78 protein-coding genes and 2 tRNA genes (1 of these 80 only partly in view) are annotated in these 84849 nt (G+C 64.6%); 31 read left to right on the top strand and 49 right to left on the bottom strand.

The annotated features are described in order from the left end of the window. Nucleotides 1–124 precede the first annotated feature (124 nt). Together V7Q53_RS03420 and V7Q53_RS03415 are read left to right on the top strand one after the other, a co-directional pair. Entirely contained in the window at nucleotides 125–514 is a 390-nt protein-coding gene (locus V7Q53_RS03420) for a hypothetical protein (RefSeq protein ID WP_333826975.1), read from the top strand. A gap of 147 nt (nucleotides 515–661) precedes the next feature. Next, nucleotides 662–1666, top strand: a complete 1005-nt coding sequence (locus V7Q53_RS03415) for an ATP-binding protein (RefSeq protein ID WP_333826974.1) — start codon at nucleotides 662–664, stop codon at nucleotides 1664–1666. A gap of 71 nt (nucleotides 1667–1737) precedes the next feature. Here V7Q53_RS03415 and V7Q53_RS03410 read toward each other — a convergent pair whose 3' ends face one another. From V7Q53_RS03410 to hemB, 4 genes are all read right to left on the bottom strand, one after another. Continuing rightward, nucleotides 1738–2574, bottom strand: a complete 837-nt coding sequence (locus V7Q53_RS03410) for a DUF3883 domain-containing protein (RefSeq protein ID WP_333826973.1) — start codon at nucleotides 2572–2574, stop codon at nucleotides 1738–1740. Between the two features lie 337 nt (nucleotides 2575–2911). Further along, nucleotides 2912–3001 (bottom strand) — tRNA-Ser (locus tag V7Q53_RS03405). A 75-nt stretch (nucleotides 3002–3076) separates the two neighbouring features. Then, on the bottom strand, nucleotides 3077–3637 hold the full coding sequence (locus tag V7Q53_RS03400; RefSeq protein WP_333826972.1) for a lipid-binding SYLF domain-containing protein: 561 nt from the start codon (nucleotides 3635–3637) through the stop codon (nucleotides 3077–3079). Between the two features lie 156 nt (nucleotides 3638–3793). Beyond that, nucleotides 3794–4795: a porphobilinogen synthase gene (hemB, locus tag V7Q53_RS03395; protein WP_333826971.1), complete on the bottom strand. Its 1002-nt coding sequence runs from the start codon at nucleotides 4793–4795 to the stop codon at nucleotides 3794–3796. A gap of 151 nt (nucleotides 4796–4946) precedes the next feature. Between hemB and V7Q53_RS03390 the strand changes: the two genes are divergently transcribed. From V7Q53_RS03390 to V7Q53_RS03380, 3 genes are all read left to right on the top strand, one after another. Then, nucleotides 4947–5474 (top strand): component of SufBCD complex, encoded by a 528-nt coding sequence (locus V7Q53_RS03390; RefSeq protein ID WP_333826970.1) that lies wholly within the window; start codon nucleotides 4947–4949, stop codon nucleotides 5472–5474. Nucleotides 5475–5483: 9 nt separating this feature from the next. After that, nucleotides 5484–8912, top strand: a complete 3429-nt coding sequence (gene mfd, locus V7Q53_RS03385) for a transcription-repair coupling factor (protein ID WP_333826969.1) — start codon at nucleotides 5484–5486, stop codon at nucleotides 8910–8912. A 156-nt stretch (nucleotides 8913–9068) separates the two neighbouring features. Continuing rightward, nucleotides 9069–9785 carry an NYN domain-containing protein gene (locus V7Q53_RS03380; RefSeq protein WP_333826968.1) on the top strand — a complete coding sequence of 239 codons (717 nt, stop codon included), beginning with the start codon at nucleotides 9069–9071 and terminating at the stop codon, nucleotides 9783–9785. Here V7Q53_RS03380 and V7Q53_RS03375 read toward each other — a convergent pair. Then, nucleotides 9782–10204 (bottom strand): PaaI family thioesterase, encoded by a 423-nt coding sequence (locus V7Q53_RS03375; protein WP_333826967.1) that lies wholly within the window; start codon nucleotides 10202–10204, stop codon nucleotides 9782–9784. The two genes, V7Q53_RS03380 and V7Q53_RS03375, sit on opposite strands and share 4 nt — an antisense overlap. Nucleotides 10205–10296: 92 nt before the next feature. On the opposite strand from V7Q53_RS03375, the gene V7Q53_RS03370 reads away from it, so the two are divergent. Next, nucleotides 10297–11085 (top strand): enoyl-CoA hydratase, encoded by a 789-nt coding sequence (locus V7Q53_RS03370; protein WP_333826966.1) that lies wholly within the window; start codon nucleotides 10297–10299, stop codon nucleotides 11083–11085. A gap of 25 nt (nucleotides 11086–11110) precedes the next feature. Here V7Q53_RS03370 and V7Q53_RS03365 read toward each other — a convergent pair whose 3' ends face one another. After that, the gene (locus V7Q53_RS03365) at nucleotides 11111–11947 is read right to left on the bottom strand and encodes an alkaline phosphatase family protein (RefSeq protein WP_333826965.1); all 837 of its coding nucleotides are present in this window, start codon (nucleotides 11945–11947) and stop codon (nucleotides 11111–11113) included. A gap of 160 nt (nucleotides 11948–12107) precedes the next feature. Here V7Q53_RS03365 and betC point away from each other — a divergent pair, with 160 nt between their 5' ends. Next, entirely contained in the window at nucleotides 12108–13616 is a 1509-nt protein-coding gene (betC, locus tag V7Q53_RS03360; RefSeq protein WP_333826964.1) for a choline-sulfatase, read from the top strand. 16 nt (nucleotides 13617–13632) lie between these two features. On the opposite strand, the gene V7Q53_RS03355 is transcribed toward betC, so the two are convergent. Beyond that, a complete protein-coding gene (locus V7Q53_RS03355) occupies nucleotides 13633–14079 on the bottom strand; it encodes a hypothetical protein (RefSeq protein WP_333826963.1) in 447 nt (148 codons plus the stop codon). A 387-nt stretch (nucleotides 14080–14466) separates the two neighbouring features. On the opposite strand from V7Q53_RS03355, the gene rpe reads away from it, so the two are divergent. Beyond that, entirely contained in the window at nucleotides 14467–15171 is a 705-nt protein-coding gene (gene rpe, locus V7Q53_RS03350) for a ribulose-phosphate 3-epimerase (protein WP_333826976.1), read from the top strand. Between the two features lie 92 nt (nucleotides 15172–15263). After that, nucleotides 15264–17021: a SulP family inorganic anion transporter gene (locus V7Q53_RS03345; protein ID WP_333826962.1), complete on the top strand. Its 1758-nt coding sequence runs from the start codon at nucleotides 15264–15266 to the stop codon at nucleotides 17019–17021. A 307-nt stretch (nucleotides 17022–17328) separates the two neighbouring features. On the opposite strand, the gene V7Q53_RS03340 is transcribed toward V7Q53_RS03345, so the two are convergent. From V7Q53_RS03340 to V7Q53_RS03280, 13 genes are all read right to left on the bottom strand, one after another. Then, entirely contained in the window at nucleotides 17329–18174 is an 846-nt protein-coding gene (locus V7Q53_RS03340) for a helix-turn-helix transcriptional regulator (RefSeq protein WP_333826961.1), read from the bottom strand. Between the two features lie 175 nt (nucleotides 18175–18349). After that, nucleotides 18350–19246, bottom strand: coding sequence for a translation elongation factor Ts (tsf, locus tag V7Q53_RS03335; protein WP_333826960.1), 897 nt, complete (start codon nucleotides 19244–19246; stop codon nucleotides 18350–18352). Nucleotides 19247–19322: 76 nt separating this feature from the next. Further along, complete coding sequence (rpsB, locus tag V7Q53_RS03330; RefSeq protein WP_333826959.1) at nucleotides 19323–20120, bottom strand: 30S ribosomal protein S2; 798 nt, start codon at nucleotides 20118–20120, stop codon at nucleotides 19323–19325. A 213-nt stretch (nucleotides 20121–20333) separates the two neighbouring features. Further along, nucleotides 20334–21110 (bottom strand): enoyl-CoA hydratase-related protein, encoded by a 777-nt coding sequence (locus V7Q53_RS03325; RefSeq protein WP_333826958.1) that lies wholly within the window; start codon nucleotides 21108–21110, stop codon nucleotides 20334–20336. A 71-nt stretch (nucleotides 21111–21181) separates the two neighbouring features. Next, a complete protein-coding gene (locus tag V7Q53_RS03320) occupies nucleotides 21182–21637 on the bottom strand; it encodes a cytochrome c-type biogenesis protein (protein ID WP_333826957.1) in 456 nt (151 codons plus the stop codon). Nucleotides 21638–21641: 4 nt separating this feature from the next. Continuing rightward, nucleotides 21642–23615, bottom strand: a complete 1974-nt coding sequence (locus V7Q53_RS03315; protein ID WP_333826956.1) for a heme lyase CcmF/NrfE family subunit — start codon at nucleotides 23613–23615, stop codon at nucleotides 21642–21644. Between the two features lie 78 nt (nucleotides 23616–23693). Beyond that, complete coding sequence (locus V7Q53_RS03310) at nucleotides 23694–24251, bottom strand: holin family protein (RefSeq protein ID WP_333826955.1); 558 nt, start codon at nucleotides 24249–24251, stop codon at nucleotides 23694–23696. Then, complete coding sequence (locus V7Q53_RS03305) at nucleotides 24242–24853, bottom strand: holin-associated N-acetylmuramidase (protein WP_333826954.1); 612 nt, start codon at nucleotides 24851–24853, stop codon at nucleotides 24242–24244. The genes V7Q53_RS03310 and V7Q53_RS03305 overlap by 10 nt, the downstream gene beginning before the upstream one ends. Before the next feature lie 53 nt (nucleotides 24854–24906). Then, nucleotides 24907–25395, bottom strand: a complete 489-nt coding sequence (gene ccmE, locus V7Q53_RS03300; RefSeq protein WP_333826953.1) for a cytochrome c maturation protein CcmE — start codon at nucleotides 25393–25395, stop codon at nucleotides 24907–24909. A 6-nt stretch (nucleotides 25396–25401) separates the two neighbouring features. Beyond that, nucleotides 25402–26430, bottom strand: a complete 1029-nt coding sequence (argC, locus tag V7Q53_RS03295) for an N-acetyl-gamma-glutamyl-phosphate reductase (RefSeq protein ID WP_333826952.1) — start codon at nucleotides 26428–26430, stop codon at nucleotides 25402–25404. A gap of 128 nt (nucleotides 26431–26558) precedes the next feature. Next, nucleotides 26559–27371: a glutamate racemase gene (locus tag V7Q53_RS03290; protein WP_333826951.1), complete on the bottom strand. Its 813-nt coding sequence runs from the start codon at nucleotides 27369–27371 to the stop codon at nucleotides 26559–26561. Next, entirely contained in the window at nucleotides 27313–28281 is a 969-nt protein-coding gene (locus V7Q53_RS03285) for a lysophospholipid acyltransferase family protein (RefSeq protein ID WP_333826950.1), read from the bottom strand. The genes V7Q53_RS03290 and V7Q53_RS03285 overlap by 59 nt, the downstream gene beginning before the upstream one ends. Nucleotides 28282–28347: 66 nt before the next feature. After that, a complete protein-coding gene (locus V7Q53_RS03280) occupies nucleotides 28348–31764 on the bottom strand; it encodes an indolepyruvate ferredoxin oxidoreductase family protein (protein WP_333826949.1) in 3417 nt (1138 codons plus the stop codon). Nucleotides 31765–31923: 159 nt separating this feature from the next. Here V7Q53_RS03280 and V7Q53_RS03275 point away from each other — a divergent pair, with 159 nt between their 5' ends. The 4 genes from V7Q53_RS03275 to grxD all read left to right on the top strand — a co-directional run bounded on the left by V7Q53_RS03275 (nucleotide 31924) and on the right by grxD (nucleotide 36240). Continuing rightward, on the top strand, nucleotides 31924–32823 hold the full coding sequence (locus tag V7Q53_RS03275) for a LysR family transcriptional regulator (protein ID WP_333826948.1): 900 nt from the start codon (nucleotides 31924–31926) through the stop codon (nucleotides 32821–32823). A 353-nt stretch (nucleotides 32824–33176) separates the two neighbouring features. Then, complete coding sequence (purL, locus tag V7Q53_RS03270; RefSeq protein WP_333826947.1) at nucleotides 33177–35357, top strand: phosphoribosylformylglycinamidine synthase subunit PurL; 2181 nt, start codon at nucleotides 33177–33179, stop codon at nucleotides 35355–35357. 126 nt (nucleotides 35358–35483) lie between these two features. After that, entirely contained in the window at nucleotides 35484–35726 is a 243-nt protein-coding gene (locus V7Q53_RS03265; RefSeq protein ID WP_333826946.1) for a BolA/IbaG family iron-sulfur metabolism protein, read from the top strand. Nucleotides 35727–35880: 154 nt separating this feature from the next. Continuing rightward, nucleotides 35881–36240: a Grx4 family monothiol glutaredoxin gene (gene grxD, locus V7Q53_RS03260; protein WP_333826945.1), complete on the top strand. Its 360-nt coding sequence runs from the start codon at nucleotides 35881–35883 to the stop codon at nucleotides 36238–36240. A 194-nt stretch (nucleotides 36241–36434) separates the two neighbouring features. Here the strand turns inward: grxD and V7Q53_RS03255 are convergent, their stop codons facing one another. Together V7Q53_RS03255 and V7Q53_RS03250 are read right to left on the bottom strand one after the other, a co-directional pair. Next, nucleotides 36435–36827, bottom strand: a complete 393-nt coding sequence (locus tag V7Q53_RS03255; protein ID WP_333826944.1) for a cell division protein ZapA — start codon at nucleotides 36825–36827, stop codon at nucleotides 36435–36437. A gap of 10 nt (nucleotides 36828–36837) precedes the next feature. Next, complete coding sequence (locus tag V7Q53_RS03250; RefSeq protein ID WP_333826943.1) at nucleotides 36838–37377, bottom strand: hypothetical protein; 540 nt, start codon at nucleotides 37375–37377, stop codon at nucleotides 36838–36840. Between the two features lie 204 nt (nucleotides 37378–37581). Between V7Q53_RS03250 and tkt the strand changes: the two genes are divergently transcribed. Further along, nucleotides 37582–39594: a transketolase gene (gene tkt / locus V7Q53_RS03245; protein WP_333826942.1), complete on the top strand. Its 2013-nt coding sequence runs from the start codon at nucleotides 37582–37584 to the stop codon at nucleotides 39592–39594. A 193-nt stretch (nucleotides 39595–39787) separates the two neighbouring features. Here tkt and V7Q53_RS03240 read toward each other — a convergent pair whose 3' ends face one another. The 3 genes from V7Q53_RS03240 to V7Q53_RS03230 all read right to left on the bottom strand — a co-directional run bounded on the left by V7Q53_RS03240 (nucleotide 39788) and on the right by V7Q53_RS03230 (nucleotide 42938). Next, nucleotides 39788–40573, bottom strand: coding sequence for a hypothetical protein (locus tag V7Q53_RS03240; RefSeq protein ID WP_333826941.1), 786 nt, complete (start codon nucleotides 40571–40573; stop codon nucleotides 39788–39790). Between the two features lie 144 nt (nucleotides 40574–40717). Next, nucleotides 40718–42178 (bottom strand): TolC family outer membrane protein, encoded by a 1461-nt coding sequence (locus V7Q53_RS03235; protein WP_333826940.1) that lies wholly within the window; start codon nucleotides 42176–42178, stop codon nucleotides 40718–40720. 106 nt (nucleotides 42179–42284) lie between these two features. After that, entirely contained in the window at nucleotides 42285–42938 is a 654-nt protein-coding gene (locus tag V7Q53_RS03230) for a protein-L-isoaspartate O-methyltransferase family protein (RefSeq protein WP_333826939.1), read from the bottom strand. A gap of 209 nt (nucleotides 42939–43147) precedes the next feature. Between V7Q53_RS03230 and mscL the strand changes: the two genes are divergently transcribed. Continuing rightward, nucleotides 43148–43537: a large-conductance mechanosensitive channel protein MscL gene (gene mscL, locus V7Q53_RS03225; protein WP_333826938.1), complete on the top strand. Its 390-nt coding sequence runs from the start codon at nucleotides 43148–43150 to the stop codon at nucleotides 43535–43537. A gap of 76 nt (nucleotides 43538–43613) precedes the next feature. Here the strand turns inward: mscL and V7Q53_RS03220 are convergent, their stop codons facing one another. From V7Q53_RS03220 to V7Q53_RS03185, 8 genes are all read right to left on the bottom strand, one after another. After that, the gene (locus V7Q53_RS03220) at nucleotides 43614–43973 is read right to left on the bottom strand and encodes a hypothetical protein (protein ID WP_333826937.1); all 360 of its coding nucleotides are present in this window, start codon (nucleotides 43971–43973) and stop codon (nucleotides 43614–43616) included. A gap of 109 nt (nucleotides 43974–44082) precedes the next feature. Further along, a complete protein-coding gene (locus tag V7Q53_RS03215) occupies nucleotides 44083–44508 on the bottom strand; it encodes a Na+/H+ antiporter subunit G (protein ID WP_333826936.1) in 426 nt (141 codons plus the stop codon). 12 nt (nucleotides 44509–44520) lie between these two features. Beyond that, on the bottom strand, nucleotides 44521–44790 hold the full coding sequence (locus V7Q53_RS03210; RefSeq protein WP_333826935.1) for a K+/H+ antiporter subunit F: 270 nt from the start codon (nucleotides 44788–44790) through the stop codon (nucleotides 44521–44523). Further along, on the bottom strand, nucleotides 44787–45284 hold the full coding sequence (locus V7Q53_RS03205) for a Na+/H+ antiporter subunit E (RefSeq protein WP_333826934.1): 498 nt from the start codon (nucleotides 45282–45284) through the stop codon (nucleotides 44787–44789). Before V7Q53_RS03205 ends, V7Q53_RS03210 begins: the two co-directional genes overlap by 4 nt. A gap of 1 nt (nucleotide 45285) precedes the next feature. Further along, a complete protein-coding gene (locus V7Q53_RS03200; RefSeq protein ID WP_333826933.1) occupies nucleotides 45286–46914 on the bottom strand; it encodes a monovalent cation/H+ antiporter subunit D in 1629 nt (542 codons plus the stop codon). Nucleotides 46915–46926: 12 nt separating this feature from the next. Then, entirely contained in the window at nucleotides 46927–47274 is a 348-nt protein-coding gene (locus V7Q53_RS03195) for a Na+/H+ antiporter subunit C (RefSeq protein WP_333826932.1), read from the bottom strand. Then, a complete protein-coding gene (locus V7Q53_RS03190; protein WP_333826931.1) occupies nucleotides 47274–50123 on the bottom strand; it encodes a monovalent cation/H+ antiporter subunit A in 2850 nt (949 codons plus the stop codon). Before V7Q53_RS03190 ends, V7Q53_RS03195 begins: the two co-directional genes overlap by 1 nt. A 228-nt stretch (nucleotides 50124–50351) precedes the next feature. Next, nucleotides 50352–50558, bottom strand: a complete 207-nt coding sequence (locus tag V7Q53_RS03185) for a cold-shock protein (protein WP_333826930.1) — start codon at nucleotides 50556–50558, stop codon at nucleotides 50352–50354. 236 nt (nucleotides 50559–50794) lie between these two features. On the opposite strand from V7Q53_RS03185, the gene V7Q53_RS03180 reads away from it, so the two are divergent. The 10 genes from V7Q53_RS03180 (at nucleotide 50795) to V7Q53_RS03135 (ending at nucleotide 61870) form a co-directional block, all read left to right on the top strand. Continuing rightward, complete coding sequence (locus V7Q53_RS03180) at nucleotides 50795–51490, top strand: lytic transglycosylase domain-containing protein (RefSeq protein WP_333826929.1); 696 nt, start codon at nucleotides 50795–50797, stop codon at nucleotides 51488–51490. Then, nucleotides 51487–53583, top strand: coding sequence for a flagellar biosynthesis protein FlhA (gene flhA / locus V7Q53_RS03175; protein WP_333826928.1), 2097 nt, complete (start codon nucleotides 51487–51489; stop codon nucleotides 53581–53583). Before V7Q53_RS03180 ends, flhA begins: the two co-directional genes overlap by 4 nt. A 5-nt stretch (nucleotides 53584–53588) precedes the next feature. Beyond that, the gene (locus V7Q53_RS03170) at nucleotides 53589–54386 is read left to right on the top strand and encodes a flagellar biosynthetic protein FliR (protein ID WP_333826927.1); all 798 of its coding nucleotides are present in this window, start codon (nucleotides 53589–53591) and stop codon (nucleotides 54384–54386) included. Continuing rightward, nucleotides 54383–55492, top strand: a complete 1110-nt coding sequence (locus tag V7Q53_RS03165; protein ID WP_333826926.1) for an EscU/YscU/HrcU family type III secretion system export apparatus switch protein — start codon at nucleotides 54383–54385, stop codon at nucleotides 55490–55492. Before V7Q53_RS03170 ends, V7Q53_RS03165 begins: the two co-directional genes overlap by 4 nt. Further along, a complete protein-coding gene (locus V7Q53_RS03160; protein WP_333826925.1) occupies nucleotides 55489–55851 on the top strand; it encodes a hypothetical protein in 363 nt (120 codons plus the stop codon). The genes V7Q53_RS03165 and V7Q53_RS03160 overlap by 4 nt, the downstream gene beginning before the upstream one ends. Nucleotides 55852–56193: 342 nt before the next feature. Beyond that, a complete protein-coding gene (locus tag V7Q53_RS03155; protein ID WP_333826924.1) occupies nucleotides 56194–57630 on the top strand; it encodes a UbiA family prenyltransferase in 1437 nt (478 codons plus the stop codon). Further along, on the top strand, nucleotides 57627–58040 hold the full coding sequence (locus V7Q53_RS03150; RefSeq protein WP_333826923.1) for a GtrA family protein: 414 nt from the start codon (nucleotides 57627–57629) through the stop codon (nucleotides 58038–58040). Before V7Q53_RS03155 ends, V7Q53_RS03150 begins: the two co-directional genes overlap by 4 nt. Beyond that, the gene (locus tag V7Q53_RS03145) at nucleotides 58040–59356 is read left to right on the top strand and encodes an FAD-binding oxidoreductase (protein ID WP_333826922.1); all 1317 of its coding nucleotides are present in this window, start codon (nucleotides 58040–58042) and stop codon (nucleotides 59354–59356) included. Before V7Q53_RS03150 ends, V7Q53_RS03145 begins: the two co-directional genes overlap by 1 nt. Then, entirely contained in the window at nucleotides 59353–60087 is a 735-nt protein-coding gene (locus V7Q53_RS03140; RefSeq protein WP_333826921.1) for an SDR family oxidoreductase, read from the top strand. Before V7Q53_RS03145 ends, V7Q53_RS03140 begins: the two co-directional genes overlap by 4 nt. 127 nt (nucleotides 60088–60214) lie before the next feature. Continuing rightward, complete coding sequence (locus V7Q53_RS03135) at nucleotides 60215–61870, top strand: hypothetical protein (RefSeq protein WP_333826920.1); 1656 nt, start codon at nucleotides 60215–60217, stop codon at nucleotides 61868–61870. Between the two features lie 369 nt (nucleotides 61871–62239). Here the strand turns inward: V7Q53_RS03135 and V7Q53_RS03130 are convergent, their stop codons facing one another. Then, nucleotides 62240–63247 carry an SUMF1/EgtB/PvdO family nonheme iron enzyme gene (locus tag V7Q53_RS03130; protein ID WP_333826919.1) on the bottom strand — a complete coding sequence of 336 codons (1008 nt, stop codon included), beginning with the start codon at nucleotides 63245–63247 and terminating at the stop codon, nucleotides 62240–62242. After that, nucleotides 63247–64896 carry a hypothetical protein gene (locus V7Q53_RS03125; RefSeq protein WP_333826918.1) on the bottom strand — a complete coding sequence of 550 codons (1650 nt, stop codon included), beginning with the start codon at nucleotides 64894–64896 and terminating at the stop codon, nucleotides 63247–63249. The genes V7Q53_RS03130 and V7Q53_RS03125 overlap by 1 nt, the downstream gene beginning before the upstream one ends. A 321-nt stretch (nucleotides 64897–65217) precedes the next feature. On the opposite strand from V7Q53_RS03125, the gene fumC reads away from it, so the two are divergent. Together fumC and V7Q53_RS03115 are read left to right on the top strand one after the other, a co-directional pair. Beyond that, nucleotides 65218–66612, top strand: coding sequence for a class II fumarate hydratase (gene fumC / locus V7Q53_RS03120; protein WP_333826917.1), 1395 nt, complete (start codon nucleotides 65218–65220; stop codon nucleotides 66610–66612). A gap of 7 nt (nucleotides 66613–66619) precedes the next feature. Next, complete coding sequence (locus V7Q53_RS03115; protein ID WP_333826916.1) at nucleotides 66620–66832, top strand: DUF4169 family protein; 213 nt, start codon at nucleotides 66620–66622, stop codon at nucleotides 66830–66832. Nucleotides 66833–67116: 284 nt separating this feature from the next. Here the strand turns inward: V7Q53_RS03115 and V7Q53_RS03110 are convergent, their stop codons facing one another. The 3 genes from V7Q53_RS03110 to V7Q53_RS03100 form a co-directional block, all read right to left on the bottom strand. Next, nucleotides 67117–68508: a glutamine synthetase family protein gene (locus tag V7Q53_RS03110; RefSeq protein ID WP_333826915.1), complete on the bottom strand. Its 1392-nt coding sequence runs from the start codon at nucleotides 68506–68508 to the stop codon at nucleotides 67117–67119. Further along, entirely contained in the window at nucleotides 68501–69889 is a 1389-nt protein-coding gene (locus V7Q53_RS03105; protein WP_333826914.1) for an aspartate aminotransferase family protein, read from the bottom strand. Before V7Q53_RS03105 ends, V7Q53_RS03110 begins: the two co-directional genes overlap by 8 nt. A 133-nt stretch (nucleotides 69890–70022) precedes the next feature. Then, nucleotides 70023–70874, bottom strand: coding sequence for an urea carboxylase-associated family protein (locus tag V7Q53_RS03100; RefSeq protein ID WP_333826913.1), 852 nt, complete (start codon nucleotides 70872–70874; stop codon nucleotides 70023–70025). A gap of 190 nt (nucleotides 70875–71064) precedes the next feature. Between V7Q53_RS03100 and V7Q53_RS03095 the strand changes: the two genes are divergently transcribed. From V7Q53_RS03095 to V7Q53_RS03080, 4 genes are all read left to right on the top strand, one after another. Then, nucleotides 71065–75216 carry a PAS domain S-box protein gene (locus tag V7Q53_RS03095; protein WP_333826912.1) on the top strand — a complete coding sequence of 1384 codons (4152 nt, stop codon included), beginning with the start codon at nucleotides 71065–71067 and terminating at the stop codon, nucleotides 75214–75216. Beyond that, entirely contained in the window at nucleotides 75213–77240 is a 2028-nt protein-coding gene (locus V7Q53_RS03090; RefSeq protein WP_333826911.1) for a hydantoinase/oxoprolinase family protein, read from the top strand. The genes V7Q53_RS03095 and V7Q53_RS03090 overlap by 4 nt, the downstream gene beginning before the upstream one ends. A 97-nt stretch (nucleotides 77241–77337) precedes the next feature. Continuing rightward, nucleotides 77338–77425: transfer RNA gene (locus V7Q53_RS03085), tRNA-Ser, on the top strand. A 143-nt stretch (nucleotides 77426–77568) separates the two neighbouring features. After that, nucleotides 77569–78837: a DUF6538 domain-containing protein gene (locus tag V7Q53_RS03080; RefSeq protein WP_333826910.1), complete on the top strand. Its 1269-nt coding sequence runs from the start codon at nucleotides 77569–77571 to the stop codon at nucleotides 78835–78837. Nucleotides 78838–79035: 198 nt separating this feature from the next. Here the strand turns inward: V7Q53_RS03080 and V7Q53_RS03075 are convergent, their stop codons facing one another. The 11 genes in view from V7Q53_RS03075 to V7Q53_RS03025 are tightly spaced (at most 16 nt apart) and all read right to left on the bottom strand, a layout consistent with a single transcriptional unit that may run on beyond the window. Further along, nucleotides 79036–79164, bottom strand: coding sequence for a hypothetical protein (locus V7Q53_RS03075; RefSeq protein WP_333826909.1), 129 nt, complete (start codon nucleotides 79162–79164; stop codon nucleotides 79036–79038). A 16-nt stretch (nucleotides 79165–79180) separates the two neighbouring features. Further along, nucleotides 79181–79450, bottom strand: a complete 270-nt coding sequence (locus V7Q53_RS03070) for a hypothetical protein (RefSeq protein ID WP_333826908.1) — start codon at nucleotides 79448–79450, stop codon at nucleotides 79181–79183. Nucleotides 79451–79465: 15 nt separating this feature from the next. Further along, a complete protein-coding gene (locus tag V7Q53_RS03065; RefSeq protein ID WP_333826907.1) occupies nucleotides 79466–79738 on the bottom strand; it encodes a DUF4031 domain-containing protein in 273 nt (90 codons plus the stop codon). Continuing rightward, complete coding sequence (locus V7Q53_RS03060) at nucleotides 79735–80205, bottom strand: hypothetical protein (protein WP_333826906.1); 471 nt, start codon at nucleotides 80203–80205, stop codon at nucleotides 79735–79737. Before V7Q53_RS03060 ends, V7Q53_RS03065 begins: the two co-directional genes overlap by 4 nt. Then, nucleotides 80202–80921 carry a hypothetical protein gene (locus V7Q53_RS03055; protein WP_333826905.1) on the bottom strand — a complete coding sequence of 240 codons (720 nt, stop codon included), beginning with the start codon at nucleotides 80919–80921 and terminating at the stop codon, nucleotides 80202–80204. Before V7Q53_RS03055 ends, V7Q53_RS03060 begins: the two co-directional genes overlap by 4 nt. Beyond that, nucleotides 80918–81115 carry a hypothetical protein gene (locus V7Q53_RS03050; protein ID WP_333826904.1) on the bottom strand — a complete coding sequence of 66 codons (198 nt, stop codon included), beginning with the start codon at nucleotides 81113–81115 and terminating at the stop codon, nucleotides 80918–80920. The genes V7Q53_RS03055 and V7Q53_RS03050 overlap by 4 nt, the downstream gene beginning before the upstream one ends. Then, the gene (locus tag V7Q53_RS03045) at nucleotides 81112–83265 is read right to left on the bottom strand and encodes a DNA cytosine methyltransferase (protein ID WP_333826903.1); all 2154 of its coding nucleotides are present in this window, start codon (nucleotides 83263–83265) and stop codon (nucleotides 81112–81114) included. Before V7Q53_RS03045 ends, V7Q53_RS03050 begins: the two co-directional genes overlap by 4 nt. Beyond that, complete coding sequence (locus tag V7Q53_RS03040) at nucleotides 83265–83516, bottom strand: hypothetical protein (RefSeq protein ID WP_333826902.1); 252 nt, start codon at nucleotides 83514–83516, stop codon at nucleotides 83265–83267. The genes V7Q53_RS03045 and V7Q53_RS03040 overlap by 1 nt, the downstream gene beginning before the upstream one ends. Beyond that, nucleotides 83513–83725 (bottom strand): hypothetical protein, encoded by a 213-nt coding sequence (locus V7Q53_RS03035; RefSeq protein WP_333826901.1) that lies wholly within the window; start codon nucleotides 83723–83725, stop codon nucleotides 83513–83515. Before V7Q53_RS03035 ends, V7Q53_RS03040 begins: the two co-directional genes overlap by 4 nt. Next, on the bottom strand, nucleotides 83722–84285 hold the full coding sequence (locus V7Q53_RS03030) for an HNH endonuclease (protein ID WP_333826900.1): 564 nt from the start codon (nucleotides 84283–84285) through the stop codon (nucleotides 83722–83724). Before V7Q53_RS03030 ends, V7Q53_RS03035 begins: the two co-directional genes overlap by 4 nt. Next, nucleotides 84272–84849, bottom strand: the 3' portion of a protein-coding gene (locus tag V7Q53_RS03025; protein WP_333826899.1) for a phage Gp37/Gp68 family protein. Its footprint extends 247 nt past the window's final position; the window shows 578 of its 825 coding nt (coding positions 248–825); the start codon falls outside the window, past its right edge; its stop codon occupies nucleotides 84272–84274. The genes V7Q53_RS03030 and V7Q53_RS03025 overlap by 14 nt, the downstream gene beginning before the upstream one ends.

Genomic DNA, 84849 nt, shown 5'->3' with positions numbered 1-84849 from the left:
CCTTGATGGCGAGTATCGCTCTCAAAAGACCGGAACGAAACCGGTGCAGGTCCAACATTCGCCGCGAAGGCATCGTAGGCGTCATCCGCGAGATGGTCGCGCCCCGCAGGATGGAGGCTGCTGAATGACCAAGCCGGACGATACGATCCGCGTGCTGATCCCGTTGCAAGTGCGCAAGAAGAACGGGCGGCCGAAGATCCTGCCGCCCGCCGACTACCGCCCCAGCGAGGATCAGACCCAAGATCCGCACATCCTGCGCGCCATCGGCCGGGCATGGGGATGGCGGCGTCGCATGGAAGCAGGAGAGTTCGCCACGATCCAGGAACTGGCCGAAGCTGTCGGTCTGGCCGAACGCCATGTCAGCCGCCAGCTACGGCTCGCCTATCTGGCGCCAGAGGTGCTCAAGCGCCTGACATGCGGCCGCAAGGCGTCGGCGATTAGCCTCTACGAGCTTTGTTTTCTGGCCGGGGAAACATGGCAGGTGCAGGCTGAGCGGGCGTTCGGGCGCACTTAGAAACGCGGTCTTGAAATTGATGCCACCCCGCATTCAGTGGCGCTGGAACGTGGCTGCCCAAGCGTGTAGTTAATGAAAAAGGTAGAGCCTGATCTTAGGCAAGCCCAAGACCTACTATTTTCCGAGCTATTGGAGTGCTGATCTCGAATGCGTGTGGACGTCCCCTACGATCTGTCGCCAGTTAGCCTCGCGGGCTTCGCCTGCATGCTCCGAGATCTTCCAGACACAGCCGAATACGAGTTCCACTTTGGCGGCGAGCGTTGGTTCCCTCCATTCTCAATGCTGCTCCTTTCTGCACTGCTCCGCCAGTTCCGAGGCAATCGACCAGAAGCTCATCGACGAGCACGGGATCATGAAAATCACTCATACGCGGCGCATTTCGGCTTTTTCCGATCTTTCGGTCTCCAACATGGAAACGCGCCCGGTGAGGCACCTGGAAGTTCTAGGTACGTTCCAATCAGCGAGCTTGATGTCGCTGAGATTCGCCAAGAGGCATTCGACGCCTTTCTGGAAGTAGGAGACGTAATTGAGGGGAAAGCCGCTGAGCTTGCTGGGCTACTGACGCGCCATCACCTGGGAGAATTGCAGGATACCCTTACATATTCGATCCGCGAGATCATGCGAAATGTCGTTGAGCATAGCGGTTCTGAAAAGATCTATATTTGCGCTCAATATTGGCCCCAACGACATGAAGTGGAAGTCGGAATTGTCGATGACGGCATTGGCATCCATAGGGCTCTCACCGGGAACCCAACCTTCGATGGCCTGACCGAACCGGAAGCCCTTCAGATGGCGCTAATGCCTGGAATCTCAGGGAATCCTCACGCCGGGCGGGGTAACGACCAATGGAACAATTCCGGCTATGGTCTTTATATGACCAGCCGCATCTGTCGGAACGGTGGTAGTTTCCTACTGTGTTCGGGCGGAACCGGAATTGAGCTAAACCACCAAGGAAAGCATACCTTCGATACTGATTTTCGAGGGACTGCAATCAGGCTTGTGATCGACACAGCCAATTTAAGTGCATTGCGAGAACGCCTCCAACAATTTGCGGCGGAAGGACGAATTGCCGCCGCCCAGATCGCCGGCGCCAACGCCAACGTTGCTTCTACTGCATCTCAGATGCTTACCCGAGATTTCCGGCAAGAATAGGCATCGATAGAGCCGTAAGGCTGCGCGATCTTTGAAGACGATCAAGCGGCGCAAAGGAGCTGCTTCAAGATTCAGTGAAAACTCGCCTGAAAGGACGTCGCGGTCAGGGAGACGTGCGCATCAAGCGGTGGGTGCAGTTCAAACGCCTGCGGGTCGCGTGAGAAATTCCACAGCCGGAACAGACGCCACTCCGACCGGCGCTCCTCGGCCACGGCCAGCTCGTTGCGGGTGATGTAGAAGGGCGTGCGCTCCCACCCGTTCGTCGTCTTGACCTCGATCAGCCGCATGAGTCCGTCCGGAGCGAAACTCGCGATGTCGTAGCCCGCGCCGTCGCCATCCTCCTCCGACACCCAGCGCACCTTGCGCGCCAGATCGTCCCGTCCCGCCGTCCGCAAGGCCGCGCGCTCATGCGCCAGCACGCGCTCTTCTCCCGCACGGCCAAGGGTGCGGTTGCGCTCGTCCCGGCCCGCCACGTCGAACTTGCGGGCGATGTGCAACATCTGCTCCAGCTCCTGCGGTGGCGGCTGGTTCGACAGCGTCGGCGGCGGCCCGATCCAGATCTGCGCCGCGTCTTTGAAGCCGGAGGCGGGTCGCAGGCCCGGTTGGCGCCCGAGCCAGACCGGGTTCAGCGCCAGCCACCGCGCCACGGCGTCCACCAATGTCATTTGGAAGTTGAACGCGGGCTTGTAGCCGGGGATCCAGTCCTCGCCGAGACCCTTCAGTACCGCGCTGATGTTCTGGTGCTTGAACTCGACCGATCCCTCGGACCGACTGTTCAGCAGGGGCAGGAGCCCGCGGCGATGCTCGGCCTTGTTGTAGGGACGCCCTGCGATGTCGTCGGCCAACATCGCGAAGTAATCCGCGACGATCAGATCGTTCTCGTTATCTGTCCAGAAGCCGTTCGACATCGCACCAGGCTATGAGGGCGAAGTTCTTTTGTCATCAAAGACTTCGCACCACCCCGCACAACCACGCCGCCGTCGGGTGTCTTAGTTCGCATCGACAGCAGTCGAACGCGCCTCAACCCCGGCGCAATCCGCTTCTGCCAAGTGGCTGAAAATCAGTCACGTTTTGAATCCGTCCCGATTTTGGTGAAGGGCGGATGGAAAGAGACGCGGGGCGTTCAGAGACCGATTTCGGGCCATCGCCCAGTCTCCGAAAGTCGGATGGCGTCGCTAAACCCCTTTGAACCCAAAAGAAAAAAGGCCCCGTCAGGGACCTCATCTCGGGTTTGCGATGTGCAAGTGGCGGAGAGAGAGGGATTCGAACCCTCGAGACGGTTCCCCGCCTACACACTTTCCAGGCGTGCGCCTTCGACCACTCGGCCACCTCTCCGTGCCGGACACACATATCCGGTGTCGCCGCCCGGGCGCAAGAGCGATTGGCGTGCCCGGAGCGGAAAATCAGAGGTCAGGGAATGATGCGCCGGTAGCGCACGCCAGCCAGTGAGGCGCCGGCGATAAGGCCTGACTGGCCGAACACCACCGCGATCACCGGGGAGAACATGGTCGTCGTCTGCACACCGGCGGAACCGCCCTGTTCGGGTACCGCGTAGCGGATGTCGGCGCTGGCGGCCCAGCCCTCGGACGCGCGGAAATCGGCCAGCGCCTGCGCGGTCATGAAGAACAGCACATGCGCGTACTGCTGCGCGCCGACCTGAAAGCCGAAACTGGCGCGGGTGGCCGAATAATAGTCAACGGTGATGTCGTTGATGCGCAACGCGCCTTCACCATAGGCGCCGCCGACGAACAGCCCGGCCTCGCTCACCAGCGGCATATAGAGGATGCCGTGGGCGTTGCGGAACAGATCTTCGGTCTCTGCATGGTTCTGGCGCAGATAGTCGCGGGTAGCGTCAACCCGCGCTTCCAGCCGCGTGGCGTTGAAACTGCCCACCGGGTTACCACAGGCGGCCAGCATGGCGGCGGATGCAGCCCCGCCCGCCAGAAGTGCCCTGCGCGTGAATTTCGTCATGCTCTGCCTCATCGAATAGGGGCCTGCGGGTCTGACGCCCGGTCCTGGCCTGATCCAGCTTATGCGCCACTGCCGGGGCAGGGCGCTTGCGGCAGTATAACCGCTACCCACAGGCTTGTCACGCATGGCGGAGGCGGCGCGGGGCGCTGGTGGCGCTTAGCCGCGCAGCAGGCGGGCGGCGGCGGGGGCGAAGTAGGTCAGGATACCGTCGCAGCCCGCGCGTTTGAAGCCCAGCAGGCTTTCCATCATCACCGCGTCACCGTCCAGCCAGCCGTTGAGCGCCGCCGCGCGCAGCATCGCATACTCGCCCGAGACCTGATAGGCGAAGGTCGGCACGCCGAATCTGTCTTTCACCGCACGGCAGATATCGAGATAGGGCATGCCGGGTTTGACCATGACCATATCCGCCCCTTCATCCAGATCGCGCGCGACGCAGCGCAGCGCCTCATCGCGGTTTGCGGGGTTGATCTGATAGGTCTTCTTGTCCCCCACCAGCCGCCCCGAGGCCCCCACCGCATCGCGGAACGGGCCGTAAAAGCCCGAGGCGAATTTCGCGGCATAGGACAGGATCGCCACATCACGGTGGCCCGCCGCTTCCAGCGCGCTGCGCATGGCGCCGATGCGGCCATCCATCATATCGGACGGGCCCAGAATATCGGCCCCCGCATCAGCCTGCGCCAAGGCCATTTTCACCAAGGCCTCAACGGTCTCATCATTGACGATCTCGCCATTCACCACAAACCCGTCATGGCCATTGGCATTATAGGGATCGAGCGCGATATCGGTCATCACGCTGAGGCCGGGCAGTTCGGCCTTCAGGGCGCGGATGGCGCGGTTGGTGATGTTGTCGGGGTTCCAGGCCTCTTCGCAGGTCTCGGTGCGCAAGGAGGGGTCGGTATAGGGGAACAGGCAGATCGTGGTGATGCCCAGTTCATGCGCCTCGCGCGCCTTGGCCAGCAGCCGGTCGATGGACAGGCGCGCCACCCCGGGCATCGAGGTGATGGGTTCCTCCACGCCCTCACCCTCGCGGATGAACACCGGCCAGATCAGATCGGCGGCGGACAGCCGGTGCTCGGCCACCAGATCGCGCAGGGCAGGGCTGCGGCGCAGGCGGCGAAGGCGGGCGGCAGGGTAGGGGGCGGGGGTGTGAACGGGCATCGGCGCTCTCCTCATCGGGCTGGCGCCTTGGTGCCACGCGGCGCCGGTGATCTCAAGCCCCGCGCCTTCGACCAGCCATTCCGGGCCTGCGCCCCCTTGGCCTGCGCAACGCTTGGCGCTAACTAGGGGTGGCAAACACGAGGGCGACCTTTTGAACTGGTACAACAGTGTCTTCACGCTGATCGACACGCGGTCGTTTTCGAACCTCTGGTTCTGGATCGTCCTTGCGATGATGTGGTCCAGCATCTCGCATTATGTGCTTGGCGTGCCCTTTGACATGGTGGTGCGCGCGCGCAGGCAGGGCGGGCAGGCTATGAGCGATCTGGAAGCGCTGGTCGCCATTCAGGCGCGCCGGCGGCTGCATGTGATGCAGGCGAGCGGTCTGTGGATGACGGTGCTGTGGGCAGCCCTTCTGAGTGCGGTTGCGGTGCTGGGCTTTGGCTATGGCATGGAATTCGCGCAGGCGCTGACGCTGCTGGGCTTCCCGGCGGCGCTGGTCTTCGCGCTGGGTTTCCGGCTAGCGCTTCAGCTTGAGCGCGAAGAACCGCAGGATGAGGCACTGACGCGTGTCCTGACCTGGCACCGGTTCATCGTTCAGGCGATCGGTCTGGCGGCGATCCTGATCACCGCCCTGTGGGGCATGTGGCACAATATTTCGCTCAGCGTGCTGGGACGGTAAGGGCAGATCATGACAGAGCGACATTTGCTGCTGGGCGGCGCGCCCGAGGGCTTTGATGCCGAACTTCTCAGGCGTGAGCTGGAGCGCCGCAACGCCCCCGTGATTCATGTCGCGCGCGACGACAAGCGGCTGGAGGCGATGCGCCGCGCGCTGGCGTTCTTTGCCCCCGCGCTGCCGGTGCTGACGCTTCCGGCCTGGGATTGCCTGCCCTATGACCGCGTCTCGCCCAACCCCGATGTGACCGCGCGGCGCATGGCCACGCTGGCCTTGCTGGCACCGGGGGTCACCGGGCCCTGCGTGGTGCTGACCACGCTCAGCGCGGCAATGCAGCGGCTGCCCGCGCGCCAGACCATCGGCGCGGCCTCATTCGTGGCAGTGGTAGGCGCGCGCGTGGATGAAAGCGCGCTGCGCGATTACCTCTCGCGTATGGGCTTTTCGCCCAGCCCCACGGTGACCGAGCCCGGCGATTTTGCCATCCGTGGCGGGATCATCGACATCTTCCCCCCCGGCGAGGCCGAGCCTGTGCGGCTGGATTTCTTCGGCGATGTGCTCGACGGGCTGCGCCGCTTTGACCCCGCCACCCAGCGCACCACCGGCGCGCTCAAGCGCCTTGAACTGGCGCCTGCCTCTGAGGTCATTCTGGACGAAGCGGCGATAACGCGCTTCCGGCAGAACTATCGCAGCGAATTCGGCGCGGCGGGCAGCGATGATCCGCTTTATGAGGCGATCAGCGCCGGGCGCAAGCATCAGGGAATGGAGCACTGGTTGGGCTATTTCCATGACCGGCTGGAGACCCTGTTTGATTATCTGCCGGGCGCCAGCGTCCTGCTGGATGACCAGATAGAGGCGGTCCGCACCGCGCGCTGGGAGGCGATCACCGATCAATACGACAACCGGCGCGAGGCCTTGAGCACCCGGGGGCGGGTCGACACCGTTTATAAACCCGCAGCGCCTGAGCTTCTGTATCTGGATCAGACGCAGTGGCAGGCCGCGCTTGCCCCGCTGCGTGTGGTCCGGCTGTCGCCTCTGGCCCAGCCACCCGGCCCCGATGTGCTGGATGCCGGGGGGCGGGCAGGCCGCACCTTCTCGTTGGAACGTCAGCAGGAAAATATCAACATTTTCCAGGCATTGTGCGACCATGTTCAGAGCGAGCGCAAAGCCCGCGCGGTGGTCATCGCCTCCTGGTCCGAAGGTGCGCGCGACCGGCTTTCAGGCCTGCTCGAAGAACACGGGCTGGCGGATGCGCAACTGCTGGAGGATGCGCGCGGGCTGGGCGGCAAGGGCGCGGTGTATCTGACGGTCTGGCCGCTTGATCAGGGCTTTGTCACGCCCGATCTGGCGGTGATCTCGGAACAGGATGTGCTGGGCGACCGGCTGGTGCGCGCGCCGACCCGCAAACGCAAGGCCGAAAACTTCCTGTCTGAGGCGCAGAGCCTGACAACCGGAGATCTGGTGGTCCATGTCGATCATGGCGTGGGGCGCTACACGGGCCTTGAGATGATCACCGCAATGGGCGCGCCGCATGAATGTTTGGCGCTGGAATATGCGGGCGGTGACAGGCTTTACCTTCCCGTTGAAAACATTGAACTTCTCAGCCGGTTCGGCCATGAAGAGGGGCTGCTGGACAAGCTGGGCGGTGGCGCCTGGCAGGCCAAGAAATTCAAACTGAAACAGCGCATCCGCGAGATTGCCGACAAGCTGATCCGCATCGCGGCTGAGCGCGAATTGCGCACCGCCCCCGTCCTCAACCCGCCCGAGGGCATGTGGGAGGCCTTTGCCGCCCGCTTCCCCTATGCCGAAACCGACGATCAGCTCAAGGCCATCGAGGATGTGATCAGCGATTTCGACCGTGGCCGCCCGATGGACCGGCTGGTGGTGGGCGACGTGGGCTTCGGCAAGACCGAAGTGGCGATGCGCGCGGCCTTTATCGCCGCCATGTCCGGCCTGCAGGTGGCGATCATCGCCCCCACCACGCTGCTGGCTCGTCAGCATTTTCACAGCTTTAACAACCGCTTCCGGGGCTTTCCTCTGATCGTGCGTCAACTTTCGCGGTTCGTTCCGGCCAAAGAGGCCAGCGCAACCCGCGCGGGCATCAGCGACGGCACGGTGGATATTGTCATCGGCACCCATGCGCTGCTGGCCAAATCGGTAAAATTCCGCAATCTTGGCCTGTTAGTGATTGATGAAGAACAACATTTCGGCGTTCAGCATAAAGAGCGCCTGAAGGAAATGCGCACCGATATCCACGTTCTGACCCTGACCGCCACGCCCATCCCCCGCACGCTGCAATTGTCACTGACCGGGGTGCGCGACCTCTCGCTGATCTCCACCCCGCCGGTGGACCGTCTGGCGATCCGCACCTATGTCAGCGAGTTTGACACCGTCACCCTGCGCGAGGCACTGCTGCGCGAACGGTTCCGGGGCGGGCAAAGCTTCTTCGTGGTGCCCCGCATCAAGGACTTGCCCGAGATCGAGGATTTCCTGCGCACTCATGTCCCCGAAGTGTCCGTCCTGATTGCCCATGGCCAGATGGCCGCGAGCGAGCTCGATGAGCGGATGAACGCCTTCTATGATGGGAAACATGACGTTCTTCTCGCCACCTCGATCGTCGAATCCGGCCTCGACATTCCGCGCGCCAATACGATGATCGTGCACCGCGCCGATATGTTCGGGCTGGCCCAGCTCTATCAGATCCGGGGCAGGGTGGGCCGGTCCAAAACCCGCGCCTATTGCTACCTCACCACCCGCCCGCGCATCCCGCTGACCCCGCAGGCACTGCGGAGGCTGAAGCTTCTGGGCAATATCGACAGCCTCGGCGCGGGCTTCACCATCGCCAGCCAGGATATGGACCTGCGCGGCGCGGGGAATATTCTGGGTGAGGAGCAGTCAGGCCATATCCGCGAGGTGGGCTATGAACTCTACCAGCAGATGCTGGAGGAAACCATCGCCCGGCTACGCGCCGGTGACCTGACCGAGCTGGACGGCGGGCAATGGGCGCCGCAGATCAATCTGGGCGTGCCGGTGCTGATTCCGGAAGAATATGTCACCGATCTGGATGTCCGCCTCGGCCTTTACCGCCGCCTCGCCACGCTGGAAAAGAAGGTCGAATTCGAGGGTTTCGCGGCCGAGCTGATCGATCGTTTCGGCCCCCTCCCGCGTGAGGTGAACACGCTGCTGCTCGTGGTGCGCATCAAGGCGCTTTGCAAACGCGCTCATATTGCCCGGCTTGACGCCGGGCCCAAAGGCGTCACCATCCAGTTTCATCAGGATAAATTCCCCAATCCCAAGGGCTTGGTGGAGTTTCTTCATGCTGAGAATCTTGCAAAGATCCGCGACAACAAGATCATTATCCGCCGCGACTGGAGCAGTGAAAAGGAAAAGCTGCGCGGCGCCTTCGCCATCGCCCGCGATCTGGCCGAAAAGGTGAAAACCGCCTGAGGCTTGCAATCCGCGCCGCCCCATGGCCTGATGGAGCCCGAAAAACGCGCCCTTTCATCTGTTCATAAATATCCTCGGGGGGAGCCGCGCAGCGGCGTGGGGGGCAGACAGCCCCCCTTCACCCCCACCACACGCACTGCCTAAAGAAAGACTCCCATGGCCCGCGCCGGTATCCCGCTTCTCGCCGTTCTGATTGACGCCGACAATTCCTCGCCCAGATGGGCCGAGGCCATCTTTGACGAAATCGCCGCCCTTGGCGAAGCCTCGGTGCGGCGCATCTATGGTGATTTCTCCAAGCCGCAGATGAACGGCTGGCAGGCCATTTTGCCCACGCTGGCGCTGGTGCCGCATCACCAGCCGGCCAATACGGTGGGCAAGAACTCCTCCGATATTGCGCTGGTGATCGATGCGATGGATCTTCTGCATTCCGGTCGATTCGATGGCTTCGTGCTGATCTCATCGGACAGCGATTTCACGCGGCTGGCCTCGCGCATCCGCGAGCAGGGGCTGGATGTCTATGGCATCGGCCAGCAAAAAACGCCCGAGGCCTTCCGCAAGGCCTGCAAGCGCTTCATCTTCGTCGAAAACCTTCTGCCCGAGCCAGAGCGCGACTCCCGCGAGGCGCCCCGCGATGCCCCCAAACGCATGGTCCCGTCCGATGCCCGCCCGCTGCTGGCCGCCGCGATGCAGGCGCTGGACAAGGATCAGGAATGGTTCCCGCTGGGCGTGCTGGGCCAGACGATACAGGCCAGCCACCCCGATTTCGACAGCCGCACCTACGGCTGCGCCAAGCTCAGCGAACTGGTGCAGAAAGCGGGCGGGTTCGAGATGCGCAAGACCGGCAACAACCCCGAGGTGCGGCTTAAATCCTAACCCTTCGGCGGGATCGAATAGGTCATTCCAGCGCGCGCTACCGGCGCATCGCTGCCCTCCGAGAACAGCAGCACATCGCCGACCGCCAGCACGCGACCCAGTTTCAGCAGCCGTGCCCGTCCGATCATGTCGCGGTCCGGCGCTGGCTTGCGCATGAAATCAATGGAGCAGTTGGTGGTCACGGTCAGCGCCTCGCGCCCGATCATGGCCAGCGTCACCGCATACATCGCCAGATCCGCCAGGGCGAACATTGTCGGCCCCGAAACCGTGCCGCCGGGGCGCAGATGGCGATCGGCGGTCAGCAGGCGCACGTCAGCCTCCATTGGTGCCACGCGCTCGACACGGTAATCATCGGCGACCTGCGGAAAGACCTCCGCCAGAAACGCGTTCAGCGCGGCTGCATCCAGTTTCACATTCATCGGCTTTTTCTCCCCCGTTCACGCCCGCGCAAACCGCATTGCATTCGCGGCGGCGACCACTAAGGTTTCCTTGAAAAGCCGGGGAGGGCAAGATGAGCGAAGATCTGGTCGGTTATGACGTGACGGAACATGTGGCGGTTCTGACACTGCAAAGCCCGAAAAACCTGAACGCCCTGTCGGATTCCATGCTGGCGGCCCTGAGCACGACACTGACGCGCGCGGGCGATGACGGGCAAGTGCGGGTGTTGGTGATCCGGGGCAGCGGCAAGGCCTTTTGTGCGGGCCATGACCTGAAGGAAATGCAGGCCGGTCGCGCGGCCCCCGACAAGGGCGCCGCCTATTTCGCTGACCTGTTCGGCCGTTGCGCGAGGGTGATGCAGATGATCCCGGCGCTGCCGCAGCCGGTGATCGCGCAGGTGCATGGCATCGCCACTGCGGCGGGCTGCCAGCTGGTGGCCAGTTGCGACATGGCGGTCGCGGCTGATGATACGCGGTTCGGGGTGAACGGGGTGAACATCGGGCTTTTCTGCTCCACGCCGATGGTGGCGCTGACCCGCAACCTGCCGCGCAAGGCCGCGTTCGAGATGCTGACCACCGGCGCGTTCATCCATGCTGACCGCGCGCTTGAACTGGGCCTGATCAACCGTATCGCCGCGCCTGACCGGCTGGAGGCCGAGACGATGGCACTGGCGCAAACCGTTGCGGGCAAGTTGGGCGCGGCGGTCCGGATCGGCAAGCGCGCGTTTTATGACCAGATTGCCCTGCCGCTGGATCAGGCCTATGCGCTGACCGGGCGGGTGATGGTGGAGAACATGCTGGCGCGCGACACCGATGAAGGCATTCAGGCCTTCATCGAGAAGCGCGCGCCGGATTGGCGATAACCGGATTGGAATTAGGGCAGGGCGGTCAGGTCAGGAAAGGCGCGGCCTTTATGCTGTCCGGGATGGCGCAGCCCAGCCGCTTCAGGATCGTCGGCGCCAGTGCCAGCTGGTCCAGCACCGCATCCCCCTTCGGCCCCGCGCCGTCACCGAAGTAATAGAGCGCGAAATCGCGCTGATCCTCGCCCGTGCCGCCGTGATGGCCACGCAGAGACTGGCCATGGTCGGCGGTGACGATCACCTCATAGCCCATCGCCCGCCAGCGCGGCAGAAAACCGGCCAGCATTGCATCCATCAGTGCGCAGGCATGGTCCATCTCGCCGCACTCATGGCCAAAGCGGTGGCCCATACTGTCCAGCGTGCAGGTATGCAGCATGCCATAGCGCAGATCAAAGCGCTGGCACAGGCTGGTCAGCGTGGCAAAAAGATCGGCATCACAAGGGGTTGCCTGATTATTGTGGTCATAGCCGGTCATTGTGTGGAACCGGCCATGGTTGATGCTGGTGCTTTCCGGCTCATCATACTCAATATCGCGCACCATATCAAAAGGCGAACGGTTGAAAAATTCCGACCACCAGGAATGCGCCACGGCGCCGGTCACGCCACCGGCCTTGCGCACTTCGGAAAACACATCGGGCAGCTCCACCCGCTTGATGATCCCGTTTGACAGCACCCCATGCACCTGCGGCGGGTTGCCCGAATGGATCGAGGCATAGCAGGGCCCTGACATCGACGGCAGGCCCGCGCGCATCTTCCAGACCCGCGCCTCGCCGGATTGCACCCAGCCCTCAAGACATCCGAAGTAGCGCCGCCAGTTGGCATAGGGGACGCCATCCAGAACAATCAGCAGAAGTTTCGTGGTCATCGCAGGCTCCATCGCACCGGGTTGCGCGCCACCTTATCTTCTGCGAACCAGAGGGCAATGCGAAAAGAAGCGCGCGTTTTCGATAGATTACGGGTCGTTTTTCCCCGGTCCGCGTGCCCGGGGCCGTGATTGACTGCGCCCAGAACCGACAGGAGGCTTCATGACCCGTCAACCCAACATCCTTATCGTGATGGTCGATCAGCTGACCGGAACCTTGTTCCCCGATGGCCCCGCCGGCTTTCTGCACACGCCCAATCTGCGCGCGCTGGCGGCCCGCTCACAGCGCTTTGCGCGCGCCTATACCGGCAGCCCGCTCTGCGCGCCCGGGCGGGCGAGTTTCATGTCCGGCCAGTTGCCCCGGCGCACCCGGGTTTATGACAATGCCGCCGAGTTCTGCTCGGACGTGCCGACCTACGCCCACCATCTGCGCCGCGCGGGCTATCATACCTGCCTGTCAGGAAAAATGCACTTCGTCGGCCCGGATCAGTTGCACGGGTTCGAGGAGCGGCTGACCACCGATGTCTATCCCGCCGATTTCGGCTGGACGCCCGATTACCGCAAACCCGGTGAGCGGATCGACTGGTGGTATCACAATCTGGGCTCGGTGACCGGGGCAGGGGTGGCCGAAATCACCAACCAGCTGGAATATGACGACGATGTCGCGCATCTGGCACAGCAAAAGCTCTATGATCTGGCGCGGGGCCATGATGCGCGGCCATGGTGCCTGACGGTCAGCTTCACCCATCCGCATGACCCGTTTGTAGCCCGGCGCAAATACTGGGATCTGTATGAGGGTTGCGCGGAGCTGGCGCCGCCCAAGGCCATTGCTTACGCGGATCAGGACCCGCATGCGCAGCGCCTCATGGACAGCTGCGACTGGCGCGCCTTTGACATCTCGGACGAACAGGTTCGCCGTGCAAGGCACGGATATTTCGCAAATATTTCCTATATCGATGACAAGATCGGCGAGGTTCTGGCGGTGCTGAACGCGACACGGCAGGAGGCGATCGTGGTCTTTGTCTCGGACCACGGCGAGATGCTGGGCGAGCGCGGATTGTGGTTCAAGATGAACTTCTTTGAGCAGGCCGCACGGGTGCCGCTGATGATCGCGCTTCCCGGTGTCGACGGCGCGCGGATTGACACGCCCGCCTCAACCATCGACCTGCTGCCGACGCTGGCCGATCTGGCCGGGATCGACCTGTCCGCCGTCGCTCCCTGGACCGATGGCGAGTCGCTTCTGCCGCTGATCCAGGGCACGGGCGGGCGCGGGCCGGTGGCGATGGAATATGCCGCCGAAGGCTCCATCACGCCGATGGTGGCGCTGGTTGACGGGCGGTGGAAGTACATCCGCTGTCAGGCCGACCCGGAGCTTCTGTTCAACCTTGATACCGACCCCGATGAGCGCCGCAACCTTGCCAATGATCCGTCCTCTGCGCAGGCTCTGGCGCGGTTACGGGCTTTGGCTGATACGCGCTGGGATCTGGATGCCTATGACGGCGAGGTGCGCGAAAGTCAGGCGCGGCGCTGGGTGGTCTATGAGGCCTTGCGCAACGGTGCCTATTATCCGTGGGATTTCCAGCCCTTGCAGCGCGCTTCCGAGCGCTACATGCGCAACCATATGGATCTGAACGTGCTGGAAGAAGCGCAGCGCTATCCGCGTGGCGAATAGCCAGGACGGGCCTGCGTCACGCGGTTTCAACCAGTGTGATTTCCAGCGAGGGACAACAGGCGCGCACTTCGCGCAACACAAGTTCGGCGCGCGGCAACGGGCGGCTGAGGATGAAGAAGGCGCCGCGAAAGCCCATTTCTTCCAGAGCAATCGCCAGATCAAGGCTGTCCCAGCCGTCACCGATCAGCGGGCCGACGACGGCATCAGGGCGAACCTGCGCCAGCATGCGCGGGTTGAGCATGCGCAGCTGGGTCATGACAACGCTCTGCCGCGCGGTGTCGCGCAGGGTGGCGATATTCTGCCCGCTATGGTGCTGCCCGGTGTCTTGCTGCGCAGGCGTGTTGTTCAGTAGGCGCAGAGCACCCGGCGCTTCGACAACAAGGACCGTGCGCGCATCGCGCAAAGCCGCAGGTGGCGGGGCTGCCGGGCGCATCGTGATGTTCTGGGCGTTTGACCGGATCATGCGGTTCTCGCTGTCATGGCAAGGGGTTGCAGGCTGTAGCGGGTCGAACCGGGCGACTCACCCCGGCAGAGATACTCCGCCTGAACCTCGCACGCAGCCCTTAATATCTTCTTAAGCCTGCACGGAGTGTTCGGGCTTCGGCACTAATCGTTGCGCAGCATGAAGAAAGGTTGGTAAGTGGCTGATAAAAAGAAAATAATCCAGCAAAGTAACAAGTCCCACTATCCATTTATATTACATAATACTGATTATCGGCTTTGCAGACACACCCAAACCATCACCCGCACCGACCCCCTCACGCCTGATTCCGGTGGACGATCCGACAGCAATGGCTTACGTCGCGGCCATCGTCCGTGTCATGCCTGAGGAGCGCCCTTCATGCCGACCATCCCCTTTGATCGCCGTATCAAGATCGCGCCGTCGATTCTTTCCGCCGACTTCGCCAATTTCGGCGCAGAGTGCCGCGCTGTGGAGGCTCAGGGCGCGGATTGGGTGCATGTCGATGTGATGGACGGCCATTTCGTGCCCAACATCACCTTTGGCCCGGCGACCTGCTCTGCGATCAGGCCGCATATCAAGGGCGTGATGGATGTGCACCTGATGATCGCCCCGGTGGACCCGTATATCGAGGCCTTCGCGCAGGCCGGCGCCGATATCATTTCCGCCCATCTGGAGGCCGGACCGCATATTCACCGCACCCTGCAAGCTATTCGCGCTACAGGGAAAAAGGCCGGTCTTGCCCTCAACCCCGGCACCGGCACAGATGCCGTCGCGCACCTGCTGGACATGGTTGATCTGATCTGCGTGATGACGGTCAACCCCGGTTTCGGCGGCCAGAAGTTCATTCACAGCCAAATCGAAAAGGTCCGGCAATTGCGCGCGATGATCGGTGACCGCCCGGTCCATATCGAAATCGACGGCGGCATCACCACCGAAACGGCGCCCCTGATGGCACGGGCGGGTGCGGATGTTCTGGTGGCGGGCTCGGCGGTGTTCAAGGGCGGTTCGGTCAGCGCGCCGGAGGCTTACGGCGCCAATATCCGCGCGATCCGGCTGGCGGCGGAAAGCGCCCTGTCCGGCACCCTTGCCTGATAATACATTCAAGACTTGCAATATATAACCGCAAGCGTATATAGACCCCGGTAACCGGCGCCTGCGGGTGCATCGTTCAAGGGTCTTTCATCATGTCAGTCTTCCGCCTGCCCCTGCTGGACTGGGGCCGCCGCTATTCGCGTGAAAACCTCTCCGGCGACCTGATCGCGGCGCTGGTTGTCACCGTCATGCTGATCCCGCAGGGCATGGCCTATGCGATGCTGGCGGGCCTGCCGCCACAGGCCGGGCTCTATGGCGCAATCCTGCCGCTGCTGATCTATGCCGCGCTCGGCTCCTCTTCGGCGCTGGCAGTCGGCCCGGTGGCGGTGGTGGCGCTGATGACGGCGGCCACGGCAGGCTCGATCGCGGAAATCGGCACGCCGGGCTATCAACTGGCCGCGCTCTGGATTGCGCTGATCTCGGGCGCGATGATGCTGCTGATGGGGTTGCTGCGGCTGGGTTTCGTTGCCAATTTCCTCAGCCATCCGGTGATCTCGGGCTTCATCACGGCGGCGGGTATCCTGATTGCGGCCAGTCAGATCCGGCATCTGCTGGGGATTCAGACAAGCGGGAAAACCCTGCCGGAGGTGATCCCGTCGATTCTGGCCAACATCGGCGGGCTGCACTGGCCGACGGTGGTGATGTCGGCGCTGGGGCTGGTGTTCCTGATCTGGTCGCGCAAGGGGCTGGCGCCTGCCCTGCGCAAACTGGGGTTGAAGGCCGCCGCGGCCGCGCTGCTGGCCAGGGGCGGGCTGTTCGTGGCGGTGCTTGCCTCCACGCTGGCGGTCTGGCTGCTGGGGCTGGACGCGCGTGGTCTGCAGATTGTGGGTGACATCCCGCGCGGGCTGCCCGCGCTGGCCGTGCCTGCCTTTGATGCTGACCTGATCACCTATCTGCTGCTGCCTTCGGCGCTGATCGCGCTGGTGGGTTATGTTGAATCGATCTCCATCGCGCAGACGCTGGCGGCAAAGCGACGGCAAAGCATCAGCCCGGACCGTGAGCTGATCGCGCTGGGGGCGGCCAATCTGGGCGCGGGCCTGACGCAGGCGATGCCGGTCACCGGCGGGTTGTCGCGCTCGATTGTGAATTTTGATGCGGGCGCGCAGACCCCGGCGGCAGGCGCCTTCACCGCGCTGATGATCGGCGCGGCGCTGCTGGCGCTGACCCCGCTGCTGTATTACCTGCCCAACGCCACGCTGGCCGCGATCATCATCGTGGCAGTCCTGTCGCTGCTGGATTTCCGCGCCCTGCCCCGCGCCTGGGCCTATAGCAAGGCCGATGGCGCGGCAATGGCGGTAACCATGGTGGTGACGCTGGTTCTGGGCGTCGAGCAGGGGCTGGCGGCGGGTGTGGGCCTGTCATTGGTGATGCACCTTTACCGCACCTCGCGCCCGCATGTGGCCGAGGTGGGGCAGGTTCCCGGCACCGGCCATTTCCGCAACATTCACCGCTATGAGGTTGTCACCACGCCTGAGATTGTCACGCTGCGGGTGGATGAAAGCCTGTATTTCCCCAATGCCCGCTATCTGGAAGACCTTGTTCAGGAAAAGATCGCCAGCAACCCGCAGCTCAGGCATCTGGTGCTGATGTTTTCGGCGGTGAATGCGGTGGATGCCTCGGCGCTGGAAAGCCTTGAGATGATTCAGGCCAAGCTGCGCGACGCCGGGGTCAGCCTGCACCTGTCCGAGGTCAAGGGCCCGGTGATGGACAGGCTGCGCCGCTCGGACTTTCCGGACCATCTGGCCGGCCTCTATCTGACCCAGCTGGATGCGATGCAGGCACTGGCACCGGAACTGACCCTTGCCACGCTCAACGCGCCGCGCCATGAGCGGCGCAAGCAAGGCGCCTGACCGCTTCCCGGCCGCTGACAGCCGCGCCCCTGACCCGGGCGCGGCTTTGCTGTGCCATCATCGACGACCACCACCGGTATGAAACGAAAAACCGGCACAGCCGCATGGGCTGTGCCGGTTTCTCCGGCGGTACCGGGTTGGGAAGTGGTAACCACCGAAAACTGATACACAATCCGCAATCACGGGCCTTGCGGCGCGTCATGCGAATACCAATACCCACGCTGACAGGATTAGCGAAACCTGAAGTAAAGCTAAAGTGTGCGAATCCATACCTTTGGCGCAGAAACCGCAACAATATCCCAGCGTTTCAGTCTGTTATCGGTCCGTTGGAAGGAGGCAGGATGAACATCTGGTTCAGAAACGCGGCCTTGATCACCGCATGCGCCGTGGTTTCCACGCCCAGTGTCTCACGCGCAAGCCTGAGGTGTTTTTCGACGGTCGGCTGGGCGAGGTTCAGAATGCGGGCAATATCGGCCACGCCCTTGCCCTCCGCCACCCATTCCAGCACCTCGCGCTGACGACGCGTCAGCACCCGCTCGGCGCTCAGCTGCGGCAAGGCACTCATGGCACGGTGTGCGACTGTGGTGATCACGAACAGCGCGTACGAGTCGTGCACCAGCCGCTCATCCACTTCAGCCTGACTCAGGGAAGGGTCGGCGATCAGCGCCATGACTGCCCTGCCCCGCGTGCTGGCCGTGGGAAAGCCGATGGTGCAACCGGCACGCTTCCCGAAGAACTGCGCGAAAAAGTTCAGCGCCTCGTCGGATGAGATGAAATCCTCCATATGGGCATCCTCGGCGGTCATCGCCCAGCTTACCACCCCGGCATTGCGGAGCGCCCAGTTGAAGGTGATGCTTTCGTGGTAATAACCCTTGTCGACGAGTGTGGTCAGAACGCGGCGGTCCAGCGTGGAAAGCAGCAGAAAATCCTCGCGCGATCCCAGCGACGGCCCGCGTGACATCGGCGAATAGCCATAGATGATGCCACTGTATCCATAGGCCTTCAGGCCGCTGCGCAACAGCGCCCAGACTGTTTCAATATCTGAAGCGCGCAGGATCGCGTCCAGATGGCCCACCAACCCGTGCGGCGTCCGTGGCGCACCGCCGTCGTCATCCCAGAACCGGAACGCCGAAGCGTTCAGCTGATCTTCCACCGTTTCCACCCCAACCCAGAAATCAGAAAATCAATTGTTCAAGACTTGGCGGAAAATCCGCTGCTTGTCGAGCGTCTGTTGCTGAACCGTGGTCAACGATTGGGAACAAAAAAAGGCGGCACCCAGAGGGTACCGCCTGATTTCATTGATCCGGCATCAAACCTTGAAAGCCGGCTCAGCCCGCGAGGGTCTTGGCGACCTCGGCTGCGAAGTCTTCCTGCTTTTTCTCGATGCCTTCGCCCACGGCGATGCGCAGGAAGCCCGTGATTTCCACACCGGCGTCCTTGGCGGCCTGTTCGACCGTGACATCGGGGTTGATCACGAATTTCTGGCCCAGCAGCGTGACTTCTTCCAGGAACTTCTTCATCCGGCCGGGGATGATGTTGTTATGGATCACGGCATCCGGCTTCGGCTTGGTGCTGGCAGCGTTCTCTTCGAGCGCCTTTTGAGTCTGCACTTCGCGCTCACGCTCAACGACCGTCGGGTCCAGATCAGCCTCGCCCAGCGACATCGGCGCGGTTGCGGCGATATGCATGGCCAGTTGCTTGCCGATGCCGTTGTCAGCGCCCTTGAGCGCGACCAGCACACCGATCTTGCCCAGACCATCGGCGGCGGCGTTGTGGACATAGGCCGCAACCGACTCACCCTCGATGACCGACATGCGGCGCAGGGTCATGTTCTCGCCGATCGTGGCGATGGCGGCATTGAGCGTGTCTTCGACCGTCTTGTCGCTCAGCTGCGTGGCCTTGAGCGCGTCCAGATCGTTCACGGTCAGCGCGGCAGCGGTGATCGAGCGTACCAGCCCCTGAAAATCGGCGTTCTTGGCGACGAAATCGGTTTCCGAGTTCACCTCGACAGCCACGCCACGGTTGCCCTCGACGGCAACACCGACAAGGCCCTCGGCGGCAACACGGCCTGCCTTCTTGGCGGCCTTGGCCAGACCCTTGGTGCGCAGCCAGTCCACCGCGGCTTCCATGTCGCCATTGGTTTCGGTCAGCGCTTTCTTGGCATCCATCATGCCTGCGCCGGTGTTCTCGCGCAGTTCTTTCACCATACTTGCGGTAATCGCCATGGCGTTTCTCCTATCTGGTGGGGTTCGGGCAGGGGGTTACCCCTGCCCGGTGTCATTGCGATGACAGGCGCGGGCCTCAGGCCTGAGCGGGCTCCTGCGCGGTGTCAGCGGCGGGGGCTTCTTCGGCCAGCGTCTCTTCGACCGGGGCTTCTTCCATCGCGCCGATATCCACGCCAGCGGCGCCCAGCTGCGCCGACATGCCGTCAAGGGCTGCACGGCTCACCAGATCGCAATAGAGCGAGATGGCGCGCGCGGCGTCGTCATTGCCCGGGATGATGTAGTCAACGCCATCGGGCGAGCAGTTGGTATCGACCACGGCCACAACCGGAATGCCCAGTTTCTTGGCTTCGAGAATCGCCAGATCTTCCTTGTTCACGTCGATGACGAACAGCAGGTCAGGCAGGCTGCCCATGTCGCGGATACCGCCCAGCGAGGCCTGCAGTTTGGTCTGCTCACGCTCCATACCCAGACGCTCTTTCTTGGTCAGGCCTTCGGCGCCGCGTTCCATCAGCTCGTCGATCTGCTTCAGACGCTGGATCGACTGGGAAACGGTTTTCCAGTTGGTCAGCGTGCCGCCCAGCCAGCGGTGGTTCATGTAGTACTGGGCGCATTTTTCAGCGGCCTCGGCGATCGGCTTGGCAGCCTGACGCTTGGTGCCGACGAACAGAACCCGGCCACCCTTGGCGACGGTTTCGCGCACCGCATTCAGCGCCGCGTCCAGCATCGGGACGGTCTGCGTCAGATCGATGATGTGGATGCCGTTGCGGTCCCCATAGATGAAGGGGCCCATGCGGGGGTTCCAGCGCTGGGTCTGGTGGCCGTAGTGAACGCCAGCTTCAAGAAGCTGACGCAGATTGAAATCGGGAAGCGCCATAATCGTGTTCCTTTCCGGTTTTGCGCCTGAGCGGGGCATCAGGGCATGTGCCCCAACCGGTGGACCTGACAGGATGTCTCCCTGCCCGGCCCGGCCCCGCCTGTGAAGTGTGCGCCCCTTAACCCGTTCGCGCGGCAGGCGCAAGGGGGATGGCAGGGGCGTGCAGGGCGCAGGGCCGGGTCAGGGCCGGTTCGGCCGGGCTTTCAGGAGGGCTTAGCGGCCCTCGAACTTTGCCGGGCGCTTTTCAAGGAAGGCCATCACCCCTTCGCGGAAATCGCGCGATTTGCCGCATTCGCCCTGCAGATCGGCCTCAAGCGACAATTGCTGGTCCAGATCATTGGAAAGGCTTTCGCGCAGCGCCCGCTTGATCGCGCCATAGGCCAGCGTGGGGCCGTTGGCCAGTTGCGCCGCGCGGCGCTTCCATTCAGCGCCAAAAGCCTCATCGGGCACCGAGGCCCAGATCATGCCCATGCCCGCCGCCTCATCCGCCGTGACCTTTTCGGCAAACAGCGCCTGCCCCATGGCACGGGCAAAGCCCACCTGACGCGGCAGCCAGTAGGTGCCGCCCGCATCCGGGATCAGCCCGATCCGGCTGAAGGCCTGCAGGAACACTGCCGATTGCGTGGCAATCACCACATCCGCCGCCAGCGCCAGATTGGCCCCTGCCCCGGCCGCCGCGCCATTGACCGCCGAGATCACCGGCAGCGGGCAATCATAGATCGCGCGCAGCATCGGCTCGTATTCCTCGCGCAGGATGCGCCCCAGATCCAGATCATCGACCGAGGCGCCGTCGCCAAGATCCTGCCCTGAACAAAACGCCCGCCCCTCGCCGGTCAGCACCAGCACCCGCGCGCGTTTCGACAGATCCTGCACCGCATGCAGGATTTCGGCGCGCATCTGCGCATTGAGCGCGTTCATCAGCGTGGGCCGGTTGAGGGATATGGTGCCGACGCCTTCGGCCTCGGTGACGATCAATGTGCTGTAGTGCATGGTTTCCTCGCTCCGGTTTCCGGCGCGATCATAGACATGCGCGCGGCGACAGGCAAAGCAGGAACCTCACGTCATTGCTTGAGGATCTCGTTCAGACGCGCCTTTTCGGCCTCGGTCAGCGGTGCCTCTGGCCGGGCGCGGCGGCGCGTAGCCATGACGGCCACCCCCAGCCCCAGCAACAGCAGGACCGGCCCAGAAACCCACAAGATCAGGTTCACCCCGTCGCGCTGCGGGCTCAGCAGCACATACTCACCGTAGCGGTCCACCAGATACTGCACCGCCTCCGCGTCAGTATCGCCCGCCACCAGCCGCTCACGCAGGATGATGCGCATGTCGCGCGCAAGGTCAGCATTCGATTCGTCGATGCTCTCGTTGCGGCAGACAACACAGCGCAGCCCGGTGGAAAGGGCGCGCGCACGGGCCTCCAGCGCCGGGTCTTCCAGCACCTCGTCGGGCTGAACGGCCCAGGCGGGCGGCGCCATCACCGGCATGGCCAGCAGCATCAGCAGGATCAGGAGAATACGCATCCGCTCACTCCGCCGGGGTGGCACCGACCGGGGCGCGCCGCGCCCCCGCCGCCACCCGGAACCGGCGGTCGGACAGCGAGATGAACCCGCCAAGCGCCATCAGGATGCAGCCGCCCCAAAGCCAGTTGGCAAAGGGTTTGATATAGGTGCGCAGCGCCCAGCCGCCGCCATCCTGCGGGTCACCCAGCGCCAGATAGATATCGCGGAAAAAGCCGTAGTCGATCGCGGCCTCGGTCGTGGGCATGCCCGCAGCCGGATAGACGCGCTTCTCTGGCGTCAGTTGCGCCACCATCCGCCCGTCACGGGTGACATCCACAAACCCCATGGTCGAGATATAATTCGGCCCCTCCACCCGCTGCACATCGGTCAGAACCAGCGTATAGCCCTCATGCTCAAAGCTCTGGCCGATATGGGCCACGCGGATATCCTCGGTCTCCCAGCCCAGCAGGGCGGCGACGGCGAAGATGGTCACGCCCAGCCCGGCATGCGCCGTGGCCTTGCCCCAGTCGGCGCGCGGCAACCGCGCCATCCGCCTCAGGCGCTCAGGGGCGCGCCCGCGCCCGGCGCGTTGCCACAGATCGGCCAAGGCCCCGACTACCACCCAGACACCCAGCACTACACCAATCGGCGCCATGATGGAGCCACCCGTTTGCATTACCCAGACAAGCGCGCCCGCCGCAACCGCCAGCACGGCAACACCCCACATGCTGCGCGCGGCCTTCAGCACATTGCCCCGCTTCCACGGCAGCACCGCACCCACCGGCAGCACCACGGCCAGCGCCACCATGAACGGCGTGAAGGCGGCGTTGAAGAACGGCGGGCCGACTGACAGCACCCGGTCAAAGAACATCTCGGCCACCAGCGGCCACATCGTGCCCACGAACACCACAAAGCTGGAAACCGCCAGCAGCACATTGTTGAGCAGCAGGGCCGATTCGCGGCTGACGGTGGCGAAAACCCCCTTGGCCTCCATCGCCGCGCCGCGCAGGGCAAAGAGGGTCAGCGCGCCGCCCATGAAGAAGGCAAAGATCATCAGAATGAACACCCCGCGTTCGGGGTCCGAGGCAAAGGCATGGACCGAGGTCAGCAGGCCCGAGCGCACGATAAACGTGCCCATCAGCGAGAAGCCGAAGCCCAGAATGGCCAGCAGCACTGTCCATGCCTTCAGTGTTTCGCGCTTTTCCACCACGATGGAGGAATGCAGCAACGCGGTGGCGAACAGCCATGGCATGAAACTGGCGTTCTCAACCGGGTCCCAGAACCAGAACCCGCCCCAGCCCAGCTCATAATACGCCCACCATGAGCCAAGCGCGATGCCGATGGTCAGGAATACCCAGGCCGCCAGCGTCCATGGCCGCACCCAGCGGCCCCATGCGGCATCGACCCGGCCCTCGATCAGGGCGGCGACAGCGAAGGAAAACGCCATGCTCAGGCCCACATAGCCCAGATACAGAAACGGCGGGTGAAAGGCGAGGCCGGGGTCTTGCAGCAGCGGGTTCAGATCGCGCCCGTCAAAGGGCGGAAAACTCATGCGGGTGAAGGGGTTGGAGGTGAAAATCGTGAACGCCATGAAGGCCGCCCCGATCGAGCTTTGCACCGCCAGCACACGCGCCTGCAACGTCGCCGGAAGGTTGCCGCCGAACCAGGCGGCGCAGGCACCGAACAGCACCAGAATAAGCACCCAGAGCAGCAATGAGCCCTCATGGTTGCCCCAGACGCCGGAAATCTTGTAGATCAAGGGCTTGGCGGTGTGCGAATTGTCCACCACCAGCGCGACCGAGAAATCCGAGGTCACAAAGGCCCATGTCAGCGCCGCGAAGGACAGTGCGACCAGCGCGAATTGCGCGCTGGCCATGGGGTGGGCGGCGGCCATCCAGTCACCCCATCCCTTGTAGGCACCGACAAGCGGCACCACCGACTGGATGAGCGATATGGCAAAGGCCAGGATGAGGGCGTAATGTCCGAGTTCTACGATCATACCCGCATCTATACCCGCTTCCTGCGGCGCGGCAAAGCGGAACCGGAGGGCCGGCCTGCGGCCTTCCGGCGCATTCGCTCACGGGTCGCGGGTAGCCTCGGCCTGCGCGGTGCGGGCACGCCACTCGGCCAGTGCGGGGTTGTCGGCCAGTGCGGCGCTGTCGGGCGTGGGCTGCGCATTCCCGGGCTGGGCGGTGACGGGTAGCACAGGCGCCCCAACAGGCCGTGTCACCCGCAGATGATGCGCCTCGCGCGCGCCGAAATAGAACGCCACCACAGCCCCCAGCAGCCACCAAAGCGGCTCCGGCACCTCGGCCAGCCCGCGCATGCGCAGCGCAAACCCCTCCGGATCAGCCATCGCATAGATGAACAGCGCCAGCGTTCCCAGCGCCAGCAGCGGGCGCGGCAGACGGTTGAGGCCGTTGACAAAAGCATCGAACCACCCGGCCCGGCCATGGGCAAACTCAGCCGTATGGCTGGAATGCGCGGCCAGATAGGCGTCATGGCCCAGTTCCAGCGCACGCGTGGCGTTAGGGCGGAACACCTCGGCCACGCTGCTCACGCTCTGCCCCAGCGCCGCCACCCCTGCCCCGCCGCGCCCGAAAAGGGCGGTCATTCCTGCACGGATCAACCCCATGCTGCGGTCCTTTCCCGATGCTGCGCCAGTGTCAGATGATAGCGCGGCGCGATGAACTCCTCGGCCCGCACGATCCAGCCGCCTTTGCCACCGTCGCGGCGCCGGGCGTATTTGCGGCTGGCCGGGCGACCATCCGCCAGTGCGTAGTAGTAATCGCGCCGGGCGATGCCATAGGCATCCGCAATATGCGACGGCGCCGCAGCAGCGGCGGCATGCGCGGCGCGGATCGTCTGCGGACCGATGGCGCCATCCACCACAATATCCTGCCCCATCTGCACCAGAAGCCGCTGCAGAATGCGCACCGCGTTGCTGCCCGCGTTCACATACATGTCGAAAACCGAGGGTTGCAGCATTTCGGGCAGCGCGGCGATGCGCGGCCCCTCGAAGTAATGCCGGATGAAGATATCCACCGCCTGCGCGCGCGTCAGTGCACGGACATCGGCAGTATCGATCACACCATCGCCGTTCAGGTCCAGCCCCAGACGGCGCATGGTGTGGATGGTGATGCCGAAATTGGTGGCCCCGCCCGGATCATCGGGGTCATTCACATAGCCGCCCTCGCGGGCGACGATTTCCTCGGCCAACTGCCGCACATTCCGCATTCTGCCCTCCGGTCCCATGGATCGGGGGCAGAATGCTTAGCGAAAGGTTAAGGTCAGGAGTCGGCGGCGGTCGCCGTGTTCATATGCGGGTAAGCGCAGTCGTCGCGGGGGGCGTTTTCGGCGGCCATGGCATCGAGCGAGTTGGAAACCTCGCGCGGCATATAGGTCTCGTCATGCTTGGCGAGGATCTCATGGGCGACGAATACCCCCTCAACCAGACGGCCAATGGCGACAGTGCCCTCATTCTCGCCAAAGAGGTCGGGCAGAATACCGCGATAGCGCACTTCGACCGCGTTGCAGAAATCGGTCACGCGGAAGCTGATCTCCTCGCTCTGGCCGCGCCGGACAGAGCCTGCCTCGACCATGCCGCCCAGCCGGAACACCTCATTCGCGGTGGGCGGCTCGGCCAGAACCTGACTGGGCGAGCGGAAGAAATTGATCCCGTCGCGCATGGCATAGCCGATCAGCGCCGTTGACAGCGCCAGCGCCACAAAGGCGACGGTAATGATCTGGATACGGCGTTTCTTCTTCAGGCTCTTCATGTCACCTCACGGAAAAAGCGGTGGCGCCATCAACCCCTCCGCCTCATCAAATCCCATCATCAGGTTGGCGTTCTGAAGCGCCTGGCCGGACGAACCCTTTGTCAGGTTGTCCAGTACCGCCGCCACCATCGCCCTGCCGGGCTGCCGGTCACCAACCACGCCGATATGCACGAAATTGGAGCCGCGCACATCATGTGTCGAGGGGACTGTGCCAAAAGGAAGCAGGTGAAGAAATGATTCAGCGCAATAACGCTCCGCCAACACGTCATATATTTTCCGCGCATCGCCCTTCAGCCAGGCGGTGGCCAGAATGCCCCGGTTCATCGGCAGCAGATGCGGCGTGAACTGGATCTGCACGGGGCGGCCGGCGGCGAGGCTGAACTCCTGATCAAACTCACCCAGATGCCGGTGGGTGCTGCCCACGGCATAGGGCTGCGCCCCCTCGGAAAGCTCGGCATGCAGCAGGTTCTCCTTGAGCGCGCGCCCTGCCCCGGACACACCGCATTTCAGATCGAGGATGATATCGTCAATGTCGATCACCCCGGCCTCGATCAGCGGGCGCAGCATGTATTGTCCCGTCGCGGCATTGCAGCCGGTCCCCGCCACCAGCCGCGCATCCCTGATCGCATCGCGGTAAAACTCGGTCAGGCCATAGACCGCCTCTTTCTGGATTTCGGGCGCGGCATGGGGTTTGCCATACCACTTTTCATAGGCTGCCGGGTCACGCAGCCGGAAATCGGCCGACAGATCGACAATGCGCAGATCGCGCGGCAGGGTGGCGATCACGGCCTGACTGGTGGCATGGGGCAATGCGCAAAAAGCCAGATCAATGCCCGCGAAATCCACATCCTCGATGCGCACCAGATCCGGCAGCGCCATATGCCGCAGGAAGGGAAAGACCGAGGCCATGCTCTGCCCCGCCTTGCGCTCGCCGGTCAGGGCAACGATCTCGAAGCCGGGATGGGTGGCGATCAGCCGGATCAGTTCGGCGCCGGTGTATCCCGAAGCACCAAGAATGGCGATTTTCTTTTTCATGTCAATCTCTTATGGTCATTTGTTCAGATACATTCCGGTCGCCGCTTGCGCGCGACGGAAGCCTCCGGCGGGCGTATTTGGGGCAAGATGAATGCGCATCCCGCCAGTGCCCGGGATCAGGGCGCGCCTCAGATCGGGCGGAAATCGATTTTTCGTCGCAGGAACCATGTGGCCTTGTGGCTGACGGCGATGGGGTCGCCGGTCGTCAGATTCAGGCTTTGCCTGCCCGGCCCGCGCATATCCGGATGCCGGGTAAGGTAATCCTCAAGGCTGGCGGCGACCAGTTCAGGCTGAGAATAGACCGCGACATCGGGGCCGAGGGCCGCGCGGAACGCCTCTTCCATCAGCGGGTAATGGGTGCAGCCCAGCACCGCAGCCTCAGGCCGGGGCATGCGACGCTTGAGTGCCGAGACATGGGAATGCACCAGCGCCTCCGCCAGAATCATGTCGCCCTCCTCGATGGCATCGACCACCCCGCCGCAGGGCTGGGCCTCGACATCGACACCGATCGCGCGGAAAGCCAGTTCGCGCTGGAAGGCGCGGCTTTGAACCGTGGCGGGCGTGGCAAAGAGCGCGACATGTTTCACCGCCACTTCGCGCGGCGGGGAGTTGTCGCCCCATTGCCGCTCGGTCAGCGCCTCGATCAGCGGAACAAAGACCCCCAGCACGCGCTTGCCCTCGGGCACCCGGGCCTCCTGCATGCGGCGCAGGGCGGCGGCGGAGGCGGTGTTGCAGGCCAGTATCACCAGATCGCAGCCCTCCGCCCAGAGGCGTTCGACACCCGCGCAGGTCAGAGCATAGATGTCATCGGCATCGCGCACACCGTAAGGCGCGTGGGCGTTGTCGCCGTAATAAACGAAGGGAAGATCGGGCAGGCGCTTTTCAAGAGCCGACAGAACCGTCAGCCCGCCGAGCCCCGAATCGAAGACGCCAACTGCCATGTTCCTGCCCCGCCTGCCTGTGCTGCACCTCAAACTCATACCCCAGCCGGGCAGGATCCAAGGCTTCCGGCGACAATTCATATGTCTTGCGGCGCAGGAAATCCATCATCTGTTTGGTATCCGCGCCGAAATGTGACAGGGCCGCAGGCGGGATCGGTGCGCCGAAGGCCAGCCGGACGGGGCGGCCGACGCGGGCTTTGAACTCGCGCACCAGAAGGGCCATGCGCAGGGTGGGGTTCAGATGGCTGGCAAGCTGGAACAGATTTGAATTCTGCCCCTCGAACCAGACCGGCACCACCGTGGCGCTGGATTTGGCGATCATCCGGGCGGTGAAGCCGCGCCATACCGGGTCCATCGGGCGGCCAAAGGGGCGCGGCGCGGTTGAGACGGTGCCGCCGGGAAAGATGCCCACCGCGCCGCCCTTGCGCAAAAAGTCGATGGCAGCGGCGCGGGTTGCGAGATTGAGTGCGGTCGCCGCGCGGTCGCCATCAAAGCTGACCGGCAGAATCACCCGGCCCAGCACCTCCGAGCGGCGGAAGACCTGATGCGCCAGCAGCCGGAAATCACCCCGCACCCCGCTCAGGATATGCCCCAGCGCCAGCCCGTCCAGAATGCCATAGGGATGGTTCGCCACCACCACCAGCGGCCCCTGCGCCGGAATGTCATCAAGCCCGCCGCGCATCACATCCAGCCGCAGCCCGTAGCGGTCCATCATGACGCGCCAGAAATCGCCGCCGCGTTCCAGCTCCGCCTCATAGCCCGCCGCGCGGCGGATCAGGCCGATGCGCCCGGTGGCATTTTCCACCGTGCGGATAAAGGCCTGCCCGCGCCGGGAGCGCGCTGAGGAAGCATAGCTGATCTCGCGCGCGATGGCGGTTTGTGAGGGGGTCTGCGTCAGGGCAAGGGCCATGGAGGGGCTCCGTTTGCAACATGTCCCCAAGCCCTAACGCGGGATTGTATCAGCCTTGCGACAACCTCATTCGGCAGCCATCGGCAAGGGTGCGCCGGGCGTGGCGATGGCGGAAAGCAGCTCATCGCGGCGCTTGGCGGCGGCCTTGGCGTTGGCCTCTTTCACCGGGCCGAAGCCACGGATGGAAAGCGGCAGCAGCGCCAGTTCCAGCACGATATCACGGTTTTCCGCCGTCACTTTCGGCAGAAGCGCCGCCATATCCGCTTCATACTGGGTGATCAGCGCCCGCTCCATACGGCGCTCGGCGAAATGGCCGAAGGGGTCGAACGGGGTGCCGCGCAGGCCCTTGAGGCGGGCGAGCAGTCTGAAGCCATGCACCATCCACGGCCCGAAACGGCGCTTCTTCGGGCGCCCGTCCGGCCCGGTGCCGCTAAGGATCGGCGGGGCGAGGTGAAAGGCGGGGGTGAAATCACCGTCAAACGCGGCGCGCGCCTTGTCCAGCGTGTCAAGATGCAGGCGGGCAACCTCGTATTCATCCTTGTAAGCCAAGAGCTTATGATAGCCCTTTGCCACCGCCAGCCGCAGCGCCTGATCGTCAATCGCCGCGACGAAGCGGCGGTAGCGATCGGCCAGCGCCGGGTTTTGATAGGCGACCAGATGCGCGGCGCGGAATTCAACCGGATCAACGGGTTGCGTGCTCTCGGCCTGCGGATGCAGCAGCGCGCGCGCCTCGGTCTGGTGCAGCACCGCCCAGCGACCGATTTCGAAGGCACGCAGATTGCCCTCGACCGAGGCCTTGTTCAGCGTGATCGCCTCGCGGATCGCTTCAAGCGAGACCGGGATCAGGCCCATCTGCCACGCGCCGCCAAAGATCATCATGTTGGAATAGATCGCATCGCCCAACAGAAGTCGCGCCAGTTCCGAGGCATCGAACAGCGCCAGCCGGTCACGCAACCGCGCCTCAAGCGAGACACGCAACTCTTTGGCAGGCAATCGGAATTCGATGTTTCGGGTGAATTCTCCGGTGATGATCTCATGGGCATTGACCACCGCGCCGGTCTGGCCGGTGCGCATCAGCCCCAGCGTTTTCGCGCCTGCTGTCACCACCAGATCGCCGCCGATCACACAATGCGCTTCACCAACGGCGACGCGTACCGCGCTGATATCAGAAGGTTTCTCGGCAATCCGGCAATGAATATGCACCGCGCCGCCCTTCTGCGCCAGCCCCGCCATCTCCATCATGCCGGCGCCTTTGCCATCGACATGCGCTGCCATGGCCAGAATGGCACCCACGGTCACCACGCCGGTGCCGCCGACGCCGGTAATCACCACGTTATGCGTGCCGTCGATCACCGGCAGCTGGGGCAGCGGCAGGTCTGGCAGTTCCAGCGCGCGGGTGGCCGCCTTGCGCGGGGTCGCGCCCGAAAGCGTGACAAAGGAGGGGCAGAAGCCCTTGAGACAACTGAAATCCTTGTTGCAGCTTGACTGGTCGATGGCGCGCTTGCGGCCCAGTTCGGTCTCAACCGGTACGATGGAAACGCAGTTGGACTGCACCCCGCAATCGCCGCAGCCTTCGCAGACATCGGCGTTGATGAAGACCCGCTGGTCAGGGTCCGGGAACTGGCCACGCTTGCGGCGGCGACGTTTCTCGGCGGCGCAGGTCTGGGCGTAAACAATGACGGAGACGCCCTTGATTTTGCTGAACCTTTCCTGAACCTCCATCAGTGCGGCGCGCTCATGCTTTTCAATGCCGGAGGGGAACAGCGAAAAGTCCGGCAGCTCCTTCTCGTCATAGACCAGCGCGACATGTTCAACGCCCATCGCCTTGATTTCACGCACAATCCGGTCAGCGGTCAGCCCGCCCTCGTTGGTTTGTCCGCCGGTCATGGCGACGGCATCGTTGAACAGGATCTTGTAGGTGATCGTGGTGCCCGCAGCCAGCGCGGCGCGGATCGCCTGGATCCCTGAATGGTTATAGGTTCCATCGCCAAGGTTTTGAAAAACATGCTCTCTTTTGGAAAACAGCGCCTCGCCGATCCAGTTCGCGCCCTCACCGCCCATATGGGTAAAGCCCAGCGTTTCGCGGTCCATCCACTGCACCATGTAATGGCAGCCGATCCCGGCATAAGCGCGCGAGCCCTCCGGCAGGCGGGTGGAGGAGTTGTGCGGGCAGCCTGAGCAGAACCACGGCAGCCGCGCCGCCAGTTCGGGGCTGTTCTCGGCGCGCCGGGCCTCGGTCAGGCTTTCAAGCCCGTTGCGCAACCTTTCGGTATCACGCCCCTCCTCCAGAAAGATCGCGCCCAGCTTTTCGGCAATCATCACCGGGTCCAGCGCATAGCGCGTCGGAAACAGTTCAAGCTGGCGGCCATGTTCCCAGGTGTCGCCCTTGTACCAGCCATAGACGCGCCGCCCCCGGCGGTCATCGAAAATGGCCTCCTTGACCTGCACCTCGATCAGCTTGCGCTTTTCCTCGATGACGATGATCAGATCCAGCCCTTCGGCAAATTCGTGGAAGCTTTGCATATCCAGCGGCCATGTCTGGCCCACCTTGTAGGTGGTGATGCCCAGCCGCGCGCATTCAACCTCGTCCAGCCCCAGAAGCCCCAGCGCATGGACCAGATCCAGCCAGTTCTTGCCCGCCGCCACCAGCCCGATCTTGGCGCCCGGCGCGCCCCAGACGCGCTTGTCCATCCGGTTGGCGCGCGAGAATGCCTCGGCAGCGAAGCGCTTGTAGTCGATCATCCGCGCCTCCTGTGCCACGGGCGTATCGGCGAGGCGGATGTTCAGCCCGCCTTCGGGCATTTTGAAATCGGGGGTGACAAACTGCAGCCGGTGCGGGTTGCCATCGACCACAGCGGTGGCCTCGACCGTGTCCTTCATGGTCTTCAGCCCCACCCAGAGGCCGGAAAAACGGCTGAGCGCATAGGCGTAATGGCCGTAATCCAGTATCTCCTGCACCCCGGCGGGGGAAACGATGGGCATATAGGCATCGACCATCGCCCAGTCCGACTGATGCAGCACGGTGGAGGATTCGCCCGTGTGATCGTCGCCCATGGCCATGATCACGCCGCCATGCGGAGACGTGCCCGCCATATTGGCGTGTTTCATCACATCACCCGTGCGGTCCACGCCCGGGCCCTTGCCATACCAAAGGCCGAACACCCCGTCGAACCGCCCCTCGCCGCGCAGTTCCGCCTGCTGGCTGCCCCAGATCGCGGTGGCGGCAAGGTCTTCGTTCAACCCCTCCTGAAACCTGATCTGCGCCGCTGCCAACAGCGGTCTGGCGCGCGCCATCTGCATGTCCACCGCGCCCAGGGGTGAACCCCGGTAGCCCGAAACATAGCCCGCCGTGTTCAGCCCCGCTGCCTTGTCGCGCGCGGCCTGCGCCAGCATCAGCCGCACCAGCGCCTGTGTGCCGTTCAGCAGAACCGTCGGTTTCGTCAGATCGAACCGGTCATTCAGGCTGATTGTTTGCGTACCCATGAGCACCTCCCCTGCAAATGGTTGCGTTCAGGGGAGTATAGGTCAAAATTGCTGACCTTTGAAGCGATTTTGCAAAATCTTTACTTTCTCCCTACCCATTTGTCGCATACTAGACCCCTCGACGCCTTCGGGCAGCCTCAGACGCAAAGATATGTCGCCATGGATTGGGACAAACTCAGAATCTTTCATGCGGTCGCCGATGCCGGCAGCCTGACCCATGCCGGGGATGCGCTGGGACTCAGCCAGTCTGCCGTCAGCCGCCAGATTCGCGCGCTGGAGGAGGGGTTGGGCACCACGCTGTTTCACCGCCATGCGCGCGGGCTGATTCTGACCGAACAGGGCGAGCTTCTGTTCGAGGCCACGCGCCGGATGACCAAGAACCTTGAAACCGCCTCTGCGCGCATCCGCGACAGCGAGGATGAGGTTTACGGCGAGCTGCGGGTCACCACGACCACCGCTTTCGGCACGCTCTGGCTGGCCCCGCGCCTGCCCACGCTCTATTCGCGCTACCCTGATCTGAAAATCGACCTCATGCTGGAAGAGCGGGTTCTTGATCTGCCGATGCGTGAGGCCGATGTGGCAATCCGCATGAAGGAACCCAGTCAGGCAGACCTGATCCGCAAGCGGTTGATGGGGGTCAAGATGCGCCTCTATGCAACACCTGAATACCTGCGGGCGAATGGCGTGCCCGAGACGCTGGAAGATATGGTGAATTTCCGCCTGCTGTGTCAGAGCGCGACTGCCGCGCAGGTCTCCGCCGGCGCGGCGATGACGCGGGAATTGCTGACCTATCCGATCCGTTCCACCTTCACGGTGAACAACTATTTCGGTGTCTTGCAGGCGGTGCTGGCCAATCTGGGTATCGGCCTTCTGCCTGACTACCTGACCGAAGATTTTCCCACGCTGATGCGGGTTCTGCCAGAGATCGAAAGCGCCGATGTGCCGGTGTTTCTGGCCTATCCGGAAGAGTTGCGCCATTCCAAGCGTATCGCCGCTTTCCGGGATTTCGTGCTGGAAGAAGTGATCGCCTATCGCCGCAACCGCTCGGCCCTCGGCTGAGGCCGCGCGGCCCCGCTTCCACTCTGTCCGTTTCACCGGCCCCGGCGCAGCATTGCGGCGGGGTTTTTCGTGCAACCTTCGGGTGAGGCATACCTGCAACGCATAGCGGATATGATGCAAACGCAGCGTGGATATTCTTGCGCATGTGCAATGATTCGCAGTATCAGGTCCGGGAAGATACATGGTTATCCCTTGTATCTTTTACCTCCCTGTTGGACTTGGGCCGAGCATCTGCTCGGCCTTTTTTTTGGCCATCCGCCGCCGCAGGCCACGCCGGGCCCGCTTGGCCCTTTCCCTTCACCCGCGCTTGCCCTAATGAGGCCCCCAACAGGCTTTTCGCGTGGGACATTGTCATGACCGAACCCGAAATCACCCCCGAGCTGATCGCCGCGCATGGCCTCAAGCCAGACGAATATGCGCGCATCCTCGATATCATAGGCCGCGAACCCAGCTTCACTGAACTGGGCATCTTTTCGGCGATGTGGAACGAGCATTGCTCGTACAAATCATCCAAGCGATGGCTGCGCACCCTGCCCACCACCGGCCCGCAGGTCATCTGCGGCCCCGGTGAGAATGCGGGCGTGGTCGATATCGGGCCTGATGCCAAGGGCAACCGGCAGGCGCTGATCTTCAAGATGGAAAGCCACAACCACCCCTCGTATATCGAGCCCCATCAGGGCGCCGCGACGGGTGTGGGCGGCATTCTGCGCGATGTCTTCACCATGGGCGCGCGCCCCATTGCCGCGATGAACGCGCTTTCTTTCGGCGAGCCCTCGCACCCCAAGACCGCGCATCTGGTCAAGGGCGTGGTCGAAGGTATCGGCAGCTATGGCAACTGCTTTGGCGTACCCAATGTCGGCGGCGAGGTGCGGTTTCATGCGGCCTATAACGGCAATTGTCTGGTGAATGCCTTCGCCGCCGGTCTGGCCGATGCCGACGCCATCTTCTATTCCGCCGCTTCCGGCGTCGGCATGCCCGTGGTCTATCTGGGTGCCAAGACGGGCCGTGACGGCGTCGGCGGGGCCACCATGGCCTCGGCTGAATTTGATGATACGATCGAGGAAAAACGCCCCACCGTGCAGGTCGGTGACCCGTTCACCGAGAAACGCCTGCTGGAGGCCTGCCTTGAACTGATGGCCTCGGGCGCGGTGATCTCCATTCAGGACATGGGCGCGGCTGGCCTGACCTGTTCGGCGGTCGAGATGGGCGACAAGGGCAAACTGGGCATCCGCCTTGACCTTGACCGCGTGCCCTGCCGCGAAGAGGGCATGACCGCCTATGAAATGATGCTCTCGGAAAGCCAGGAGCGCATGCTCATGGTCCTCAACCCGTCGATGGAAGACGCGGCGCGCGCGATTTTCGCCAAATGGGATCTGGATTTCGCGCTGGTCGGCGAAACCATCCCCGAAGACCGTTTCCTGATCGTGCATGGCAATGAAACCAAGGCCGATCTGCCGCTTTCCAAACTGTCCTCCGAGGCGCCCGAATATGACCGCCCCTGGGTGGAGACCCCGGCCGCCGCGCCGCTTGGCCCGGTTCCCGGCGTGGACCCGATTGACGCGCTCAAGGCGCTGATCACCAGCCCGAATTACGCGCACAAGGGCTGGGTATGGGAGCAGTATGATCACATGGTCATGGGCGATACCGTGCGCGTGCCCGGCCTTGGCGCGGGTGTGGTGCGGGTGCACGGCACCGACAAGGCCATTGCCTTCACCTCGGATGTGACGCCGCGCTATGTGCGCGCCAACCCCTATCAGGGCGGCATGCAGGCGGTGGCTGAGGCCTATCGCAACCTGACCGCTGTGGGCGCCCGCCCGCTGGCATCGACCGACAACCTGAACTTCGGCAACCCCGAAAAGCCCGAAATCATGGGCCAGCTTGTGGGGGCGATCAAAGGCATCGGCGCGGCCTGTGAGGCGCTGGACATGCCCATCGTCTCAGGCAATGTCTCGCTTTACAATGAAACCGATGGCCAGCCCATCCTGCCCACGCCGACCATCGGCGCGGTGGGGTTGCTGGAACACCTTGATGAGATGATCGCGGGGCAGCCGCAGCAGGGCGATTACGCGCTGGTGATCGGCGAGACGCGCGGCCATCTCGGCCAGTCCGCGCTTCTGGCTGAGGTCTTCAACCGCGAAGAAGGGGATGCGCCCCCCGTCGATCTGGCGGCCGAAAAGCGCAACGGCGAATTCCTGCGCGCCAACCGCAGCCTGATCAATGCCGCGACCGATCTGTCTGATGGCGGACTGGCCCTGGCGGCGTTCGAGATGGCTGAGGGCGCGGGGCTGGGCCTGACGCTGGACAGCAACGACACCCCCACCCTTTTCGGTGAGGATCAGGCTCGCTATCTGGTGGCCTGCGGTTTCGATCAGGCCGAGCGGCTGATGATCGCGGCTGGTCAGGCGGGCGTCACCCTGCATTCGGTGGGGCGGTTCGGCGGCGAGACCCTGCGGATCGGCACCAGCGAAGCCCCGCTCGCCACCCTCTCCGCGCTCTACCGCAGCGCCTTTGTTCAGGCCACCGGCGTGGCATGAGCCTGCGCCGGCCCGCCTGCCGCTGAGTATCGTCTGCCTGCGGTGCGGCCATAACACCGCAGCGGCTGCGCTTGATTTACCCGGCAGGCAGGATTACTTTCATTCAGAACGGTCAAAGGACGAATGATGGCCATAACGGCAGAGCAACTTGAAACCCTTCTGCGCGAAAGCTTTCCGCAGGGCAAGATCACCATCACCGACCTTGCGGGCGATGGAAATCACTATGCGGCAGAGGTCATTGATGACAGCTTCCGCGGGCTGAACCGGGTGCAACAGCAGCGTGCCGTCTATGCCGCGCTCAAGGGCAAGATGGACGGCAATCACGGCGAACTTCACGCGCTGGCACTGACCACCAAGGCGCCCGAATAATGCTTTTCGCGCTTCTCGGGCTCATTGTGCTGGTGGCCATCGTGCTGACGATCAGCCGTGCTCGCCCTGATGACCACGATGATGATGATGACAACACGCCGGGCGGGCGCCGCAGAATCCGCATTCCGGTACGAACAAATGACAGAGGACCACGATGAGCGCTTTGGAACAGATCCGCGAAACGATCGAAAAGAACGATGTGGTGCTTTACATGAAGGGCACCAAGACCATGCCGCAATGCGGCTTCTCCTCGCGGGTGGCGGGGGTGCTGAACTTCATGGGGGTCGATTTCACCGATGTGAATGTGCTGGCCGATGAAGGTGTGCGCTCGGGGATCAAGGAATTCTCGGACTGGCCGACCATCCCGCAGCTCTACGTCAAGGGCGAGTTTGTCGGCGGCTGCGACATCATCACCGAGATGACGCTTTCGGGCGAGCTGGACCAGCTGTTTGAGGCCAAGGGCGTCGCCTATGACAAGGACGCCGCTGAAAAGATCCGCGAAGCCAACGCCTGAACGGCGGGTTTTGCGAAAAGAATACCCCCGGTCGCCTTGACCGGGGGTTTTTTCATGTCCTGTTTTCCGTCCATCGCGTTGCAAGCGCCTTTTCAAGGCGCTTCCCACCCGGATGTGGCAGCGGTGCGCGCCACAGGGCAATCCGGCAAGGATCCACCCTGCCCCGGCATCGCCCGCCAACTCCTGCCTGCGGCTCAGGCGCGCTTTTCCTCGATCTGCTCGGCCAGTGCCTCGGACCGGGCGGCGAGTTCGGCCATCGATTCCAGCACGTCATTGGGAATCACCGGGACCTCCACCCGCGCCGGTTCAGGCCGTGGCGCCGTGCGCAGGCGTTCGATTTCGGTGCGCGCGCCCTCCAGCTCCTGCTCCAGTACGCGCAGCCGGTCTTCAGCACCGGCGGTCTTGTCGGCCAGCATCAGCCCCGCCATCAGCAGCATGCGCGACTCCGGCAACCGGCCGATCTGTTCCATCAGTGCGCGCGCTTCGGTGTCCAGCATCTTTGCCGCCGCGTGCAGGAAATGCTCTTCGCCTTCCTGACAGGCAACCTCGAAGGGCTTGCCGCCGATGGTGATGGTCTCTTCGGGCATCAGATCCTCCTCAGGCGCTACGGTTGTCGGCAGCCAGAAGCGGCTTCAGTTCCGCCAGTATTTCTTCCATCTCGGCCATCTCGGCGCGCCGCTCAGCCTGCAGCGCCTCCAGCTCAGCGGAAATGGAGCGGTTCACCAGCGTTGTATCGGGGAACCCTTCGGCCTGCGCCTCGCGCAGGGCCGCGTTCGATTCCATCAGCCGGGCATTGGCCTTCTTCAGGCGCAGCATCTCAAGGCTTTGCAGATCAAGCTGCTCGGTCAGCCGGGCCAGCCGGCGCTCAAGCTGGGCTATGGTGGTTTCCTGCCGCTGCTTGACCTGATGCACCCGCTCGCTCAGCTGGGCATTGGCGGCGCGCTCTTTCTCCAGCGCCTCGCGCAGGGTTTCCACCGTGGCGCGCGCCTCGGCCTCGGCGGCATCAGGCTTTGTACTCCGCCCGAAAAGCGCCCCCTTGGCCGCAGGCGCGGCGCGGGGCGTATCGCTGTCGATCCGGCGGGCGATCCGGTCAAGGGCGGCCGAGATGCGGCGCTCATAGGCGGCAATGTCGCTCAACGTGAACCCTCCATATCAGGCGGCGCAGAACCGGAAGCAGCGCGAATCATGCGCGGCGCCCGGACAGCGCGATTTGCGCCTAGCTTACGGCGATTAACGGGCCTTTCCAACCAATGGCTTGCACGATGCGCGCAACCCCGCGCTTGAACTTGGAACCAAGCCTGTTATGACGCCTGCAACGCTGCCATGAGAAGGATAGTCGCCTTGGACATCGCCACGCTTCGCGCGCAAGCGCCTGACCACTGGAACAAGGCCTGCGCCATCCGCGTGCTGGCCCTTGATGCGGTTGCGGCCGCAAATTCGGGCCATTCCGGCATGCCGATGGGCATGGCCGATGTCGCCACGGTGCTGTTTCAGAACCACCTGAAATTTGACGCCACCAACCCCGACTGGCCGGACCGCGACCGCTTCATCCTGTCGGCGGGCCATGGATCGATGCTGCTTTACGCGCTGCTTCACCTGACCGGCTATGCAGACATGACGCTGGAACAGCTCAAAAATTTCCGCCAGTGGGGCGCGATCACGGCGGGCCACCCGGAATACGGCCATGCCAAGGGCATTGAGACAACCACCGGCCCGCTGGGGCAAGGCATCGCCAATGCCGTGGGCTTTGCCATGGCCGAGGAATCCTTGCGCGCGCGCTGGGGTTCCAAGGTGCAGGACCATTACACCTGGGTCATCGCCGGTGACGGCTGCCTGATGGAAGGCATCAGTCAGGAGGCAATCGGCCTGGCAGGCAAGCATCAGCTGTCGCGGCTGATCGTGCTGTGGGATGACAATGGCATCACCATCGACGGGCGGGTTGACCTGTCCTGCGTCACTGATCAGAAGGCGCGTTTCGCGGCCTCGGGCTGGGATGTGTTTGAATGTGACGGCCATGACCCGGCTGATATCGACCGCGCACTGAGTGCCGCCAAGGCCTCGCCCCGCCCCGCCATGGTGGCCTGCAAGACACATATCGCGCTCGGTTCCTCGGCGCAGGATACGTCCAAGGGCCATGGCGCGCTGACCGATGCCAAGCTGATCGCCGACACCCGCGCCGTCTATGGCTGGGAACATGGGCCGTTTGTCATCCCGGCGGAAATCAAGGCAGCGTGGGAGGCGATCGGCACACGTGGCGTGGAAGCGCGCAAGGAATGGGAGACGCGGCTGGCGTCGCTGTCGCCCGCCAAACAGGCCGAGTTCAAGCGCATTTTTGCCCGCGACGTGCCCGCCAAACTGGGCGTTGCCATCCGCAAGCTGAAGAAGGAAGCGGTTGAAACACAAGCCAAACTCGCCACCCGCGCGGCAAGCGAGATGGTGCTGAAGGCCGTCAACCCGGTGCTGGGCGAAACCATCGGTGGCTCGGCTGACCTGACGGGCTCGAACAACACCAAAACCGCTGATCTGGGCACGTTTGAGCCCGGCAACCGCAAGGGCCGTTACGTCTATTACGGCATCCGCGAGCATGGCATGGCAGCGGCGATGAACGGGATGGCGCTGCATGGCGGCGTGCGCCCCTATTCGGGCACCTTCATGTGCTTCACCGACTATGCCCGCCCTGCGATGCGGCTGTCAGCACTGATGGGTATCCCGGTTGTCTATGTCATGACCCATGACAGCATCGGGCTGGGCGAAGACGGCCCCACCCACCAGCCGGTTGAGCATCTGGCAATCTCGCGCGCAACGCCCAATACGCTGGTCTTCCGCCCCGCCGACCTGACCGAGACCGCCGAGGCATGGGAAATCGCGCTGAACCAGAAAACCATGCCTTCGGTTCTGTCGCTCAGCCGCCAGAACCTGCCCGCGGTGCGCAAGGCCAATACGGCGCGCAACCTGTCGGCGCAGGGTGCCTATGTGCTGGCCGAGGCCGATGGCAAACGGCAGGTGATCCTGATCGCCACCGGTTCCGAGATGGAGATCGCGCTGAAAGCGCGTGATCTGCTGCAGGCCAACGGGATCGGCACGCGCGTGGTGTCCATGCCCTGTATGGAGCTGTTCGCGCAACAGGAAGAATCCTATCGCAAGCGCGTCCTGCCCGCCGGGCCGGTGCGCGTGGGGGTTGAGGCGGCGGTACGGGCAGGTGGCTGGGATCGCTGGTTGCTGGGCGAGCGGGCGAAGAAATCGGCCTTCGTGGGCATGGAGGGCTTCGGCGCTTCGGCGCCGGCGCCTGAGCTGTACCAGCAGTTCGGCATCACCGCTGAAAATGTGGCGGCACAGGCAAGCGCGCTTCTGTAAAGCCGTGCGAAGGGGGCGCGGTTTCAAAACCGCGCCCCAGGCACTTTTCCCGCCTGTCGCATAGGGTGTGCCCGGTCAGGCGATGTACGACTAAGCCCTGAAAACGCCCGGACGAACGCGATAATCCAACCGCGTTCAGGCCGTTCCTGACAGCGTTTCATCCGGCACAAAGCGCCTTCAACCTCGGAAAAACTCAGATCAGGTCGCGCGAGTCCAGCGCTTTGGCGATTTCGCTGCGCACCAGCTTGCGCACCTGAAGGGTGATCCGCTCGCCCAGCTGCCCCTGCAATTCCTCGCGCACGATCTGTGCCACCAGAATCCGCAGTGTCGCCTCGTCGATTACCGTTTCAAAAATGTCATCCTCATCCGGATCGACCTCTGTCATGGCAGCCGGCGCTGGTGTGGGGTCAGGCAGGGTCTGGGCTGCGGGCTTTGCGCCAGCCGCCTCCGGCACCGGATTGCGCACAAAGCTGGGGGTGACATATAGCGCCGTCACATTGGACGTGGCAGCGCCCTCCGTCCCGTCCGGCTCAAACACCGAACCGCTGGCGGAAACGGCGGCCTCCAGCTCGGCAATCGTGGCTTCCAGCCTGCGGAAATCAGGGGCCGGGGGCAGCGCGGCTGCGGGCGGTTTGACCGGGGCCTGAGGAATGTTGCCAACAATGCCCGCGCCATCCGTGACCACACCCTTGGTTTCTGCGCCCTTGGTGTTCAGGCCCGTCGTATCCTGCGGTTCCGCCTCCTGCCGAACGACAGCTTGCGGGGAAACATCGGGCCTGGCCCCATCCGCCGGGCTGCTGTCGCCTGCCGCGTCGATCCGCTGTGCCTGCGTCAGAATGAGGCGCCCGCCATCGCTCTTGACGTCACCTTTCGCGGGTGCGGCTTGCGCCCCCTCGGCCCGGTGCACATCCTGCCCGACCAGCCGCCGGACGGAGGTCAGAACATCTTCGATCTCGCGATTGGTCAATGCGTCCGACATGCCCGCCACCTCTGATTTGTTTTTTCAACAGGATAGCGCCAAGACGGCTTGAAAACAACCGCCTTGACCGGCAGCACCCGTCAGACCGGCGGCAACAAACCGGTTCGCAATCCCATGGCAGAGGGGGCGCGCGCCCTCGCCGCCTCAGGGGCCCTGATTGGCCCCCGGCGCGCGGCTCATGATGCGGTCAAGCCGCTGGCCCTGCTCTGAGGGAGCAGCGCGTGTGGCGGGTTGCACGGGCCGGGCGGCATTGCCGCCCCAGCGGGTGAAACCTGCGGAATAGGCTTCGACATCATAAGTCGGAATGCCGAGGTTCAGCGCCTCCACCGTCAGCTGCCCCATCGCCTCCAGCAGCGCATAGCTGGCCAGCTGCACCGAGGCCGAGGCCATGATCCGGTTTGACTGCGCATCCAGCAGTTCCTGCTCGGCATTGAGCACATCCAGCGTGGTGCGGGAGCCGAACTCGGCCTCGGCGCGAACGGCCTCATAGGCGGTGCGTGCGGCGGAAATCTGCGTATCGCTGGCCGCAAGCTGCGCGCGCGCCACCGCAAGCTGCGCCCAGTTTTCCGACACGGCCTGATGCACCAGCGCAACCGTCTGATGCAGGTTGGAGCGCTGCGCATCCTGCCGCGCAATCGACTGGCGCTCGCCCGAGATGACGGCGCCACCGCTGTAGATCGGCACCCCCCAGGTAACCGAGGCGGTCAGGTCGCTGGTATTGCCGCCGGGCGCGGCCACCGCCCCGGCTGAAAGCGACCCCGTCACCGAGCCGAACCGCTGAAGCCCCGCGATTTCAACCAGCAGATCGGCTGCCGCCACCTGATGCTGGGCCTGAACGATCGCCGGATGGTTGCGCCGCCCGGCATCCAGCGCGGCCTGCAGGCTTGCAGGCAGGCGCGGCAGGCTTGGCGCGGCGGTCAGGTTGCCGGGATACATGCCCACATTGAGGTTGAATTCCTCGCGCGCGACGTTGAAATTGCCCTCGGCGGCAGAGAGCGCCGATTGCGCGCCCGCCAGCCGCGCCTCGGCGATGGCGACATCGGTCCGGGTGGAATCACCCAGCTCGAAGCGCTCGCGTGCCGCGCGCAGTTCCTGCCGGATCAGTTCATTGTTGCTGCGCCGCAGGGTGACCGTGTCACGGGTGCTGACCACATTGAGATAGCTCTGCACCGCCTGCAACAGCACACCCTGCTCCACCGCGATCAGCCCGGCACGCGCCGAAAGCACCTGTTCGCGGGCATAGGCCACGCTCAGCCGTCCGCGCCCGAAATCAATCAGCGGCATCTCGGCGGCCAGCGAGAAGTTCATCTGGCGCGACGAGGTGGTATTGACGATCGACCCCACCCCCGGCGTGCTGGTTTCAATCCGGCGCCGGTTGGCCTGCGCGCCGGTAATGAAGCGGATGACCGGCAAAAGCTGCGCCTGCGCCTGCACCGCGTCTTCATCGGTGGCGCGCAGCAGCGCACGGTTCTGTTCCAGCAGGTTCGAGTTACGATAGGCGGCCACCAGCGTATCGGCGAGGGTCTGGGCCTGTGCCTGCCCGGGCCCGAAAACCGATATTGCCGCCGCCACCAGCACCACACCAAATGCAAGACGCATACGCATTCCAGACCTCCGACGCGCCACGGCGCTCATCATTCATCGCTGCACAGCCACCCAGACACGGCGCCGTCAGCCCTCCGCGTCCGCCAGTCAGGCAGAACCGCGCCGATCAGAGCGCAAACGCGCGCTCTTTCGCAAAACCGTCCAGTACCGGAGCGGCCGCGTTGAACGCGTCACGCCACCGTATAACCCCTTGACGCTTCACACCAATACGCACCACGCCAAGCGCGCGGTCCATGAAGATTGCCGCGGTGCGGCCCCCTTCCTTAAGCTGATCGGCCAGTGCCTCGGGGAATTGTTCAACCCCGCCCTGCACCACAATCACATCATAGGGCCCGTGGCGCGGCGCGCCTTCGGCGGGCATCAGGCGTTCAACCACGACATTGCTGGCGCCCACGGCCTCCAGCGCTGCCTCGGCGTCATCCGCCAGCGATTCGATGGGTTCCACCGCGATCACCGCCTCGGCCAGTTGCGCCATCACCGCGCTGGAATAGCCCAGCCCGGCCCCCAGATCGAGCACCAGTTCATTGGCGCGCAGATCCAGCGCATCCAGCATCTTGGCAAGGGTCCGCGCCTCCAGCAGCACACGTCCCGGCGCAATCTCCAGCGTCTCGCCGACATAGGCCGCTTCCATCATCGATGCCGGCACGAATTGTTCGCGCGGAATGGCAAGCATGGCCTCGATGATCGGAAACTTCGTGACGTCCGAGGGGCGCACCTGAGTGTCGACCATCATGATGCGGCGGGCGGCGAAATCGGTCATCCTGGACGCTCGTATGGCTGAAGGGTTCGGCACTGTCTTGCCACAGGTTCAAGGGCCTTGGCAACCGTCCGCGGGCTGTCCGGGTGGCCCCGGGGCATTGTTGTGCAATATGTGAACAATTCACTTCGCGCCGGACGGGACGCGCGCTAGATTAGCTGCCTCCGGCATGGCGGGAATACGCCCCGGACAGTATGACAAGGGGATAGTGGATGATCAGAGAATTCAGGAATTTCATCGCGCGCGGCAATGTCATGGACATGGCGGTGGGCATCATCATCGGCGCGGCTTTCACAGCGATCGTCACGTCGCTGGTGGATGATCTGGTAAACCCGTTCATCGGCCTTTTTGTCGGCGGAGTCGATTTCAGCGCGCTCAGCGTCGGATGGGGCGAAGCGCAATTCATGTATGGAAATTTCATCAACGCGGTCATCAAGTTCCTGATCATTGCCTGGGTGGTGTTTCTGATGGTCAGGCTCATGAACCGCGTGAAAGAGGCCGCCATCCGCAAGGAGGTCGCCGCCGCCCCGCCGCCGCCGCCGCCCGGCCCCACGCAGGAAGAACTGCTGGCCGAAATCCGCGATCTGCTCCGGGTACGCTGAACAGCGCTGCGGTGGCCCGGCAACGCCCCGGGCCACCGCTTTTCGGCCATATGCCACAGCGCTCAGGCCACAGCGCTCAGGACAAAAAAAACGGATCGCGCGCGCGCCAGTGTTCGAGCAGGTCAACCACGTTGCGCCGCACGGCATCGTCACGCTCCAGCGTCATCACGTCGATGGCCAGCAGCGTTGCCATGCGCCACAGATCGGCGGCGGGTGTTTCAGGCTGAACGCTTTTCCCCAGTATCTCTTCCAGCCCGTTGGCGACGATCGCCAGCACCAGAACCGGCGACAAGGCCTGCGCCTGCGGGAAAAGCTGCGACATATGCTCGACCAGGGCGCGCACCGCCTCACGCGCCGTACCGCCCTCCGTCAGAAGCCGCTGCAACACGAACTCGCCAAGCGCATCAATGTCAGACGGGTGCAAAGCATGGGCCATCACGCAATCCTGCAAGGATATGGCGACCACAAGGGGCCAGACATGCCCTGACATTACAAACTATTAACGTATCGGTAACCAGCAGATCGAATACATGATTAACCGGTGCTTAACCGGCGGTGCCGGGCCCACCGGGGCCTGTTTCGGCCACGCCATCCGCCTTGCGCACACCCCGCGCCGGGGTCTCGGCGGCAAAGCCTGCCCATTCGGCATTTTTCGCGGGTTTCGGCAGCGTGTCCGGGCGTTCGCGCAGGTGCAGATGCACCTTGGCGATGAAATGCGCGACAATCGGTGCGGTGAGGAACAGGAACAGCGTGATCATCAGCTCATGCGCCGAAATCTGCCCTTCGCCTGCAAAGAAATACACCATCGACGCAACCAGAACCCCGCCAACCCCCAGGGTGGTGGCCTTGGTCGGCGCATGCAGGCGCGACATGGCATCCTTCAGCCGGATCAGCCCGAAAGAGCCGACAATGCCGAAAAACCCGCCGATAACCAGCAGAACCGAGATCGTGATTTCAGCCCAGAGTGCCATCAGCCCCCTCCCTTACTCGATGATCCCGCCGCGCAGCAGATAGCGGCAATAGGCCACGGTCGAAATGAAGCCGACCATGGCAAACAGCATCGAGGCCTCGAAATAGACCGTCGTGCCGCGCAGGATGCCATAGAGGATCAACAGCGCGATGGCGTTGATCACCATGGTGTCCAGCGCCAGAATCCGGTCGCTCAGCTCCGGCCCGGTCAGCACCCGGTAGAGGTTCATCAAAAGCGCCAGCCCATAGCAGGCAAAGGCGAAGATCAGCGCATAGGTGATCATTCGAAAATCTCCATCAGCCGGCGCTCATAGCGGCTTTTGATCTGATCGCGCACCGCATCGGGGTCAGGCGCGTGCAGGCAATGGACCAGAATGGCATGCCCGTCGGCCGACAGATCGCTGGAGACCGTGCCGGGCGTCATGGTGATGGTCCCGGCCAGAACCGTGATCGCCTCAGGCGTGCGCAGGTCCAGCGGTATGGTGACCCAGCCGGGGCGGCGGGCGGCGTCCGATTTGAAGAGGATGATCATCGCCACCTCGACATTGGCAATCACGATGTCCCAGAGCACCACCAGCAGATATTCGGCGATCATCAGCGGGTTGCGCAGGCGCGGCGCGTCAGGCCAGTAGGCGCGGGTCATGAGCGGGACCAGCAGGCCCAGAATGGCGCCGAACACCACCGCATTCAGCGTCAGCGTGTTGACCAGCAGCACCCAGACGATGAGCAGCACCACAGACAGCACCGGATGCGGGAAGACCTTGTGAAAGAGCGTCATCTCAACCCTCCTCTTCATCGGTGGCGGTTTGCGGGGTGGTGTCTGCTTCGCCCTCTTGCGCCATCGGCTCGGCGGTCAGCGGGTCCAGCACCTCAGCGGCACCCAGCACCGCCACGATATAGGCATTGCGCTCATGAAGCTGCTCAGCCGCGGCCTCGGCATGGCGCATGACCGGCCCGGCCAGAACCGTCAGTGCAATGATCAGCCCCAGCAGCGCCCCGATACTGGCCAGCGCCGCGCCCGGATGCGCATGGTCGGCAATCGCATTCACCCGCGCCTCGGGCTCAGCGGCAACCGGTTGGGTTGTCGCGTCCTCCGCCTTCCAGAACATCATCGAACCGGCGCGGGCAAAACCCACCACGGCGATCAGTGATGTGACCAGAATGGCAGCCCAGATCCAGACCCAGAGCGCATGATCGCGCAGCGCATCCATCACCAGCAGCTTGCCGATAAAGCCGGATAGCGGCGGCATCCCGGCCATAGCAATCGCCCCGCCAAAGAACAGCGCCGCAATCAGCCCGTTCTGCGCCATCGGCGGCAGTGCCACCAGTGCGGTATTGCCCCGCCGTGCGCGCAATTGATCGACGATCAGGAACAGCACGGCGGCGGCCAGCGTGGAATGGATCAGGTAATAGAGCGCGGCGGCGGTCGCCTGCGGCGTGAAGGCACCAATTGCCAGAAACAGCGTCCCCATCGAGCCGATGGCAGCAAACGCCACCACCCGCGCCATGGTGCCGCCCGCCAGCACACCGATCATTCCCACCACCAGCGTGATCAGCGCGGCGGGGATGATCGCATCGCTGGCCATACTGCCCGTGGCCTCAAGCCCGGGATGGAACACCAGCGTATAGACCCGGATCACCGCATAGGCGCCCACCTTGGTCATGATCGCAAACAGCGCGGCCACCGGCGCAGGCGCCAGTGCATAGGTGTTGGGCAGCCAGAAATGCAGCGGCAGAAGCGCGCCCTTGAGCACGAACACCAGCAGCAGAAGCGCCGCCGCCACCCGCAGCAACGCCGTATCGCCGGCTGGCAGCTCGGCCGCGCGCACCGCCATATCGGCCATGTTCAGCGTGCCCAGCACGCCGTAAACCGTGCCAAGCGCGAACAGGAACAGTGTGGAGCCCGCGAGGTTGTAGATGACATACTGCACCCCGCCCCTCAGCCGCATCCGCCCGCCGCCATGGATCATCAGCCCGTAGCTGGCGATCAGCAGGATTTCAAAGAACACGAACAGGTTGAACACATCGCCCGTCAACATCGCGCCGAACAGGCCCATGAGCTGGAACTGATAGAGCGCATGGAAATGCCGCCCCCGCGCATCCCAGCCCGAGGCCACGGCATAGGCCAGCACAACCAGCGCCAGCACCGCCGTCAGCAGCACCATCATGCCTGAAAGGCGGTCCAGCACCAGCACGATACCGAAGGGCGCGGGCCATGCGCCCAGCTCATAGGATTCGATCACGCCGGTCGCCGCAGAGGCGTAAAGTGCCGCCGCCATGACCACCAGCGCCACCGTCGATGCCAGCGAGAAAACGCGCTGCAACACCAGGTCATAGCGCATCGCCAGCGCAATGACCGGCGCGACAAGGCCGGGCAGAATGATCAGGGCTACAATCCAGTGTGACACCAATGCTCTCCCTCAGCGGTCCGTCTTGATGCGGGTTCCGGGTTTCTCGATATCCAGCGCATCGGTTCCCGAATTCAGATACGCCCCAAGCGCCAGAATGACCGCCAGCGCCGTCATGCCAAAGGCAATGACGATGGCGGTCAGCACCAGCGCCTGTGGCAACGGGTCAGCATAGGGGGCGGGTTCGATCAGCACGGGCGGCGCGTTCAGCACCAGCCGCCCGCTGGCGAACAGGAAGGTGTTGACCGCATAGGTCAGCAGTGACAGGCCCAGCACCACCGGGAATGTGCGCAGGCGCAGCATCAGATACACGCCCCCCGTGGTCATGATGCCGATGGCGGCAGCAACGAGCAGTTCCATCAGCGGGCCTCCTTCTTGCCGTCACCGGATTCGCGCGGGTCCACATCCATGGGGGTGATGTTCACCCCCTCGCCCGCCCGCCGTCCGATCCGGCTGAGCGAAGCCAGCGCCAGCATCACCGAGCCGACGACCGTCAGGAACACGCCCAGATCGAAGGGGATGGCGCTGGCCAGATGCACCGGCGACAAGGGCGGCACGGTCACATAGGCATTGGCTGAGGTCAGGAAGGGCGCGCCAAAGAACCACGAGCCCACGCCGGTCAGCACCGCGAACAGCACCCCGACCGAGATGATCGCGTGGTAGTCAAAGCGCTGCCGCTCCTGGCTCCAGGCAAAGCCCGAGGCCATGTATTGCATGAGCAGCGCTATCGCCACCACCAGCCCGGCGATGAACCCGCCGCCCGGCTCGTTATGACCACGCAGGAAGATATAGACACCCACGGTCAGCGCGATCGGCAGCGCCACGCGCGTTGCCACCACCATCATCAGCGGGTGACGGTCATGCGCGACCGGCCGGTCAGGTTTGTAATTCGCCAGCCTGCGCGAGGCCGGGCCATGCAGCACCCCTTCCACCAGCGCAAAGATGGCGAAGGCGGCAATGCCCAGCACGATGATCTCGCCCATCGTGTCAAAGCCCCGGAAATCCACCAGAATCACGTTCACCGCATTGGTGCCGCCGCCCCCGGTATAGGAGTTCTCCAGATGATAGCCCGAGATGGAGGGGATCGACAGATCGCGCACCAGAATGGCATAGGCCAGCGCCGAGGTTCCCAGCCCGGCAACCGCCGCGATCACCCCGTCGCGCATCCGGCGCAAGGCAGAGCTTTCAACCGGCGTGTCCTTGGGCAGATAGTTCAGCGCCAGCAGCAGCAGGATGATGGTCACCACCTCTACCGTCAGCTGCGTCATCGCCAGATCGGGGGCCGAGAAATAGATGAACCCCAGCGCGATCACCAGACCGATGATCGAAATCACGATCAGCGACACAAAACGCTGGCGATGCAGCACTACCAGCGCCACCGTGGCCGCGACCAGCAGGAAGAACCCGGCCAGCGGCAGCACACTCATCGGCAGCAACGGGCGCGTGCCCGCCGTATGCGGCGCACCCGCGAAAGCCCAGAGGCCGAAGGCCACCACCGCAACCGTGAAGATCGCCAGATAGCGGGTCATCGCCCCGTCATGCAGCGCCAGCGTAAGCCGCTGTGCCTGCCGCGCGGCAAAGCTTTCCACGATGGCATCAAAGATCACTTTGGCCTCCGGGCGGCGCGCATTGTCCCAGCGCCGGGCCAGCGGGTAGTGCGTTTTCAGCAGCGCCAGCCCCACCCCGATGGCGATGATCGACATGAACAGCGCCGGTGTCACGCCGTGCCAGAGCGTCAGCGAGTAATATGGAAGATCCGCGCTGCCGATCACCGCGCGCGACACGGTTGCCACCAGCGGCCCCACCATGGTCTGCGGGAACAGGCCGATCAGCACCACCAGCACCGCCAGCAGCGCAGGCGCGGCCCACATGCCGAAACCGGGGTCATGCGGCTTGCCCGGATAGTCGTTGCGCTTCGGGCCAAGGAAAACATGGGTCACGAAGCGGAACGAATAGGCCACCGAGAACAGCGCGCCCAGTGTCGCCAGCACCGCCACCACGGGCCCGGTTTCCCATGCCGCATCCAGCATCATTTCCTTCGACAGGAAGCCGTTGAACAGCGGAATCCCCGCCATCGACAGCGCCGCCACCGTGCCGATCGCAAAAGTGACCGGCATCAGATGCCGCAGCCCCCCCAGCCGCTTGATGTCGCGGGTATGCGCCTCATGGTCGATAATCCCGGCGGTCATGAAGAGCGCGGCCTTGAAGGTGGCGTGGTTGATGATGTGAAACACCGCCACCACGGCGGCAAACTGGGTGCCCATGCCCAGCAGCATGGTGATCAGCCCCAGATGGCTGACGGTTGAAAACGCCAGCAGCGCTTTCAGGTCATCCTTGAACAGCGCAATCACCGCGCCCAGAACCATGGTGATCAGCCCTGCCCCGGTGACCAGATAGAACCACGCATCCGTCCCCGAAAGCACCGGCCACAGCCGCGCCATCAGGAACAGCCCCGCCTTCACCATCGTGGCCGAGTGCAGATAGGCCGAAACCGGCGTCGGCGCCGCCATCGCATGCGGCAGCCAGAAGTGGAACGGGAACTGCGCCGATTTGGTGAACGCGCCCAGCAGGATCAGGATCAGCGCCGGCAGATACAGCGGCGAGGCCTGAATGGCGTCTTTCTGCGTCAGAATGACCGAGATGTCATAGCTGCCCGCGATATCCCCCAGGATCAGCATGCCCCCGATCATCGCCAGCCCGCCCATGCCGGTGACCGCCAGCGCCATCCGCGCGCCCTGCCGGCCTTCCGGCAGGTGTTTCCAGTAGCCGATCAGCAGGAAGGACGACAGCGAGGTCAGCTCCCAGAAAATCAGCAGAAGCAGGATGTTGTCGGACAGGACGATGCCCACCATCGCGCCCTGAAACAGCAGCAGATAGGTATAGAACTGGCCCATCGGGTCAGCCTTGGACAGATAGAAACGCGCATAAAGAATGATCAGCAGGCCGATCCCCAGAATCAGGATCGAGAACAAAAGCCCCAGCCCGTCGAGCATGAAATTCGCGTTCAGCCCCAGCCCCGGCAGCCAGTCAAACCGCGCCATCACCACCTCGCCGCGCATCACGGCGGGGGCGTGCATCAGGATGCCCAGAAGGGCCAGCGCCGAGATGGCGAATGTGGCTGTGGCGCAGGCGTTGCGGCCCGCGCGGATCAGAAGACCGGGTAGCAGCGCGCCCAGAAAGGGAAGAGCTGCGATCAGGGCAAGGGACATACCTGCTGGGTTCCGTTTTGTTGGGCCCGATGGAAGGCGCTTGGACTGTCGTTATTCGTGCTTTTGTCGTCCCCGGATGGCCGGAGCCGCGCCGCATAAATTTTGCACATGGCCCCGGAAGTCAAGCGAAACCGGCCCGGAACCCGCCGAAATCGCCCCGCAAACCGCTACCGCAACGAAAAAGGGCGGCCCAAAGGCCGCCCCTTCAACAATCGTGGAAAACCTGGCTCAGGCCAGTGCCAGATTGGTCGCCGACTGGCGGCCGTCACGGCTGGTTTCCATGTCAAAGGTCACTTTCTGACCGTCGTCCAGACCGCGCAGGTCTGCGCGCTCCAGTGCGGTGATGTGAACAAAAATGTCTTTCGAGCCGCCATCCGGCTGGATGAAGCCATAGCCCTTGGTTGCGTTGAACCATTTCACGGTGCCAGTTGCCATCGTGTAGTCTCCTGTCAGATGCTGCCCGCGTAAGTGCGACAGCCCGGCGTAGTCAGTCTAAAGATCGAGCGCGCGGGATGTCGGAAGACAGTTCAGCAGGTCGATAAGATAACGTCGCCCTTGATTCCTGCCATAAAATGGCCTGTCGCGCAAGGAATATCACGTGGCGCCAGCGGCAGTTACCCTTTGTCAACCATTCCCCGGCTAGGGTTGCAGGACACTGCTGAAGGTCCGCGATGAAGAATTCTCGCCTCCGTGGCGCGCCCGGCGCGCTTGTCCTGTTATTGCTCCTGCCGCATGCGGCGGTGGCAGAGGCCGCGCTGTGCGAAAACGCCGCCCGCCGCGCCGCGGGCGAAAGCGGGGTGCCTGCCGATGTGCTGCTGGCGATTGCCCTGACCGAGACCGGGCGCATGACCGACGGGGTGATGCGCCCCTGGCCCTGGGCGGCCAATCTGGATGGTCAGGGCCACTGGTTTGACACCCCGGCCCATGCGCTGGCCTTTGCCGAAAGCGCCATTGCAACCGGGCGCACGGGGTTTGATCTGGGCTGCTTCCAGATCAACTGGCACTGGCATGGTGAACATTTCGCCTCCCCCCGCGCGCTGCTCGATCCGCTGGAAGGCGCGCGCTATGCCGCCCGCTTTCTGACCGATCTCGCCGATGAACTGGGCAGCTGGGAGGCGGCGGCAGGCGCCTATCACTCGCGCACCCCGCAACTGGCCGCCCGCTACCGCGCCCGCTTTGACGCCCTGCGCGCCGGGCTTGCGGGCAGTGCCCCGGCGCTCAATACCCCTGCCCCGGTGCCGCGCGTCAACACCTTCCCGTTCCTGATCGCCGCCGACACCGACAGCGCCCCCCTCGCCTCGCTCGTCCCCATGGGTGCGGCCAGCGCGGCCGCCTTCCTCCCCGCCTTGCAAGAGCACCACCCATGATCCTGACGCTGACCCAGCTCTTCCGCCCGACCGTGCTGTTGGCGGTGGCCCTCATGGCGGTGATCGTGATGATGATCCTGCCGGTCCCGGCCTGGATGCTCGACATCGGCCTCGCGGCCTCGTTCGCGCTGGCGATCCTGATGTTCACGGTCACGCTTTTCATCGAACGCCCGCTTGATTTCTCGATCTTCCCCACCGTGCTGCTGGCTTCGCTCATGCTGCGCCTCTCGCTCAATGTCTCCTCGACCAAGCTGATCATCGGCGAGGGGCATACCGGGCCGCATGCCGCCGGGGCGGTCATTCAGGGCTTTGCCAATTTCGTCATGGGCGGCAGCGTCTTTCTGGGCGTGGTGGTGTTCTGCGTCCTCCTGATCGTCAATTTCATCGTCATCACCAAGGGCGCAGGCCGCATGGCCGAGGTCGGCGCACGCTTCGCGCTTGACGGAATGCCGGGCAAACAGATGGCGATCGACAGCGACATGTCGGCGGGCGCCATTGATCACCACGAGGCCAAGGCACGGCGTGAGCGCGAACAGCAGGAAACCACGTTTTTCGGCTCGCTCGACGGGGCCTCGAAATTCGTCAAAGGCGATGCCATCGCGGGGTTGCTGATCACGCTGCTCAACATCGTCGTGGGGCTGGGCACCGGCACCCTCATGCATGGCATGCCGCTTGGTCAGGCCTTTGAAACCTATGCCATTCTCACGGTCGGTGACGGGCTGGTCAGCCAGATTCCGGCGGTGATCATCTCCATCGCCGCCGCCCTGCTTCTGGCGCGCGGCGGTGCCACGGGGGCAACCGATCTGGCACTTTTTGCCCAGCTTGGCCGCTACCCACCCGCGCTGATGACTGTGGGCCTTCTAATGGGGCTTTTCGCGCTGGTGCCGGGCCTGCCCTTCGTGCCCTTCGTGCTGGGGGCTGGCGTGCTGATGGGCGCGGCCTGGTATGCACAGCGCCACGCCCGCACCCTGACCGAAACCCCTGCGACCGAGGCCGCGCCGGAACTCAGGCCGATGTCGCTGGGCGATGTCCTTGATCTGGATGAAATCCATGTCAAATTCTCGCCTGATCTGGTGCCGATGGTGCTGGACCCGGCGGTGGGGCTGGATGCGCGCATCACCAATATGCGCACCCATGTCATGCGCAGCTTCGGCCTCATCCTGCCCGAAATCCGCCTGACAGACGAGGCCGCGCTGGGGTCAGGCGAATATGCGATCCTGATTCAGGGGGTCGAACAGGGGCGCGACCGGCTTTTCCCCGACAGCAGGCTGGCGCTGCTTTCCGGCGATACGGATAACCTGCCCGAAGGCGTCGATGTGCGTGAGCCGGTCTATGCCGCGCCCGCCCGCTGGATCTCCCCCGATGACGAGGAAAGCGTGGCGCTTCTGGGCCTCACCGTCGTCAGCCCGACCGAGGTTCTGGCGACCCATCTGCTGGAGGTGCTCAAGGCCAATTTCGGGCGCCTGCTCAGCCTGCGCGGGTTGCGGCGGATGCTCGATGAGCTGTGCAACCTCTCTGACCCCAAACGCTCCGAGGCCAACCGCCGCCTGATCGACGAGCTGATACCGGACCGCGTTCCGGTTGATCTGCTGCTGAGCGTGTTGCGGATGCTGCTGGATGAGCGCGTCTCGGTGCGCAACCTGCCGCTGATCCTTGAAACCATCGCCGAGCTGCGGCCCCAGAACGCCCCGCCTGAGCTGGTCTGCGAACATGTCCGCCAGCGGATGGGTTTCCAGCTCGTCTCTGCGCTGCGCAGGCCCGACGGCTCCATCCCGCTGGTGCAGCTGGCACCGGAATGGGACGCGCTGTTCGCCAGCTATCAGATCGAAGGGGAGCGCGGCGGCACCGATATCGCCCTGCCCCCGGCCGAGTTCGGGCGCCTCTCAACCGCGCTGGCTGAGAAATTCGCGCAGCTTGCCGATGCGGGAACGCAGGCCGCGCTGGTCTGCACCGCCCGGCGACGGCGCTTCCTGCGCACCGTGATGGCCGCGCGCGAAATTCCCGCGCCGGTGCTGTCGTTCGAGGAAATCGGGATGGAGGCGCGGCCCGCCCTCGTCGGCCAGATCCCGGCGCCCGTCGCCGAACCCGCCTGATCCGCATGTCACCCGAACTGATCGCCACGCTTGACCTTCTTGCGGCCGAGGCCCGGCAGGCGCTGGTGCAGGGCTTTCTGGTTTTCGCCCGCGTGGGGGCCTTCTTCGCCCTGCTGCCCGCGCTTGGTGAACAGGTGGTACCTGCCCGTATCCGGCTGATGGCGGCCTTCGCCATGACGCTGATCATCGCCCCCGCCGTCCTGCCCGATATCGCCGCCCGCCCCGATACGCCGGGCGCGGTGGCGCAGTTCCTGTTCATCGAGGCCGCGATCGGGCTGGCCTTCGGTGCGGGGCTGCGGCTGATGGTTCAGGGCCTGCAGATGGCCGGAACCATGGCCGCGCAGGCCACCTCGCTTGCGCAGTTCTTCGGCGGCGCCGGGGTTGACCCGCAACCGGCCATCTCGCAGGTGCTGGTCATGGCGGGGCTGGCCCTTGCGGTCATGTCTGGCCTGCCCGCGCGCGCGGCCGAGTTCCTGATCCTGGGATACGGCCTTCTGCCCGCCGGGCAGTGGCCCGATGCGGGCGCGATGGCCCAGTGGGGCGTGGGCCGGGTCAGCCATGTCTTCACCCTGGCCTTCGTGCTGGCCGCGCCTTTTGTGATCGGCGCCAGCATCTACAACCTCGCGCTGGGGGCAATCAACCGCGCCATGCCGCAGCTCATGGTGGCCTTCATCGGGGCCCCGGCGCTGACCTTTGGCGGGCTTTTACTGTTCATGCTGGCCGCGCCCCTGATGCTGGCGGTCTGGCAGGATGCCTTCCTCGCCCTTCTGGCCGACCCCGCCGCCCGCAGCGGTGCCCGATGAGCGAAGACGACAGCACTGAAAAGCCGCATGACGCCACGCAGCACAAGCTGGATGAAGCGCGCAAACGCGGGGAAATCCCGAAATCCGCCGATCTGACCGCCACCGCCGCCGTGGCCGGGCTGCTGATGCTGGCGCTTCTGCCCGGCGGCTGGGCACCGCCGCGTCTCGGCGCCATCGGCGCGGGGCTTCTGGAACGCGCCGACCTGCTGTCGCACCTGATGCTGGCGGGCGGGACGGGGGCGATGGATGCGCTGATGCTCGCCCTGATCGAGGCGCTCGCCCCCCTCTTCCTGCTCCCCGCGCTGGCGGTTCTGGCCACGCTTTTCGCCCTGCGCGGCATCGTCTTTGCTCCGGAAAAGCTCATACCGAAAGCCTCGCGCATCTCGGTGATCTCGAATGCGAAAAACAAGTTCGGCCCCTCGGGCCTGTTCGAATTCGCCAAAAGCACCGTCAAACTGGTGATCTATGCCCTTGTTCTGTGGCTCTTTCTTGCCGCCCGCCTCCCCCGGCTGATCGCCACGATCCACCTCAGCGCCGGGCAGGCGGTGGCCGAGATGATGCGCCTGATCGTCGAATTCCTGTTTCTGGTGCTCATCATCATGGCCCTGATCGGCGCCGTTGATTACCTCTGGCAGAATTTCGACCATCGCCGCCGCCAGCGCATGAGCCATCAGGAACTGCGCGATGAACACAAACAGGCCGAGGGCGACCCGCATATGAAACAGGCGCGGCGCCAGCGCGCGCAGGAAATCGCCGCCAATTCCATGCTGGCCGACGTTGCCCGGGCCAGCGTGGTGATCGTCAACCCCACCCATTATGCGGTCGCGCTGCAATGGGAGCAGGGCAATCTGGGGGCGCCGGTCTGTCTGGCCAAGGGCGTGGATGAAATCGCCGCACGGATCCGCGAACGCGCGCAGGAGGCGGGGGTTCCGATCCACAGCGACCCGCCCACCGCCCGCGCGCTGCATGCCACCACCGAAATCGGTGCGGAAATCGCCGCCGAGCATTACGCCCCCGTGGCCGCCGCGATCCGCTTTGCCGAACTGATGCGCCGCAAGGCGCGCGCGCGCGGCAAAACCCCTGGCAGCGGCAGGAAAACCCCATGAAACACCCCGACCCCGCCCGCCTTGACCGCCTGCAGGCCATCGCTGCCATGAAACGCGATGCTGAGCTGGCAAAACTGGCGATGGTCGCGCAAAGCAGGGCGCGGCTGCTTCAGGCCCTTGACGGCCTCAATCAGGCAGAGGCCCCGCTGGAGGACGAGAGCAACCCGGGGCTGATACGCGCGCGGCTCGCCCACATGCGCTGGATCGAGGGGCGCCGGCGCCTGCTCAACCAGCGCCTTGCCCTGATCCAGGCCGACTACCTCGAACGCCGCCCGGCAGCCGTTCAGGCCTTCGGCCGGGCACAGGTTCTCGGCACTCTGGCCGCACAGCTCCGCGCCCGGACAAAACCGCCGCGGTAAGCCGCGCCTCCTGAAATCAGAAATCTGACGCGCCAAGCCACACCGTGAGCGCCCTCAGGCGCGCCTCAACGACCCGTCCAAACCGACGAAGCGATCCCCGCCCCCCCCTTTCACCTGTTCAGAAATATCCCGGGGGAGTCCGTTCTGCAAAGCAGAACGGGCGGGGGCAGCGCCCCCCTTCCTGAACAAAAAAGGCGTCTGCGCAGCAGTCAATCCGGTCAATGGCGGACAGGTGCGCAGCCGCAAGCGGCCTCCGACCCGGCGCCGGTCTGCTTTGGTCCTTGCATCGGCGCGTGGACAGTGCAAGCCTGACCGGAAACAATAACAATACCGGACGGGTCAATGCGCGGCGAGGATGGACGCGAAATCGTGCTGGTGGTTGATCTGGACGGCACCCTGATCCGCTCGGACATGCTACTGGAATCCTTCTGGTCCGGGTTCGCCCGCGACTGGCGCACGCCTTTGCGCGCCGTGGCCGGGCTGACGCAGGGCCGCGCCGCGCTCAAGGCCCGGCTCGCCGCCTGCGGTGCGCCTGATCCGGCCACCCTGCCCTATAATCCCGCCGTTCTGGCCCAGATCCGCGACTGGCGCGCGGCGGGCGGGCGGGTGGCGCTGGTCACCGCCGCCGATCAGCGTCTCGCGCAGTCGGTCGCCGATCATCTTGGCCTCTTCGATGCCGTTCACGGCTCGGACGGCACCACAAATCTGAAGGGCCCCGCCAAGGCCGCCTTTCTGCGCGATACCTTCGGGGCGGGCGGGTTTGCCTATATCGGCGATCACAGCGCCGATCTGCCGGTATGGGAGATCGCCCATACCGCGCTCACCGTCGGCGCCTCCCCGGCGCTGCGCGCGCAGGTGGATGCCCTGCGCCCCGGCGCCACCCATCTGGCCCCGCCCGCAAACGGGATGCCTGCGGCGCTGCGCGCCATGCGGCCGCATCAATGGCTCAAGAACCTGCTGGTCTTCCTGCCGATGATCGCGGGCCATGTCTTCACGCTTCAGACCATCGCACAGGGCGTTCTGGCTTTCATCGCCTTTGGTCTGGTGGCCTCCAGCGTCTATCTGCTCAATGACCTGCTCGACCTGTCCGCCGACCGCGCGCATCCGCGCAAGCGCGCCCGCCCGCTTGCCTCGGGCGCGCTGCCGCTGATCCGGGGGATGGCGATGGTGCCAGTGCTGCTGGTCTGCGGCATGGCGCTGGCGCTGTTTCTGGGGCCGATGTTCCTGCTGGTCCTGACCGGATATTACGCGCTGACGGTGGCCTACTCGCTCTGGCTCAAGCGCAAGATTCTGGTCGATATCTGTGTTCTGGCAACGCTTTACACGCTGCGGGTGATCGCGGGCGGCGTGGCCACCGATATCCCGCTGTCGGTCTGGCTTCTGGCCTTTGCCGCGTTCTTCTTTCTGTCGCTGGCCGCCGTCAAGCGCCAGGCCGAGCTGGTCGATGCCGCCGAGCGCGGGGTGACCAATGCCTCCGGGCGTGGCTATCAGGTGAGCGATCTGCCCTTTGTGTCGCAGATAGCGGTGTCATCGGGTTTTGTCGCGGTGCTGGTGATGATGCTCTATCTGAACGCGCCCGAGGTTCTGGCGCGCTATTCCAGCCCCTGGCTGTTGTGGGGGGCCTGTCTGGTGCTGCTCTACTGGGTGGCGCGGATGGTGCTGCTGGCCCATCGCGGGCAGATGGATGATGACCCGGTGGTCTATGCCACCCGCGACCCGGTCAGCCGCGTGGCCATCGCGCTGATGGCGGCGCTGGTCATCGGGGCGACGCTGCTGTGAGCCGCACCAGCCTGATCCTGCGCTACGCTGCCTTCGCGGTGCTGGCCACGCTGGCCAATCTGGCAATGCAGCGGCTGGTGCTGCTGACCGGCGAGGGGGCGGTGCATTTCACGCTGGCCGTTCTGGCGGGCACGGCGCTGGGGCTGGTGGTGAAATACCTGCTCGACAAGCGCTGGATCTTCTTTGACACCGCCACCGGGCTGGCCGCGCATGGCCGGCAGTTTTCGCTCTACACGGTGATGGGGCTGGTCACCACGGCGATCTTCTGGGGCACCGAGACCGCTTTCTGGCTGATCTGGCAAAGCCATCTGGCGCGCGAGGCCGGGGCCGTTCTGGGGCTGGCGGTGGGCTATGTGGTGAAATACCATCTGGACCGGCGCTTCGTCTTCGCGCCCGCAAGGAGTATGTGATGGAACTTTCGGGATGGGGCCGCTACCCGCGTGTGCAGGGCACCCTCACCGCCCCGCGCGACGCGGCGGCGCTGGCCGCGCTGCTGGCCACGGCCCCGCCGCTGATCGCGCGCGGGCTGGGGCGCGCTTACGGTGACAGCGCGGTGGGCGCGCAGACCGTGTCGATGCGCCATTTCAACCGGATGATCGCCTTTGACCCCGCCACCGGCCAGCTTGTGGCCGAGGCCGGTGTAAGCCTTGCCGAGGTGATCGACGCCTTCCTGCCGCGCGGCTGGTTCCCCTCGGTCACGCCCGGCACCAAATTTGTCACCCTTGGCGGCGCCATCGCAGCCGATGTCCATGGCAAGAACCATCACAGCGAGGGGGCGTTTTCCGCCTTCACCGACTGGCTTGACCTGATGGGCCCTGACGGCAGCGTCACCCGCTGCTCGCGCACGGAAAACCCTGAGCTGTTCCAGAACACATTGGGCGGCATGGGCCTGACCGGCATCGTGCTGCGCGCCGCCATCCGCCTGCGCCCGGTTGAAACCGGCTGGATCCGCCAGACCATGATCCCCACCCGCAACCTGGACGAGGCGCTTGAAGTGTTCGAGGAAACGCTTGCCGCCACCTATTGCGTCGCCTGGATCGACTGTCTGGGCACCGGCGCGCATCTGGGCCGCAGCCTTGTGATGACCGGCGAACATGCCACCCTGAACGAGGCCAAACGCCCCGCCGCACCCTTTGACACGCCGCGCCACCGCAACATCCCCTTCCCCGTCGATCTGCCCGGCTTCGCGCTCAACCCCTATACGGTGCGCGCGTTCAATGCGCTTTACTACCGGATGGGCGCGCGCAAGGCCGGTGAGGGGCTGGTAGACTGGGACAGCTATTTCTACCCGCTCGATGCGGTGCAAAACTGGAACCGCCTGTATGGCAGGCGCGGTTTCATGCAGTTTCAGTGCGCGTTGCCGCTCGATACCGGGCGCGCCGGCCTGACGCAGCTTCTGGAAGCCATCGCGCGCAGCGGCGCGGCCTCGTTTCTGGCGGTGCTCAAGCGCTTCGGCGCGCAGGACAGCGCCGTTTCCTTCCCGATGGAGGGTTATACACTGGCCCTCGATTTCCCCATGACCCCGCGCAGCCTTGCCCTGATGCCCGAACTTGACCGCATCACCATCGACCACGGCGGGCGCTTCTACCTAGCCAAGGACAGCCGCATGAGCCCCGAGACACTGCGCCGGACAGACCCCCGCTGGGCCGAATTCAGCCGCTGGCGGCAGGCCCAGGGGATGGACACGCACTTTGCCTCGGCCCAGTCGCAAAGGCTGGAGCTATGAGCGGCGCGGTGCTGATCCTTGGGGCGCGCTCGGATATGGCGCGCGCCTGCGCCCACCGTTTTGGCCGCGCCGGGCACCCGCTGGTGCTGGCCGCGCGCAACGCCGCCACGCTGGAGGCCGATGCGACCGACCTGCGGCTGCGCTACAACGTGCCGGTGACCTGCGCGGAGTTCGACGCAACCGATATCGCCACCCACGCCGCCTTCCTTGATGCCTTGCCGGAACTGCCCGCGATCGCCCTGTGCGCCGTGGGCGCGATGGGCGATCAGGCGCTCAGCCAGCAAGACCCGCAGGCCGCCGCCACCGTGTTCCGCACCAGTTTCGAGGGGCCTGCGTTGATTCTCGGCGCGCTGGCGGAGCGGTTTGAAAAGCGCGGTTCGGGCACGATCATCGGCATCAGCTCGGTCGCGGGTGAGCGTGGCCGCGCCTCGAATTATGTCTATGGGGCGGCAAAGGCCGGGTTCACCGCCTTTCTTTCGGGCCTGCGCAACCGGTTGGCGCGCACCCCGGTGCAGGTGATCACCGTCCTGCCCGGTTTCATCGCCACCCGCATGACCGAGGGGATGGATCTGCCCGCCCGCCTGACCGCCCAGCCCGCCGAAGTGGCGGAGGCGATCTTCCGCGCCCATCAAAAACGCCGCAATGTCATCTACATACGCCCCGTCTGGCGGCTGATCATGGCGATCATCCGCGCCCTGCCCGAACCGCTGTTCAAGCGCACCCGCCTGTGACGGCATCGCTGCACTGCGGTACGGGTGTGGGGTGGTGTGCCCGTTTGATAGGCGAATCGCCGCGCATGCCAGTAAAACAAGGCTTTCGTTCATTGTTTGGCAACCGTTTCGGGGTTATCCGAAACACATGAGCAGCAAAAAATCTTTCCAGCCGCTTCAGCCCGGCACCTCAGATACCACCGCGCCACATCATGGGCCGCGTCTTGGCCGGGGCATGTTGATGCTGCTGGCCACCGGGGCTGTCGTGCTGGCCGCCTCGGCGGCGGCGGGGCGGTATTACTGGCCGGCGGAGGGTGCGCGCACGGCGGCGCCCGCTCCCAGCCTCGTCCCCGCTGACTTCACGCCGCAGGTCTGGATCTGGTCGCATGAGACCAACGCGCCCGAAGGTTTCGCCGATCTCACACGGCAGGAAAATCCGCTGGGCATGCTGCCGGGCCACGCCCCGCTGCCCCGGATCACCCAACGCTATGTCGCCAGCCAGCCGCGCCTGACGTCAGAGCCGCAGCAGGCAGAGGCTGCTGGCACCGAGCCGGCGGCCCCGCGCATCGCGGATGCCGCGCCTTTGGATGAACAGAACACAGGTGAGAGCGGTTCACAGAGGACAGAACCGGCGCCCGCCCGGACAATCGTCATCGCCAGCCGCCCGCCGCTCGTGCCGCCGCGCCGCGCCCTGCGCAGCGGCACCGCCGGGCTCAGCGCTGACGCCGCCACCGAAGCCACAGTTGAAATCGCGATCGCGGCCCCGGTTGAAGCCCCCGTTGCCGGTCTTGCGGCAGGATTGGCCGATCCCGGCCTCGCCCGCTCACCCCGCCCCCCCGCGCGGCCTGAAAGCGTGGTGCGTATGGCAAGCCTCGTCGCGCAGCTCCCCGCCGCACAACCCGTCGCCGGTTCCGCTCCTTCTTCCACCGGCCCCTCTTCCGCTGCGCCGTCTGCCACCCAGCCGACGCAGGTGGCCGCAGCCCTTGACGTGCCACCCCTTTCCGCTGGTCGTGACAGCTGCCCCGCCTCGCTGACCCGTGCCCTTCCACAGCGCCCCCCGGGAGCGCAGGGCGGACAGGCCGCCATCGCCCGCCTCGCTTCCAGCGCAGGCTCCGGGCGCGATACAGCCATCGCTCAGGCCGTCATCTCGGGCAACCTGCCGGATTTCCTGCGCCGTCTGGTGCCCGTCACGGTAACAGGCACCGGCGCGGACGGACGCCCCGCCCGCATCACCCTTTGTGTGATGCCGGATTATCTTGCACTGGGCAGCGACAGTGATTTCGTGCGCGTGCCGCTGGGGCTGCCCGCCGCCTCGCTGATCGCTGAACGTTTCGACATGGTTCTGCCCACCACGCGCATGGTCGATGCCATTCACGCGCAGGCCTCGCTGCGGTTGCGCCCCTCGCCGATGACGCCGGGTGCACAGATGGCCTCGACCGATTATTTCCTGCGCCACAACGCCACGCTTGAAGGTCAGCGCCGCACTGCAGGCGGAACGCTGGGCATGCTGGTGTCAGGGCACAAGAAGGATCTGGTGCTGTCGAACCGGCTGGAGCGCAATCCGGGCCGCGTGGCCATCTATGGCTGGCATCAGGCCAATGGCCAGCCGATCCAGCCGCTCAGCACGGTCCATGGCGCCAGCTATGCCGATTACAGCCACGGCATCCGGCTGGTCAGCCGAACGGCCTTCATCAACGGACAGGCGGTGGACCTGCGCGATCTTCTGCGTGACGGGCGTTATGCGGAGCTGATCAGCAATGAGGGGCCGATCACCTCCCGCCTGATGCTCGCCGCGTTGCGCTGAGGGCGGCTTCCGGCTTTGCGCGGCCTGACCACACAGGCGGCTGAAGGATGCGCCGTCAGAAACGGTCAGCAAGGAAATGGTCAGCGCGCGGTTCAGCGAACCAGTCGTGATATGCGCACCCGATCACCCGAACCCGCGCAGATTACCTGCAAGGCCGCGATGCGTTCCCCTGCGATGGCATCTTCTATCGGAAACGCTCGCCGGTGTCAGGACTGAAAGACAGCCTGCAGGGGTGGGGACCGTGCGGCACCTGGCAGCCCAACCGGAACCAAAAACCCGAGCCAGGATCAAAGAGAACGGTTGCGCAGGCACCGTCCCGCCGCGCAACCCCTTGTTCTCAGACGACCGGAAGCCAGCCCCCAACGCAGCTCAACGGATATCGCGGAAGCAGCGGAAGCCGAGATGGTAATTGTGGTGGCTCGCGCGGTCCATTACCCGGCTTCCGTGCCAGAACGGTGCCCGCCAGCGCGCCCAATGCTCATGCGCGCGGATCTGGTCCCAGACGAACCAGCTGCCCTTCATCTCGGTCACGCCCAGCGTGGTCGATCCCCGGCTGGCCATCTGGTCTTCGCTCAGCGGCAGGTTCATATGCTCCGCCGCGTTCCCGTCGATATCATAGACCCCGAGCGGACTGTGACACTGCGGGAAGGAACCCGCCGGATAGGTGTTGGACCCGCAGGTGTTGAAATTCCCGCCGTCACAGCTGGGCGATTTGGAGCTGCCGGTCGCGCAGATGCCACGCCTCCACGCGCCGATCGAATAGACATCACGGGTGGAGGCGTAATGCTGGTTGTGCCACGCGCGGATCGTGTTCACCGCCGCCGACATCCCCATCCCCCGGACCCGGTCAAACGGATAATCCGGCGGCAGCAACTGGCCCGCCGCCGCCCCTTCCCATTCATGCGCATCGCCCATCCGCGCCCCTTCGGCCGCACACAACTGCGCCGCCTCATTCGCCCGGACCCAGACCACCGGATAGGCCAGCGGCACATTGGGATATTCAAACATATGCGCGCAGACCGTCGCATCCTCAGGCCGCTGGGTTGCGGGGTCATAAAGTGGCACCTCATAGGGCCGCCCGCAGATCCGCTCGAACCGGGCGTTGCGATAGCCCTGTCGCACGCTGTCCACCGTGCCGCCCAGTCGCCCCGCCGCCTCAGCGGGCGTCAGCGGGTGGCGGGTGATGGCAGGGTTGCCCTGGCCCATCCAGCGCGACCCCGCAAAGATCTCGCGCACCCGGTTCATGGTCGCATCCGACAGGCCCCGCGCGGCCTGCATCTCGGCAAACATGCGGGCGTTGTTCTCAGCGAGAGTCTGTGCGCCCAAGGGCGCAAGCCCCAGCATCAGCACCATCGCGGCAGTGGCGAAACGCTTCATCATTCTCTCCCTTGACGGCGCAGCAGGTAAATGAAGTCGCGGCTGTCCGAATATTCGACAAAGCGCGCGATCATCGTGCCATCGCGCTGGCGTGTATCGGATTCAGCCATGCGCCGGTCCAGATGGAAGGTCTGAAACCCCTCCTCCCCCGGCCGGCGCGTGTAGATCGCGGCATAGGTCAGATCGAGTGCATTCATATCGAGCAGCATCGCATAATCGCAGCCATAGGACTGGAATGTCCGCGTCATCCCCGAGGGCGTGGCCGAGGAAAACACACCGTAGAGCAGAAACTGCCGCCCGTCCGCCTGCCGGATGCAGGCCCCGGCGCGAAGGGTGCGCAACTGCGCCTCGGCAGAGCCTGACCAGTTGCCCAGCATCCAGCTGCGCACATGCTCGCCCGCGACCGGGGCACCATCCGGCCCCGGTTCGACCAGCGCCACGCCGTTCTGCCGGGCGAAGCGGATGCGCGGCAGCAGCGCGTTGTCCGCCTCCTGCCATGTCCGCATCTGGATAGAGCCGTCATCAAGGGTGAAAAGCGTCGCCAGTCCCGGCTGCAACCGGCTGAGCACCACGCCCTGCACCATGAAGCCATAATGGTGGCCGCTGTTCGACTGCGACATCGGCCCCGAGCGGAAAGCGGCATGCTCACGCTTGAAGCCGCCCGCAAAGATGGCCGCCACCCGGTCTGTCATCACCGGGCTGAGCATGCCGGTCATCGCCAGCGGTTGCAGCGTGTTGAACCCGTCCGGCCCCGGCAGGCCGGAGCGCCCCGCACCGCTGGGCCGGGGCGACCAGTTCACCGCCGGATGGTCGGTTCCCAGTTCATACCCCATTTCGAACCGGCTGAGATCAAAGGCAAAAAGATGGACATCGGCGTTGTTTTCCACCCCGTCCAGCCCATTGGCCTCGCCCCGGCGGTTCAGGATATCAGGATGCACCATGCCCGGCTGCATCACGCTGGCATAGACCCCGGGCGCATCCTGCACCGCATACCAGCTTCCGGCCTCCATCCGCCCCTCTTCGGTGCCGATCAGGTCCACCCGCAGGTTGGAGCGCATCACCGGATGGCTGCGCAGTTCGGCCTGCCCCAGCGCTTCAACGGCAGCCCCGGCCTCGGCCTCATCCAGCGCCTCGGAGGTCTGCAGATAGGCATCCTCATAGAGCGTGTCTTTCAGCAGCGTGATGATGCTTTCGCCGAAGGGCACATAGCCGCGCAGGAATTCCGCCATCGATTCGCGCGCGCTGCGCGAGCCGGAACCGCGGTTGCGCAGGTAAAGTTGCTGATCGCAGATCGGTGCGTAGGGCAGGCCAGAGCGCGCGGCTTCCTGCAGCTCCCCCTCCCAGGGGCGGCAGGTGCTGCGCCCGTTTCCGGAGGTGATTTCAATCGCCGGTGCCTCGCCGGTGCTCAGTGAAATGACGAACACATCCGGCGCCGCGTTTTCCAGATGGAAGGCGCGCGCCTCGTTGCCCGCGCCGGTTTCAAGAATGAACCAACTGTTCACCCGCGGGTTCAGCGCGGTCAGCCGCACAGGCGCGCCGCCCGGCAGTGTTGCCGACAGCTCGGCGCGGAAGGGCTGAAATTCGATCACACTGCGCCGCTCGGTCTGCTGGAAACCGGCAAACTGGGCAGCGCGCTGGGTGGCGGGCATATACCACGGGTCCGGCAGCGGTTCAGTCGCCCCGGCCGGAGCCGTCAGAGCGCCCGAAACAGCGCCGGTTAAAGCGGCGGTCAGCAGCAGTGCCGTAACTCCGGGGACTACGCCGACACGAAAATGGTTAATGAACAAGAATTCTCTCCGGAAACAGCTGTGACAATCGGGGCCTGCGGCCCGCTTTGCTGAGCCTGCATTAATTCCCTGATTCAGGCAACGACGGAGCTGTGCTGTCAACCATTCAGTATACATCAGCATGCAGATTGATTTCCGCCGCCGCGCTGGCTAGAGAATGCCCAAACCATCAGGAGAATGCCCATGACCGCCACGCGCACCGAGACCGACAGCTTTGGCCCCCTCGATGTCCCCGCCGACAAATACTGGGGCGCGCAGACCCAGCGTTCGATCATCAATTTCCCCATCGGATGGGAGCGTCAGCCGGTCGCCATCATCCGCGCGCTGGGGGTGATCAAGAAGGCCTGCGCGCTGGTCAACCTTGAACAGGGCGATCTGGCGCCGGAACTGGCCGAGGCGATTTCGGCTGCCGCGGGTGAGGTGATCGAGGGCCGGTTTGACGACAACTTCCCGCTGGTGGTCTGGCAGACGGGGTCAGGCACGCAGTCAAACATGAACGCCAACGAGGTGATCTCGAACCGCGCAATCGAGATGATGGGCGGGGTGATGGGGTCGAAAAAACCGGTTCACCCCAATGATCACTGCAATATGGGCCAATCCTCCAACGATACCTTTCCCACCGCCATGCATGTCGCCATCGGCATGATGGCGCGCGATGTGCTGCTGCCGGGCCTGCGCAAGCTGCATGCGGCGCTGGAAGCGAAATCGGTTGAGTTCAGGGATATCATCAAGATCGGCCGCACCCATACCCAGGACGCCACGCCGCTCACGCTGGGTCAGGAATTCGGCGGCTATGCGCATCAGGTGAAGAAGGGGATCGAACGGGTTGAGGCCTGCCTGCCTGACATCTATGAGCTGGCACAGGGCGGCACTGCGGTGGGCACCGGGCTGAACACGCGCAAGGGTTTCGCCGAAAAGGTCGCCGCCCAGATCGCCGGTATCACCGGCCTGCCCTTCGTCACCGCGCCCAACAAGTTCGAGGCGCTGGCGGCGCATGACGCAATGGTGATGTTCTCGGGCGCGCTGAAAACCGTCGCCGGGTCGCTTTTCAAGATCGCCAACGACATGCGGCTGCTTGGCTCCGGACCGCGCTCCGGCCTGGGGGAGCTGATCCTGCCGGAGAACGAGCCCGGCTCGTCGATCATGCCGGGCAAGGTCAACCCCACCCAGGCCGAGGCACTGACCATGGTCTGCGCCCATGTCATGGGCAATGACGCCGCCGTAGGCTTTGCCGGCTCGCAGGGGCATTTCGAACTCAATGTCTATAACCCGATGATGTCCTATAACGTGTTGCAAAGCATGCAGCTTCTGGGCGATGCGGCCGCCAGCTTCACCGACAACATGGTCACGGGCACGCAGGCCAATGTGGCCCGGATCGACAAGCTGATGAAGGAATCCCTGATGCTGGTCACGGCGCTGGCGCCCACCATCGGCTATGACAACGCCACCAAGGTCGCCAAAACCGCGCATCAGAACGGCACCACCCTGAAAGAAGAGGCCATTCGCCTCGGCTTTGTCGATGCGGAAACCTTTGACCGCGTGGTTCGTCCCGAAGACATGATCGGCCCGAAGGACTGATCAGCGCATGACCGGGATCATCAACCTCCGGCAGAAACGAAAGCAGGCGGCCCGCGCGGCCGCCCGCAAAACCGCCGATGAAAACGCCGCGCGCTTCGGCCAGACGAAACACCTGCGCAACCTGACCAAGGCCCGTACTGATCAGGCTGACCAAAAGCTTGATGGCCACAAGCTGGATGATCACCTCCCCGGCACGCCCCCGGAAAACCCGCCCTCCTGACGCGCCGCCCTGACCTGCCACCCAGACCTGCCGCCTTCATCTTGCCAAAAAATACGCGCAGGGGTGAATGGCCGCAGGCCAGAGGGGGCGGCAGCCCCCTTCTCTTCAGACCCTGAACCCCGGGCACGCGGCGGCAGATGCCCTGCGCCGCCACCGGCGCCCCCATGCAGGATCGTCGCCCACCAGCCAGATCGCCCGCGTCCCGTTCTCCGCCCTCTGCCTCTGATCACAGCGTAATACACACCGGGGGGCGAGGGGGCCGTTCGCCCCCCGATCCCGGCAGATCACACACGGTGCAGATAAAGCTCGAAATCCACCTCCGGTATCGCGCGCGCCACGCGGGCGAACTCCGCCTCCTTCACGGCGATAAAGGTGCGGTGCATCTCCGCGCCCAGAGCATCCTTCAGAAACGCTGAATCGCGCGCCATGCCGATCGCCGCGCGCCAGTCCCGGGGAATCGCAAAACGCGCCGCCTCGGCATAGCCGTTGCCCGTGGTCTGCGGCCCCGGATCAACCTTCCCCTCCAGCCCGCGCCGGATACCCGCCAGCACCACCGCGCCCACCAGATACGGGTTGGCATCCACCCCCGAGGGCCGGTGCTCGATCCGGCGCGCGCGCGCGTCACCCTCCGGGATACGCAGCGCGACCGAGCGGTTGTTCACCCCCCAGCTGGGCGACACGGGTGCATAGCTCTCGCTGGCAAAGCGCCGCCATGAATTGGCATGCGGCGCGAACACCAGCATCGACTCGCCCATCGTTTCAATCAGCCCGCCAAGCGCGTGGCGGATCGTCTCGCTCCAGCCCGCGCCGGGCGCCTCGGCAAAGACATTGCGCCCGGCCCCGTCCTGCAATGAGACATGCAGATGCATCCCCGAACCCGCCTGATCGGCGAAAGGCTTGGCCATGAAACAGGCCACCACCCCATGCGCCCGCGCCTGCGCCCGCACGATCCGCTTCAGCCGCACCAGATCATCAGCGGCCTGCACAATGGCGCTGCGGTAGCGCAGCGTCAGCTCAAACTGGCCCGGCGCATATTCCGAAATCAGCGTCTCCGCCGTGATCCCGGCCTTCCCGGCACCTGCATAGATCGCATCGAACAAGGGCTGCATCCCGTGCAGCGCATCCACCGAATAGACCTCGGTCGCAGCCATCCGGCGGCCATCCGTCAGATTGCGCGCGGGCTGCACCCGGCCCTGCGCGTCGCGCTCACGGTCCAGCAGGAAAAATTCCAGCTCAAACGCCGCCGAGGCCTGCAACCCCATCGCCGCCAGCGCTTCCACCTGACGTGCCAGAACGTGGCGCGGGTCTGACAGCATCGGCGTGCCGTCAAGGTGGTATTGCGCCAGAAACATCTCGGCGCGCGCGGGATCGGTGCCGTGCAGCGCCACCAGCGAACCCGGCACCGGCCAGGCGCGCAGATCGCCGTCGCCCGTATCCCAGATCAGGCCGGTCTCGCCGACATCCTCGCCGCAGATATCCAGCCCCAGAATCGAGATCGGCAGATGCCGCCCCTGCTGAAAAACCGTCATCAGCTCATGGCGCCGGATGATCTTGCCGCGCCCGATCCCGTTGGAATCGTGCAGCAGAATGTCGATCGCCTCAATCTCCGGATGCGCGGCCAGAAAGGCCTCGGCCTCAGCCGGTGTCGCGCCCGAGGGGCAGGTGATCTCAGGCATCCCCGCCCTCCATCCGCAGCTCGGTCACCACCTCGTCAAAAGCCGCCGCCAGCCGGTCGATCTGGCGCTTTTTCGTCACCGGGCTGACCAGCATCATGTTGTGAAACGGCGCGATCAGGCAGCCCCGGTTGACCAGCCCCAGATGCAGCGCGGCCTCCAGTTCCGGCTGATGGGCAAGCGCGGCCTCCGCCCCGTTGTGCAGCGGGCCGGGCGCACAGATGAATTCCACGCGCGCCCCCACCCGCACCACATGCCAGGGCAACCCATGCCGCGCGATCACCGCCGCCAGCCCGCTTTCCAGCCGCGCCGCGCCCGCTTCCATATGGGCATAGGCTTCGGGCGTCATCACCTCGCTCAGCGTGGCTTCCAGACAGGCAAACTGCATCGGATTGCCCGACAAAGTGGTGCCCATCCCCGAATGCCCTGTGGGGCGCGCCGCGTCATAGGCGGCAAAGCGCGCCGCAACCGCGTCGGACAGGCCCCAGACCGCGGCAGGCATGCCCCCGGCCACGCATTTGCCCAGCACGAAGACATCCGGCTCCAGCCCGTGCACCCGCGTATAGCCGCCGGGGCCCGAGGAAATGGTATGCGTCTCATCAATGATCAGCAGCGCGCCATGCGCCCGCGTCAGCCGCCGCAGCCCGTCATGAAAACCAGGCGCGGGCAGAACCATGCAGCTGTTGGTCATCACCGGCTCGCACAGCACCGCCGCCACATCACCGCCCGCGAGCGCCGCTTCCACCGCCGCCAGATCGTTGAACTCCACACAGACCGCGCCTTCGGTCAGATCGAACCCCTGCCCCACCAGCCCGGGCCGCGCCACCGTGCGCCCGCCTTCCAGCGCCACCATCGTGTCCTGCAAGGTGCCATGATAGCAGCCGTTGAACACCAGCACCTTGCGCCGCCCGGTCACCGCCCGTGCCACGCGCAGGGCGTTGCGGTTGGCATCCGTGGCCGTGGTGGCGATCTGCCACTGCATCGCGCCGAACCGCTCCGACAACAGCGCGCCGACCCGCAAGGCGGCCTGCGTGGGGAGCATGGTGGTCAGCCCCCGCCCCGCCTGCGCCCGGATCGCCCGCGCGACCGGCCGGGGCGAATGGCCGAACATCGCCCCGGTATCGCCCAGACAGAAATCATCCAGCTCAAAACCATCGGCATCTTCCAGCCGCGCCCCTTCAGCCTTTTTCACCACCAGCGCAAAGGGGCTGGGCCAGTCCTTCATCCAGTGCATCGGCACGCCGCCCAGCCAGGCGCCCTGCCCGGCGTCCAGCAACGCCCGGCTGCGCGCGCGCCCCTGAGCAAAGCGCCGGGTTTCGCGGGTATGGAAACCGGCCAGCCGGTCACGGGAAATTCCGGCAATCATCGGTGCGGAGGTGGACATGACGGCTCCATCATAAGGAATAATTTGATCATATTTCACCGCCCTGCCCTTGCCAACGCCTCTTTTTGCCCTTTCACCTGTTCAAAAATATCCTGGGGGTGAATGGGCGCAGCCCAGAGGGGGCAAAGCCCCCTTATATGGTCAGGCCATGCGTCCGCTCATAGCCATTGACCGGCGGCGAGGCCCAGCCCGCCAATGCGCCGGCTTCAGCGGCCATAACCTCCACCAGCAGCGGATGGCACGGGGCGGCGTCCGAGGAATGCTCCGTGCTGCAATCCCCGCCCGGACAGGCTGACAACACGCCCAGCAGGTCGATCTCGGCGAAAAATTCAATCGCATCGCCCCGGCGCGCCGGGCTGGCTTTCATGAAATACTGCCCGGTATCGGCGGTGAAGCCGGTGCACATGAAGACATTGAGCACATCATGCACCATCCGCTCGGCTGTCTCGCGCGGGTAACCCTCACCCACCAGCGCGCGGGTCAGGTTGGAATGGCAGCAATGGTGATAGCTTTCGCCGCCTGACAGCAGAAAATGGGTATGCGGGTCGCAGCGCGTACCGATCACATCATGCACCCGCCCGCCGAACGCATCGGTGCCGTACCAGTCCAGCGTATCGGCAATGATGGTTGCCATGGGGCGCAGATGGGGCAGGTTTGACCAGAGGCGCGCGCCGGTGCTGACATGGGTGCCGTGCAGGGCGCGCGTCTTGCCGGAAAAGAAGCGCTCGTCCGGGTTCTGCGCGTTGAACAGGTTCAGATCGCCCACCTGCGATGCTTCCGGGCAGCTGATGCGGAAGAACTGCCCGGCCCTGACGCGGAATGTCGCGGCCTCGCGTGCAGGGACGGTGACCTGCGCCACCACCCGGGCCTGCGCGCGGGCGCGGGCGTAAAGTGCCAGATCGGGTTGCGGCAGCGTGACGGTGGGATAGCAGATTACCGGGGCGACGGTGCGGCGGGCGTCGGCGTCTTCGGGCGGCCTGGTCATGGCGGGTCTCCTTGCACTCTGATCCCGGCGCAAAACCGGGCCCTGCCGGGTCTGTCCGGGGTGGGGCGGGCTGTTTTTCCCGTGGCAATCATCATACTGCAGCCACAATCCCGCGTTTTATTGATTTTCATCCCAGATGGATGTTCCTAAGCTATTGAAACGGTTGAACCGCTCCGAGTCACGCAAGAACATGTATTCCGCCAACAGCATCGAATTCACCCCCGCACCCGCCGAGGCGGCGCATTTTCCGCTGGTGGTCAGCGCGCTGAACACCTTGCTGCGCGCCGCGCCGGATGAGCTGGATGTGACGATCACCGCGGTGCTTGGCCAGCTTGGGGCGGCCTGCGATGCGCAGCGCGCCTATTTCTTCGTGCGCCGGTCGGGGAGCTGGTTCAACACGCATGAATGGTGCGCGCCGGGCGTGGCCCCTGTGCAGGCGGCGCTGCAAGGCGTTACGCTCAAGGATTTCGAGGAAGCGACAACCGGGCTGGCGCGCGGCAAGGCCGTGCTGGTCAAGGATGTTTCCTCTCTGCCGGACAACCCCTTGCGCGACCTTCTTGCGATGCAGGATATCCGCTCGCTGCTCTGTGTGCCGGTGCTGCGGGACGGTGTGTTCCACGGCTTTCTGGGCTTTGACCGGCTTGGCGAAGGGGCGCCCTTCAACGGTGCCGAGGCCGGGATGCTCTGTGCGCTGACCGACGGGCTTTTGTCAGCCATCGCGCGCCAGCAGGCCGAACAGGCGCTGAAGGGCATGCGAAGGATGCAGGAGGCCACGCTTGAACGCCTGCGCGCGACACTGGCCGCGATGCCTGAACTGGTGCTTGAAATTGATGCCGGGGGGCGCTGCATTGACTACCATTGCTCCGCGCCCGAGCTTTTGTCGGGCGAACCTACCGCGCTTTTGTCGCGCACGCTGGAAGAAACCCTTCCGCCCGAGGTTGCGCGCCTGCAGCGCGCCGCGATGGACGAAGCGCTGGAGAAAGGTGTTTCCCATCCGCCCGACTATATGATCGGCGATCAATGGTATCGCCTGACCGTTGCGCGGGTCGCTGATGCCGGGAAGGCCCATGGTTTCGTCTTCCGTATCCGCGATGTCACGGCCGAGCGGGCGCGCGAGAACGAGAATGCGCTGCTGATCGAAATCACGCGGCGGATGACCAACCACGCCATGGTGCTGGATGAAGAGGGCCTGATCTTCTGGGTGAATCCTGCCTTTGAGCAGCGCACCGGCCTGAAGCTGAGCGCGCTGCGCGGCCATACCTTTGACGCCCCCCTTCTGGCGCAGGGCGCCGACCCTGCCACCATCCATCTGCTGCTGGCCGCCCTCGCCCGGCGCGAACCTTTCCAGACCGAGCTGCTTTTGCGCCTCAACGAGGGCGCCGGATACTGGGCCGATGTCGCGTTGCAACCGCTGACCGGGAAGAACGGCAGCTTTCAGGGCTCGCTGCTGATCGGCACCGACATAACCGAACGCAAGAAGAACGAGGCCGAGCTCAAGCGCCTTGCCAGCGAAACCGCCGCCGCCCATACCCGCCTGCATGAGGCGATCGAAGCGCTGCATGACGGGTTCGTGCTGTTTGACCGCGATGACCGGCTGGTCATGTGCAACACCCGCTACCGCGAAATCAATGCCGGGATCGCCGACATCATCCGCCCCGGCGTCTCGCTGCCCGAGATCATCGAAGCCGCCGCCGCGCGCGACCTTTACGTGGCCGAGGGGGCCAGCGTGCGCGAACATGCCGATGCGCTGATCAGCACCGTCAACAAGACCGACACGATGTACTGGGGTGAGCTGCGCTATCGCGACGGGCAGATCATCGGCGTGCGGGCGACGCGCATGGCGGATGGCAGCCATGTGGGGTTGCGCAGCGACATCACCGCCATGCGCCACGCCGAACAGCGGCTCAACAACATCATCCGCGGTGCCCGTGTCGGCACATGGGAGCTGGACCTGACCACCTTTTCGCAGGAGGTGAACGCCTATTGGCGCGAGGTGCTGGGCTTTGATGCCGGGGCTTCCCTGACCGTTCCGCGCAGCGAATGGGTCAGCCTGATCCACCCGGATGACGACCGTCGCACGCGGGCGCTGCTTGGCAATGTGCTGCGCGGCGAAACTGACAGCCTTGAAGTTGAAATCCGCCTGCGGCACCGCAAGGGCCATTGGGTTCATATTCTGACCCGCGGGCAGGTTATCACCCGCGATGCCACCGGCAAGGCGCTGAAGATGAGCGGCGTTGATATCGACATCTCGGAACGCCGCCGCGCCGAAGAGCGGCTGAGCACCATCCTTGACGCCGCCGCCGTCGGCACCTGGCAACTTGATGCCGTTACCGGCGAAGTGGTGATCGACGATCAGTATGCCGCCATGCTGGGTTACCAGCGCGAGGAACTGACGCCGATGAGTCAGGCGCTGTTCGAAGCGAATGTTCATCCCGATGACCTGGCGCTGCTGCAGGCCAATGTCGCCTCGCTCTATGAGGTCGGCAGCAACCGGACGATGCATGAATTCCGCATGCGCCACCGCGACGGCCACTGGGTCTGGATTCTGTCCAAGACGCGGGTGCTGGGCTGGGTCAGCCCGGGTGTGCCCGCCGCGGAAAGCGGTGTCCATATCGACATCACCGAGAACAAGCAGCGCGAATTTGCCCTGATCGAGGCCCGCGAGGCGCTGGAAAAGGCGCTGGAGGCGCGCCGCGCGGCTGAAAAGCGCATCGCCGATATCGCCGAGGTCACCGATGACTGGTTCTGGGAGCAGGATGCCGAGGGGCGCTTTTCCTATGTTTCCAGCGGCTTTGACCGGGCGACCGGGCTGAGCCGCGCGCGCATCATGGGCAAGCGGCGCAGCGAGATCGGTCTGGCCGCGGATGCCGCCCGCAGCGCCGACTGGGCAGAGCTGGACCGCAAGATTGCCGCGCATGAGCCCTTCACCGATTTCATCTACCGTGTCACCCATGATAAGGCGGGCGCGCCGCTCTATGTCCGCGTCAGTGGTGCGCCGCATTTTGACACCGACGGCCGGTTTCTGGGGTATCGGGGGGTCGGCACCAATGTCAGCGCGCTGATGGCCGCCACCGAGCGCGCGGAAGCGGCCAGTCAGGCGAAATCGCGCTTTCTGGCGAATATGAGCCATGAGCTGCGCACCCCCCTGACCGGCGTTCTGGGCATGGCCGAGCTGCTGGGCGAGCGGGTGACCGATGCCGGGCAGCGCCGGATGCTGGAAACCATCCGCGAATCCGGCGAGGGGTTGCTGACCATTCTCAACGACATTCTTGATCTGGCCAAGATCGAGGCGGGCAAGATGGCGATCGAGCTGCAGCCCTTTGCCCCGGAGGCCGAGGCGCAGCGCGTCCACACGCTGTTTGCCAGCCGCGTTCAGGCAAAGGGGCTGCGGCTGGTGGTGGAAACAGCGCCGGAATGCGCGCAGCTGCGCATGGGCGATGCCCACCGCATCCGCCAGATCCTGAACAACCTGATTAGCAACGCGATCAAGTTTACCGAGACCGGCACGATCAGCGTTTCCTTCCGCATCGCGCCGGAGGACATGCTGAGCGTCGAGGTGCAGGATACCGGCATCGGCATGACCGCCGAACAGGCGGAAAAGGTTTTCGACGAGTTCGAGCAGGCCGAGGGATCTACCGCGCGGCGCTTCGGGGGCACCGGGCTGGGCCTGTCGATCACCCGCCGGCTGGTGCATCTGATGGGTGGCCAGATCACCATCGACAGCCGTCTTGGCGAAGGGACGCGGGCCTGTGTGCACCTGCCCGCCCCGGCGGCTGGCACCGCCCCGCCGCCAGCCGCCGGTCAGGACCGCGATCTGTCAAGCCTGCGGGTTCTGGTGGCCGATGACAACCGCACCAACCGCTTCATCCTGAACGCCATGCTGACCGGGCTGGGTGTGTCGGTCACGCTGGCCGAGAACGGCCAGATTGCGCTGGAAACCTACCGCCCCGGTGCCTTCGATCTCTTGTTGCTGGACATCTCGATGCCGGTGCTTGACGGGGTCAGCGCGCTTGCCGCGATCCGCGCGCTTGAGGCCGAAGCGGGCGCGGCGCAAACGCCAGCGCTGGCGGTGACCGCCCATGCGATGCAGCATCAGGTGCAGGAGTATCTGGCCAGCGGTTTCAGCGGGCATATCGCCAAACCCTTCCGCCGCGCCACGCTGGAGAACGCGCTTGCTCAGCATGCGCCCGCCCGAATCGTCACCAACCGGAACGCCTCTGACCAGTCTGTCATCACGGAGGCAGCGGGCGGTGCCACGCCGCTTGCCGTGGCGCAAGAAAGCAGCGAGCAACACATCAGGCATCAACGCAGCAGGCGCGAAGAAGGCAGGCGGGGCAATTGAGCATTTTCCTTGGGGTGGATACCGGCGGCACCTATACTGATGCCGTCCTGCTGGATGACGCGCGCCAGAAGGTGATCGCGCATGCCAAGGCGCTGACCTCAAGGCCGGATCTGTCGCAAGGCATCGGCGGTGCCATCGACGCGGTTCTGGCGCAGGGCGAGGGCGTGGCGCCGGGTGACATCGCGCTGGTTTCCCTGTCCACGACGCTGGCCACCAACGCCCTTGTCGAGGGTCAGGGCGGGCGCGTGGCGCTGATTCTTGTGGGTTTTGACGCCACAGAGCGCACCCGCGCGGGCCTGACCGAGGCGCTGGCGGGCGATCCGCTGATCGAGCTTGCAGGCGGGCACGGCCATGCGGGCGAGGCCCGCGCCCCTCTCGATCTGCCCGCGCTGGAGGCCGCGCTGACCGCGCTGCCCAGGGGAATCACCGGCATCGCCGTTGCCAGCGCCTTTGCCACGCGCAACCCGGCGCATGAAAACGCGGTCCGCGCGGTGATCCGCGCCCGCACCGGGCTGCCCGTCACCTGCTCGCACGAGCTTTCCGCCGCGCTGGGCGGGCCAAAACGCGCGCTGACCGCGCTGCTCAATGCGCGGCTGATCGCAATGATCGACCGGCTGATCACTGCCTGCGAAACCCATCTGGCACGGCGCGGTATTGCGGCGCCGCTGATGGTGGTGCGCGGTGACGGCGCGCTGGTTTCCGCCGCGATGGTGCGTGAAAAACCCATCGAGACCATTCTTTCCGGCCCCGCCGCCTCGGTCGCCGGGGCAAGCTGGCTGACCGGCGAGCGCGATGCGCTGGTCGCCGATATCGGCGGCACCACCACCGATGTCTGCCTGCTGCGCGATGGTCGCCCGGCGATTGACCCCGAGGGCGCGCAGGTCGGCGCCTTCCGCACCATGGTCGAGGCGGTGGCGATGCGCACCACCGGGCTGGGCGGCGACAGCGAGGTGCATGTGCTGGACGGGCTGGCGACCGCCCTCAGGCTGGGACCGCGCCGCATGATGCCGGTCTCGTTGGCGGCAACCCTCTATCCCGCGCTGGTGCATGGCGCGCTCGATGATGCCCTCAGCCGTGACCCCGTGCCCGAAGACGCCGCCCGCTTTGCCGTCGCACTGTTCACCACCCTGCCCGAAGGCCTGCCACCGCGCGAGCAGGCGCTGGCCGAGCGGCTTCTGGCCGGGCCACAGCGCCTTTCCACGCTCCTGCGCAGCCGGATCGAAGGCCCGGCCCTGACCCGGCTGGTGGCGGGCGGACAGGCGCTGCTTTGCGGCGTCACGCCCAGCGACGCGGCCCATGTCCTGGGCCGCCAGACCGGCTGGGACACGGGGGCAGCGGAGAAAGCCCTGACCCTGCTCGCCCGGCGACGCAGCGGCAGCGGCACAAGGCTGGCCCCGGACGGCGCAGCCATGGCACAGGCGATCATCGACCAGCTGACCCGGCAATCGGTTGACTGCCTGCTGGAGGCCGCCTTTGCCGAAGAGGCCGGGCAATGGCAGCACCCCCCCGAAGTGCTGGCGCGGCACGAATTGCTGCATGCGGGGCTGGCGCAGCAGGCCGGTCTGGCGCAGCGCGCGAGCCTTGTGACGCTCAGCGCACGTCTTGCCGCGCCGGTCATCGCGCTGGGGGCTTCGGCCGGGTGCTATTACGGCGCCATCGCGGAACGGCTGGGCGCGCGGCTGGTGGTGCCCGGGCACGCGGGCGTGGCGAATGCCATCGGCGCGGTGGTCGGTCAGGTCGCCATGCATGCCGAGGGCACGGTCACCTGCCCTGCCCCGGGCCGGTTCGTCGCCCATCTCACCACCGGCCCCGCCGCCTTCCCCTCCGCCGCTCTGGCCATTGCCAGGCTTGAGGCCGATCTGCGCGCACAGGCCAGCGCAAGCGCCGCGCGCGCCGGCGTCACCACGCCACGCCTGCAGCTTGAACGCGACGACATTCTCGCCGAAGTGGAGGGCCAGTCAATGTTCATCGAATCCCGCCTGCGCGTCACCGCCTCAGGCCGCCCGCGTATTGCAACAGGCTAGCGTCCGACATCTTGCGATGGCGCGGACAGAGCGTTAGAAGCAGCCAGACGGAAGACGAACCGGCCCGCCAAAAGCGCCGGTTCTGACAACCGGCGACGGAAGGGTGGCAGAGTGGTCGATTGCACCGGTCTTGAAAACCGGCGATGTGAAAGCATCCGTGGGTTCGAATCCCACCCCTTCCGCCAATTTTTTTTGACAAAATACAGCCAAAACAATCGGTTAGATGGAATTACCCCTCCCCCGGCCGAATTTTTGCTGCACAATTCGTTACATTTTGCTGCACAATCGCTGTCTTGATTTGCATCTCATGGCGGGGCATAAACGCGCCATGAAGTTCACGCGCAGAAACGGCCATCTCCATTTCAGACGCAGGGTTCCCCGGCGGTTCGTTGATGTCGAGCCCCGCGAATACGTCTGGATCAGCCTGCACACGGACCTTGAGGACGTGGCCCGGCGCAAGGCGCCTGCTGTCTGGGATGAGATGCTGGAGGCGTGGGAGGCAAAGCTCCACGGGGCCACAGATGACGCTGAGAAGCGATTTGAGGCGGCCAAAGAGCTTGCCGCGGTGCGCGGCTACCGCTACCTGCCCGCTGCCGATGTGGCGAGGCTGCCGCGCCAGCAACTCTTTGATCGCATCGAGAAGACCATGCGCGCCGATGGCAAGCTGGACATGCCCGAAGCGCGGGCCATCCTGGGCGGAGCGCCCAAGCCTGAAATCACAGTCAAACGGGCGCTCGAACTGTTCTGGGATTTGGCCGCAGACAGGACTTCCGGCAAGAGCGAGGATCAGATCAGGCGCTGGGAAAACCCGCGCAAGAAGGCCATCACGAACCTCATCGCCGTGATCGGCAACAAGCCCATCGCCGATATCACTGCCGACGACATGCTGGAGTTCCGGCAATGGTGGTTCGAGAAGATCCGCGCCGAAGGGCTGACGGCCAACAGCGCGAACAAAGACCTGAGCCACATCGGGAATATCCTGCGCACCGTGAACAAGATGAAGCGGCTTGGCCTTGATCTGCCCCTGTCCGATCTGACCCTGAAGGAAGGCGAGAAGAAAACCCGCCCCGCCTTCTCCCTTGATTGGATCAAAGGAACTATACTCGCCAAGGGCGCGCTGGATGGCCTCAACGCCGAAGCGCGGGCGATCCTGCTGGGCATGGTGAACACGGGCTACAGACCATCTGAGGGCGCCGGGCTCACCGCCGCGCAGATCAAGCTGGACCATGACGTGCCTCACATCTCGATCGAGCCGGTCGGCCGCCAACTGAAAAGTCAATACGCCCGGCGCAAGATACCGCTGCTGGGTGTCAGCCTAGACGCATTCAAGGCATTCCCCAATGGCTTCCCACGATACAGGGATAGCGCATCACTGTCGGCCACCATCAACAAATTCATGCGCGAGAACGGGCTATTGGAAACGCCTGGACACAGCCTTTACTCGCTGCGTCACAGTTTCGAAGACCGGATGCTTGCGGCCGGAATAGACGAACGGATCAGGCGCGACGTTTTCGGGCACAGCCTGAACCGCGAACGCTATGGACAGGGCGCTAGTCTGAAACAGGTGCGGGATCTGCTGAAACCTCTGGCTCTATGATCGGTTTCCTACCGGCTTCCATTCGCGCAGCGAGGCCGCGAAACTTTCCGGCCTGCCACTGATAGTGCTGCTGCAACTCACGCAAGGCTCTCGCCAGTGTTCCGGCAAACGCCACATGCTCCCATGGCGATTTGGTTCCATGCGAGGCTGACTTGACTTCGTAGGACGCATGGCCCCCTTTCTCTCGCCGTATTACGCTTAGTGTCGAAAGCCGCTCGACTGGATGCCCGTCGCGGTCAGGCGCTCGGGTGTCGACGTCTTGTGAACCGTCCAGCTGTAGCCGGGCATGATCTTCAGCAGATCTTTGCGAAATTCGGCGCTGTTCATAGGGCCTCTCGGGGGGTTAGGTGGACTCGGGTTCGTCGCGGGCTTCGCGCCTGCGGTTGTTCTCGGCATCGAAGCCATGCGCGATAATCTGCGCGGTCAGGATCCATGCATCTGTCGGTATCGCGCGCGGGCGAGTGCAGATGCAAATGTTGCCAGATAGAGAGAAGAAATCACTTCTCCGACAAAGCAGCGCCTCGTTTTGGCAGATGCGGTCCTGAATGAACCAGCCATCAGGGAAGCCGTCTTTGATGATCCGGTCGTTAAATCGCGGCTTCTTTTTCTGCATATCGGCCTCTCGGGGTTAACTGGTTTGCGCCGCCGCGCGGCGGCGTTCGCGGATCAGCAGGCCAAGATCGCGCGAGGTGACTTCCTGCGCGCCCAGCTTGAGCGCCTTTGTGCGCATCGCTTTGCTGATATCGAAATGCTCATACGGCGTTCCGGGCCGCTGGAGCCATTTTCGCTGCACGCCGATGCGATCAGCCATGGCCAGCAGCTCGGCGGTACTGTCTGCCATCATGTGGCACATCATCATGTGGCCGAAAGGGTGGCGCGCGGGATCGACGTAGACGGTCATGCTTCACCGCCCTTCGGCCCGGGCAGAAGCCTGGGCATTTCGCCGGTGTCATAGGCGATGGCGATCCTGCCGCTGACGTGATCAGAGATGGTCAGCCCATCCGGCATCACGACATGCGCCATGAAGGCCTGCTCAAAGGTCTCGATCCCGTCTTCGACGCTGACCAGCTTGGCCTTGATTGACATGGTCATGGCGCGCCACATGCGGCGAACCTCCTGATCGTAGGCAGCTTTCGCCACCGGCGGCGTGCGGGCTTTGCCGGTCGGCGTCCAGCGAAAAGCCTTATCGTCAGGTTCTGGCATGGTCATGCGGAACATGATCTGCCGCCCGCGCGCCTTGAACGCGACAACCGCGCTGCGCCCGTCCTGCCCGATCATGGTGCCCTCGCAGCCGAAGCGCTCCAGCGTGTCTTCTATCTCAGCACGGGACCGCCCGCGCGATACGTTGGTTCCTTTCGCGAAGGTCAAAGCAATTCCCCCTGTCTGGAATCGAGCCGGTCCAGCCAGCGGAACCCGGGTTCTGGCGCGCTGCCATCGGTCGCGCGCACATCGTCGCGGTCCCAGATGAACCACGCGTTCCGCTGGGGCGGCGAGCCTTCGCCGGTGAAGTCGATCTTCCAGCGCATCAGGTAGCACCATGAAAACGGATGCTGATCGAGCATCGCGCCCAGCCCGTTCGCGCGCGCCGCTGGCCAGTCCCATGACAGCAAGAGGGCCAAATAACGCCACCCCGGCATGTCCAGCGTGTGCCGCAGCCATTTGCCGTGGCCGTCTCGGGCGTTGATCAGGTTATAGGGCGGGTTGGTGATGATCGCTCCGCCCCGCGACCGCCGGCATGTGAAGAAATCCGCCTGCCAGCTATCGGGGCATCCCCGGTCGATCAGGTCAGAGGCGCTGCACGGCATGCCGAACGCGCGGATCTCGCGCACCATGGCCCCGTCGCCGCATGCCGGTTCCCATACCGTTCCACACTCCCTGATCCGGTCGCCGTCCACCGCCAGTAGCGCCCGGATCGGATCGGGCTGATTGGTGGCGTAGAAATCATGGTCCCGGCGCTTGTCCTTTTCGAGCGCGCTCTGAGGCAATTCCATGAGCCTGCCTTGCGTCTCCGGGGGCTTCCGGTTGCCCCGGATGGCGCGGAACAGGCTCTTTGCGCTGACGGCGGTGCTGCGGTTCTGGGTCATGCCTCTTCCTCCGGGTATCTGCCCGCAAAGGCCGCGCGCATGGCTTCAAGATGCGGCTTTATTGCCTGCACCTCGCGCAGGACGGGCACGCAGACCACGCGTCCGTTGCGCTCGCAGCGGCAATCACCGGCATAGGTCATGCGACAAAGGGCGATGGCGCTTTCTTCATCGGCGGAAAGTCGCATCTTGGTCATCCTGTGGCCTCCTGCCTTGCCGCCACCAGATGCCCGCAATTCGCCGCCACAATCGCCTCGGCCAGCGGCGGGCAGACGCTGTTTCCACAGCAACTGACCTGCACATCTTTCGAGAACGGCTTGAAGGTGGGTTCCTCGGTGTCCAGCCCCTCCCAGACGCCTTCGATGACGTAATCCGCCGGGAAGCCCTGCGCGTTGAACAACTCGCGCGGGGTGAGCATGCGCAGGCCGATATCGACCACCACGAACTCTGCCCCGTCGATGGTCAGGGTGACGAACTCGCCGCCGTGCCATGCATCTTGCGCGCGCAGGAACTCGGCCACTTCGCGGGCCCGGGCGTGATGCTCGGGTGCGAAGGGCGGCGCGGCAAGCTGGGCCTCGGTATGGGCGAAGCGATCGCGCACAGTCACGGTGTGGGCAGGCTCGTCTTGCCGCGCGCCATCGCCGGTGCCGTAGTATTTGGCGAAGAAGGCAGCGACCGGCGTTTGCTGGCTGCCTGCGGCGGTAACGGTTGAAAGCGGTTCGCGCGGATCGCGGCCCATGTGGCCCTCCATGCGGGGCCCGCCGTTCTGCTGGGCGAGGAAAGCGGCAAAGGGCGCATGTTTAGCCCCGCCCGCCACCACGGTTCCCAGCGGGGCTTGGATATCCAGCGCGCGGGGGGCTTGGCCTTCCCGCTCGCCGTAGCCGGTCTGCACCAGCCCTGCGACCATGACGCTGTTCTGATCCTTCCTGCTGGCGCAGATGGTGTGGTGTGGATCGGTCGCTGCTCTGTTGCCGCCGCCTTGCTGGGCATAGGTCAGAACAGGCGCGATCAGCGCGCTGTGCCCGCCACCAGCCAGCACGGTCGGATGCGGTGCCATCACATCGCAGCTGCGCCGCGCCGTGCCCTTCATCGCCAGCAGATGCGGCTGCACCACGGCATGCTGGATGCCGCCCCGCGTGACCGTACCCAGCGGCTCATTCATCGGGTATTCCCGCCGCCCGCCGCTGTCACCATGGGCGATGCTGGCAAGATAGGGGGACAGAACGCTCAGAGGCGCGGCACCGCCCGGCTTCTTGATCCAGCTGTTCGCCGTAACCGTCGGTGCCGGATCGCGCATATCGCTGCCGGTGGCGCCGCCGTTGAACCGTGTCAGGCTTGGGGCGATCAGCGTCAGGCCAGCACCCCCCGCCGTGATCGTGTGGGTCGGTTCGTCTGCGCCCTGCCATGGCTTCTGGCTGTTGCGCATCGTCGCAATCAAAGGGGCAACCACTGCCTTTTCGCCGCGGTGCGCGCCGGTGATGGTGCGGAAGGGTTCTGCAGCATCTTCCAGCCGTGCGCCGTGCGTCAGGTTCACGATGAACGGGCGTTCACTCTCCAGCACATAGCGCTTCATCCCGCGCGCCACCCGGGCCAGCGTATTGGTCGCCAGCGGGCGCACCGCACGCAGGCCGTGGGTGGCCTTGATCTGCTCTGACGTGTCGAAGATCGACGGGCAAGGCAACGACCAGTCGATGCACTCAGCGGCGGTGCGCCACGGCAGCAGCTTGCCCTTGCGCACCTCGGGTGATTTCGGATCGCCATGCGTAGGCTTCGGCCAGCGGATCGGGCGGCCGTCGCGGCGCGCCACCAGAAACCAGCGCTTGCGGATCGTCGGCGCGCCATAGTCGCAAGCGCGCAGTTCGCGCGACTGGATCTTGTAGCCAGCCTTCTTCAGGCGCTTCAGCCACAGCTCGTATGTGAGCCCGGCCAGTTCCTTGATCGGCTGGCCGTCTTCGCCCACCGGACCCCATGTTACAAATTCCTCGACGTTCTCCATGCAGATCACGTCAGGTTTGACCTTCTCGGCCCAATCGACGACGACCCACGCAAGATCGCGGATATTCCGGTCGCGCGGCGCGCCGCCCTTGGCCTTCGAGAAGTGCTTGCAATCAGGCGAGGCCCAGAGCAGTCCGACATGCCGCCCCTTTGTCACCTCCAGCGGCTCAACGTCCCAGATGTTGCTGTCCAGGTGCAGGGTGTCAGGATGGTTCACGGCATGCAGGGCCAGCGCCGCGGCATTGTGGTTGATCGCCACATCGGGGGAGCGGCCAAGCGCCGCTTCGATGCCGGTGGATGCACCGCCGCCGCCTGCGAAGCTGTCGATGATCATGGGGAGCGGGTCAGTCATCAATCTTCCCCCCAGTATTCCATGTCGCCGTCCGCGCAGGCTTCCGGGCCATCGTCTCGATAGTCGCTGTCAGCCCATGCGATCGCAGCCATTTCACGGGCGTACTCGACGACAGACGCACCATCGTCAAAATGCGTGAACCCGCAGGTTTTCAGAGTGTAATCCACATAGCGCTGGATCCAATCCGTCTCGGCGGCTTCGCGGTTCTCTTCGATCGAACCGGCCTCGGTCTGTTTGCTGGTGTCGGTCATGCGGCAGTTCCTGCGTTGATGGACCGCACATATTCTGCGATCTGCATTGAAAACGCGGCGTCTGCTGGCGCGGCATGCACAGAAAGCAGTGTCCCGCCGCGCCACGCCTCAATCAGCGCGTCAGACAGCGCCAGCCGGTCGCTGACGGAGCCGGTGAGGCGGGCGCGGCGGTCCAGTTCGGTGAGGGTCATGGGGGAAAGGTCAGTCATGCTCGCACCCCCGGCATTTCGCCCCACTCGCGCCCGTCCAGCAGGCGACCGGCGCGGGACCACCGCTCCCCTCTTGCTATCCGCCTTGCATGGCTTTCGGAGATACCAAAGGCGCGGCCAAGTGCGGCTCCGCTTTCACCCTGCGACGATCGCTCCCTCAATGACTTCACGTCCTCCGGTGTCAGCTTGGCTGCATAGTGGTCGCTTCCGCATACCGGTTTCAGCAACCCGCCTTCTACCGCCCGTCGAATGTTCTCACCGCCCGTCACGGATTCCAGATTCGACAGGGCGTTGAACGATTTCCCCATTGGGCCATGGTCAATCTGATGGCCTTCCGGTGGAATACCGTGTGCGGCGATCCACACGACGCGGTGAAGCATCACGTGGACTTGCTTCCCCTCGAAATTCACGCACGCCCGTAGGTAACCCTTGACGGTCGCTGTGCCGATTGGCTTATCCGGCGTGTTTGATTTCGAAGAAAATACCCGCCCTGTCTTGAGGTCCGCCCGCAAGCGCCCAGAAGCCAGAAGCTTCTTGATGATAACATCATTGTTGCGCATTGGGCATCTCCCTCACCATCAGATCATCCGGAATCGGCGGCATCGTGGATTTGCGCGGACCTGCCATTTGCTTCATGAAAAAGGATGTGCCTGCGGCGGCGCATTGGTCGCGCAGAGACCGGCAGGCATCTTCGAAGCCGACCCAAACGCGGGCCTTCTTGCCGCTCTCGCCGCCGACGATCACGAGGTCGAGCCATGCGCGGCCAATGCGGTTGTCTTTCCAGATCGCACTCCAACCATTTGCCCCGTAGGGCCGAAAGTCGCCGTGCGGATCGAGGCTCATAAGATCAACCGGCCCCAGAAGCGGCTCCATGCTCAGGAACCGGATCGCGGCAGGCACCGCCAGAAGCTTGGGAATGTCCCGGTCGGCTTCCTCCTGATTGACCACCGTGCAGCCCAGCCAAACATTGTGCCAGCCCGCGCCCCAGATCGGCGGCAGCATCTTGGCGATGTTGCCGGGGCGCTTGGTCAGGAGCATCCAGTCAAGGTTCGGGGTTGCCTCGATCAGGCGCCAAAGATCATCGCGCCATGCCGGATCAACGGCATTGTCGAACACGTCAGCAA

Origin of the sequence: Pararhodobacter sp. (genome assembly GCF_036802785.1) — a bacterium.
Lineage (GTDB): Bacteria > Pseudomonadota > Alphaproteobacteria > Rhodobacterales > Rhodobacteraceae > Pararhodobacter.
The sequence above is the reverse complement of the archived record's forward strand: the minus strand, read 5'-3'. Positions and strand labels throughout refer to the sequence as shown.

Excerpts from the sequence above, each read along its gene's own strand:
- V7Q53_RS03165 (WP_333826926.1), top strand. The coding sequence starts at position 54,383 with ATGAGCGAAGACGACAGCACTGAAAAGCCGCATGACGCCACGCAGCAC.
- V7Q53_RS03140 (WP_333826921.1), top strand. The coding sequence starts at position 59,353 with ATGAGCGGCGCGGTGCTGATCCTTGGGGCGCGCTCGGATATGGCGCGC.
- tsf (WP_333826960.1), bottom strand. The coding sequence starts at position 19,246 with ATGGCGATTACCGCAAGTATGGTGAAAGAACTGCGCGAGAACACCGGC.
- V7Q53_RS03310 (WP_333826955.1), bottom strand. The coding sequence starts at position 24,251 with ATGGGGTTGATCCGTGCAGGAATGACCGCCCTTTTCGGGCGCGGCGGG.
- V7Q53_RS03370 (WP_333826966.1), top strand. The coding sequence starts at position 10,297 with ATGAGCGAAGATCTGGTCGGTTATGACGTGACGGAACATGTGGCGGTT.
- fumC (WP_333826917.1), top strand. The coding sequence starts at position 65,218 with ATGACCGCCACGCGCACCGAGACCGACAGCTTTGGCCCCCTCGATGTC.
- V7Q53_RS03355 (WP_333826963.1), bottom strand. The coding sequence starts at position 14,079 with ATGATCCGGTCAAACGCCCAGAACATCACGATGCGCCCGGCAGCCCCG.
- V7Q53_RS03055 (WP_333826905.1), bottom strand. The coding sequence starts at position 80,921 with ATGACCCAGAACCGCAGCACCGCCGTCAGCGCAAAGAGCCTGTTCCGC.
- V7Q53_RS03040 (WP_333826902.1), bottom strand. The coding sequence starts at position 83,516 with ATGACCGACACCAGCAAACAGACCGAGGCCGGTTCGATCGAAGAGAAC.
- V7Q53_RS03050 (WP_333826904.1), bottom strand. The coding sequence starts at position 81,115 with ATGACCAAGATGCGACTTTCCGCCGATGAAGAAAGCGCCATCGCCCTT.
- argC (WP_333826952.1), bottom strand. The coding sequence starts at position 26,430 with ATGAAAAAGAAAATCGCCATTCTTGGTGCTTCGGGATACACCGGCGCC.
- V7Q53_RS03220 (WP_333826937.1), bottom strand. The coding sequence starts at position 43,973 with ATGGCCCATGCTTTGCACCCGTCTGACATTGATGCGCTTGGCGAGTTC.
- V7Q53_RS03045 (WP_333826903.1), bottom strand. The coding sequence starts at position 83,265 with ATGACTGACCCGCTCCCCATGATCATCGACAGCTTCGCAGGCGGCGGC.
- V7Q53_RS03075 (WP_333826909.1), bottom strand. The coding sequence starts at position 79,164 with ATGAACAGCGCCGAATTTCGCAAAGATCTGCTGAAGATCATGCCCGGC.
- V7Q53_RS03110 (WP_333826915.1), bottom strand. The coding sequence starts at position 68,508 with ATGCCTGAGATCACCTGCCCCTCGGGCGCGACACCGGCTGAGGCCGAG.
- ccmE (WP_333826953.1), bottom strand. The coding sequence starts at position 25,395 with ATGAAGAGCCTGAAGAAGAAACGCCGTATCCAGATCATTACCGTCGCC.
- V7Q53_RS03235 (WP_333826940.1), bottom strand. The coding sequence starts at position 42,178 with ATGCGTATGCGTCTTGCATTTGGTGTGGTGCTGGTGGCGGCGGCAATA.
- V7Q53_RS03420 (WP_333826975.1), top strand. The coding sequence starts at position 125 with ATGACCAAGCCGGACGATACGATCCGCGTGCTGATCCCGTTGCAAGTG.
- V7Q53_RS03125 (WP_333826918.1), bottom strand. The coding sequence starts at position 64,896 with ATGCCCGCCACCCAGCGCGCTGCCCAGTTTGCCGGTTTCCAGCAGACC.
- grxD (WP_333826945.1), top strand. The coding sequence starts at position 35,881 with ATGAGCGCTTTGGAACAGATCCGCGAAACGATCGAAAAGAACGATGTG.
- V7Q53_RS03415 (WP_333826974.1), top strand. The coding sequence starts at position 662 with ATGCGTGTGGACGTCCCCTACGATCTGTCGCCAGTTAGCCTCGCGGGC.
- mscL (WP_333826938.1), top strand. The coding sequence starts at position 43,148 with ATGATCAGAGAATTCAGGAATTTCATCGCGCGCGGCAATGTCATGGAC.
- V7Q53_RS03240 (WP_333826941.1), bottom strand. The coding sequence starts at position 40,573 with ATGTCGGACGCATTGACCAATCGCGAGATCGAAGATGTTCTGACCTCC.
- V7Q53_RS03305 (WP_333826954.1), bottom strand. The coding sequence starts at position 24,853 with ATGCGGAATGTGCGGCAGTTGGCCGAGGAAATCGTCGCCCGCGAGGGC.
- V7Q53_RS03215 (WP_333826936.1), bottom strand. The coding sequence starts at position 44,508 with ATGGCACTCTGGGCTGAAATCACGATCTCGGTTCTGCTGGTTATCGGC.
- V7Q53_RS03210 (WP_333826935.1), bottom strand. The coding sequence starts at position 44,790 with ATGATCACCTATGCGCTGATCTTCGCCTTTGCCTGCTATGGGCTGGCG.
- V7Q53_RS03265 (WP_333826946.1), top strand. The coding sequence starts at position 35,484 with ATGGCCATAACGGCAGAGCAACTTGAAACCCTTCTGCGCGAAAGCTTT.
- V7Q53_RS03155 (WP_333826924.1), top strand. The coding sequence starts at position 56,194 with ATGCGCGGCGAGGATGGACGCGAAATCGTGCTGGTGGTTGATCTGGAC.
- rpsB (WP_333826959.1), bottom strand. The coding sequence starts at position 20,120 with ATGGCGCTTCCCGATTTCAATCTGCGTCAGCTTCTTGAAGCTGGCGTT.
- V7Q53_RS03255 (WP_333826944.1), bottom strand. The coding sequence starts at position 36,827 with ATGCCCGAAGAGACCATCACCATCGGCGGCAAGCCCTTCGAGGTTGCC.
- V7Q53_RS03100 (WP_333826913.1), bottom strand. The coding sequence starts at position 70,874 with ATGACCAGGCCGCCCGAAGACGCCGACGCCCGCCGCACCGTCGCCCCG.
- V7Q53_RS03275 (WP_333826948.1), top strand. The coding sequence starts at position 31,924 with ATGGATTGGGACAAACTCAGAATCTTTCATGCGGTCGCCGATGCCGGC.
- V7Q53_RS03115 (WP_333826916.1), top strand. The coding sequence starts at position 66,620 with ATGACCGGGATCATCAACCTCCGGCAGAAACGAAAGCAGGCGGCCCGC.
- betC (WP_333826964.1), top strand. The coding sequence starts at position 12,108 with ATGACCCGTCAACCCAACATCCTTATCGTGATGGTCGATCAGCTGACC.
- V7Q53_RS03070 (WP_333826908.1), bottom strand. The coding sequence starts at position 79,450 with ATGCAGAAAAAGAAGCCGCGATTTAACGACCGGATCATCAAAGACGGC.
- V7Q53_RS03410 (WP_333826973.1), bottom strand. The coding sequence starts at position 2,574 with ATGTCGAACGGCTTCTGGACAGATAACGAGAACGATCTGATCGTCGCG.
- V7Q53_RS03185 (WP_333826930.1), bottom strand. The coding sequence starts at position 50,558 with ATGGCAACTGGCACCGTGAAATGGTTCAACGCAACCAAGGGCTATGGC.
- mfd (WP_333826969.1), top strand. The coding sequence starts at position 5,484 with ATGACAGAGCGACATTTGCTGCTGGGCGGCGCGCCCGAGGGCTTTGAT.
- V7Q53_RS03030 (WP_333826900.1), bottom strand. The coding sequence starts at position 84,285 with ATGCGCAACAATGATGTTATCATCAAGAAGCTTCTGGCTTCTGGGCGC.
- V7Q53_RS03035 (WP_333826901.1), bottom strand. The coding sequence starts at position 83,725 with ATGACTGACCTTTCCCCCATGACCCTCACCGAACTGGACCGCCGCGCC.
- V7Q53_RS03095 (WP_333826912.1), top strand. The coding sequence starts at position 71,065 with ATGTATTCCGCCAACAGCATCGAATTCACCCCCGCACCCGCCGAGGCG.
- V7Q53_RS03080 (WP_333826910.1), top strand. The coding sequence starts at position 77,569 with ATGAAGTTCACGCGCAGAAACGGCCATCTCCATTTCAGACGCAGGGTT.
- V7Q53_RS03400 (WP_333826972.1), bottom strand. The coding sequence starts at position 3,637 with ATGACGAAATTCACGCGCAGGGCACTTCTGGCGGGCGGGGCTGCATCC.
- V7Q53_RS03375 (WP_333826967.1), bottom strand. The coding sequence starts at position 10,204 with ATGAATGTGAAACTGGATGCAGCCGCGCTGAACGCGTTTCTGGCGGAG.
- V7Q53_RS03190 (WP_333826931.1), bottom strand. The coding sequence starts at position 50,123 with ATGTCCCTTGCCCTGATCGCAGCTCTTCCCTTTCTGGGCGCGCTGCTA.
- V7Q53_RS03325 (WP_333826958.1), bottom strand. The coding sequence starts at position 21,110 with ATGCACTACAGCACATTGATCGTCACCGAGGCCGAAGGCGTCGGCACC.
- V7Q53_RS03285 (WP_333826950.1), bottom strand. The coding sequence starts at position 28,281 with ATGGCCCTTGCCCTGACGCAGACCCCCTCACAAACCGCCATCGCGCGC.
- V7Q53_RS03365 (WP_333826965.1), bottom strand. The coding sequence starts at position 11,947 with ATGACCACGAAACTTCTGCTGATTGTTCTGGATGGCGTCCCCTATGCC.
- V7Q53_RS03170 (WP_333826927.1), top strand. The coding sequence starts at position 53,589 with ATGTCACCCGAACTGATCGCCACGCTTGACCTTCTTGCGGCCGAGGCC.
- V7Q53_RS03320 (WP_333826957.1), bottom strand. The coding sequence starts at position 21,637 with ATGCGTATTCTCCTGATCCTGCTGATGCTGCTGGCCATGCCGGTGATG.
- V7Q53_RS03195 (WP_333826932.1), bottom strand. The coding sequence starts at position 47,274 with ATGGAACTGCTCGTTGCTGCCGCCATCGGCATCATGACCACGGGGGGC.
- V7Q53_RS03065 (WP_333826907.1), bottom strand. The coding sequence starts at position 79,738 with ATGACCGTCTACGTCGATCCCGCGCGCCACCCTTTCGGCCACATGATG.
- V7Q53_RS03135 (WP_333826920.1), top strand. The coding sequence starts at position 60,215 with ATGAGCAGCAAAAAATCTTTCCAGCCGCTTCAGCCCGGCACCTCAGAT.
- V7Q53_RS03230 (WP_333826939.1), bottom strand. The coding sequence starts at position 42,938 with ATGACCGATTTCGCCGCCCGCCGCATCATGATGGTCGACACTCAGGTG.
- V7Q53_RS03290 (WP_333826951.1), bottom strand. The coding sequence starts at position 27,371 with ATGGCAGTTGGCGTCTTCGATTCGGGGCTCGGCGGGCTGACGGTTCTG.
- purL (WP_333826947.1), top strand. The coding sequence starts at position 33,177 with ATGACCGAACCCGAAATCACCCCCGAGCTGATCGCCGCGCATGGCCTC.
- hemB (WP_333826971.1), bottom strand. The coding sequence starts at position 4,795 with ATGCCCGTTCACACCCCCGCCCCCTACCCTGCCGCCCGCCTTCGCCGC.
- V7Q53_RS03315 (WP_333826956.1), bottom strand. The coding sequence starts at position 23,615 with ATGATCGTAGAACTCGGACATTACGCCCTCATCCTGGCCTTTGCCATA.
- V7Q53_RS03280 (WP_333826949.1), bottom strand. The coding sequence starts at position 31,764 with ATGGGTACGCAAACAATCAGCCTGAATGACCGGTTCGATCTGACGAAA.
- V7Q53_RS03145 (WP_333826922.1), top strand. The coding sequence starts at position 58,040 with ATGGAACTTTCGGGATGGGGCCGCTACCCGCGTGTGCAGGGCACCCTC.
- V7Q53_RS03130 (WP_333826919.1), bottom strand. The coding sequence starts at position 63,247 with ATGAAGCGTTTCGCCACTGCCGCGATGGTGCTGATGCTGGGGCTTGCG.
- V7Q53_RS03380 (WP_333826968.1), top strand. The coding sequence starts at position 9,069 with ATGGCCCGCGCCGGTATCCCGCTTCTCGCCGTTCTGATTGACGCCGAC.
- V7Q53_RS03345 (WP_333826962.1), top strand. The coding sequence starts at position 15,264 with ATGTCAGTCTTCCGCCTGCCCCTGCTGGACTGGGGCCGCCGCTATTCG.
- V7Q53_RS03205 (WP_333826934.1), bottom strand. The coding sequence starts at position 45,284 with ATGACGCTCTTTCACAAGGTCTTCCCGCATCCGGTGCTGTCTGTGGTG.
- V7Q53_RS03180 (WP_333826929.1), top strand. The coding sequence starts at position 50,795 with ATGAAGAATTCTCGCCTCCGTGGCGCGCCCGGCGCGCTTGTCCTGTTA.
- V7Q53_RS03105 (WP_333826914.1), bottom strand. The coding sequence starts at position 69,889 with ATGTCCACCTCCGCACCGATGATTGCCGGAATTTCCCGTGACCGGCTG.
- V7Q53_RS03160 (WP_333826925.1), top strand. The coding sequence starts at position 55,489 with ATGAAACACCCCGACCCCGCCCGCCTTGACCGCCTGCAGGCCATCGCT.
- flhA (WP_333826928.1), top strand. The coding sequence starts at position 51,487 with ATGATCCTGACGCTGACCCAGCTCTTCCGCCCGACCGTGCTGTTGGCG.